The following is a 90,096-nucleotide window of genomic DNA, read 5'->3' on the forward strand; positions in this document are numbered from 1 at the left end:
TGTTCGGTCGTCTCGTCGAACTCCCAAGCCGAGCCGCCAAAGATCGACTCCCAGTTGTTCGGCTTCGAACCGTCGGGCTTCCCGTCGCGCCAAATGTACCAGTCACGCTTCGGATTGTCTTTCGAGCTCTTCGATTCGATGAACCACGGGTGCTCATCTGACGTGTGGTTGACGACGAGGTCCAAGAGCAGCTTCATGCCGCGCGCATGGACTTCTTCCAAGAGACGGTCAAAGTCTGCCATCGTCCCGAACTCGTCCATGATGTCCTCGTAGTCGCTAATGTCATAGCCGTTGTCGTCGTTCGGCGATTTGTACATCGGACAAATCCAGATGACGTCGACGCCGAGGTCTTTCAAATAATCGAGTTTGTCGATGATGCCTTGAATGTCCCCGATCCCGTCACCGTTCGCGTCGTAAAAACTGCGTGGGTAGATTTGATAGGCGACGGCTTCTTTCCACCAATTTCGTTGTAAAGTTTTTGTTTGTTGGTCACGTTGTAAAAGTTGCATATCTCAATAAGACTCCCTTGTCTCTAAACTCACTGCGCATCCTATATACTTATCCTAATATCAGTGCTATTTTTTTCTTCTTACGGTTAGCGCAATCGTTTGCACGATTACAGTAAGTTTATCTTACCAAAAATCGTTCGCCGACACAAAGAAGTTTTAAATAGCTTACTCACCGTGTACCCTACACGATTTGAAAACCAATTGAAAGCGAGGCGACTCATATGATTCGTTTGGCCACCGTGTCCGACATATCTCCCATCGATACGCTTATTTTAACGAAAGCGATGGAGTTTAAAGCTGCCGGCAAAACGCAATGGCAAAAATATTTAGAGCCGAGTCGGACCGATACTGTGACGTATGACGTCACGAACGGGACGGTGTACGTATATGAAGAGAACGACACCATCATCGGGGCGGTCAGTCTGATCCCACCGACGTCGTGGGACGAGAACTTATGGAGTGACGCCGACGCAGCCGTCTACGTGCATCGCCTCGTCGTCGACTCACGTCATAAAGGAAAACAGATTGGTTCCCAATTGATGCGTCAGGCAGTGGCCGGGTCAAAACGGATCCGGCTCGACTGTGTCGCGACGAACGGATTTTTGAACGACTATTATCTTCGCTTCGGCTTCAGCTACGCCGGCGAACGCGACGGTTTTTCCTTATTTGAAAAACAAGCTTGACGTGACGTCACGCTTTACGCTGAATTCAAGAAGGTGAGGCCTATGTAATCGAGTCAACAGCTTGCCAAGCTCGCCGGGACGACGGTTATCCTCTCTATGCGAAACGGGACGTACGATTCTGTTCTAGCGGTCGCTCGATGTGATCCAACATTACTGCATCAAAAATAGCTGAAAGGCCAAAGCGAGCTCGCTTTGGCCTTTACTCTGCCGTCCGTCGATCATATACGTCCTCTTCGAGCATCGATTCAATTTGACGACGCAAAAGCGGCAGAGCCGTCACAAGTTGAAGATAAGGATACGTCGCAAAGTTATCGGTGCCACCGACATAAAGGACGGACCGGTCGAGTACAGTCCAGCCTCTGTCGCCCCATTGTTCGATTTTCACTTCACAGACGTCAGGCTTAGCGCGAAACGCCCAGTACGCTTCAAGTTGTCCTTTGGCCATCGAAGGGCTGACCGTTAAAATCGGACAATCAAGACGGTGCAGTCGGCTCATGTCGACGGATCCGGTCTCGTGCAAGATCACAAGTTGTGGTTGTAAGCGATCAAGCCACATCATCGTTCGTGCGTCATTCAGTGACGTGACACGCAACAGATGATGCGATGGGATCGGATTGTCGTTCAGCGGATAACGTGCTTGTAACTCTCGGACGCGCTGACGGCTGAATCGGCGCATGAGCGGTGACATAAAGCGAACGTATGATTGACGCATCCACTCGTTGATCGAGTCGGGCCGTACTTCAGCCGGACCGTCTTCTTTGATTACATGGGTCACCCCGAGATTCCGAATCGCCTGGTAAACATAAGTCGAAGTCGGATCCTCGCCGATACATAAGACGATCGGACGCGTCATAAGCCCTCCTCCTTCCCTCTCTTTGAAGCGTCATCGTCTGTCTCGTCTGTAAATTCTGGCCCCATCGCCGAAAGTGCTATGTCAAAAGAACCGAACATCTGTTGGATATCTTTAAGCGCCGGTCCTTTCCCGTCTTTTTTTGCCATATTTCATAACCCCATGGCGAGAGGACGGCCAAATCCTCACTCGCTTCTTTCAACGCCGATAGAATTTCTTGTTCCGTGAACGCTTTACGCGTCGACAATCCGATTTCTTCGAGCGCTTGCGTCCAGGACCCGAAGCGCCGAACGACTTTTGTGATACTCGGACGTTGGTTCGCTTTCGCCCATTTCGCATACGTCGTCGAATTGAATGGTTCGATTTCATCGCTCGCATCGAGCAACGCTTGAATGATTTCAATCTTTTGGTCTTTTGCCATCATCCCGAGTAGATCGGCCTCGATCAATGCGACCTTCCAAGACCCAAACTGGATGACAACTTCCGTCAGCGTCGGAGCATCATGGTCGTGCGCCCATTTTCGGTAATCGGCACTACTGATCGAGCCAAGATCCTTCGCTGCCCGGCGAAGCGTTCGCAACATTTCCGACTTCGTGAAACGCGGCATCTGGTTTTCAAACCCGACGAGCCGCAGCACGTTCGTCCACGAACCATACACCTCTAACAGTTCGAGTACGGTCGGTCCGCCGTTCGCTTGTTGCCATTGCTGGTACATATGGATTGTGAGACGACCGTCATCGGCGGCCGTCCTCAACTGGTGAATCACTTGTTTCTCTTCCATGCCGCCTCCCCCTTTTATGTGTGACGACTCATCCCACTTCACGAGCGCTAATTTGCGCAAATAAATTGATTTGCCGTGTCAAAATTTTCGATTCATCGAACCGTTCCTCGACGACTTCGCGACCTCGGCGACCGTATGATTCGATACGATCCGAATGCTCGATGAACAATTCCATCGCCTCCGCGAGTGCTTGCGGTCGGGCCACCGGGACGAGGTATCCTGTCTCTCCGTCGATGACTTCTTCTCGACAGCCGCGGATGTTGGTCGCGATGACCGGAAGACCTGACGCCATCGCCTCTAAAATCGAGCGGGGGAGCCCTTCTCGATAAGACGGTAACAGAAAGATGTCATGACGGTTGAACAAAGACGGGGTGTCTGTGACGTATCCGACGTAATGAACGTTCGGATTGTCGACCAAGTGAGCTTCAACGAGTTTGGCGGTCTCTTGATCCCGCTCATTCGATAGCAACTCTCCGGCAATCGTGAGTGTCGCTCCCGGATGACGCGCAGACACTTCTTGAAACGCCTCGAGTAAATCGAGGATCCCCTTTTCTTTGACGAGGCGACCGACGAACAGAAACTTTAACTGCTTCGGGTCAACTGTTTTTTCAAGCGGTTGGAATCGAGCCAAATCAATCCCGTTCCCGAGATGAAGCAGACGGTCATCGCTTTTAAATTGTCGGGTCTTGGCAAGCGAATAATCTTCCTCACTTTGGAGCAGCAGCCAGTCGGTCGCGAGCGCGGCAAGCGACTTTTCGAGCCAAAACACGAGTTCGTAGGCGACCCGGCTCATCCGTTCATGGAAGTAAAATCCATGGGCCGTGTACAGAATGTGCGGGGTGCGGGCGATTCGGGCCGCAACCCGTCCGAGCGCGGCCGCAACCGGCGTATGGACATGGATCGCGTCATACTTCTCCCGTCTCAGCAAGGCGACGAGCCCTTGAATCGTCTGCACGTTCCGCTTCGGATGGAATTTACGATCGATCGGCAGCGTATGGATGACCCAACCTTCCGCCCGCAACCGGTCCGTCCGGTCACCGTAGGCACAGGCGACATCGACTTGGTGCCCTTCGGCTTTAAGCGACTCGATGAGCGGACGCAACAGGACGTCAGCGGTCACGTCGACCGCGCAGAATTGAAGGATCTTTAAAGGCGCCATAAGTGGACCTCCTCTGGCTTCGTCGCTCGATTTAAGATGCCTTTTAAATCCATGACGATCCCTCGTCCCATCTTCAACTGACGTTCGGCGATTTTCCACCCGGCACTCACGAATTCATCGTGTGAGACGGCGTAGATGACGACTTCCGCCGGTTTGAGCTCATGGTAGGACTTTACTTGGAGCCCGTATTCTTGTTCGACTTCTTCATGGTGGACGAGCGGGTCGTACACTTGCACCTCAAGGCCGAACTCCTCGATTTCCCGCACGAGTGACGCGACTTTCGAATTACGGATATCACTGACGTTCTCTTTGAACGACATGCCGAGCACGGTGACCCGTGAGCCGAGTACCGGCATGTTTTGACGAATCATCGTTTTAATGAGCGACGTGGCGATGAAGCTACCCATCGTCTCGTTGATGCGCCGTCCGGCTAAAATAACCTCAGGGTGATAGCCGAGCATCTCAGACTTCATCGTCAAATAGAACGGGTCGACCCCGATACAGTGGCCACCGACGAGTCCGGGCCGGAAGTTCAGGAAGTTCCATTTCGTACCGGCCGCTTCTAACACTTCAAGCGTATCGATGTTCATCCGCTCGAAGATGATCGCGAGCTCATTCATCAATGCGATATTCAAATCCCGTTGCGTATTCTCGATCACTTTCGCGGCTTCGGCGACTTTGATTGACGAAGCGCGATGTACACCGGCATCGACGACCGTCTCATATACGGCTGCGACGATATCAAGCGTCTCCTCATCCTCGGCGGCGACGACTTTCTTGATCGTCCGGAACGTATTGACACGGTCCCCTGGATTGATACGCTCTGGCGAATAGCCGACTTTAAAATCAATCCCGGCCCGTAGACCCGACTCTCGTTCGAGTAGCGGGATGCACTCTTCTTCCGTCAGTCCAGGATAAACGGTCGACTCGTAGACGACAATCGCCCCGGGCCGTAGATACTTTCCGACGGTTCGCGTCGCGCTGCAGATCGGACCGAGGTCCGGTTGATTTTGTTCGTTGATCGGCGTCGGTACGGCGATGATGATAAAGTCCGCCTCTTCAAGCTGTGACGCGTCGGTCGTGTACGCGACTGAGGCGATTTCAAGCGATTCCCGCTCGACTTCTCGCGTGCTGTCGAGATGACCGTTCAGTTCGTTGATGCGGGCCTCATTAATATCAAATCCGATGACGTCTCCGACTTCTCCGAGCGCGACCGCGACCGGGAGACCGACGTACCCGAGTCCGACGACGGCGATATGGCGATTGGCAATGGTTCTTCGTGCTGTCCGTGATTCTGAGATGAGTTTGTCCATGTCCATCTGCCTCCAGTTATTGTGAAATTTGATTCATCAACTTTTCGACGACGATGACTTTTCCGTTCGGGCCTCGAGGAATTTGGTTGACCGGCGTCAACGTAATCTCGACGCCGTCTCCGACGAGCTCTTTCAACCCCCGTCGAAGCACTTGTTCATGCGACGAGGTGAAGCGATTTGGGTCTTTGATGTAGCGCATCTCGATGTGATGCAAATCGAACTGCCGAAACTGGACTTGAATGACCGAGTTCGGAAGCTCGCTGACGATCGTCGTCAAATCCCCTTCATAGACTTTGAGTCCTTTTGGCGTGACGATGAAATTAGTTTGCCGTCCCTCGATTGACTCGACATACGTCCCGCCTTGACCGCACGGACAAGTCCCTTCCCCAAACTTCATCCGGTCCCCGATCCGGTAGCGGACGAGCGGTGTGCCGTGGGTCGTAAAGCTCGTGACGAGAATTTCGCCGTCCTCCCCATAAGGCTCGATGACCCCCGTCTCGTGATGAAGATGCATCCGTCCATGACTGCACTCGCTCAAAATCGGTGCCCCTTCGGACGAGGCGTATTGGTCGAACACGGGCGCGTTGAACGCTTCTTCAAGCAACGACCGTCCAAACGCCGTGATCGTCTCTGACGTCGGGAACAAGGCGATCAGTTGGAAGTCGAGTTTGATGTTGTGCGCTTTAATGTATGAGGCCAGTTCAATCATGGCGGACGGGGCGCTATCGAGAACGATTGGTTTGAACCGATTCAGCTCCTCGATATAGTGCGGGATATTCGCCTCGGTCAGATGAAACAACGACAGCAACAGTTGATTCATCGGACGATTATACCGCCAAAACACGGGTGCCGCTTGATCCGGTTCACAAATGATGCGTCCCGTGAAACTGGCTCGTTTCATCCCTTTTTTAAAGCCGTGTTGTTCTTTAAAGTAATCCAAATGGGCCATCCGGATCTGATAATCTTCCGCTGTGAATTTCACTTGGAGCGACGCACCGGTCGTCCCGCCTGTCTTGCCGATAATGTCTGTCTTCACGTGCGAGTAGATTGCCGGGGTCGAGCGGACCGTTTCCTTCTCGAGTATCGGAATCTGTTTTAGATCTTCAATCGAGTCGAGCGGGAGCGATACGCCGGCCTCGTCGAATAACTGACGGTAATAGTCGTTGTTCGCTTCGCAAAATGCTAAAAAGTCATTGAGTCGTCGAAGCTGGTCTGCTCGAACGGCCGCGTCATCCGTCGGACGGTTGCGTAGTGCGACAAGTTCCTGCTCGTACGCTTTTCCGTAACGCTCTTGTGACAACTTCAAGCCGTAAAGTGACGTCATCCAGTTTTGAAGGCGGATCGGCGCCTTAAAATATACGTCCCGCAACGCGAAGATCGCCATAATCGAACTCCCCTTTTGTATGGGTCAGACGTGAAGTCGCTTCACGACCCGAATTTTTCCGTTTGGTTCTTTTTTGATGGCCGGCACATTTTTAAGACGGATTCGCATATTCGGTGTGAACAGTCGTTCCACTTCTTGCTTTAATATCGTCTCATGTTCGTTTTCGAACCGGTCCTCATCTTTGACATATAACATTTCAATCTGGTCGATCTCATGTTGGAGCACTTGGACTTGAAGTACCGAGTTCGGCAGTACGGCGACGGTCGCCGTCAAGTCGCCTTCGAACACTTTATAACCTTCCGGTGTCTCAACGTAATTCATTTGACGGCCATCGATCGACGAGATGACCGTACCCGTCTGGCCGCACGGACACGTCTCATCGCTGAGCGTCATCCGGTCTCCGATCCGATAACGGACGAGCGGCGTGCCGTGGGTCGTGAAGCTCGTGACGAGCACTTCTCCGTCCTCCCCGGCCTCAATGATGCCGCTCTCCGGATGGAGGTGCATCCGTCCATGCTGACATTCGGTGACGAGCGGTGCGCCTTCTGAAGAAGCGTATTGGTCGTATACCGGGGCGTCGAAAACCTCCTCGAGCAACGCGCGTCCCCATGGCGACAACGTTTCGGATGTCGGAAAGATGGCGATTGGCTTGAACGTCAAGCGCATATCCGTGTCTTTTAAATACTTGGCGACTTCGATCATCGCGGACGGCGAACCGTCGAGGGCGTCAGGTTGAAAGTCGTTCAATGATTCGACGTAGGCCGGGATTGTTTTCGGATGAAAGTGAACGACCGAGTAGAGCATCTGTTTCATCGGAGCGTTATAACGCCAATAGACCGGCTCTTCCTGGCCGCGCGGACAAATCATCCGATCGGTGAAACTCGCCCGCTTCATCCCTTTTGTAAAGCCGTGCTGCTCTTTAAAGTAATCCAAGTGGGCCATGCGGGCTTGATAATCTTCGACCGTGAATCGGACTTGGAGTGCCGTCCCGGTCGTTCCACCCGTACACCCGATAATTGGTGCTTTAACGTCCGAGAAAATAGTCGGTTCGGTACGAAGTGTCTCTTTCTCAAGCACTGGAATTTGTTTCAAATCGCTCAGTTGCAGAAGCGGTAGCTCCACGTGATGGCGGTCAAACAAGTCTCGGTAGTAGCTGTTATGCGTCTGACAGAACTTGAGGAATCGATTGAGCTGGTTTAATTGGGTTGTTTGCGGATCGACGAGCCGTTGACTTCGGAGCTTGGTCAACTTTTTATCGTAATAGGGACCGTAACGCTCACGATATAACTTCAACCCGTATAGCGAGATGAGCCAATTTTGGACTGGTAACGAGGAGTTGCTATAGATTTTGTCTTGAAGTGACATCATCACTCGATTCCCTCCTTTAACGCATGGTGATACGCGATATACCAATCGATAAATTCATGCACCCCTTGTTCAATCGGGGTCTGTGGTTGAAAATCAATCGCTTCATACAGTTCCGATGAATCGGCAAAACTTTCCGGCACGTCACCCGGCTGCAGCGGGAGTTCGTTCACGATTGCTCGCTTCCCGAGTTTTTTCTCGATGATCCGAATAAAATCCATCAGCTGGACCGGACTATGATTGCCGACATTGTACACACGGAACGGGACATCACTTCGGTCCGGGAGCGGGTCGTGATAGTCAAACTCTTCGTCAGCGAACGGTTGAACGTCCATCAAGCGGACGATCGACTCAATCACATCGTCGACGTAAGTGAAGTCACGGGCCATTTGCCCATAGTTATAGACGTCGATCGGTTCACCTTTTATAATGGCTTCTGTGAATTTGTACAGCGCCATATCCGGTCTGCCCCATGGTCCATAGACGCTGAAAAATCGTAACCCGGTCGTCTTTAGACCGAACAGATGGCTATACGTATGGGCCATCAGTTCATTCGCTTTCTTCGAAGCCGCATATAACGAGAGCGGATGATCGACCGGGTGCTGTTCAGAGAACGGCATCTTTTGGTTCGAGCCGTACACGGAGCTTGATGATGCATAAATCAATTGCTCAACCGGGAAGTTCCGGCACGCCTCAAGGATGTTTAAAAATCCGACGATATTCGACTGGATATAAGCGTCCGGATTCTCAAGACTGTAGCGGACACCTGCTTGCGCAGCCAAGTTGACGACGATGTCAGGACTCCGTTTCTCGAACACCCGTGTGACAGCCATTTTGTTCTCGAGCGAGTCCCGATACAGTTTGAAGTTCGGGTGCGTCAAGACATAGAGACGCGCCTCTTTCAAATGAGGATCGTAGTAATCATTCACTTCATCAATGCCGACGACGTGGTGCCCTTCTCGCAACAGCCGGCGCGCCAAATGAAAGCCGATGAACCCGGCGACACCTGTGACGAGCACAGTCTTTTTCATAACGTCTTCCTCCTTTGAGTTGGGTCGCTCGAGCGAATTCGAACAGGCTCGATCTGAGGCGCGAACATATCTGCCATCACTTCTTCCGGGATTTCGCTATTGGCGACGAACAAGAGGAAGGACGTCAATGCGCTTTGTTGGTCAAGCAGATGTTCAATCGTACGTAAAATTGGTTCGACCGATTTGAACGATCGCGTACAGCCGACAAAAATTTTATCGTACACTTGATTTTCGCTGCGTTCGCTCGTGGCAAGCAGCTCCTCATACAACTTCTCGCCCGGCCGGATTCCGCTGTATTCAATCGGAATTTGCTCAAGCGTGAAGCCGCTGAGCGTGATCATCCGTCGGGCCAAGTCGACGATTTTGACCGGCTGTCCCATATCAAGGACGAACACCTCACCGCCATTCGCGCGAACACTTGCTTGAACGACGAGCCGACTCGCCTCGGGGATGGTCATAAAGTAACGCGTCATCTCGGGATGTGTCACCGTGATCGGACCACCACGTTCAATCTGTTCTTTGAACAACGGGACGACCGAGCCGCGACTGCCGAGGACGTTACCGAACCGAACGACCGAGAACGTCGTCGCACTATGACGCGCTTGTTGCTGCACAATCATCTCGGCGACCCGTTTCGTCGCGCCCATCACGTTCGTCGGATTGACCGCCTTGTCTGTCGAAATCATGACGAAACGTTCGACGTTAAACAAATCAGCGACTTCAACCATATTTTTCGTACCATAGATGTTGTTCTTCACAGCCTCTTTCGGGTTCCCTTCCATGAGCGGGACGTGTTTATGGGCCGCCGCGTGATAGACGATCTCAGGCTCGAACTGTTCGAATACTTCCATCAACCGCGCCCGGTCTTGGACGTCCCCAATGATCGGACAAATCTCCGTTTCCGTTTGTAAGTCTTTAAGTTCGCGGTCAATCGAATAAATGCTGTTCTCGCCATGTCCGAACAAGACGAGACGTCCCGGTTCGAATTTGATTAACTGCCGGCATAGCTCAGATCCAATCGAACCGCCAGCACCTGAAATTAAAATGGTCGTGCCTTTTAGCTTATGTGAGATCTCGGATACGTTGAGTTGGACCGGCTCTCGTCCGAGCAAGTCCTCAATCGCCACTTCCCTGATCTCATTCATCGATACTTTTCCGGACGCAAGCTCTGAGAGCATCGGCAACGCGTGTGATTCGACGCCTGTCTTCTCGATTCGCTTGAGCAGTTGCAGCCGCTTGCTGTAAGGCAGGGACGGGATTGCGAGAACAACGACTTCAATTCCGAGCTCTTCAATTTTTCGCTCGAGCGCATCAATCGGGCCAATGACCGGTGTCCCGTGGATATAGAGCCGTTGCAGGAACGGATTGTCGTCTAAAATACCGACAACGTTTAACACGCTCGTCCGATGTTCTTTCAACTCTTTCGTGATCTTTTGTCCTGAGTCCCCACCGCCGATGATGAGTGCCGCTTTCCCGCTCGGCGGAGCGTTCCGGAAGCGGAAGAAAGAGCGGGTTCTCGCCACGATCCGGATGAACAGCATCCCGTTGAACGCAAGCAGGCTCTGGACGAACAGCGCTTGATACGATACATTCTTTAACACGACGAGGGCACCACCGAGGACAAGTAAATCACTCGTGAGCAACACGAGGGCGAGCAATTGTAGCTCACGCATCGAACCGTACCGCCAGTCAATCCGATAAACGCGTGTCAGCCACCCGAGGACGAGCAGAGCTGTACTCTTCAGCGCTAAAATCGTCATCAACTTCGTCGTGTCGTCGGAGACGGTCGTGTCATGAGCGAACAACAGTTTGAACGTGAGAAAGATGGCCGCCGCCGCGATCGTCACGTCGAGCATCATAAGCATCGTGTTTTTTCGGTCCATCGGATAATGATTGAATCGAATAGTCATCCTGTCACCACCTTTAAAGATTGCCGAATGTAACCGGGTTATTCGCTGATGCTAGATTAGTACCCGTTCGAGATTCACAATCTGAAAGAAAACCATAGCTTTTTCATAGCAACGAAATTTAGCCATCAAACAGTTTTACGAATGTATGATGGCCATTTCTTTTTGTTTGTGAATATTTCCGCACTAAATGGGTAATATTGAAAGTATATGAGTCGTGAATTAGGTGTAAATTGTCAATAAGGAGGGGAATTTAGAAATAAGTAAGCATGCATGCTCGTCACATGATTTCTTCACGACTTGCTTACACCGTCAGTCACGAGCCATTTATGTTCGTTGTCAACCGCAGTCGCGCCCTCGACCGTTTAGGCTTTCCTTGAGGACCATTACTGTTCAACCACACCATGACCTTTGAAGCAATCAAGTGCTTCTAAAAAGGAGAGACATCACGATGAAAAGATGGACAGAGCAGCAAATCATCTCATGCCTACAACAAGCAGCGAATGAACTCAAAGAATTCGATACGAAACAATACACACTCTGGGCCCGCAGCAAAGACGTCCCTTCCCTCTCGACCGTGATTTACAAATTCGGTTCCTGGCGCGAAGCCGTTCAAGCCGCTGAAATCAAAATGATGTACCGCTATTATTCGGACGAAGATATTTTAACCGCATTAAACGAGGCTGCCGAAGAGCTCGACATCTTTACGAGCCAAACGTATCGGGAGTGGGCCAAAGTCGCACAAGCCCCATCGCTCACCCTGATCAGCAGCCGGTTCGGCTCGTGGTCAAACGCACTGCGCGAAGCGAAGTTGCAGACGACGACGGCCCGCAATAACGAGGAGCGCATCATTCAGGCACTCATCGAGGCGTCCGCCGAACTGACACGTCTCACTTCACAGCACTACGCTGTCTGGGCGCAGGAGAAGGGATATCCGACCGTGGCGACGATTGCCCGGAAGTACGGTTCCTGGAGCTACGCCTTGTTCGTCCTCGATATTGCCCCACCGAAACGAAAATGGGACGAAGAAGACGTCATCGAGGCGCTCCGGGTTGCTAAAGATGAATTAAACCATTTCAGCATCCTTCACTACCGCAAATGGGCCGAAGGACGAAACGTGCCGAGCACGTCGACAATCAACGCCTTGTTCGGCAGCTGGACCGCCGCTTTGAAATGTATGGAACAACAGCAAGTCATCACATGACAAAAGCGCCGTCTCTCGATGAGACGGCGCTTTTGTCATGTGACGATCGTGATGAACAGCGGGATACCGACGAGCAAATTGAACGGGAACGTGACGGCGAGGGCGAGCGTCAAATAAAACGACGGCTCGGCTTCCGGGACGGACGCCTGGAGCATCGCCGGCGCCGCGATGTAAGAGCCGCTCGCAGCGAGCGTCATGAGCAAGATCGTACCCCCGTCAGACAAACCGGCCAGTCCGGCTGCAAAGTAGCCGACAATGGCCCCGATGAGCGGGAACATCGTCCCGACAATTAAAAACTTCATGCCGTAGGCCGGGACGTCTTTCAGCTGATGGCCGACCTTGACCCCAAGGCTCAGTAAGAATAAGAGTAAGACGCCCGGGAACAAGTCGACGAAGAATGGTGTCAGCGCCGACGTGTCCGGCGTGACGAATCCGACGACAAGGCCGGCGATGAGCAAGAGGATGCTCTTTGAGAGCATACTGTCCCGGATGACGGTGAACGACTGGCTCGGGGCGGCCGTGATGCCGAGCACACGCGTCTGGTTGTACAGTAAGAGCGCGACGACGAGACCGGGAATCTCGAGGACGACGACGAGCGTCGTCATGAACGGTTCATAGCTGATACCGAGCCGCTCGAGCTGGGCGGTCGCAGCGACATACGTCACAAGCGAGACCGAACCGAACGTCGCCGCCATGGCGATCCGTTCGTGAAAGCTGAACTTGAGCAGACGACCGAGTCCAAAAGCGACGAGCGGTAAAACCATCCCGAGGACGAGCGTCACGGCGAGCGGTGCCGCAAGCTCGTCAAGCGAGACAGCGGCGAGTCCCATGCCGCCTTTTAACCCGATGGCGAGCAGCAGATAAATGTTGAGCGTCACACTGAGCGATTCGGGGATTCTTAAATTCGACTTTCCGAGGGCGGCAATCACGCCCGTCACGAACAGGAGCACCGGGGCGCTCGTCAATAAAAACGTCAATAGTTCCATTGTTTCCTCCTAGACGACAAAAGCGCACACCAAAGAAAGGTGTGCGCTGCATGCCGACGGCTCGAACACGGTCGTTCCGTCTAGCCGACAACTGTCGGGGTAGTTTTTGACAGCTCCGTTTCAGGACGGCGGTGGAAAGTTCCCGTAGGCATTCTCCACCAATCCTGACGCGTCTCTGCTTCTAGTGTAAAAATGTCGTTACGCCTTGTCAATCACATCGTCCCACGGTGCATCCAACCGAAAGACGATGAGGCGTTCGCCTGTCTTCGTGCTGATGTCCGTATGGAGCGACACGAGCCGTCTCCCGAGTACGTCATGAATGATTGTCTCGAGTTGGACCCGGCCGGATTCGACTAGGTTGTTGCGGTATTTCTTTAACTGATCGCGACCACTCGACTTCGCGGCGAGTTCATACTCGGCCGGGGTCAAGACGCCTTGCAGCGTCACGATGGCCAAATCGCGGAGCAGGTCACTCTTACACGTTAATGAACCGCGCCCGAGATACTCTTTCTCCCATTGGGTGATCCGGGCGCTCAGTTCCATCTCGAGCTGACCTTTTTTTTTCATCGTTACTTCACGAATCCGATCATCATCTCGCGAAGGATCTTCGCGGCGGCAATCGCCGTCATGTCTGACTGATCATACGCCGGTGACACTTCGACGAGGTCGGCACCGATGATATCAAGGTCAGCATTGGCGATGGCATGGACCGACTCGAGCAACTCTTTCGTCGTGATGCCGCCGATCTCTTGCGTGCCGGTTCCCGGTGCTGCCGACGGGTCAAGGACGTCGATGTCGATTGTGACGTACACTTTTTTGCCGGCGAGCGTCGGCAAGACGCGCTTGAGCGGTTCGAGTACTTCATATTTGTACAAGTTGTAGCCGACTTCTTTTGCCCAGTCGAACTCTTCTTTCATCCCCGAACGAATCCCGAACGAGTAGCAGTTCGACGGTCCAATCAAGTTGGCCGCTTTTTTGAGCGGTGTCGAGTGCGAGAGCGGCTCGCCTTCGTAATCGTCACGAAGGTCGGTGTGCGCGTCGATGTGCAAGATGACGAAGTCGGCCCCGTACGCGTCATGCATCGCTTTGATGACCGGCCACGTGACGAGGTGTTCGCCGCCCATACCGAGCGGGAACTTTCCTTCCTTGATGACGTCTTTGACGAACGACTCGATCATGTCGAGCGATTTTTGGGCGTTGCCGAACGGAAGCGGGATGTCCCCTGCGTCATAGACGGCCGCTTCGTTCAAGTCCCCGTCAAGGTACGGGCTGTATTCTTCAAGTCCGATCGACACTTCACGGATGCGGTTCGGACCGAAACGTGAGCCCGGACGGAAACTGACCGTCCAGTCCATCGGCATGCCGTAAAGGACCGTCTTCGCATCCGTCACTTCCGGCAGGCTCGCGATAAACACTTTTCCTGAGTAGGCTTCATCGAATCGTTTGATCATTTCGTCAAGTCCTCCACGAATTTAGGAAGTACGAACGCCGCCGAGTGAAGCGCTGGCGTATAGTATTTCGTCTCGATGTCGTGGAACCGCTCAGCCGGTACTTGAAGCGGGTCGTACTTCTTCGAGCCGATCGTGAACGTCCATAAGCCGCTCGGATACGTCGGTACGTTGGCTGTGTACAGCTTCGTGATTGGGAAGATCTCTTTCACGTCACGCTGTACCGTTTGGATGAGTTCTGGTGTGAACCACGGGTTATCCGACTGCGCGACAAAAATTCCATCGTCTTTGAGTGCTTTCGAGATTCCCGCATAGAACCCTTTCGTGAACAAGTTCGCTGCCGGTCCGACCGGTTCAGTCGAATCGACCATGATGACGTCGTACTCGTTTTCAGATTTCGCGATGTGCATGAAGCCGTCGCCGACGATGACTTCGACGCGCGGATTGTCAAGCTCACCCGCAATATTTGGCAAGTATTTCTTCGAATATTCGATCACTTTCCCGTCGATGTCGACAAGAACCGCTTTCTCGACTGTTGGGTGTTTCATAATCTCACGGATAACTCCACCGTCGCCGCCGCCGACCACGAGAACGTGTTTCGGGTTAGGGTGCGTGAACAGTGGCACGTGCGCCACCATCTCGTGATAGACGAATTCGTCTTTATCCGTCGTCATGACCATTCCGTCAAGCAACAACATTGTACCGAACTCGTCCGTTTCGACCATCTCTAGTCGTTGAAACTCCGTTTGTTCGCTCTCATAAACGTGGTTAACCCGGAACGTGATCCCGTAATCTTCTGTCTGGTGCTCCGTAAACCATAACTTTAATTTTTGGTCCATCGATAGAACCCCTTTCTGTTCAAAAAGTTGTTCGTATGCGAGTGGCGTTTTGAGGCGCTTCTTATTCATACGATAGGAAGTATACAAAAACTGTCCGCATTTTGCACGATTTTTTTATTTATTCGTCCAGATGTGTGATTTTTCCATGTGGTTTAGCCGATAAACTGGATATAGATGTATTTTATAACAGTAAAGGAGGGATCCTATGTGGTCTCCTTGCGTGGCCTGCTCCACGACAATCCCGCTCTTTGAACGGGGCTTGTTGGTCGTCAACGACCAACCTCAGCCATACGAATCATTTGATGAACTCAAGACTAAACTATCTTCGGTCGAGGACAATGTATATTGTGTCAACCCTGCCACGAAACAGCAAACGCCGATTCTACCAGCAGTCGATTTGCTCGAACAGATCGCCAACCGTGACACGATCGAGCTGATCCAACACGGGGAGTTCGAGAGTCACCTGCAACCGATCATCCATCTCGACACAGGTGAGCGGTTCGGTTACGAGGCGCTCCTTCGCAGCCCGAACAATATCTCGCCTGGGGAGCTGTTCCGCGCCGCCAACCGGTTCGGACTTCATTCGAAGCTCGACCAACGCGCCCGGTCCGAGGCGATCAAAGCGACGTATCACGCCGTCGCACCTCACGAGAAGACGTTCATCAACTTCTTGCCGTCGACGATCTACAATCCTGACTACTGCCTGCAACACACGTTCGAAGTCATCGACCACTACGGGCTCAGTGCCGACCGCTTCATCTTTGAAGTCGTCGAGACGGAGCAAGTCCAGGACGTCGCTCATTTGCAGCACGTGTTCGCCACATATAAGAAACGCGGCATGAAAGTCGCGCTCGACGATGTCGGCGCCGGCTTCTCGACGCTCGATATGTTACAGCGGCTCGAGCCCGATTACGTCAAAATCGATCGGTCGTATATTTCGTTCTGTGACCAAGATGCCGAGAAACGTACGTTCTTGAAGAATGTGCGTCAATTGACGCGCTCGATGGGTATCACCATCCTCGCCGAAGGGATCGAACGCGCCGAAGAGGTCGACGTCTGTCGCGAACTCGGTTATGATCTCGCCCAAGGTTATTTCTTCGGAAAACCGTCTCCATACGCGCTATGAAAACAAGGCCTAGAGCGCGTGCTCTAGGCCTTTGTTTCAATAGTCATCTTCTTCTGTATCTTCATTCATATCGTCTTCTTGCATTTCCGTGTCATCGTTGTTCATCGGTTCCTCGTCCGCTCCCCCGCAAGCGCCGAGAATGATGCCTGTCGCGAGAAGCGACGCGGCCAATGTACCTTTTCTTTTCATCAAACACACCCCTTTTTGAAAGTTCTGCCGTATAATACGGTTTATTCCCTTGGCTTATCCAATCAAACGTCTTTTTAGAGTGAACTACTCACCACTTATTTGCTTCGCAAGCGATTCATCTCCCACCTACGCTGGGCTTCGCCCCAGACGCTTAGAGGTGGGAGAATTCTCGCTTAATTAGATTAAAACTGTCTGATTGGTGGAATCAATTTAATGATGACAACTGAACAGAAAGAAGGTGTACCTTTTGAAACGACGTGTCTTACAACTAATCGGAATGTTCGTCCTCGGCATCTTCCTTCTGCTATCGCTTTACTCGATCGATGGATTGATCCCGTTTTTGATCGGTGTCGGCATCCTCGCGCCGCTCATCGTCGGTTGGAATATTTTGTTTGACCAAGTTCAGCCGCAAGCGAAGCTCGCCTGGCTGCTCACCGTCTTATTCATCCCGTTTCTCGGCGCCCTCGCCTGGGTGCTATTCGGCCGGACACCGAAACGCCATCGCCGGATCAAACGAACTTCGTCTGAGATTCGGATGTTCCGGCAAGCGATCGAAGCCGACCGCGTCGAGACGACGAATGACGTATCCGACCGATTCCCTCTCACGAGAGCGCTCGAGAAAATGGGTGCGACCGGTGCCGACGGCCATACGGCGACGAAACTGCTCGTCAACGGAGATGAAAAGTACGACGCCGTGCTCAAAGATATCGAGCAAGCGACGCACCATATCCACGTCCAATATTATTTGTTCCGGACCGATGAGATCTCCCTGAAAATTCGCGACGCCTTAATCAAAAGATCCAATGAAAACATCACCGTCCGCTTTCTTTATGACGGTCTAGGCAGCCAAGAGATCAGTGAAGATTTCCTAGAGCCTCTCCGCGAGTCGCGGGTGCACGTCGAAGCGTTCGATCCGGTCGTACATCCGCTGCTCGTCTTTAACGCCAACTTCCGAAACCATCAAAAACTCATCGTGCTCGACGGACGAATCGCCTACACCGGTGGGCTTAATGTCGGCGATGAATATCTCGGCAGACATAAGAAGCTCGGTTTTTGGCGAGATACGCATTTGCGTGTCGAAGGACCGCTCGTCCGGGAGCTTCAGCGTCTGTTCATCGAGAATTGGCTTTATGCCGGACACGAAGAAGATAGCGAGACGTGGGACTTGTTCGCCGACGCTAAACACCTTCCAGAATATTTCATTAACGAACCGCAAGACGCGAACGGGGCGACACAACTACTCGTGACGTCTCCCGGTAAGGACGTCACGATCCGGGACGGGCTGATGCGTCTGTTGATGGAAGCGAAAGAATCGATCTGGATCACGACCCCTTACTTGATTCCGCCGCCCGAACTGCTCGCCGTGCTAGAAGTCGCGGGTAAGAGCGGCATCGACGTTCGCATCGTCGTCCCAGGACAAGGCGACGAATGGTTCAGTTTCCATGCGACCGAATATTATTTCGAGCAGCTGCTGAAACGTAACATCCGCATTTATAAATACAATCGCCATTTCATCCATGCAAAAACCGTCCTCATCGACGGCAAGATTGCGCTCGTTGGGACGGCTAACTTTGATTTCCGCAGCATGTATTTGAATCACGAGATGACGATCGCCCAGTTCGAGACGTCATCAATCGGTCAACTGCATGACGCGTTTTTGAAAGACTTCGACGAGTCGACTCTCGTCGACTGGTCGATGCTCCGAAAAAAATCGAACGGCAAACGGTTCATCGAGGCGCTCTGTCATATCTTCTCGCCGCTTCTTTGAAACGTACGCCAGAGGAGATAGATGAGCAAGAGTAGCGCGATCAGCACGAATTGCCAACCGGTCGCAACACGCATCACGGCCGTGACCGTTAGCGCCTCGATAAGGAGCGCCGGGATTTTCCCAATCGTGCTCGCCGCGGCGAACGACGGGAGCGTCATCCGGCTGAACGCGGCCGATAACGTGACGAGTCCGGACGGGACGAACGGCATGAGTCGCATCCCGAGGACGAGGAACCACGCCTCAACCCCGCTCGCTTCGCGGAGACGCTTGAAGCGCTTTCCGTTCGGTGACGTATACGTTTGTAGCGCACGTCGGTACAGTACGAAACTGATGACCGCTCCGACCGCCTCACCGATGATTGAGACAGTGACGCCGAGACCGAAACCGAGAATGTTTACGTTCAGCGCCGTCAAAAACGCGCTCGGCAACACGCCAGCGACGGCGACGGCACTGTTTAAGACGATGCTGATGACGACAAACAGCGGGATCGGGAGCAGTTCCCATTCCATCATTCAAACCCCATTTCAAAAGGCTGACCCCGCGAGGTCAGCCTTTGTTTTATTTCGCTTCGACTTCATCCCACGCGTCTTCGTCGACAGGTGGAAGGTGTTTCTCTTCAAGCTTCGCTACAACGACCGCACATGTCGCGTCACCCGTGATGTTGACGGACGTACGGAGCATGTCGAGGATACGGTCGACCCCGATGATGAGGGCGATCCCTTCGACCGGCAAGTTGACCGACTGTAAGACGAGTGCGAGCATGATGAGCCCGACACCCGGCACACCAGCCGTCCCGATTGAGGCGAGCACTGCCGTGATGACGACCGTCACGAGCTCGGTGATCGTCAAATCAGCGGCGAACACTTGGGCGATGAAGATTGTCGCGACCCCTTGCATGATGGCCGTTCCGTCCATGTTGACTGTCGCGCCGAGCGGCTGGACGAATGACGAGATCGAACGTGGGACGCCGAGCTTCGTTTGGGCGAGTTCCATCGACACCGGAAGCGTCGCGTTTGAAGACGACGTTGAGAACGCGAGCGTGATCGCTTCATAGAAGTTTTTAAAGAAGAAGACCGGACTCATCTTGCCAAGCAAGATGAGCGCTCCGCCGTAGACGATGGTCGCATGTAAGAACAACGTCAAGACGACGGCAAACATGTACCATGCCATCGCTGCGACAGCATCAAACCCGATACCGCCGATGGCCGAGGCGATCAACGCGAAGGCACCGTATGGGGCGAGCTTCATGACCAAGTGAATGAGATGCATCATGATGCGGTCCCCTTGTTTCACGAAGCGACGCCACGTCTTGGCACGTTCGCCGAGGGCGATCATCGCAAACCCGATCAACGCCGCGAAGACGATAATCTGTAGCATGTTCCCTTCAGCGAGCGCTTGAATCGGGTTCGTCGGAATCATATTGACGAACGTCTGGACGATGTTCGACGATTCTTCTGTCGTTGTCGATTCAAATGCTAGATTGGCTGTTTCGAAGTTGCCGCGTTCACCTGGCTTGATGACCGACGCGACACCCATCGCGAGTACGATAGCGAGCGCTGTCGTCGTCAAGAAGAATAGAAGCGCCTTCGACCCGACGCGCCCGAGCTCTTTCGGGTCACCTAGGCCCATGACACCGAGAATGATCGAGAAGAAGACGATCGGGACGACTAACATTTTAATCAAGTTCAAAAACACTGTCCCAACTGGGGATAGTATGTACGTATTGATCACGTCGTAGACGTTACCGGATAGGCCGGCGAGCCCGAGACCGACGATGACCCCTAAGGCGAGGCCAATCAAAATTTTCTTAGTTTCACTCATCGTGTCACCCTTTCTTTTTTACACAGTGCGTTTAGTATAGCATAATGCTAAATTTTCTTACAATTCCGCTTGAAACACACGCCATAACACGGTCATTTTCCCAAGTTGCTTCAAAAGAAAACAAAAAAGATTGGAGACCGTGACGGTCCAATCTTTTTACTCGGCAGCGAGACGCGCGAGTTCAGTATGAAGTTCGGTCGACTGGTCCCAAATCTCCGGACGGTGCTGTTGCAGAAACTCCGCGAGCACGCTCCGTGACGGCGCATCCATCATATCGATGAGGATCCGTCCTTTGAGCGATTTGTCCATTTGGTTGACGTGATACGGGAGCAATTTATACCCGCGACGCGCCTCCAAGTCAATCGACATGTCACAAGCCGCAATCCCGCCGTAGTAAAACCCTTCCGGCTTGCGTCCGACCGTCACCCAGACAATCCAATACGGTTTACCGTTCGGCACCGCTTCCGGGTCGGTCAAAAACTTGATCCGCTTCTCGATCGCCGACTTGGCGTGCATCGCACCCATGTCGATCACTGCCGTACCTGCCTCGACGTCGATGATGACGGGCGACATATTGTTCAAACTGAGCGATCCGACCCCAAAACCGCCGTGGCCGTCCGTCGCATCGTCAGCGATAATATTAAAGTTGATATCTTTCATGGCATTCCCTCCCCCTCTACTGTACACAAAGACGAGGGAACGTGGCAATCGCGAACGTCAGCCCCACTCGATTCGAAACTTCGTGCCGGGTCCAACCGAACGAAGGAGCGGACGATCCGCTTCGATGACACGTCCGAGCACGTTGACCCGCTTGTCGGCCTGAAGGTCTGTCTTCGTCACTTGCATTTCGCCAGCATAGCGCCCGTAATCCATGTTGTCAATCGTGATCGTGCCGAGCGGTCGCTGTTTCGCCGCAACCGGTTCGAGCAAGCGGTCCCCGGGGCGACTATACGCCCGTGATTCGACGGAACGGATGACGTCGCGCGCCGGGTCCATCCGATTCGTCTGGACGCGGTAGAGCGCCGCCTCGACCGTCGTATACGCCTCGGCCCGGAGGACGAGCATCCCGTCCGCGTATGACGCGAACTGTTCGACCGTCGCATCCGCTAGTCCCGGGTCCCCAATCAAAATGCGGTCGACGCTCCCCGTCAACTCTAAATAAGCGGCGAACGTCGACAGCTGCCGGTGGTCTTCAAGCGTCGGCAGTCGTTCGTATAGCGGTCCGCGGAGCGTCCCATCTCCCGGGATGAACGCCTGCACGCTCAACCCTTGTCGTTTCAGCCAGTCATTTTTTTCGTCAAACCATTGCCGGTCGAGCCCGGTCTCTGGCCGCGGGTAGAAGTTGTGCCATGCTTCGACATTGTCTGTCATGAGCCCTTCCCGTTTCATCTCGTCGAGCTCTTCAGCAGTCAACGTGCTCGCGTTCAAGGCGACGGTCATCCGTTTCGACAAATCGGCGACCTGTTTCGGGGTCACCCCGTAATCGACGCGGAGGCCGGTCACGCCCCAGTCGATGAGCGTATGGGCGTCGTCCCACGTCTTCCCGAGCGCGGCGAGCGAAGTCGGGGCGATATCGGCGAACAGTTCCATGTCATGCTGTCGAGCGAGCGTGCCGAGTCGACGCAACCGCTCCGTGTAGACCGATGGATCGTCTTCCGGGATATGTAGCGATGTGAACAGTGACGTGAAACCGATCTCACGCATGCGTTTCATCCACACCGTGAACGCTTCTGTCAGCGGTTCGCTCAAGTAAACAGATAATCCTCTCATATAAAACAGCCCTCCCTATTCAAAAAGGTGACTCGAAAGAGCCACCTTGGTTGTTAAATACCATCCGCCATCTCTTCTTTGAAACCGAAGAAATACGTGAAGATGAAGCCAGCCGTATACGAGATGACGAGACCCCCAATATACGTCAAGTACATCCCATTGTCGATGAGCGGTGTGAGCGAGAGACCCGAGACCCCGATCCCGAGCGCTGCCGTCTGCATCGACGCTTGGAACGCACCGCCGACCGCGGCTCCCATACAAGCCGTCAAGAACGGACGACCGAGCGGAAGCGTGACCCCATAAAGAAGCGGTTCGCCGATGCCGAGGAATCCGACCGGGATCGCCCCTTTGATGATGTTGCGGAGACGTTGGTTGCGCGTCTTCACGAAAATCGCAAGCGCGGCCCCGACTTGTCCCGCTCCTGCCATCGCAAGGATCGGCAAGAGCGCCGTGTTGCCAACGGTGTTCAGTAACTCAAGGTGAATCGGCGTCAAACCATGATGCAAGCCGACCATGACGAGCGGCAAGAAGAAGCCAGCGAGGACGGCCCCTGCGACCGGTCCGCCGATTTCAAGCACGGCATTCAGTCCTTGCATGATGCCGTCTGACAACACGCCCGCGACCGGCATGATCGCATAGAGCGCCGTGAAGCCGACGACGAGCACCGTAAGCAGCGGCGTAAAGATAATATCAATCGAGACCGGCATGAAGCGGCGGACGTGTTTTTCGATATACGTCATGAGCCAAGCGGCAAAGATGACACCGAACAGTCCACCCCTTCCGACGACGAGTGCTTCCCCATAGATGACGATGTCGGCGAGTAACGGGTTGAACAAAATCCCCCCGGCAATCGCTCCGAGCACCGGCGTCCCCCCGAACTCTTTCGCCGTATTCCACCCGACGAGGATGGCGAGATAGGCGAAGACCGTGCTCCCGAGCACAAGCAGAATTTGCATCCACGTCTCGGTCCGGTCGACACCAGCGTTGACGGCAAAGTTTGCTGCCCCGTTGATGATCCCTGAAGCGACAAGTCCCGGGATGAGCGGGATGAAGATATTCCCTAAGCGACGCAAGAAACGTTTGAACGGTGACTTCTGTTTATCTTTCACTTTTTGACGCTCGATGGCCGCCCGCTCGTCAGGCGTCAAGTTCGCATCGACTGCCTCTTCCCCGATGGCGAGCCCCGTCTCACGGCTCAAGTGATCCGCGACACGGTTGACCGTCCCCGGTCCGACGACGATTTGCAGCGTCTCGTCATCGATGACGCCCATGACGCCGTCGATTTTTTTCAACGCCTCGATGTTCACTTTCGTTGGGTCTTTCAACGCCAACCGGAGGCGTGTCATACAGTGCGCGAGTTGGCGGATGTTCTCTTTTCCACCGACGTGCTCGAGTATGGCTTGCGCCAACACCTCTTCTTTCTTCATCTCGTAATCCCCCTTAAATCGCGTCGCGGACGAATCCGTTCGCGCGCTGTAATCGTTCGACTGCCTCCGCATAAGAGACGTCGGCTAAAATCATGACGATCGCCGTCTTGACGTGGCCGTTCGATGAAGCGAAATAACGCGCGGCCGTCTGTTCGTCGACCCCTGTCGCTTCCGCAATCATCCGTTTGGCCCGAACTTCCAATTTCTCGTTCGTCGGCTGCACGTCGACCATCAAGTTTTGATACACTTTGCCCACTCCAATCATCGACGCCGTCGAAATCATGTTGAGGACGAGTTTCTGGGCCGTCCCCGCCTTCAAGCGCGTCGATCCGGTCAATACTTCCGGTCCCGTCTCGACTTCGATTTTGAACTCGGCGTGGTCGCTGATTTTCGAACCTTTGTTGCAGGATAGCGCCGCCGTCGTCGCACCGACTTCACGCGCGTAATCGAGTCCGCCGATGACATACGGAGTCCTGCCGCTCGCGGCGATGCCGACGACCGTATCGTCCGGACTCAAGTGAAGCGCTTTCAAATCGTTGATTGCCAAATCCATGCTATCTTCTGCTCCCTCGACCGCCTTCACGAGCGCGCGTTCACCCCCGGCAATCAAGCCGACGACCATGTCCGCTGCCACGCCGAACGTCGGGACACATTCTGCCGCATCTAAAATACCGAGTCGTCCACTCGTCCCCGCACCGATATAGATCAAGCGTCCGCCTCGTTTAAACGATGTGATCGTTCGTTCTACGACTTGTGCGATGACCGGAAGCTGTTGCTTGATCACGTGAGGCACCGACTGGTCCTCTTCATTCATCACGCCGAGCAGTTCCTCAACCGTCATGTCGTCTAGGCGCATCGTCCGTTCGTTCCGTCGTTCCGTAGCCAATTTGTCTAACATCGCCACCATCCTTTCTTCTCTCTAGTTTTATTGTACTAATTTGAAATTAAAAGTCAAATTTATTTAAAAAAATAAAGAATTATAATTTCATAAACACTCAACTCGAGTGCCAACAAAAAAACTCGGCCGTTTGAGGACCGAGTTCGCTTCATTCGATGTCTTTTTTCAACACATGGACGTGGACACCATCCCCCGTGACCGAGTCTTGCTCATACACGTAGCCTTGCCGCTCCCAAAAACGACGGGCCCGCACGTTCGTCGGGAGCACACCGAGCCGGAACGTCGTCTGGAACGGACGCATGTGGTCCCGCTCGAGTTGATCGTATACCTTCTGGGCGAGACCGGTGCCGTGAAGTTGTTCGTCGACGAGGAGCAGGCCGAGCCAAAGTGAGCCGTCGATCGGGTGACGCCTCAACAAATCCGCCATCGCCACGATCGCCCCGTCGTCCTCCACGACGAGGCTGACCGTACCTGTCTCCTCGAAGTCAGCCAAATTCTCATCGCGGAACACTTCGAGCGTCTGAGCGTTCAATGCGGCGAACGCTTGTTGTGTCATGAGGAAAGCTGCCACTCGTTCGCGGTCTGACGCTTCATATCGGCGAATCATCGGCGCAGCTTCACCATCTCGTCGCGCGCCTCGGCGTAACGATCGATCAGCCCTTCGCCTTTTCGGTGCAACAGACCCATGTAGAGCGTGTCGATAATCGTCAATTGTGTCATCCGTGAGGCGATGCTCGCGATTCGGTAATCTCGTTCGACAGTCGGTGTGCACAGACGGACGTCCGCCTCGCGGTAAAGCGGCGACTTGTCGAGGTCGGTGATGGCGACAACGGTGACGCCTTTTTTCTTGGCGAACCGGACGAGCTCGAGCACGTCTTTCGTCCGGCCCGACGTGCTGATCGCGACGAAGACGTCGGTCGGCCCGAGATGCGGGATGAGCGACAGCATGTAGTGAAAGTCTTGCGACGTCAGAGCGGCGTAGCCGAGTTTCGTGAACTTGTACTGCGCGTCATAGGCGGCCGTCGATGACCCGCCGACTCCGTAGAAGATGACCCGGTTCGCGCGAGCGAACGTATCGATCGCGTGTTCGAGTTCGCGTTTGTCCATCGCCTCGGCACATGCCTCGATGGCCATCTTGTTCACGTGGATGACTTTTTGGAACGAGTCGTACGGGGTATCCTTCTGTTGGAGGACGTTAAAGTCGGTCAGCATCGTCTCTGTGATCGCCAAGTCTTTGACGAGGGCGAGCTTGAACGATTTGAAGCTGTCGATCCCGACGACACGCGCGAAGCGGACGATGCTCGCTTCTGACACGTCGGTCTTTTGGGCGAGTTCTTTCGTCGTCATATTCGGGACGAGCGTCGAATGGGTCAAGATGTAGTCCGCGATCTTCTTTTCGACGGACGTCATCTCGCCTTGGGCGAGCTCGATTTTTTTCAGTAAGGATTCCATCAGGTCATCCCCTTCCTGCTACTAGTTGCTGTATTTAATGATAGCGGATTCTTTCCCTACATTCCAACTTGGACACGAAAAAGGCTGAGCTCGCGCTCAACCTGCAGGTGAGACTTATAAGTTTTTCGTATTGAACGTGTCGCCACCTTGGATTGTTCCATTTTGAAAACCTTTATCAAACCACCGTTTCCGTTGTTCCGACGTCCCGTGCGTGAACGAGTCCGGCGTGACGTAGCCGCGTGCTTGTTTTTGTAGCGTATCGTCACCGATTTGGTGCGCCGCGTTCATCGCCTCTTCGACATCACCCGCCTCTAAATAGCCCATGCCTTGGGCGTGATGTGCCCAAACACCGGCATAGTAGTCGGCTTGAAGTTCGAACCGTACCAAATACGTGTTGAACTCGGTCTCGCTCATCTCGTTTCGCAGCGGCATGATCTCGTCGGTCGTGCCGAGCAACGTCTGCACGTGGTGTCCGACCTCATGGGCGACGACGTACGCCATCGCGAAGTCGCCCGGCGCGTTGAAGCGCTGACTGAGTTCGTCATAGAAACTCAAATCGATGTACAGTTTCTGATCACCCGGGCAATAAAACGGTCCGACCGCAGAGCCAGCGATCCCACATGCCGACTCGACTTGTCCTGAGTAGAGGACGAGCGTCGGTTCCCGATACGTCAACCCGTTCTCGGCAAAGATGTCGGTCCACACTTCTTCGGTGTCCCGTAGGACGACCGAGACAAAGTCCGCCATCTCTTCTTCCCGTGCCGAGCCTTGATACGTCTCGGAAGACTGCGGCTCACCAATTCCGATATTGTTGACGATGTCTCCCGGGTTACCCCCATTCAAAAGCGTGAAGACGATGACTAAAATGAGGCCCAAACCGCCGCCGATTCCCGCAATCCCTTTCCCCCCAACACTTCGCCCCCGTCGGTCTTCGACATTCCGACTCGTCTGTCTGCCTTTCCATTTCATGCGATTGTTCCTCCCGCTACTAGTCTGTCTTGTTACTTACCCGGATTCATCTCGTTTCGCACCTACTTTTTCATATTTTCCCATCGTATTCGGTGTTTGAGTCCTAACCAAGTAGGAAACAGGTTAAGAGAACGTTTACTTTAGGGAGGAATTAAGATGGGATTAGCAAGCGACTTGAAACAATTGCGTCAGATTGAATGCAAGGACAAGTGTGTGCTATCGGTCTACCTTAATACAGGACCTAACCAACAAGGCGACTGGTCAATCCACTTGAAGAACGGCTTGAAGCGAATCGGTGAATATTTAGAGGCGTCCGGTGACGAGACGCAACTGAAGAACTTCAAAAAAGTACGTAAGCAAGTCGATCAGGAACTCGGCAAACACCGGAACGACTTGGCGCGAAGCCTAATCATTTTTGCTTCGGAAGAAAACGATTTATTTGAAACATACTACCTTCAACACGATGTCGAGACGTCGTTCCACTGGGAAACGAAGCCAGTACTTGAACCACTCGAGGCGTTACAACAAAAATTTCCGTCCACCGGTATTATTTTGACGAACCTCGACCACGTGACGGTACTCGACACCTCACTCGGGCACATCGATGCGACGTTCGAATTCGCGTTCGACCCTGAGACCGAGGAGTGGGTTCGGTTTGAAGGGACGGCTTCGGGTGACCGTATGGCGTCGAGCAGCTCGCAAGTCGATAAATTCGATCGTCGACTTGCCGAAAATCTCGGTCGGTTCTACCGTGACCTCGCCCAAACCGTCGAACAGATGAAAGGTGCACACGACTGGGAAGCGCTTGTCGTCATCGGAGAAGCCGAGCTGTCCAACTCGTTCCGTGACGAGTTACGGACGAAACCAGAGCGCGTCGTGCACAAAAACTTGTCGAAATCGAGTGCGCCTCACATCATCGAGGCTGCATTCCATTGATTTTTCGCTTTCCTCTCGACTAGTGATTCTCTAAAATAGAAGAGAACTAGAAAAGGAGGAAATAATATGCCATACGTTACCGTAAAAATGCTCCCGGGCCGTACTGTTGAACAGAAACGTGCCTTGATTGAGAAAGTGACGGACGCCGTCTCAGAGACGACGAACGCACCGAAAGAAAACATCACCGTCTTCATCGAAGAGATGGACGCGACGAACTACGGTCAAGCCGGTGTCATGCACGCCGACAAAAAATAACGCCAGACACCCGCGCATCCAGTTGGACGCGCGGGTGTTTTTTCAGTCTTCTAAGTTCACTTCGAACCGCTCGCTCGGAACGGTCGGCTTGATCAAGTGTCGCGTCGCCCGCCAGACGTGATAACCAAGCCGGTCGAGCCAAAGGAGCGCTTGAACTTTGCGAATCGTCTGCTCCATTTCAAGCTGGTTCGCCGCCGTCTCCTCTAACATCTCGGCCCGATGCGCTTTCCGGTACTCGGCGAGCTGCTTCGACGCCGTCTTCCATTGTTTCGAATCTTCCGGCGGCGTGTGATGGTTGAGGGCATCGACAAGCTCGAGCTCGTGCAAGACGAGCTGACGTGCGACTAAAAAGTCGGTGTCGCGGAGGGCGTCGACGGGATCGACTTCGCGCAGGACGAACAGCCAGCGCTCCAAATGGTCGATCGTATGGAGCAGTGACAAGTGTTGTCCGTAGTCGTTGCGGCCCTGCCCTTCTTCCAATTGAATCGTGCTCAAAAATACCCGGACGTCACCGAGCGTCTTCTCGACGAGCTGCAACTCGTCCTCCCGCTTGCGCGCTTCCGTCAATAACAGTTTCGTCTCGTTTCCGAGATAGCGCTCGATTTCAATCAACGAACGTCTTGCCGCCTCGAGTGCGACCGTCGGAATCCGCGACATGTTCGGGTCGAGGAAACGGATCAGCTTTTCAGACCGACTCGGCACCCATTTGAGCAACCGCCGGCTGAACGCTTCGTGAAACGGCAGAAACGTCAACACGCCAAGCAAGTGAAACGACGTATGGAACAACGCGAGCCGCAATAGCTCATTCCAATTCAACCAGTCGGCCACGCGATTGACGACACCAAACAAAAGCGGGAACGTCAGCCAGCCAATCAACAAAATCGAACTGTGAACGAGTACGTGTCCGAGCACGATGCGCCGCGCTGATTTCCATCCTCCGAGCGAGCCGAGCGCGACGACGAGACTCGTTCCGGCACTCTGCCCGAGTACGAGGAATGCAGCCTGCGCGAGCGTCACCGTGTCGGTCGCGAGCGCCGTCATCGTCAAGACGAGACCGATACTCGACGATTGCAAGACGACGGTCATGAACAGGCCCGTGCCGAGCAAGGCTAATTGATGAAGCGGTGTGTCGGTGTCCCAGCCCGAAAACGAGAACGTGACGACTTCCCGCATCGCTTCTTGGAGTGTTCCGATGCCGACAAAAACAAGTCCGAGACTGACGAGCAACATCCCAATCCGCTTGACCCGTCGTCCGATCAAGCGGAGCGCCATCCCGACGCCGATGAGCGGCAGTAAGAGCTCCCGAATGTCGACGTTGTAGCCGAGGAGCGCTACGATCCATCCCGTCGTCGCACTACCAGCGTTCGCCCCGATGACGAGCGTGAGCGCCTGCGTGAACGTCAACAGCCCTGCGCTGACGAAACTGATCGTCATGAGCGTCGTCACGGTCGAGGACTGGAACAACGCCGTCATCGTCGCACCGAGAAACGCCCCTGCCACCGGTCCTTCCGCCATGCGGTTCAACCGCTCTCGCAGTCTTTCCCCGGCCAAGCTTTTCAACGTATCGGTCAACAGCATCATCCCTAACAAAAAGATGCCGATTCCGCCGATGAGCGTCCCAATCCCCATGGTGTCACATCCTTTTCAAGCGATTCAATCGCCGCGTAACGTTGACAACATCCATGATTTTTCTGAGGCGTGGTCTTTCAAGTTCAACAGCACGTCCTCAGGGTAATAGATTTTCTCGTCCGACTGTCGCGAATTCAAAATCGATTGGACGAGCATCGACACCTCTGAAATTTCGCGACGGTCGCCGTCGTTCATCTGCAGGTAAATCCCTTCGTACGTACCGTGCCCTTTATATAGATCATATGGCAGCTGGCTGAGCTGGTCCTCGAGCAAATAATAGCGCGTCGGCAACCCGATCGCTTCCATCGTCGACCGTAACCGGTCCATATAGCGGACGCGGTTCGCTTCCGGGAAATTTTTGTACTTTAACAGGCGACGATTGACGAAACGGCTCGCCAGATCGGCCAAAATCGGGTCTGCCTCGTCCATCCATTCTTGAAAATAGAAGTAGACGATCGTCTCGTCGAGCTTCAAATAGTGCTCGAGAGTCATCTCGTCATGGTTGAAGATCGGCAAGAAGTGCTTCGGTGTCATCTCAAACACATAGCCCGACTCATACAGCTCTTGGGCCCGCTCGAGCACGGCTTTTAATAGCAAGTCACTCGAACGCGTCGCCGGATGCAGATAGACTTGCCAATACATTTGATAGCGCCGCATGATATAGTCTTCGATCGTATGCATCCCCGACTGTTTGACGACGATTTGATCTTCGTCCGGCCGCAACACGCGCAGCATCCGCTCGAGGTCGAATTTCCCGTAACTGACGCCGGCGAAATGGGCGTCGCGAAGTAAATAGTCCATCCGGTCGACGTCGAGCTGTGAGCTGAGCATATTGACGATCAGCCGGTTCGGATGCGTCTTGTTGATGATGGCCGCGACTTCTTCCGGGAACCCGACGCCCATCTCGGAGAGGACTTTATTCACTTCCGTGTCCCCTAAGATGATCCGTTCCGTCCAGATTTCATGGCGGACCGAGAAGACGTGCTCGAACGCGTGCGAGAACGGGCCGTGCCCGACGTCGTGCAACAGTGCCGCCGCGAGCAACAGCTCCCGGTTGCGGTCGTCCCATTCCGGATAGTCGCGGAACTGGTCGATCAACTGCCGGGCAATCTCATAGACGCCGAGCGAATGGTGGAATCGGGTGTGTTCAGCCCCATGGAACGTCAAAAACGACGTCCCGAGCTGCTTGATCCGACGTAACCGTTGAAACTCTTTCGTGTTGATCAACTCCCAAATGAGATGATCGTAGACGTATATATAGCGATGGACCGGGTCTTTAAACACTTTTGACCCAGATAGCTGGCCTCGTGATGTGTACATGTTGGTGCCCCCTGCGTTTTATGTATTGTACTGATTCGACTTCTTCCGAGTCGTTCCCTCCATGCTATAATGAGGAAGACATTATTTTTTGAAAAGGAATTATGCATATGATCCATCCACTTTTACGGCAACCGACCTACCGCCTGATCGACCAATCATCGCTCGGTGCGGCGTTTCAAGCCGAGCAATCATTCGCGACGGACGATACGCTGTGCGCGTCGACGAAACACCAAGGCGCCGTCTTTCGGGCCTGGGTCCATCTGAACACAGTCGTGCTCGGGATTCAAGACGCGCGGCTGCCTCATCTGCGCGACGGGATTCGACTGTTGCACGAACATGGCTATCGTCCCGTCATCCGTAACTCAGGAGGACTTGCGGTCGTCCTCGACGAAGATGTATTGAACCTATCTCTTATTCTACCCGAGAATGACGGCATTCAAATCGATAGCGGCTATGAGGCGATGACGTCGCTCATTCAACATATGTTCAAAGACGTGACGGACAAAATCGTGCCTGGCGAAATCGTCGGTTCGTACTGCCCGGGTAGCTTCGATCTATCGATTGACGGTAAAAAGTTCGCCGGCATCTCGCAGCGACGCGTCCGTGGCGGTGTCGCCGTCCAAATTTATTTGAGCGTCCGCAAGAGCGGAAGCACTCGTGCCGCACTCATCCGTGACTTTTACGACCGTGCCATCCAAGGCGAAGCGACACGATTCACGTACCCGGCCATCGTCCCGGAGACGATGGCGTCGCTCGAAGACTTGCTTCACATCCCGCTCACCGTCGAGGATGTGCTCCGCCGCGCCTATGACGTGCTCGGGGAGACGAGCCGACTCGTCCCGGCAACGCTCGACGCGGACGAACAAGCGACGCTCGTCGTTCAGCTCGACCGCATGTGGCAACGAAACGAACCGATCCGCGACATTGAACACCAACTACTAGAGGAGTGATCCAACCATGTTCAAAATCATAACCGATACCGGTGCTGATTTGACGCAAGACCAGATCGTCGAATACGGCCTCGAGATGTTACCGCTCGGGGTCATCATCGACAACGAAGAGTTTTTAGACGGAGAGACGATTCAGCCGAAAGAAGTATATGACGCGATGCGTGTCGGCAAGACGCCGAAGACGTTCCAAATCGAGGCGGCCCGGATTGAGCGCTGTTTCCGTCAACATCTCGAGTCTGAGATCCCGTTCCTTTACCTCGCCTTCTCGGGCGAACTGTCCGGTACATATCAGACGGCAGTCATGGTCGGGAACTTGCTTAAAGAAGAATACCCGAACAGCACGTTCCATATTCTCGACACGCGGACCGCCTCGGTCGGTCAAGGGTTGTTCGTCCGAACGGTCGCCGAATACGGCCAAGACCATACGTACGAGGAGACGATCGCCTACGCCGAGTCGCTCGTCGGGAAGATCCGCCACTTGTTCACCGTCGAATCGCTCGAGTACTTGATGCGCGGTGGCCGCGTCTCGAGAGCAAGCGCGTTCATCGGGGACTTGTTGACGATTTTACCGCTTCTCACTGTCCGAGACGGTAAGCTCGTCCCGATCGAAAAGATTCGCGGTCATAAAAAAATGATGCGGCGCATCGTCGAGTGGATGACCGAGTCAAAACCGCTCATCGAAGGACATCATATCTTTATCGGCCACGGGGACGACCCGGCCAAAGCCGATCAGTTGGAAGCACTACTGCTTGAACAGATGAATCCGGCCAGCGTGACGAAGACGATCGTCGGTTCGGCGATTGGCGCGCACACAGGTCCTGGACTCCTTGTCGTCAGTTACTTCGAGGCGTAAACTAAAACTAAAAACAGCGAGCACCCTCAAGGGCGCTCGCTGTTTTCATTTATTCCAGTTTTTGAAGCCGTCACCGAATTCGAAGTGGAGTTCGTCACCGAACATACCGTTCTCAAACGTTGGGACGTCGACCGGGAGCTTGCCTCCTGGTTTGACTTCACCGAAGATGGCGCGGATGCCAGCCGGGAGGTTTGGTCCAGCCGACTTGGCGTTACCTGCTTCAGAGTCCGGTCCGTTCGGGTCACCTTTAAAGCCATAGATGAGCAGCTGGGCCGGCGCATCCGGTTGGACGGCCACATCGTACGGGTTACGAAGGCTGAGCAACACCGATTTCTTGCCCGTCTCGTTGGCATAGCGGAACACTTCTGCCGGTACGTAATTATCGGCCGAGATCGATTTCAGCTTGGCGCTGTTGTTGACGTTCGAGCCGACGATGATGTAGTCGGCCGCCTCGACTTTTTGTTTTAAATCTGGGTTTTGGTCAAGGTGCGGTGTCGACGCCGTATAGTTCGCCGTGATGACGTTCACTTGCTTCATGTTGCCCGCGTTCTTTTTAAGCGATTTGATCGTCTTGACCATGCTGTCGGTCTGATCTTTTGCTGGCGAGATGACGAGTACCGTCTCCCCTTTTTTCGGTTTGAACGGAAGTGTCTTGTCGTCGTTCTTCACGAGCGTGACGGCCGCTTCGGCAATCTCACGTTCTGTCGCTTTATGCTCGGCACTACCGACGACCGCCTTTGCTTCCTCGAGTTTCGCCTCGAGCGTCGTCGTATCCATTGACTCGCTCCAGATGCCGCGTTCCGCTTTCAGCTTCAAGATCCGTTCGACCGCTTCATCGATCTTCGCTTCTGGCAAACGGCCGCTCTCGACAGCCGCCATGACGTCTTCAAAGATCGTCTCAAGTTTCACGACGTCCGCGTTCGACCGTAAAATCGTTGGCATGAGGGCGATATCGACGCCCGCCTCAAACGTCTTGATGACCGCCTCGGCTTCGGTGAAGTTGTCCGTGATCGCCTTCATGTTGAGGGCGTCCGTGATGACGATGCCGTCATAGCCCATCTCGTCACGCAAGACGCCGGTGATGACGTCGTCAGAGAGCGTCGCCGGGAGCGGGAACGTGCCGCGCGGTGAGTTGACGACCTCATCCTCGATTTGTGGCATCCCGATATGGGCCGTCATGATCATATCGATGCCTTCCGTGATGGCCCGCTTGAACGGCAACAGCTCGAGCCCGCGCAAGTCTTCGAGTGACTTATCGACGATCGGCAAGCCGTAGTGCGAGTCGACGGCCGTGTCGCCGTGTCCCGGGAAATGTTTCGCCGTCGCGGCAACGCCTTGGTCTTGAATCCCTTGCGTCATCGCCGAGCCGAGTTCACCGACGAGTTCCGGATCACTCGAGAACGAGCGGACCCCGATGACCGGGTTGGCCGGGTTGTTGTTGACGTCTAAGACCGGACCGAAGTTGACGTTCACCCCGAGCGCATTCAACTCTGACCCGATGATGTTCCCCGCATCATACGCGTATTGGCTGCTCCGCGTCGCCCCAAGCGCCATGTTCCCCGGTAAGTTCGTGCCGGTCCCGAGCCGGGTCACGATCCCGCCTTCTTGGTCGATCGTGATGAAGAGCGGAATGTCGTTGCTGTCGTCTTGCTTGACGACTTCTTGCAGGTCGTGGACGAGTTTCGTCGTCTGTTCGGTCTCGGTCACGTTTTCCGCGAACAAGATGACGCCTCCAAGGTCGAACCGGTCGATGACCCGTGCTACATCTGGCGCGAGTGCCGTATGGTTCGCCCCGTTCCAAAGTCGGAAGTCTGGCATGATCATCTGTCCGAGTTTCTGTTCAAGCGTCATCGCCTCGAGTTGTGCGTTCACTCGTGCCTCGATTGATGATACCGGTGTTTCTTCTGCCACGACCGCGCTTGCCATCGGGACGGACGAGACGAGTAACGCTGTCGTCAATCCGAGTGTTGCTGTCCAGTTCAGTACTTTGTTCATGTTTTCACTCCTTTTTGAAAGTTCCCCCGACCACAAACGAAAAGGCATGGAGGAATAAGCGTTGCCTCACCAACGCTCGTTCACCCCACGCCTGATCGAATCAGTTACATATGGTCATTATTCAGGTGGTCAACGTCAGTATAGCAATTCAAAAAATGGGAAACAATGACTTTGATGAAAGCGTAACCATTTTGAAACATTTGACCTGTCTTGGAACACGTTCCACCTGTATTGGCAAAGCCAATAATTTGAGTGGTTCGATTTTCATTTGTTTTTTGGTAAACTCATTTCGTTAGGGGTTGACATGATAAAGGGGGAATCCGAAGTGGCAAGAGGAGAACTGAAACGAAAGCCAGAATGGCTGAAAATCAAATTGAATACGAACGAGACGTATACCGGCCTTAAAAAGATGATGCGGGAGAAGAATTTGAACACGGTGTGCGAGGAGGCGAAATGCCCGAACATCCATGAGTGTTGGGCCGTCCGCCGCACGGCGACGTTCATGATTCTCGGGAGCATCTGTACACGGGCGTGCCGTTTCTGCGCGGTCACGACCGGGAAACCGAACGAACTCGACTGGGAAGAACCGAAACGCGTCGCCGAGTCGGTTCGGCTCATGAACTTGAAACACGTCGTCATCACCGCCGTCGCCCGCGACGACTTGAACGATTACGGGGCGACCGTGTTCGCCGAGACGGTCCGCGCCATACGCGCGATGAACCCGGAAACGTCGATCGAAGTATTGCCGTCCGACATGATGGGCAACTTTTCGGCACTCCAGACGTTGATTGACGCGGGGCCGGACATCATGAACCATAACTTGGAGACGGTGCGCCGCTTGACGCCGCGAGTCCGGGCCAAAGCGACGTACGACCGCACCCTTGAATTCCTAAAACGTTCCAAAGAATTGAATCCGGACATCCCGACGAAGTCGTCGATCATGCTCGGTCTTGGCGAGACAAGAGAAGAATTGATTCAAGCGATGGACGACCTCCGGGCCCATGACGTCGATATTTTGACGCTCGGTCAATATTTACAGCCGACAAAGAAACACCTCGACGTCGAGCGCTACTACCACCCGGACGAGTTTGCCGAGTTGAAAGAAATCGCCTTGTCAAAAGGCTTCTCACATTGCGAGGCCGGTCCGCTCGTCCGCTCGTCATATCACGCCGACGAACAAGTCCATAAGGCACGTCGCCATACGATGTTGCCAATCGATTGAGAGAAAGAAGAGACACGATGACTGATACAACATGGCACATTTTAACGACACAATCACTCGCCCCGGCTGAAAACATGGCAATCGATGAAGCGGTCGCCGGCTGGGTCGCCCGCGGTGAGCTGAAGCCGACGCTCCGCTTCTATTCATGGGCCCCGCACGCGATTAGCGTCGGGCGTTTCCAACGGGCGACCCGTGACCTTGACCGTGAGGCACTCGCAGCGAACGGCATCCCCGTCGTCCGCCGCTTGACCGGGGGCCGGGCCGTCTTACACGCCGACGAATTGACGTACAGCGTCATCTTGCCCGAAACGACGCCGACACTCCCGACGAACGTCATCGAGAGCTATCGCCTGTTGACCGAAGGCGTCCGGCGCGGCTACCGAGCGCTCGGTGTCCCGGCCGAATTCTCGGTACCGTTGACCGAAGAAGACCGCGAAGTATTGCGGAAACCGAAGTCGGCCGTCTGTTTCGACGCCGCTTCTTACTACGAACTCGCCGTCGACGGCCGTAAAGTGGCGGGTAGCGCTCAAGTCCGGCACCAAGGGGCGGTCTTGCAGCACGGGTCGATCCCACTGTCAATCGACGACGATGTCCTGTTCGACTGCTTCAATATGGAAGCAGACGAGAAAGTATACGCGAAAGCACGGTTCAGCAGCAAAGCGGTCGCTTTGAACGAGACGCTCGGCCGCTTCGTGACGTTCGACGAAGTCGCCGTGGCGTTCGAGGACGGGTTCCGCGACGCGTTTCAACTGACGTTCGAGCCGCTCGTGTTCACGGCGACGCAACGAGATGAGATTGCGCGTTTAGTTGAAAAGTATGAGAGTGACGACTGGGTCTGGAAACGCTAAAATATGTGAACTAAAAATGTCCCGCTGAAGCGCTTCAGCGGGACATTTTTTATAAAGTCGTCTTCGGGTCGCGCAACAGATGCTTAATGTCGCGGAACGTGACGAACGTCATATTGTTCGCATCGTACAATTTGTAACGAAGCGATTTTAAACTAGAGAACAATCCGATCGTCGTCGCTTTTTGTAGCGGCGGCGTCGCCGTATGCGCTTTTTCGAGGTTATAGTTCGGAACGCGCGGGCTCAAGTGGTGGACGTGGTGGAAGCCGATGTTGCCTGTCACCCACTGCAACACTTTCGGCAATTCGTAATACGAACTGCCTTCGATCGCCGCTTTGACGTAATCCCATTCGCTCTCATCTTCAAAATACGAGTCTTCGAACGTATGTTGGACGTAAAACAGCCAAATCCCGAGGACGCCGGCCGTGAACATCGTCGTCCCTTGAATGATCAAGAACGCCTGCCAGCCGACCAAATAAATCATCAGACTGTACAGCACGACGAGAGAGAGATTGATGACATGCGTGTTCATCCGCTCTTTTTTGCGAGCGTCCTTGCGGTTAAACCGGCTCGTGACGAGAATCAAGAACAACGGTCCGATACCGAACATGACGAGCGGGTTGCGATAGAGGCGGTACTGAAGACGCGTCCATTTCGAGGCCTCGACATATTCCTCGATCGTCATGACCCAAATGTCACCGACACCGCGCTTATCGAGGTTACCGCTCGACGCGTGGTGGATCGAATGCTCCCGCTTCCACTTCTCGTACGGGAACAGCGTCAACACACCCATGATCGTTCCGACGACGGCGTTCGCTTTCTTGTTTTTGAAGAACGAACCGTGCGTACAATCATGGAAGATGATAAACATGCGGACGACGAACCCGGCTGCGATGATCGCGAGCGGGATCGTGAGCCACACCGACACTTCGAGCGCTTGGTACGCGAGGAACCAGGCGACAAGGAACGGCAAGATCGTGTTGATCATCTGCCGGACACTGACTTTGACGTCTGCCTTTTCAAAGGGCGAGACGTGTTTACGTAGCTGGGCAATCTTTTCTTTACTCATATGTGAGCCTCCTTGAATTCGACAGCGTTCACGACGCTTCTAAATTGATGATATGAAATGAAACCGACAACCGACGTGCGTGAAGGTGAATTCATAGTATCCATATGATTATTTTCCCCACCTAAACTAATACCAGGTAATTATACCATGTATTACACCAGAAAAGTATACGCTTGTGAACTACTCACCACTTATTTGAAGCGCAACCTGAAGTCGGCGCTGCTTGGGAACACCGCGCTCTTGTTAGCAACGGTTATGGACCAAGCTCGCCCCATCCGGCGTCCTGAATCAACTTCAGCGTCTCCACGATAATGACTTGGTTCTCGTCAACGATGCGTCTCGTCAGCTTGTGGAAGACGTCGTGGTGTTCGTTGTTCCCCTCCATGGCGGTCAGTATCGTGATCATCATCCTTTATCATCCGATACCCGCACAAGGGGCCGACGAACCTGAAGAAATGGCGAACTTTCGTTTGTTACCCTTGCCCCGTTCGAAACAATCTGCTTGTACATTTAAGCAATCAACAGCGGAAGCTTGAATGCGGACATCCCAATCAAAAATTTAGGCGGTAACGTATTGCTATTTTTGCCGATGGGAATCTATGTGCCGCTGTTTATAAAATCGGTGAATCGAATCGGCAAGTTCGTCGGATTCATGACGGTGCTATTATTCAGCCTCGAACTCATCCAGCTCGTCACGCGACGCGGCAGTTTTGATATCGATGATTTCATGTTGAATCTCGTCGGTGCCTTGATCGGATACGGGATGTGGAATACGAAGCTCGTGCAACGTCTACTGCAAACATGAAAACAGAGGGGCATCATCCATTGCGGATGGCGTCCCTCTGTTCGAAATCGTTATTGTTGGGTGTAAATCGACACTGAACCTCCGTTGACGAAGAACTGGCCCCAGCCGTCGCTATTGATCGTGACGAGACGGGTGTTGTTGTTCGTCATATCTTTCCACACTTCACCGGCGTTCTGCTTGCCGACGTACATCCATTTCGAGCCGCCCGGACCGTCAGACAAAATCGTCGCGAGACCCGACTTGGCACGGTCACTCACGCCTTCGCGTGTCCAACCGACGACGTCTTGATGATCGAGATAGTCGTGCTGTGTCCCGTAGGCGAAGTCTTTACGCGCCTTAAGAATCGGTCGGAGCGACGCCGACATGTTCGGGATCTCCCGGTTCGTCGTCCCTTGCGTGCCGTAGTAGTCTCCGTAGAAGAGTGTCGGATAACCTTGGCTGCGCGTCATGATCGTCGCGTAGGCGAGCGGTTTGAACCAGTTGGCGACCGTCGATTCGAGCGACTGCCCAGGTTGTGAATCGTGGTTGTCAACGATCGTCACGGCGAGCGTCGGATGCTGCTCGGTGACGGTGCCTTTCAAGATGTTGCGCATATCGTAAAATCCGCCGCCGTTTCCGGCCGCCTGGAAGTTATAGTGGAGCGGCACATCGAAGACTGAATGCGTGTACCCGGTCTTCGCGAGATAGTCGTTGATGGCGCCGAGGTCGTTCTTCCAATACTCGGCGACCGTGAACATCTGTTTGCCGGTCGTCTGCCGGACGCTCGTCACCCACTCACGCAAATACGCGTGACTAATATGCTTGACCGCGTCCAAGCGGAACCCGTCGAGTCCGAGCGAGTCGGCGTACCACTTGCCCCAGTTCTTCATCTCTTGGCGGACTTCCGGATGCTCGAAGTCGACGTCGGCATACATGAGATAGTCGTAGTTGCCGTTTTCGTTCGAGACGTCCGTGTCCCACGCCTTGCCCGTACTCTTGAACTTGTAGATCCGGCTCAAGCTGCGTGACTGATCCCAGTCGGTCCCGTCAAAGTGATACCAACGCCATTTGAACGGCGAGTATGTATTGTTGCGGCCCGTGAAGTTGAAGCCGGTCCAGGCCGAGATGCCGTATTCCCCTGACGTCTCTTGGTTACGGTTCGACGGATTCACTTCGATTGCTTGGACGGACTCGGTGTAGTCGGCGCCGCCCTTATGGTTCATGACGACATCGCCGTAGACACCGATACCTTTACCACGCAAGTTCGAGATCGCCGATTGGAGCTGCGCTTTCGTACCGTACTTCGTCCGGACGGTCCCTTTTTGGTTGAACTCACCGAGGTCATACAAGTCGTACGCCCCGTAGCCGACATCGTTTTGCGACGTCCCTTTATACGCTGGCGGGATCCACACCGTCGTCACACCAATATCTTTCAGGTTCTGCGAGTCGTTCGATAACCGATTCCAATGCAAGCCGTCGTTCGGGACGTACCATTCAAAATACTGCATCATCGTTCCGTTTTGTGGTGTTGCTGCTTGCGCGACCGGTTGCCCGGCAAGCAGCGCAACGGCTGTGACGCCAGCGATGACCGCAAACCCTTGTCGTCTCTTCATCATGCGTTTTCCTCCTATCGAATTATATGCAAACGCTTTCATTAATCATCATGAACGATTCCACTTTAGTTGAACAGAGGATTTCCGAAAAACAGTTCTCTGCACCTAACTATTTTTTTATCGAATAGTTCAGTTGACCAAAACAAAAACGGATGGCTTGTGCCATCCGCCTAGTCATCCTTTGCGATCGAGCCGTTTTCGCTTCACGAGATAGCCTAAATACGGGAGACCTGTGAAGACGAGTCCGATCGTGACGAGCAACTGGATCATCACCAGTCCCGTCTCGACGAGTCCCGACCAATCCAGTTCAAGCAATATAAACAGCCCGACCCATAAGATGAGCAGTGCCAGCGCGACTTTCCCCATCTGCCCTTCGACTTGTGCATATTTCTCGTGTGTCGTCTCACGATCCGAGTAAATCGGTCGCGCGTCCGGACTACCTTTGAACACGTGAATCTCGTCCCCGCTCGACGTGACGTGTTCCCAGCCGCTCGCGCGGAACAGCTCGAAATAATCCTCGTCCGGTCGTTTACGATAATCAAGACTATACTGGACGTCCGCCGGTTCCCCTTCGACGAGCGTATAGCCAAGCGGTGCGAACTTCTCTAAATGCCAGCCCTTCGCGGCCATTCGTCCCAACTTCTCCATCTCACGCTCTTCAGCGAACGCGAGGCCCCAACTCGCCATATATTTTCGGTTCATCTGTGGCCCTCCCCTTCCAAAATGAAACGTGCGTCGTCGACCATCGCTTGGCGTCGTTTCACGTCTTCGTGTAACAACTCGCGCCCGATGTCCGTGATGATGTAACTCTTCTTCTTGCCGTCCCCGTCGAGCGGTTCGATCAGCGACGCGTTCACGAGTTTTTTGATGATCGTGTACATCGACGCCGGACCGATCTGCACCCGCCCGTTCGTCAACTCTTCGACGAACTGCATGATCAAATACCCGTGTCTTGGCTCGGTCAGCGCGAGCAAGATGTAAAATGTGCTGTCGGTCAACTCCCCGAGCCCGATCGTATCGTTCCGTGGCATCGTCTCGCCTCCTATATCATTCATCGATATACTTCTTACTCCCAATATATATCGTTGAATGATATATGTCAATGAATGATATAAAAAAAGCCGCAGACAGGTCGTCTGCGACTCGTTTAGCTCGTGACATAATCGAGATCGTGCAAAATGTAGGCGAGGAAGAAAATCATACTCGGATTCTCATAGCGCGACTGGACTTTCCGGAGCTGTTCCCGGTACGTGACTTCGTACTCGGCCCCGTTCATCTTCCGCTCCATGTTCATCTTGATCAACGCATCGAGCTTGTCCATCATATCGACGAGCAGCCCTTCGTACGTCGCATCTTTCGAATCGGCCATATAGCGCCGGAACGCTGGTTGCATGTATTCCGGGAGGAGTGACAATAACGCCTCGCTCTCGGCCCGTTCATACGCCTCGAACGCAGCACCGGTCTCGGCCGTCGAGTGCTTCACCGGACCGAGCACGTCCCCGGTCACGCCTTCGACGAGGTCGTGACAGAGCAAGCGCGCCGTCAGTTCGGCGACGTCGACCTCGACCCCGTACTTCTCACGCTCGAGCAAGCCGCTGAACAGACCGAGCGCCGCCGCCCGGAAACCGTGGATGGCGTCGTTGTCGTCAATCGTGTTAAAACGGCCTTTCCAGCGCCGCACGCTATCCATCCGCATGACGTTCTCGATGAACGTCGCGACGTCCGTCTCCGTTTCGACTTGCTCATAGAGCCAGCGGACTGACTCGAGCGGATGGTCGCGGAGCACCGCCTTCATCTCTTTGAGCTTCTCGACGAAGTGTGGCGATCCGTGTGCGACTTCACGCCGCACGAACAGCATCGCATCGAACGAATCGATCCCGTCGACAATCCGACCTTCGAACGAATCATCCTCCGCCTCGACGAGAAAACGATAAAAGTGCGGCCGGAGCGACTGTGACAACAAGTCGACTAACCCAAGGCTCGCCGTCCGTTCCATCCGTTCGATATGTTCTTTGAGCGTCGGCTCTTTTTTCGTCCGGTGCATGATCGGGCCGGTCTGCACCTCGTTCATATCGTGGAACAGCGCCTTGCCGAGCACATCGAGCAAGTTGACGTCCTGTCCATTGTTCTCTTCATAATAGGCCGCGATCAAACTGAAGACGGCGACACGGAAGCTATGGCTCGCCGCGTTATCGTGATAGTGCGGCGCGTATTCGTCCCATCGTTGCACGTTTTGCATACGTGTCATCTTGCGGATAAACGTTCCGTTATGCATCAAATTCCTCCTTGCTTTAGACGTTCCCACGCATCGTCATGACAGACGATGTAGAGCGTGTCGTTCGGCTCAAGCGTTGTGTCGAGCGCCGTCGCGAAATCGAGACGGTCGTTGACGGCAATCAACGTGACGCCCTGGCGCAACAAGTTTTCGACAGCGTCCCGGACCGTCGCCCACTCGGGTCTCGGCGCGAGCGCTTGAATGTTGCCACCGGACTGCTTGCTGAGCAGTTGCCGGAAAATCGATGTCGTGCCCGGCTGTAACGTCGCTTTCGCCATGAGGAGCGACACCGAATCGTTCGCCAATATAAAGTCGTCGATGCGCACGTGTTTGAACTTTGAAATGTTCCGCTCTTCGCATACTTCGACGACCGTATGTAGGTCAACATTTCGTTCCGACGACAGCGCCTCGACGGCTGACGCGATCAATAGCGACTTCCCGTCGGCGAGCAACGTCTCGCTGATCCGCGCATCCGCGAAGATGGCGACCCGGCGTGCTTTCAAAATGTTCGCCTGCAGGAGCACCGCCTCATCGGACGGGTCACCGTGGACGAAATGGACGTTGTCATGATCGTACGGTTCTTCTTTCAATTGGTCGATCAAGACGATCTCCGCCTTCGGCTCATAGCTGAGCACCTCGTCGATCGCTTTCTTCGTCTTCGGCGACCAACCGATATAGACGTAATGCCCTTCTCCTCGATACACTAGCTTTCCCTCCCGTTTTAAACGTTGAAACGTCGCACCGACCTCAACGAGTTTTCCGATCAAAGCCCCGATAATCCCGATCCCGAACAGGAACAGGAAAATGCCGAGCCAACGCCCGGCAACCGTTGACGGGAAGAAATCACCATAACCGACCGTCGTCAGCGTCGTCATCGTCCACCAGAACGAATCGAACATCGACGGGAACGTCTCCGGCTCGAGCCAGTAGCCGAGGACGGTACCGGTCAAAATAATGACGAGCGATGCCAACACGACGTTCAGAAACGATAATTTCGATAACCCGCGCCACACTCGAAAAAAGATATGCACTGAAATCACTCCCTTTCTCCTATATACTAGAGACAACTCAATTGATTTACGAAACTAGTTTGCGTTCGGTTCCGTATAGAAAGAAAAAAAGAAAGGACTGACCTATGGACTCCATCGTTTTAGAATACCGACTCTATAAAAATGAGATCTCGTTCGAGCCACTTTACCATTATACATCGCTCGGGCTTGATGAAGTACTTGCTAGACGCGAATGCGAATTTTTCGTCAAAGACGGCATGACGTACAAACAACGCTCGTCCGCACTCGAAGGCGACCAATATTTCTTGATTTACGTCGACCGGTACACGGAAGGACCTGTTGATAAGAAAGCAACTGACGACATCAAAGTCGAGATTCGTACGCTCGACGACCGGTTCGACAACCCGCTGCTCGAAGCGTACTTCGTCGACCGTCACCTTGACGCGCTCGCCATGCTCGGTAGCGAGTATTTATATGTCGCCGGAAACGAATATGCGCGCGACTCGGCCGAGACGGACGAGGACCGTGGCGTCTACGTCATCTATGTCACCCCGACTGGCTATACACTGGAGGAAACAACATGAAAACAAGCAAGAAGATTTTAAGCGGTCTCTCGGCCGCCGTCTTGACAGCGTCACTCGCGGCGTGTGGTACGGACGAAACGCAACAAGCGACGTTACCGGAAGAGCCGACCGGCTATGAGTGTGACGACTGGGAATGGGACGATGAAACGGAATCATATTACTGCGACGACAGACGGTCCCCGCACTTCGGGAGCTTCTTCTTACTCGGCAGTCTGTTCAATTCAAAGAGTTCGCTAAAAAACTCGTCCGCTTATAAAAACTACCGCTCGAACGGTGGCGCGAGCAGCATCACACCGAACCGGTCGAACTCAGGGTCAAACTCAGGACTCGGCAGCGGCTCAAAAGGCGGATTCGGGGGATGAATCGGCACGACTTGTTCGGCCAAATCCCTTACTTTTGGCCCGACTTGAACGACGAAGAATATGCACTCTACGATTGCCTCGTCTACACGCAAGACGAGGTCGATCGCATCCGGGAAGCGACGCGCGCCGTCGATGCCATCTTCCGGAAAACGAATCGATTGTTGCGGACGCTCCCAGACGAGACGCTCCGTCTGCTCGGTTATCCGGGGACGAGCTTGCCGTTCTTGCGTGACAAAGCGCTCCCGCAAGAGACGATCATCGGCCGTTATGACTGGATCGTCAAAGACGGTGTGATCAAACTGATGGAGTTCAACGCCGACACGCCGACGTTCATCAAAGAGCTGTTCGACGTGAACCGGTATGTGACGACCGAGTTCGGGCTCAACGACCCGAACGCGAACGCGACAGCCGAGCTGAAGACCGAACTCCGTAAAGCCGTCATCGCGGCGTGGCAACGATTAAATCGCGACGGGACACCAAAAATCGTCTTCACGTCACACGACGACAACATCGAGGACAAATGGACGACCCGCTTCCTCCAAGAGACGCTCGACTTGCCGTCAGAATTCGTCCCGCTCGACCGGTTGCTCGTCGACGTGGACGGCGTCTATACCCCGTCGGGCGAACGGGTCGACGTCTTGTACCGCCAGACGTATCCGATCGAGCACTTGGTCGACGACCGGGCGCCGAACGGCGACTTGATCGGCATCCGGCTGCTCGAGTTGAATCAAGCGAAGCACGTGTCGCTCCTCAACCCGCTGTCCGCGTTTCTCATGCAGTCCAAAGGCGTCCAAGCGCTCATTTGGGAACTGTATGAGACGGATACATATTTTGACGAAGCGGAGCGCGACATCATCCAGACTCACTTGTTACCGACTTATCTCGAGGCGGACCCATTTTTAGGCCAGAGCGCTTACGTGCAAAAACCGGCCTTCGGACGTGAAGGCGACTCGGTCATTTTGTATGCCGAAGACGGCGTCCCGTTCCATAAAGAAGTGCTGCAGACATATGCCGCAGAAACCGCGGTGTATCAACAATTCAACGAGCTACCGACACGAACGACGAACACGGTCAACGGTCCGCTTGCGACGCACTACATGATCGGTTGCTTTTGTCTGAACGGCCACCCGTCGGCGCTCGGCGCCCGGGCCGGAAGCATGATCACGAACAACCAGTCCTACTACCTAGCCATCGGCACACCAACTCACGAAGGAGATTAACACATGACATTTATCACGCTCGATTCAATCTTGAGCTTCCTGGCTCACCTCGGTACCGGGTTCGGACTTATTTTAGCAGGACTCGTCGTGTTCGCCCTGACGACAAAATATTCAGAACGCAAACTCATCAAAGCTGGCAACGTCGCCGTCGCCCTCAAACTTTGGGGCAAAGCGCTCGGCCTCGCCATCGTCATCTACACAGTGTGGGCGAACAGCGTCAACCTGCTCGACGCCTTCATCTGGGGGCTCGTCGGGATCCTCGCCCAAGTGCTCGCCTTTTGGACGTTCGAGTACGTGCTCACGCCTGGCGTAAACTTGGAGAAAGAAGTCGAAAACGGCAACCTCGCCGTCGGTGTCAGCCTGTTCTCGGCCTCGATCGTCGTCGGCATCATCGTCGCCGCGAGTTTGACGTACTAAAAAAACCGCCGACATCTTATCGGCGGTTGTAAGACGGTTGCTGCGGCAATCGTCTTTTCTTATGCTTTGGCGAGCACGGCCGATGGACCGAAGAACTCGTAACGCGCTTGTGGAATCGTTTGGACGACCGTCTCCATCATCGCGGTCGGGCCGCACGTATAGACGTCATGACCGTCGACATCGAGTGCTGTAAGCTGTGTCGCGCTCATGCAGCCAGACACCTCATCGATGTGTGTGATGAGCTGAAGTCCCTCATTCACGAGTTCGTCGAGCTCTTCACCGAGCGGACGGAGGTTCGTGCTGCGGACGGCGTGTAATAGTGTGACCGAGCGACCTTGACGGAGCGCCGTCTTCGCCATATTGAACAGCGGTGTGATACCGATCCCGCCAGCGACGAGCGTGAGCGGACGGTCCGTGTCTTCCATCGTGAACTCGCCTGCTGGCGCACTCATCGGAATCTCTGTACCGACTATTTGCTCGTGAAGCCAGTTCGAGACGAGCCCTTCCGCTTTCGGCGCAATCCAGTAGCCGTCTTCTGTCGTCTCGACGACGCTGTATTGACGGTGATGTAAAATATCTTCACCCTCGATGCGGGCTTGGACTGAGATGTACTGGCCCGGGATGGCCACACCAACGACACCGTCGTTCGCGACAAGACGGAACCGTTTCACTTCCGGCGTGTCTTCGATGACTTCAGCGACCGTGAACGGCTTGAAGCCGACCCATGGTGCATCGGCGTACATTTGTTTCTCGAGCGAGATGAAGACGTCGGCGATGACACCGTACGCTTTTGCCCAAGCTTCGATGATCTCAGGCGTCGCCGCTTCACCGAGAACGTCTTGAATTGCGCCGAGCAAGTTAGCGCCGACGATCGGATAGTGTTCCGGGCGGATGTTCAAGCTTTTATGTTTATGAAGCGCCGGTTGGATCGCCGGTAAGATCGCTTCGAGACGGTCGATATGGACGGCGGCCGCGTAGACGGCGTTGGCGAGCGCTTCAGGCTGGCGGCCGCGTTGTTGGTTCGTATGGTTAAAGAACTGACGAACTTCTGGATTGTTTGCGAACATGCGCTTATAGAAATGACTTGTGATGGCGACACCGTGGTCTTTCAAGACCGGTGCCGTCGCTTTGACAATTTCAATCGTTTGTTGATCTAACATAAATAGTTCCCCCTTTTTGAAAGTACACATTTATTATGTGAGTTTCATCACGCCAAAAGCAATATATAAAATACTTGTTTAAAACGAAGTTCAACTTTTCGCCTCGATTTCGCCACGTTTTTTTCACATCTCCGGACATCGCGCTTTCGAGGAATGTCCTGTACAATGGACGGATAAGAGGTGAACGATCATGCGGCTCACGCAAACGTGCGACTACGCACTACGAACATTAATGTACAGCGCCACCTTCTCCCATCGTCTCGTGACGATCCAAGAAGTGGCTGACCAATATCAAATCTCAAAGAACCACGTCATGAAAGTCGTCTATGAGCTCGGCAAACACGGCTATCTTGAATCGGTCCGTGGCCGCGGCGGCGGTTTCCGGCTCGCCCGCCCAATGGAAGACATCAACGTCGGTGACGTCGTCCGGACGATGGAGCCGCTCGAGCTCGTCGAATGCTTCGGCGAAGGTCGCTGTGTCATCGCACCGGCGTGTGACCTCCGGAGCGTCTTGAACGAGGCGATGCTCTCTTTCCTGCACGTGCTCGACCGCTACACGATCGCCGACCTTATGGCGAACCGGACGAATGAACTCGCACTGCTACTTGGCGTACAAAAGCCGACGGACATTTAGTCCGCCGGCTTTTGTTGTACAGGTGACTCTCAAACGTGACTGCGCTTTGTATAGTGGTTACCACCATCGCTTCAAGATTTTTTGGGCATATAGCTCATGTGACGTCATCTTGATAATCTATCCGCTGTTCGAAGACGCGTTCCCTACCTACCCGATTTACGCGCTCGCCTCGACGCTCGTTTACATGGCGACTTGAATCCGTGTCTACACGACGTAAGGAATTCACCTCGAATCCCTTTTTTTGTGTCGATTTTTCGTCGAGTCGGGCGTCTTGATTGCCAATTTTGTCTCGTCGTGCTTATATATAACTAAATGGTTATATACTAATTTGTTGAAGGAGTCTTGTCTTGTGAAAACCGTCGATTTGACGACCGGACGTGTGCAGAGCGTCATCTTGGCGCTCGCTCTTCCGCTCGTCGGCAGTTCGCTCTTACAGTTCACGTATAGTCTCGTCGATATGTTTTGGGTCGGTGCGCTCGGTAGCGACGCCGTCGCCAGTATCGGTGCGGCCAGTTTTTATATTATGCTTGGCCAGGCGATTCAGTCGTTACTTGTCGTCGGCGCCGGCATCAAAGTGTCGCAAGCCGTCGGCAGGCGGGACCAACAGTTGATCCAACGCTACGTCAAGGCCGGAAAACGAGGTAACCTCGTCCTCGGCCTGTTCTTCTTGACGCTCCTCGTCGCCTTTGGTCAGACGCTGATCGGCTTTTTGAATATGAACGCCCCTGACGTCGAGCGGCTCGCTTACAGCTACTTGCTCGTCAGCGCACCGATGCTATTGTTCTCGTTCTTCAACTTGCTGTACGCCCGCATATTCAGCGGTTTCGGCAATACGACGACGGCGATGCGGATCAACGCGACCGGGGTCACGCTCAACATGATCTTGTCGCCGCTCTTCATCTATCCGCTCGGTCTCGGCGTGCTCGGGGCCGGTCTGGCGACACTCGTCGCCAACGCCGTCATGTTCGGCTTCTTCTGGCATCGGGCTCGCGCGCTCTTTGACTGGGACGAGACGGTCGAACCCGTTCGCGCCGACTATACAGAGATCGTTCGCCTCGGCTTCCCGATGGCGACCCAACGCGTCCTCTTTACCGTCATCAGCATTCTTCTCGCCCGCATGATCGGATCCTACGGGACGGAAGCGATCGCCGCCCAGCGCATCGGCCTACAGATCGAGTCGATTGCCTACATGATGATCGGCGGACTGAACGGGGCGATTGCGAGCTATACCGGCCAAAATATCGGCGCCCGACAGATTGAACGCGTGCACGAAGGGTATCGCGTGACGACGCACCTCGGTATGCTCTATACCGGGCTGATCACGCTCGTATTCCTCTTCTTCCCGGACGTGCTCATCCGCGCCTTCGTCGATGATCCGACTACGATCGAAATCGGGGCCAGCTATTTACGTATCATCAGCGTCTCCCTCATCTTCGCCTCGCTCGAGATGATCGGGAACGGTTATTTCTCAGGACTCGGGCTACCGAAGATCCCGGCGATGATTTCTATCGTCTTCACCGTCGCCAGGATCCCGCTTGCCATCCTCCTCGAGCCGTATCTCGGCATCGACGCCATCTGGTGGAGCATCGCCATCTCGAGCATCGTTAAAGGGCTCGTCTCGGCACTATTTGTTCGACTAAAGAAAAAGGAAGTGACTTCACTTGCAGAAGCGATTTAAGCAATTATCCAAGCAACTTCTCACGAGCGGACGGTTCGCCATCGAACGCGAAATGCTACGTGTGACAACAGACGGGACGCTCGCCGTGACGAAACATCCGTCACGTCTCGGTGACAAAGCGACGCACCCGTATATTACGACCGATTTTTCCGAGAGCCAGATCGAACTGATCACGCCGACGTTCCCGACCGTCGAAGCGGCACATAACTTTTTAGAGACGCTGTATGACATCACGGCGCTAAATATCGGCGACGAGCGGCTTTGGCCACAGTCGATGCCGTGCCCGTTGCCGGACGGCGGCGTCATCCCGCTCGCCGACTTCGGCAGTTCCGGTATTGAGGCCGGCCGTTACCGTGAACATCTGCTTCACAAGTACGGGGCGAAAAAACAGCTCATCTCCGGCATCCATTTCAACTTCTCGTTCTCGGACGAGTTGATCGCCGCGTTATATGAAGGGTCTCCCGAGCAATATGACCGCTTCAAAAACGAGCTCTATTTGAAGCTCGTCCGCAACTATTTGCGCCTGCGCTGGCTCGCCGTCTACTTGCTCGGCGGAACGCCCGCCGTCCATACGAGCTACGAGGAACGTTGCGTCAGCCAAATGCAGGCGTTGAACGAGGACGTCTACTCGAATACGACGGCACTGTCGTACCGGAATAGTGACTGCGGTTATACGAACGTCGAACCGCTCTATCCGAACTATGCGACGCTCCCAGACTATGCGAGTAGCGTCCGCCGTATGATCGCCAAGGGCGACATCGCCAACCCGAACGAGCTGTACTCGCCGATTCGACTGAAGACGTCACGCGGCGGAAATGACCTCGACCGGCTCGAGAAGAACGGCATCGATTATATCGAGATTCGCAACATCGACCTCAATCCGTTCGAGAAGACCGGTATCGCACTCGATGATTTGCGATTCCTGCACGTCTTCTTGCTCTATTTAGCGTTGAAAGACGAGACTGACTTTGCGGACTGGCAAGCCGAGGCGTTCCGTAACCAACAGCTCGTCGCCAAAGAGGGCCTATCGCCGTCACTCGTCCTCGAACGTGATGGCGAGCCGGTCGCTCTGCAAACGTTCGCCCGTGATCTCGTCGCTGACATCGAGTCGTTCAACGCGCAACACGACCTCGGTTTTGCTGACGTCTTCGCGTCCGTCCGGGAACGGATTAACAACGTCGAAGCGACCTACTCGGCCCGGCTGACAAAAGTCATGACCGACGAAGGCTATACGACCTGGTCACTCCGCCAAGCCGAGACGTATTATGAAGATGCGTTCGCCAACCGGTTCCGGATGCACGGCTATACGGACATGGAACTGTCGACGCAAATTTTGATGAAGTCGGCCTTAAAACGAGGTTACGCGGTCGATGTCGTCGACCGGGACGACCAATTCATCCGTCTTCGTCACGGCAATCGGGTCGAGTACGTCAGACAAGCGACGAAAACGTCGAAAGATAACTACGTGTCGGTGCTGATGATGGAAAACAAGACGGTGACAAAACATGTGCTCGCCGAACACGGCATCCACGTCCCTGGGGGTGTCGAGTTGCGCAGTGAAGACGACTTGCGTAACGTCTGGTCCGCGTTTTCCGCTCAGCCGATCGTCCTGAAGCCGAAATCGACGAACTTCGGGATCGGCATCCACATCTTCAAAGACGGGACGACGCTCGACGAGGCGCTCGAGGCGTTCCGTCATGCCAACACGTTCGACGACGTCGTCTTGCTCGAGACGTTTTTACCGGGGAAAGAATATCGTTTCCTCGTCATCGGTGATAAGGTCGCCGGCATCTTGCACCGCGTCCCGGCGAATGTGACCGGGGACGGTGTCTCGACGATCCGTGAGCTCGTTGCGAAGAAAAATGAGGATCCGCTCCGCGGCAAAGGCTATAAGACACCGCTCGAGAAGATCGAGATCGACGACATCGTCGTATCGTTCCTGCGTCCGCAAGGCAAAACTCCTGACAGCGTCCTCGCTGACGGCGAACGTGTCTTCTTGCGCGAGAACTCGAACATTAGCACAGGTGGCGACAGCATCGACTATACAGACCAAATCTCTGACTTTTATAAACAGGTCGCGGTCGATTCGGCGAAAGCGATCGGTGCCACGATTTGCGGCGTCGATATGATGATCCCGTCACTTGACGCAGAAAATGACTACGGCATCATCGAATTGAACTTCAACCCGGCCATCCATATCCATTCCTTCCCGTACGAAGGGAAAGAACGTCCCATCGGCGAGACGGTGCTCGATTTGTTGTTTGACTGACCAGGTTGGAAGGATGCTCAATTCGGGAATAAGGACTACATCGTTTCAAGTCGGTGTACCGTACTTTCTCTAGAGAGGGGTCTGTCAAATGGGAACGGTCAAATCGCACATCGAAGGCTTCACGTCACAACTCGATCGTCTCAACGCCCTCGTCTCGAGATAACCAAAACCGCCCGCACCTCGGTTGAGATGCGGACGGTTTTTTGTTAAAACAGAAAATAACTGACGATCAAGATGAGTGTGAAGATGAACACCATCCCGATGGCGAGCGCGACGAGGCTCATCTTCGCCGACTTGAACTGCTGCGAGTTGATCGTGTGTACTTTCTTCAAGTACGACCGTGTCCCGACGAGGATCGTCGCGATACCGAAGATGATCGACAAGATGCCGATCGCCGTGATCAGTTGATGCTCGGCCCCGCTCAAGTTCTCACTTCGATAGTAATGAAAGTTCGTCACGAGGAAGCCGATCCCGATGACGGTGATGGCCGTACGGATCCAGGCGAGGAACGTCCGCTCGTTGGCGAGGTGTTGTTGAATATACTGTGAATCGACCGTCTTCTCTAAATCTAGTTTCATAACTTTCCCTCTTTCTAGCCGTCGTAGTCGATCAATCGATTTTTCAACGCGTACTGGACGAGCTCGTGTCGATGCTTGATTTGAAGTTTCTGCATGACGCGTCCTTTATGGTTCTCGACCGTCTTCGGACTGATGCCGAGTTTCTCTCCAATCTCGATATTTCCGTAACCGAGCGTTGTCAAACGTACAATTTCCGACTCACGCCGCGTCAGCACCGACTCTGTCTTTTGCGATGCTGCTTTCTCGATAAACGCTTCCGACAGAGACGTTGCATAGTAACGCTTCCCTTCCATCACTTGCTTGATGCCGTCGACGAGCTGGGCCGGATCACTATTTTTGGATAAATAGCCGGGCACACCGAGCTCGAGCGCGCGTTTGATGTAAAGCTCCTCATCGTGCATCGTGAGCAGGATGACTTTGGCGGCCGGTACTTCTTGCGCTAACGCTTTTGCCGTCATAAATCCGTCGAGTCCGTTCGGCATCGTGATGTCGAGCAAGACGACGTCCGGTATCGTCCGCATCGCTTCCTGGATGGCCGTCGTCCCTTCGGCCGCTTCCCCGACAACGTTGATGTCTTTATAGGGACGAAACATCAACTTCAATCCACGCCGGACGAGTTCGTGGTCATCGACAATCAGCACATCAATCGGTGTCATAGCGACCTCGCTCAATCGGAACGGACACTGAAATTTCAGTGCCTTGTCCGATGACTGATTCGAGTGTAAACGTACCGTGAATCGTTTTCGCCCGTTCTTCCATATGACGAAGCCCTAATCCTTTCGCCACTCTTTGTTGATCGAACCCGTTCCCGTCATCTTTAAACAGCACATCGATTTGTCCATCATGCTCGACGATGCGGCAGTCGATCGTACTCGCCTGTGCATACTTCATGCTATTGACGAGCGCCTCTTGGACGATGCGATACACGTTGATTTCGATGACGCGCTCATAGCGGTCAGCTAAACGAATGTCGGTCCGAAACGTGACGAGCGGATATCGGGTGGCAAAACTGTCAACTAACACGTTCAACGCCGAACCGAGCCCGAATTGATCCAGCTCGATCGGGCGCAGTTGTTTCGAATAGCCGCGCACGTTGTCGATCAGTCGGCCCACTTCGGCGAGTACGGATTCGATGTAGTCTTTCTTGTCTGGGTCGGATACATCGGACTGGAGCGCACCGAGGGCGAGGGCGATGCTGAACAACGATTGACCGACCCCGTCGTGGAGTTCTTGGGCGAGCCTTTCGTGCTCTTCCTCCCGGGCTCGAATCAATTCCCGCACCATCTGTTCGCGGAGCGCATGCGCTTCCCGGCGCTTGCGTTCCGTAAAATCGCGAAGCACGAGCAAATAGTACGTCGCACCCGATAGCGGATCGTTCAAGATTCGCGCCGTATTCATCTCCACGTCGACCATCTTTCCCGAATATGTCGGCATCTCTGACGTGAAGTACGGGGAGCGCTCATGTTGGATCAAGTAGCATCGATCTTCGTCCGGACCGATTTCACGTCGTTGACAAAATGAACAGTACGGGACAGGTTCTCCTAGCCGCCACCCGGTCAATTGTTCGGCCGCCTCGTTCATCGTGATGATGTTTCGATCATGGTCCATCACGATGACCGCGTCTTTTAAGACGTTTAAAATCTGGCGTTCAAAATCTTGAAGTGCCAATCCGCCCCCTCCTTTCTGTCTGGTTTCTCATTTCCTCCATCATACCCCCGCGGGTAATTGTTGCCAACTATTTGAGCATACAAAAACCGGACGTGATGCATTCACGTCCGGACCGGTTCATTATTTTTTTGTTTGTTCGGACAATACTTCGACCGTCGCCTGCATATACTTGAGGCCGTGCTGGACCGATGGCTCTTTCAGCCAACGAACGAGCGAGAACAACGTGATGTTGCGGTCGTCGCGTTCGGCCCGTGCCCGGATTTCGGTGAGCATCGTGCGCGTGGCGTCGGCTTTCTCTTTTACCGGTGCGACATATTCATCGACCCGTTGACCGATCAGTTCTCGTGTCTGCTCGTCCCCGTAGACGTCTTGTGCGAAAGCGAGCACTTGTTCAAGCTGGTTCGTCACCTGGAGCAACATCGGCAACTTCTCGGCGAGCTTGACCGCCGCCTCGAGCGTCTCGACCTGTAAATTCGATGAGTCGAGGAGCGTATCGACTTTTTGTCTCACTTGCTGGTCGTTCATCGTCGCCATCCCGAAATCGACGGCATCTTCGAGGCGGCGAAGCGACTTCTCAATCTCGGGCAATCGTTCGACGAGGGAGACGAGCGCTTGCTCGACGTCCGGCCGCGTCAACACAGATTCTAATGTCTGTTCTTTCGTTGTTGTACGTTCCATCGTCTTCTCCCCCTTTCTCACATCGTCCCTTTCAACATCCCGTTCCAATACATGACTGGAAGAAAGTCTTTTTTCAAGATGTACATGCTGTGGCGTTCTTTCGCCTGATTGAACGGCATCGACTCTTGTGGTACTTTCTCGTAATCGAACTCGGCCAAGATGAGCTTATTGTAGCCTGTGACGATCGGGCAAGACGAGTAGCCGTCATACGACGCGACCGGAACTTGGCCATACATGAGGTCACCCACATTTTTAGCGACGACGGGTGCTTGTTTCCGAATCGCGGCCCCGGTCTTCGATGTCGGTACATTCGTGCAGTCACCGAGTCCGAAGACGTTTTTATACTGTTTATGTTGAAGCGTGTACATATCGACATCGACCCATCCGCCCGCATCGGCAAGCTTGCTTTCTCGAATGAATGTCGGTGCTTGCATCGGTGGCGTGACGTGAATCATGTCATAGCCTACCTCGAACGTTTCACCGCTATCTAACTGTTCAAAGACAGCGACTTTGTCGTCTGCTTTAATCTCAATTAAATTGACACGGAAATGTGTGTCAATCCGTTTTCGTTCGAGTACTTTTTCGAGCGCCGTCCGATATTTGGCAACGTCAAAGATAGCCGGATTGGCCGATCCGAAGACGATTTTACTATTATCGCGGACACCTGTTTTCACAAAGTAGTCTTCCGCCATATACATAATTTTTTGCGGGGCCCCGCCACACTTCACAGGTGATGCTGGGTGCGTGAACAACGCGGTACCGCCCTCAAAACCCCTAAGGGTATCCCACGTGTAGTCGACGTGTTGATACGAGTAGTTGCTACATACTTGTTTCGTCCCAAGCGCTGCTTCCAACCCTTTGATCCGACCCCAATCGATCTCAATCCCCGACGCGACGACCAAGTAGTCGTAATAAATCGTCCCGTTGACAGCCGTCTCGACTTGATTGGCTTCCGGATCGAAGCTGACTACCTTGTCCTGAAGCCATTTCGCACCTTTTGGGATGAGTGTCGCCATGTCTCGCTCCGACTCTTCTTTTTTCGCGGCACCGGCTCCGACAAGCGTCCAAAGTGGTTGATAGTAGTGTTTCTCTTCAGGGTCGATCAGCAAAACCTCATCGGCTAAATGATGTTTTTCACGAAGCAGGCGAGCAGCGACGCTAATCCCTCCGGTGCCGGCTCCGACGATGACAACTCGATAATGAGTACGCATAAAGCAATTCCCCTTTCGTTTCCGTAGATGACCGACAAAATTATGTCAATTAAGTGAACTTACCCACGCCTTCAGCATAGTTGAAAGCGCATACAACTTATATAGGGGAAGTCCCTCAATTTCTCCCGGACTATAGGACGCAACTATGATCGTCGTCATCTAGTCATGAAGTCCCCCAGTTGTTTTCCCAGGCCAACCTGTGAGTTAAATCACTTCGCCCGACATGATTTCCTCATCAAAACGGCATAGGGGATTCCCCTCATTTGACGAGGAAAGTATTGACTCCATTATACCATAGGGGGTATAAATTGGTTATCTGATTTTTTTAGGAGGACTTTTTCACAATGACACAACGACCTTATCATCCGCTCTACTTCTTATCAGCACTCGGTAACGGCGGGCTCGCCGTCTCGTTCTTTATGTATTTCATGTTTTTGATTCCGCATCCGGATTCACCACTCCCCCATTTCGATCATTTGCGGGCCACGTTTGAGAAAGGAGGAACTGCGCAAATTCTCGTTGTCGCTGTCTCCTTCATCATCTTGGCGCTCGCGGTGAACCATTTCCGCCTGCTCATTTGGAACGTCCGCTCGTTCCACACGTACAAGCGAACGTCGGCTTATCAGGCTCTCAAAGGCACTCCGGGTGAAGTGGCGGTCATGGCCGAACCGCTTACATACGCGATGAGCGTCAATGTCGTGTTCATTCTCGGCGCCTTGTTCGTCCCTGGACTATGGGCCAACGTCCAATCACTCTTCCCGTTCGCCTTGCTCGCATTCTTGGCAATCGGCGTCTACGCGCTCGTGCTTTATGTTCAGTACATCTCCAACGTTATGGCGAACGGTAAATTTCCGGTCGACAACTTGAATCAATTCGGACAATTTTTAGGAGCGTTCGCGTTTGTCATGGTCGCTGTCGGTTTAGCGAGCCCTGCCGCGATGTCGACGACACCATGGGTCTATGTCACATCGACGGTCGCCTCCCTCTTGTTCTTAGCGCTCGTCAGCGGTATCCTCCTCTTCTTCGGCGGTATGAGTTTACGTGCCGTATTGGCGAAAGGTCTGGCCAAACCTGGCGCACCGACCGTCTGGTTACTGATTCCGATCTTCACGCTCACTGGAATCACGTTCGTTCGAATCTATTCGATGGTGTCGCACCGGCTACTCGAGACACATGTCAACACGGCGCTACTGTTCGTCGTACTCGGCTTCCTGTTCATGGCGAGCACTGCCGTCGGCTTGATCGGATTCCGTGTATTGCGTCGTCTAGACTATTTCAACGAACAGCCTGATGGCGCGGCGAGCTTCGGCCTCATCTGCCCAGGTGTCGCCTACGTCGTCCTCGGCATGTTCTTCGTCCACTGGGGACTCGTTCAAAACGACTTCATCACAGCGCACAGTCTGATGCACTACGTCATCTTGTCACCGCTCGTATTCGTCCAAGCGAAGACGATCCAATGGCTCATCACACTGTCGGTCAAACACCTTTCACTACGAAAAAACGCATCCAAACTTGAGGCTGCATAAGCATCGTTCCTCAACAAAAGCCCTGTCGAAACGATTGTTTCTTCAGGGCTTTTGTTATTGTTGATGGGAGAGTACCTCGAACAACTTGTCGAGCCGAGACGTATCGATATCTAAAAATGCATCCCCGACACTGATCTCGGTCGAACAATAGCCGTCATGTGGCACGACGTACCCAGTGATGCCGATGCCTGTCTCCGTTTGAACACGTTTAATCCAATTCGAGACGGTTTCTGCGTCCCCGTTCATGTGAAGATGGAACATGTTCGTCACCGGCACATCCGGCGTCGTCCAGACACCGTCGAGCGCATTGAACCTGGTTGCGAGCGCTTTGGCATGTTCGTAGTACGTTCCCATTCGGTCTTTCCTGAGCTCATAGTAGTAGTCGGCCGGGATGATGTACGGGTATAAGCCGATCAAGTCGCCGCCATAGCGCCGTTTCCAGATTCTTGCCTCGTCACAGAACGCTTTCGGTCCGGCCAAAATCGCCCCGGCGACACCGCCGATCCCTTTGTAGAACGAGACGTAGACGCTATCGAACAAGGCGCACACTTCTTCGGCCGTCTTCTCATAATATGGCAACGTCTCGAACAGGCGCGCCCCATCGAGATGCAGATGAACCCCCCGCTCCCGGCAGTGCCGGCTGATCGCTTCAAGCTCATCAAACGGCGGCAAATAGCCGCCGAGCTCACGTTGCGGCAACTCGACCAACAGGCAAGCGACGTCCGGTAACGCCTCCACTTCTTCAAGCGTCATCAAGCGGTCCGTGCCCCCGATCAAAAGCGGCTCGAGGTGATGCAGCTGTCTCAGTCCGTCTTGTTCATGAATCTCCAAGTGACAGAGCGGGTGATAGGCGACGCTTCGATTCCCTGTCTCGTCCGACCAGATGCGTAAGGCGATCTGTTGTGCCATCGTACCGCTCGGAAAGAAAACGGCGGCTTCCGTCCCGAGCCGCGTGGCGAGCTTTTGTTCGAATTGTTCGATGACCTCCCCCGTCCCATAATGGTCGCTCGTTTGCTCCGGGTCGGCTTGCTCAAACGCGCGCTGTAAGACGCCGACGTTCCGTTTCCCGTGCCCGCTCAGTTGATGCGTCGTCTGTTGATACGACGTCCGTAAATCCATGTCATCCCCTCCAAAAGAAGCCCCTTGCCACGAGACAAGAGGCCAAGATTTAGTCGCGTACGCGGACAATCAACTTGCCGCGTACTTTCCGCGTCTGGAGCTGTTCGAGTCCGTCTTTCAAGCGGTCGAACGGCAACACGTCGGTGACGAGGTCGTTCAGTTCACCCGTTTCGAGCAGTTTCATCAATTCTTCGGCCATATACGCCAAGTTGCGAATCGCGCGCTCGTCTTCGCTCGCATGGGCCGCACCGAGGGCGACTTCATGGATTGATGGTGACAGCGTGAACCCTTTCATGTTCGACATGTCAGGTGGACCGGCGATATGAGCGAGTTGTCCGCTGAAGGCGAGGCGGTCGAGATCGGCTGTCGCCACGTCGCGGCCGACCGTGTTCAAAATTAGATCGACACCACGGCCGTCCGTCAGTTCCATGATTCGTTCCGTCACGTCCTCGACGTTGTAGTCGATTGCGACGTCGGCACCGAGTGATGTGACCCAATCAAAGTTTTCCGGCGATGCCGTCGTGAATACTTTGAGACCGAGCTTTTTCGCGAGCTGAATCGCGTAGCCGCCGACCCCGCCCGCTCCGGCGTGGACGAGAATCGTCTCTTTGTCGCGCGTGTTCAGCTTCTGCATGACCGCTTCATACGCCGTCATGCCAGCACAGAGGATGGCTGCTGCCGCTTCGTCGCTCACGTCTTGCGGTACGACGGCACAAGCACGGGCGTCGACGACAGCGTACTCGGCGAAGCCTCCGTTGTTCGCGAGACTCGTATGGACGGCGACGCGTGAGCCGGTGATGATGTTGGCGATGCTCGAGCCGACTTCGACGACTTCGCCGACGAGGTCGACGCCGAGGATGTGCGGGTATGCCCAGTTCGGGTTGCCGTTCGTGCCGACTTTATAGTCGACCGGGTTCAAGGCGACCGCTTCGACTTTGATGAGCAGTTCGCCCGCTCCCGGGGTCGGTCGTTCGATGTCCCCGAGGTTCATATTATCTAGGCCAGGTTGTTCAAGTAGCCATGCTTTCATGATTAGTACGCTCCTTCCGAATATGTCAGTTCATACGAATGCGAGTAGATCTCGACGAGGTTGCCGAACGGATCTTCACAGTACACCATCCGGTACGGCTTATCGCCCGGGTAATACTCGCGGATCGGCATCCGTTGTTTGCCACCGTGGGCGACAATCTTCTCGACGAGCCCTTCGATGTCTGGGTCTTGGACGCAATAGTGGAAGATGCCTGTTTTCCAAAACTCGAAATTATTCTCCGGTTTCTCGTTGTTCGGGAACTCGAACAGCTCGATGCCGATCTTGTCACCGGTCGACATGTGGGCGATGCGGAACTTGCCCCAGCCCGGGCCGAACACGTCGGTGCACATGACGCCGATCGGTGAGTCATCCTCAACGACGTCCGACGGTTGCATGATCGTATACCAGCCCATCACGTCTTCATAAAACTTCACTGCTTCCGTCACACTGGGGACTGATAGCCCGATATGTGAGAATGTACGTGGATAAGTCAAATTGATCCGCTCCTTTTTGGTTGCTCATTTGGGTCGATAACGATAAGATACCTTCATCGTAGCAAGAAAAAAAGTACGCACATTGAAGTAACTACCCGAAAGCGAGGCGAACTGAACATGACGACCCCGTTCCCCGTCAACAAGGCGCTCGACATCATCGGCGGTAAATGGCGTCCACAAGTGTACTGCACGCTCGAGACCGGCCCGCGCCGCTTCTCGGAGATTCAGCGCGCCATCCCCGACGTCAGCCGCAAAGTGTTGACCGACCAACTGCGCGAACTCGAACAGCTCGGCATGGTCCGACGCGACGACTATTCGACCGACAAACAGCTCCACGTCGAATACTCCCTCACCGAGGAGGCGTTTAGCCTGCAACCAGCGATGAAGGCGCTCTGCTCTTGGGGCGAAACCCGAGACGAATAAACCCTCGCCAAGTCCAGGCGAGGGTTTTGTCATGACGCGAATAGGCTGATGAGGTTCCCGTCCGGATCGACGACGATGGCGTAACGTTGTCCCCAAAACGCGTCCCACGGCTCACGATGAATCACGTATCCTTGTTTGAAGATAGCTTCAAACAGTGTATCGAGCGCTTCACGGCTGTCGCACAGGAAAGCGAGCTCGACCCGATGCCCCGATGCCGGTTTCCATTCCCCATACACCGACTCCGCCACCTCGACTGTGTCAAAGACGAGCCGGACGCCGCCTTCGTCAACTTCAACGTGCGCTTCCCCGTTCATTGATGCTGGAATCGACAGTCCGAGCAGCCGATAGAAGTCGAGCGCTCGCTTCATATCCTCGACGACGATGCCGACCATATCTAGTTTGATTCCCATGTGGTCACCTCACTTCTTGAATTGATGGTACTATCGAAAGTGTAGCACCTATCCATCCTTTTGAAACGAGGAAATCACTATGACATATAAGTTCGCTTTGATGACACAAGCGCAGGCCGAAATGATCGCCTTCAGTTGGCATTACGAAGGAAAGTATGCTTTTTACGATATGGAGGCTGACGAAGACGACTTGGCCGAGTTTTTAGACACCGAACAACGAGGGCAATCGGTATTCGCCATCACGAACGATGGCGAACTGGTCGGTTTTGTTAGCGTGCATCAAACAGACGCCGATACGATTGACCTCGGTTTAGGCATGAAGCCAGGTCTGACCGGAAATGGGACCGGACGAGCGTTCGTCACCTCGATTCTTGATTTCATCGAATCTACGTTCGACCCAAATCGTATCACCTTGTCGGTTGCCACGTTCAACGCGCGGGCGATTCGCGTGTATGAAGCTTGCGGGTTTCGACAAGTGGCTTCGTTTCAACAAGACACGAACGGGAGTACGTTCGACTTCATCGCATTAGAACGCAAAAAGCGCCCTCAGGATAGATTCTGAGGGCTTTTCTGCTGCCCGGTGCCTTTGTCGACCAAGAAGATATGGCCATTTCCCGTCTCATACCAAGACGGTCACACTTCATCGTTCGGGCAAGCACGGAGCTGCTGTTTCACACGTGAATCGTTCCCCCTACATGGTGTGTGATGTCCGTCTCCGTCGGTTCGAACACGCCCGCTTCGGTGATGAGTCCGGTGATCAGTTCAGGCGGTGTGACGTCAAACGCCGGGTTAAAGACGGTGATCCCGACCGGCGCCGTCGGTTGTCCGCCGATATGGGTCACTTCTAGCGCGCTCCGCTCCTCGATTTGAATCACATCGTCCGCCGTTAAATCAAACGTCGAGTGCGGGGCCGCGACGTAAAACGGGATCCCGTAATGTTTAGCCAGGACGGCGAGCTGGAGCGTGCCGATCTTATTGGCGACGTGACCCGTCCGTGTGATGCGGTCAGCGCCGACGATGATGGCGTCGACTCCTTTCGCCTGAATCGTCCAAGCGGCCATATTGTCGGTGATGAGCGTGACGTCGATGTCGGCCCGGTCGAGCTCCCAGACGGTCAGGCGTGCCCCTTGGAGGAGCGGCCGCGTCTCACAAGCGAAGACGTTAAACGCGATACCTCGCTCTTTCCCGACGTAAAACGGCGCGAGCGCAGTCCCGTAACGCGACGTCGCGATCGCCCCGGCGTTACAGATCGTCAAGACGTTCCCCCCTGCCGGCAGCACCGTGAGCGCATGCTCCCCGATGGCCCGATACGTGTCGACGTCTCGCTCGAACAGCGCGATGGCCCGATGTTTGATGTCAGTCGCGATTCTTTCAAAGTCGTCTCCGACGTTGAATCCGAGAAGCGACTCGATCACGTTTTGCAGATTGACCGCCGTCGGACGGGTCGCGATCAATCGACGGCCGACGAGGTCGAGCCGGCGTGTGAAGTCCGGGTCATCCTGGAGGCGGACCGCTTCTTTCGCGAGCACGAATGCGCCGAAATAGGCGATGGCCGGCGCGCCTCGGACTTGTAACGTCTCGATGGCGTGCTCCGCCTGTTCGAGCGTCGCGATCGTCACGTACCGCTCTTCATGGGGCAGTAACGTTTGGTCTAAAATGACGAGCTCGTCCCGGTTCGGGTCGAAGCGAATGTTTTGGACTGTCATACGCGTACCCCCGCTAACAGCGTCACTAATTCATCGATTGTCCGGACATCGTGGCGCTGTTTAATGAGCGTCGTGCCGAGCGTGAGCGCTTCCCGTTTCCGCTCGAGCCGGACCGTTTCCGGTAACGTCTCGAGGTCAGCGACTCCGGCGAGACCGATGGCGCGGCGAATCAGTTCGCATCCGGCATAGCCGATCGTGTCGCTAAAGATGGTTTGAAGTAGCTCATCGACGAATCCGTCCGTGTTGAACGGTTCGACCGCCGTCTCAAACTTCGTCCGGAACGTCTTCTCAAACGTCTCCCATACCGTCAATACGTCCGTGAACCGTTCGAACCGTTTGAGTGGGTCATGGAACGTCGATAGCGTCAAATGGGCGACGATTTGCCCGATGTCAAAGCCGAACGGTCCGTAAAAAGCGAACTCCGGATCGATGACTTTCGTCTCTTGTTGCGTCGCGAAGATACTGCCTGTATGTAAGTCTCCGTGCAAGAGCGCGTCGTGTTTCGTGACGAAACCGACTTTCAGTTTCGTGACCTCCACTTTCAATTTCTGGTCACGCCAAAGCGCTTCGACGTCCTGACGGAGCGCGGTTTCGATGTTGTTCGATTCGGCATCTTTGTACGGATCGGTGAAGATCAGTTTTTCAGTGATGTCGCACAGTTCCGGGTTGTAGTAATCCCGTTCTTTCCGCTTCTTCTCAATCGGGCCGGCCGTATAGTCTGACGTCTCAAACAACGTCTGTCCTAAAAACTCACCGATGTGACGGGCGAGTTCAGGATACGTTTTCCCTTCCAAATAGCCCGTCCGGACGATATCAAAGTCGGACAAGTCCTCTAAAATCGTGTAGGCGAGCGTCCGGTCACTGCCGAGAACGACCGGGACGAAACGCGGGACGACGCTAGCGAATTCGCGCAACGCGAGCTGCTCGATCCACGCCCGTTCAAGTGTGAGCGGCCAACTCTCTCCGACGACTTTCGCATACGGTAGCGCCTGCTTGACGATGAGGCTCGTTTCGCCTTGACGGATGCGGAAGACGAGGTTCAAGTTGCCGTCCCCGATCTCCTCGCAATGCGCGATGCCCCCATCTTCGAGTAACCCTAACGTTCTGACGTGCTCGACGACTGTCTGTTCTGTAAATGGTTGATAAGCCATGTCTGTTTCCCCTTTCGGTATATTCCCCACAAAAAAAGCCCCTTTCTCCGCGAGAAAGAGGCACAGCCGTAACGGTTGTTCCTCTCATCTGTCAGACGTATGTCTGGTGGATGTAGCACCGTGCCTACTGGTCGGTTGCTGCGGCGTCATCGGGCCAATTCCCTCTGCCAACTCGCGATAAGAGTGTCATATTCGATTGTGTGAACTTGTTGTGATGAATGTTACTTACTCGAGCACCAAGTTGTCAACGTCAATTTTCGGACCCGGTGTTGTCTTTTCCCGGGCATATATAGAAACAATGAATTCAACTATTTTTTCTCAAAAAAAGGAATTGACGAACCGGATATTGTGTGACAAAATTCAATTAAATTTCACAACTTCAAAATACATTCTTATCAAGAGCAGACGGAGGGGACAAGCCCGATGATGTCGCAGCAACCGACCCGATTGGGCACGGTGCTAATTCTTGCAGCGTAAGCTGAGAGATAAGAGTTCATTTTTTTATGATGACCTCTTGCCTCGGCATGGGGTCATTTTTTGTTTGACCGGAAGGAGGAACGAACATGAGTATTACTGCCACATATGAAATCAGCCGGACGAACCGCGTCGCGACTGTCGCCGAGAAAATCGCCCTTGAACTGACCGTCGGCACATGGACGGAACTGCCCCACCTAGAGCAAGAACAATTAAAGGCGTATCGGGGTGAGGTCGTCTCAACGACGCACACGGAAACGACGAGTCGCTTCACAATCCGTTATCCGCTCCATAACGTCACGCCCGACTTCTCATCCATCTTGACGACGACGTTCGGGAAATTATCGCTCGATGACTCGGTACGCTTGATCGACTTGACGTTACCCGAAACGCTTGCGTCTGAATTCCCCGGAGCAAAGTTCGGTGTTCAAGGCGTTCGTGAGTTGCTCGACGTCCATGATCGCCCGCTCGTCATGAGCATCTTTAAAGGGATCATCGGCCGTGATTTACGCTTCTTAGAACAGCAACTTCGAGACCAGCTCGCCGGCGGCATCGACATCGTCAAAGATGATGAAATCCTATACGATAATCCGCTCACTCCGTCGCTTGAACGAGCTAAAATCGGGGCGGCCGTCATCCAAGAACAGTTCGAAACGACCGGGAAACGTTCGCTCTATGCCATCACGCTCAGCGGTCCGGTGTTCGGGCTACGTGACCAAGCGCTCCGCTTGATCGAGGCGGGCGCGACGGCACTGTTGTTCAACGTCTATACATACGGGCTCGACACACTCCGCGAACTCGCGAGCGATCCAACAATTAACGTCCCGATTTTGGCGCATCCGGCGTTCGCCGGCGCCTTGACCGGCTCGATCAGCCACTCGCTCTTGCTCGGGAAATTGTTCCGCCTCGCGGGGGCCGACTTGACGCTGTTCCCGTCCCCATACGGTTCACTCGCGACACCGTCCGATGAGGCGTTCGCGATTCGGGATAGCAGTGCTCGGCCGCACTGGGCGAAGCCGATTCTACCGGTCCCGTCGGCCGGCATCCATCCGGGGCTCGTCCCGGACATCATCCGTGATTTCGGCACAGACGTCGTCATCAACGCCGGCGGCGGCATCCACGGTCACCCAGACGGCGCGGCTGCCGGGGCCCGGGCGTTCCGACAAGCGATTGAGCAAGTAGTGGGCGTGGCGAGCCAGACGAACGAGCTCGAGGCCGCGCTAAAGGCGTGGTCAAAACAATGACGATTCACATCTTGTGTGACTTCGACGGGACGATCACGGCCGAGGACAACATCATCGCTTTGATGCGGGCGTTCGCACCGCCCGAATGGCACGCGCTCAAAGACGACGTGCTCGCTCAAGACATCTCGATCCGCTCCGGGGTCGGACAGATGTTCCAGCTGTTGCCGAGCGCTGACGCTTCGGCGTACCGTGACTACTTGCTGGACCGCATCACCTTGCGCCAAGGTTTCTCGACGTTTTTGGCAGAAGTCCGGCAACAAGTTTGGAAGTTCGACGTCGTCAGCGGCGGCATGGACTTTTTCGTGTACCCGATCTTGCAAGACCACGTCGCGCCGGACCACATCTACTGTAACGTCGCCGACTTCTCGGACGAGACGGTACGCGTCGACTGGCCCTACGCCTGTGACGCGCATTGCACGAATGATTGTGGTTGCTGCAAACCGACAATCGCCCGGACGATCGTCGATCCCGTTGATCGCTTGATCGTCATCGGTGACTCGGTGACCGACTTCGAGATCGCCAAACGGGCCGATTTCGTCTACGCCCGCGGGCAACTCATCACGCTCTGTGAAGCAGAAGGCATCGCCTACGCCCCGTTCGAGACATTCGACGACATCACCCATCACATGAAGGAGGTGCACGTATGAGCGTGACCGCACGTTGGCTTGAACTCGCCGACATTAAAGATGAACTCGCCGCGCGCGACTGGTTCCCCGGAACGAGTGGCAATTTGGCGATTCGTGTCTCCGACGACCCGCTGACCTTCCTCGTCACGGCGAGCGGACGCGATAAACGAAAACGGACCGCGGACGATTTCGTCCTCGTCGACGCGGCCGGTCGCTTGCTTGGCGAACAAACTGGTAAACCGTCCGCTGAGACGCTGTTACACGTCGAGGTGTTCAACAAGACTGCGGCGACGTGTTCACTCCATGTGCACACGGTCGACAACAACGTCATCTCCGAGCTCCATGCCGTGAACGGTGAGGTCGTCTTCACGGGGCAAGAGATCATCAAGGCACTCGGGTATTGGGAAGAGGACGCGGTCGTCCGGGTCCCGATCATCGACAATCATGCCGACATCCCGACGCTCGCGGCCGCCTTCGCGCCTCACGTCCATTCAAGCGCCGGTGCCGTCCTCATCCGTAATCACGGCATCACGGTCTGGGGCGAGACGCCGGCTGCGGCGAAACGTTATTTAGAAGCATACGAATTTTTGTTCAGCTACACGTTAAAACTACGCGCCTTAGGCGTCCATTCATAAGGAGGAACTATCTATGGCAACTGTCTATTTCCAACAAACCGAAGAACGTCTCGTCGACCAATCTGAAGTGAACGTATTTTTAGAATCGCGCGGTATTCTGTATGAGCAGTGGGACATCGCTAAACTTCCGGTCGCGCTTCAAGAAAACTACGAACTGACGGACGACGACAAGCAAGCCATCCTCGCAACGTTCCGTGACGAGATTCAAGACGTGTCGGAGCGCCGCGGCTATCAAACGGCCGACGTCATCTCGCTGTCTGACGCGACACCGAACTTGGACGAACTGCTCGTCAACTTCCAAAAGGAACACCATCATACGGACGACGAGGTCCGCTTCATCGTCAGCGGGCACGGCATCTTCGCCATCGACGACGCCGAACGTGGCTACTTCAACATCGAACTCAATCCCGGCGATTTGATTTCGGTCCCGGTGAACACGCGCCACTACTTCACGCTCCAAGACGACCGCCAAGTCGTCGCCGTCCGCATCTTCGTGACGACAGAAGGCTGGGTGCCGATCTACGAGAAGCAAGACGTGACTGCCTAACAAAAAATCCTGCCTTCCGCATACGCGAAAGACAGGATTTTTTTAATGCTTGACCGCTGTCGGTTTGGAAGAGAACCAACCCCAAACAGCAATCCCGACCATGACCGACCAGAAGAACAGTGTCCAACCTAACGAGTGGACAAAACCGTCTGGAAGACCCATGAACGCGAACGGTGTACCGGCAATCAGTTCCTTGAAGCCAGGGTGTTCGAGGACGAGTACCGTCAACTTCACACCGACCCAGCCGACGATGAGGAAGGCGGCCGTCTCAAGTGTCGGACGTTGATGCAGCAGCTTCACGAAGACGCGGGCCGCGAATCGCATCAAGATGACCCCGATGAGTCCACCCGTCAAGACGACGAAGAATTGACCTGAGTCGATTCCACCGATCTCTCCAAGACCGAGCGACGGCAAGCTGACTGCGAGTGCGACCGCTGCCAAGATCGAGTCGACCGCGAAAGCGATGTCGGCGAACTCGACTTTTACGACCGTCCACCAAAACTCTTTTTTCGTGACCGGCTTCTCGGTAATTGCCGTCTCTTCTTTCGCCTCGGCGGCGAGGTCTTGTCTTGGATCCATCTTGCGCGCCTTGTACGTCATATATAGATGTCGCGCGCTCATCCCGATCAAGTAAAGGGCACCGAGTGCTTGGACTTGCCAGACGTTGATTAAGAACGAGATTAAGAATAATGCGATGAAGCGGAAGACGAACGCTCCTAATAAACCGTAGAATAGCGCTTTCTTCTGTTCTGTCCGCGGCAAGTGCTTGACCATGACGGCCAACACGAGCGCGTTGTCTGCAGATAGTAGCCCTTCAAGACCGACGAGTACGACGATGATCCAGGCGTACTGCAGGATTAACTGCCAATCCATTTAAAAACATCCCCTTTTTTTGTGTGTTCTTTCATATTTAACAGTGATCTATTTTTAAGTTCACAGGAACATTTTATTTCTGTGCGTAAATTAAATCAATCTTCTTTCGTTCAATGTCTGAAGTTTTTTCCGCAGAACAGGTTCAAAGCATGTTCGCGAAGCAAAATGATACCCAGTTTGTATCCATTTCGTGATAAAATCCTAACAAGAACGAGTGGCGGTCATTTGCCCTCTTAAAAAAGGAGAATCCGATTATGTCTACAAGCCATGTCGCTTTACCTACTAAAGCAGAACGACATAAACTATTCGGCTCGGTCCCGCCGGTCAAAGGTACGAAACCGACAGAAAAAGATAAAATGGTCGATCTTCAAAATACACCTAAGAACTTCTTGTTCGCACTCGACAGCGTCGGGATCTCGAACGTCAAACATCCCGTCAACATCGAAACGCCAGACGGCATCCAAGCGACGGTCGCAACGTTTGAATTAACGACATCACTCGTCCAAGATCGTAAAGGCATCAACATGTCACGCTTGACGGAACAGCTCGACGCGTACCATACGCAAGGCTGGACGTTATCAAACCGCTCGCTCATCGAGTTCGCCCAAGAACTCGCCGAGCGTATGGAACAAACGGAAGGTCAATTGACGGTCCGCTACCCATGGTTCTTCAGCCGGAAAGCACCGGCGACGGGCCTCAGCGGTCTTATGAACGCTGACGTCATGCACAACGTGACATACAACCTCGAGACAGGTATGGCGAGCGTGACGGTCGGTCTCGTCATCAACGTGACGACGCTATGCCCATGTTCAAAAGAGATCAGCGAATACAGCGCCCATAACCAGCGCGGCTACATCACAATCGAAGCCGGTCTTGACGAAGCGTCGCTCGACGGCTTCGACTGGAGACTCGCATTGCTCGATGCGGCGGAGTCGAACGCATCGGCACCACTTCACCCGGTCTTAAAACGTCCGGATGAGAAACGGGCTACAGAAATCGCTTACGAAAACCCGCGTTTCGTCGAAGATATGGTCCGCTTGATTGCAGCCGACTTGTACGAGATGAAACAAGTCGTCAACTTCTTCGTCGAATGCCGAAACGAAGAGTCGATCCACCAGCACGACGCCATCGCGTCAATCACGTTCGATAAACGTGACAACTAAAAACGAGTGAAGCCAGATACTTGGCTTCACTCGTTTTTTTATACACTTTGTATGAGGCGGATCGTCAACAAAAGGACAATCAGGACGATCCACACCGCCCAGATGGTGCGCCATCTGTTCCAGTCGAGACGCTTCACGAACGCGTATACCGTCAAATAGAGGACGATCAAGAGCGGAATGACGACCCACGGATTGTCGAGCATCACGCTTCGACGTCACCGTCCCAAGCGAGCATGCCGCCCTCGACGTTGACGACTTTGAACCCTTCCGATTCCAAATAGTCGCACGCCGTCTGGCTGCGTCCGCCCGAGCGGCAGATGACGTGATAGACGTTGTCTTGCGCGAGCTTCTCGGTCACGCCCGGGAATTCAGACAGCGGATAGAGCGGCACGTTCGGGATATGGCCCGCGTCGTACTCGTCTTGTTCGCGTACGTCGATGATGTGTAGCGACTCCCCGTTCTCAAGCTTTTCACGTAATTCGGTTGCATGGATGCTTTGCATGCTGTTTCCCCCTTAAATTGTTATCCCCTACTAGTTTACCTCAGTTTCGTGTCGGACAAACTCCAATTGATGATCGTCTCGTCATCGCAGTAGAAACCTTTCAGACCACAACGTTCGACCATGTCACTTACCCAAGACTGACTGCCGCAAAATAAAGTGAAGTGGCTATCCCATGGCGGTACGATGAGCCAATCATGCTGATAGCCGAAAAACGTGCGATGATTCATGTGCCATGTATCGGCTGCAAGAACTTCTCGAATATTGATAAGATGGCGCTCCGTACAAAATTCGTCGCCGCTCCATATCCATTCTTCTCCCGTCTCCAGAAGCGCCCTTAATACCCGATTCTTTAAGAAATCAGACAGCTCGCCTTCGCCAGGTGGGAGCAAATTCTCGCGCTCGCAAAATTCAATGATTCGATTTGCGCCTTCTTTATCTTCGGCATGCGGTTTCAACGCCCCAATCATCGTTCGGAGTGCGTGATCGATACGTTTGACGTCTTCAAAACCAAGTTGGCGGCGCATATCTTCCCATGCGACGGCATGAAAATGCTGTTCCACTTCGTTTTTGTTCAGCTCGACATATCGGTCAATTGCGGTAGGATCTTCTATCGGTCCGAGAAACGGATGGTACGCGACGAACACTTCTTCAAACACGCCCTCATAGTAAGTTTTAATCGGAAAATCATCTCCACCGCCGAACATGGCGTAGCGATGTCCTTCCGGTAAAGTGATGGCTCCCTCAATCTCCTCCATGTGACCGCCTCCTTTTCCAATAGTTTACAACTATGCATCAAAAAAAGCATCCTCCGCTGTGGGAAGATGCTTCTGACTTACGCTTCGTTGCGCTCGTCAATCGCTTGTGCCGCTGTGATGAGCGTCAATTTATAGACGTCTTCTTCATTACAGCCACGCGACAAGTCGTTGACTGGCTTGTTGAGACCTTGCAAGATCGGTCCGATCGCTTCGTATCCACCGAAACGTTGAACCATCTTGTAGCCAATGTTCCCGGCTTCGAGGCTCGGGAAGACGAACACGTTGGCGTTACCGGCAACTTCAGAGCCCGGTGCTTTCTTCGCTGCCACGCTCGGGACGAACGCTGCGTCGAACTGAAGCTCACCATCGATTGGAAGGTGTGGCGCTTTCTCTTTGGCGAGACGCGTCGCTTCGATGACTTTCTCGGTTTCAGGCGACTTCGCCGAACCTTTCGTCGAGAAGCTGAGGAGCGCGACTTGCGGCTCGATGCCGAACGTCTTCGCCGTCAACGCTGACAAGTAGGCGTTCTCGGCAAGGTCGGCCGCGTCCGGTGCGATGTTGATCGCACAGTCCGAGAAGACGTATTGCTCATCGTCACGTACCATGATGAACACACCTGATGTCTTTTTGATGCCTTCTTGCATCTTGATGATTTGAAGTGCCGGACGGACCGTATCGGCCGTCGCATGCATCGCACCCGAGACAAGACCTTCCGCTTTGCCCGTGTGGACGAGCATCGTACCGAAGTAGTTCACATCTGACGACAACAATTCACGAGCTTGTTCAGCCGTCGCTTTGCCTTTACGGCGCTCGACGAACGATTCGACGAGCGTGTCGATATCTTCGTATGTCGCTGGGTCATACTGCGTCAAGTTCGAGATATCAAAGCCGTGTTTCGCTGCGACTGCATCGATGTCCGCTTTCGGACCGACGACGATCGGGTTGACCATGCCGTCATTTTTTAAACGGACTGCAGCTCCAAGGACGCGCTCATCGACGCCTTCTGCTAAGACGATGGTCGGACGAATCGGGCTGACTTTTTGCTTCAACGTGTCAAATAATTTCATGGTAAGTGAACTCCTTTTCGATTGGAAGATATCTATGTTTTCTCTTTAGGACACATTTGTCCGTATGCGTGTTTTATTATACACAGTCCTTTTTTTAAAATAAACTATTCTGCCCATATCGTCATAAATCGCTTGAAATCAGTCATTATATGAATAGAACAGTTATGTATTTATGACTGATACAGGTTGCTGTGAAGCCGTTTACATTTCTGCGTCCGCTTTTCACCTTTCCTCGTCTCGATTGTGATTAGCCTCACAGACAGCGCCAAATTTGCCAGGCTGTAAAGTGTCTGTGGTAAAATAAACAGCGAAGCCAAGTCTTGAAAGGAGTTTTTTCATGTCAGAACGTCCAGCACCGACAACCGAAACACAGCACGCAGCCGCCACATTAGACGGTTGGTATACGCTCCATGATTTCCGCTCGATCGATTGGACACGTCTAAAAGCAGTCGATAAGGCGGCGCGTCAAGAAATGATTGAGGAGTTCGTCGCCTTCCTCGCCTCGCTTGAAGACGTCGAAACACGCGGAGAAGGCAGTCACGCCTTCTATTCAATCCTCGGTCAAAAAGCGGACGTCGTCCTCATGGTCCTTCGTCCGACGTTCAAAGAGCTCGAGCAAGTCGAACTCGCCCTTCGTAAGACGAAACTGTACGACTTTATGATCCCATCGTACTCTTACGTCTCGGTCATCGAGCTCGGCATGTACCGTGGCTCTGGTGACGGGGATCCGTACGAGAACCCGCACATCCGCTCGCGCTTGTACCCAACGTTGCCAAAAACGGCCCACATCTGCTTCTACCCGATGAGCAAAGCGCGCCGTGACGAGGATAACTGGTATACGCTGTCGATGGACGCGCGGAAAGACCTCATGTATCGCCACAGCATGATCGGCCGCAGCTATGCCGGCAAGATCCAGCAGTTCATCGGCGGATCGACCGGATTTGACGGCTGGGAATGGGGCGTCACGCTCTTCGCGGAAGACTCGCTCCAATTTAAGAAGATTGTTTACGAGATGCGTTTCGATGAAGTCAGCGCCAAATATGGCGAGTTTGGTGACTTCTACGTCGGAAACATCCTTCCAAAAGAAGAACTCGGCACATTCCTCGGTTGATTGAGGTTTACGCATCGACTCCCTCGGGAAACATCGTTGTAGAGGCACTTACAACAATGATCAATGAGGTGAACAACGATGCGCGTGTTCAAGGAATCAGATCGAGACACTGCAAAACGTTTAGATTCGTTCATTGAACGAATGGCCCCGACAGCAGAGCTAGTCCAAATTCGATTTGAACAACAATTACAACATACACAGCGAAAGGGTCAGGCGAAAGCCTGACCCTTATTTTGTCTTCGCGTGAAGCGCGTCGCCAAGGAACGTCGCTAATTCAAGCATGCCGTATTGACCTGCCTGCGCTTCCGCGTCCGAGTTATAGTTCGTGTTCGTGTTGACGTCGTACGCATAGACGTTGCCGTCACGGTCTTCGATGATCTCGATCCCCGCGACCGCGATATTATTTGTTGCTAAGAACGCTTCTAACTGATCGATGATCGGGTCGGCAAACCCGTCGACGATTTCAAATTTGGCCGGCGGCGTCTCGCCGACCGGACAGAATTGGTCTTCAATCGAGCACGCATCCGCCGGGCATAGTTCGAACCCTTCCGACGTGTCGACCCGTACCGCGTAGAGGAACTTTCCGCCGATAAATTCACAGCGCGTGATGAACGGTTTCGGCGCTTCGATATATTGTTGGATGAGCGTGATGCCATCGACCGAGTCCTCGAACGTCGGTCCGTACACATACCCTTTCAACGCCTCAATCGAATGGAACAGCTGCACGCCAAGCCCTTTACCGGCCCGGTTATGCTTCGTGATGAACGGGCTCATACCAAGCTTCTCGGCCGCCTCGATGATTTGTTTTTTCCCGACGGCAGCGATCGTCCTCGGCACACGGATCCCTGCTTGGCGAAGCGCCGTATATTGGTTGACCTTGCTCACTTCGAGGCGAATCGCCCGTGTCCCGTTGAAGACGGTCCGTCCGTTCGCCTCGAGCCAGGCAAGTACCCCTTCCGTCAGCTCTGGCGCGTAGCGATGCCCGCGCGTATGTGACGAGGCACTCATCCGGTTATAGAACACACCATCCGGCGGCGTCGCTTCGATATCGATGATTCCTTCATCTAAATGCCACAGTTCATATGGAAGCGATAACTCCTCGAGCCGTTGGACGAGATGGTCCGTCCACTCATTGTTTTCATGCAAGACGTGAATTTTAGCCATATGAATCCCCCTTTGATACTCCTAATGTACCACACCGATATCCGACTATTCCAATTAGCATAATAGATGATACGTTCATTCTTATTTCATAACGGTTTCATGGTATAATGAACTTAATAATCTATATGAAAAGTGACAATTTCAAAGGGAAGTGATGTGTTTGACCGCACCTATTTTAAGTACAGACGTTTCAATCCTCTTGTTCGGCCTCCTCCTTGTCGCAGGAGTTTTGGCCACGCGCGTGTCGACCCGTTTTGGCCTGCCCGCCCTGCTTTTGTTCATGGGCATCGGCATAATCATGGGCAGCGACATCACCGGCTTAATTTTCTTCGATGACTCGAACCTCGCCCAGATGATCGGGATTTCCGCTCTGATCGTTATTTTGTTCGAAGGTGGTCTGCAGACGAAATGGGCCTCGTTTCGGAGTGTCCTCGTCCCGTCCGCCTCGCTCGCGACGATCGGCGTCTTATTGACGGCCGGGCTCGTCGCCGTGGCCGTTCGTTTCGTATTCGGTTTCGACTGGATTGAATCTTTCCTGTTCGGTGCCATCATCGGCTCGACCGATGCCGCCGCCGTGTTCGCCGCCTTCAAAGGAAAGAATATCTCGCCGAAAGTCGGCGCGACACTCGAAACCGAGTCCGGCACGAATGATCCGATGGCGATGTTTTTAACAATCCTCGCTCTCGACTTCATGTTGAAACCGGAAACGACGATTTGGGACGGCATCTGGATGTTCATCCTACAGATCATTGTCGGGGCGTTCGCCGGGTACATGCTCGGGAACCTGTCACGGCTCATGCTCAATCACTTGCGCCTTGAATCAAGCAGCCTGCACGCCGTCCTCATGATTTCGATGGCGTTCATGACGTATGGTGTGGCCGCCTACTTCGCTGGCAGCGGCTTGCTCGCCGTCTATCTTGCCGCGATGATTGTCGGGAATGCCCACACCGCCCATGAAGTGACCATCGTCCAATTTTCGGAGGCGCTCGCTTGGATCATGCAAATTATCATGTTCGTCATCCTCGGGCTTCTCGTCTATCCGAAACAACTGTTCGACCCAGAACTCATTTGGAAAGGGCTGTTGATTTCATTTTTCCTCATGTTCGTCGCCCGTCCGATCGCCGTTTACTTATCGACGATCGCGATGCCGTTCACGCATAAGGAAAAGCTGTTCATCTCCTGGGCCGGCTTAAAAGGAGCGGTCCCGATCGTACTAGCGACGTTCCCGCTCATCGCCGGGATCGACAACAGCCAACTCATCTTCAACGCCGTCTTCTTCGTCGTCGTGACGAGCGCGTTGATTCAAGGAACGACGCTCACACCACTCGCGGCCAAACTGAACCTGCTCGGCCCGGATAAGATCCGCTCGCCGTATACGATCGCGCTCGTATCGAGTAAACAGTCACAGCATCAGCTCGTTCCGTACGTGGCGACAGAAGCGTCATCAATGATTGGACGCACGCTCGCCGACATCACGTTACCGCCGAACACGGTCGTCAATGCGATCGTCCGCAAAGACTATCTGATCCCGCCGACCGGACAGACGAAAATTGAGCCGGGCGACTTATTGTACGTCCTCGCCTCGACGTATCGTCACGACCAACTCGATCGCAAGTTCGGCGAAGACGGGCTTGAACGCGTCGAGCTATGAACGAACAAGGACCGTGCCTCAGGGCACGGTCCTTGTTTTATGATTTGACTCGACGCGCCGATGCGATCAATTCGGCGACGTCTTGCTCGCGTCCGGCGTGGAGCGCCTCGACGATGAAACTGCCGACGACGACCCCGTCACACGCCTCACCGAGCGCTTGCACTTGGTCTTCCCGATGGACACCGAATCCGGCGAGTACCGGGACCGGAGACCGTTCTGTCAATGACCGTAAATGGGCGAGCAGTTCGTCCGGGAACGCGTCGACTTTTCCGGTCGTCCCTTTGAGCGTCACCGCGTAGACGAACCCTTCGGCCTGACTTAAGATCGTGTCGATTCGTTGTTTGTTACTCGTCAATGTGACGAGCGGGACGACCGCGACCCCGTTCCGTTCAATCCCCGCGAATAGTTCGAGGCTCTCTTCGAACGGCAAATCGGGGATGATGACACCGCTGACGCCGCATGCGGCCGCACGGTCGAAGAACGGCTGGATTCCGAACCGGAACACCGGATTCAAGTATGTCATCAGGACGATCGGGACTGAGAAACGCTCAGTTCCTTCTATTAAACAATCCAACACACTAGAGAGTGTCACCCCGGCCGCGAGGGCCCGCATCCCGGCCGCCTCGATGATCGGCCCGTCCGCTACCGGATCTGAGAACGGGATCCCGAGCTCGATCGCCGTCGCGCCCATCGCTTCGAGCCGCTCGATCGTCGGAATGAGTTGATCGAGTCCGCCGTCTCCAGCCATGATGTAAGGGACGAACGCTGCCCCGTCTCTATTTCGAATCGCTGTCTCTAAGCTCATTTCCGTCCCACCCTTTCTCGAATCGTATGCACATCTTTATCACCTCGGCCGGACAGACAGATGACGAGCAGATCGTCCTCGTCCATCGTCGCGGCGAGCGTCTCGGCATAGGCGAGTGCATGTGACGACTCGAGTGCCGGGATGATGCCTTCATGTCGACTGAGTGACATACATGCCTCTAACGCCGCCTCATCGGTGACCGCCGCGTAACGGACACGCTCGATGTCTTTCAAGAAACTATGCTCTGGTCCGACCCCAGGATAATCGAGTCCAGCCGAGATCGAGTGCGCTTCTTGGATTTGTCCGGCCCCGTCTTGCAGCACGTACATGAGCGAGCCGTGGAGCACGCCGACTTCCCCTTTGGTGAGCGTCGCCGCATGCTTGTCCGTATCGACGCCGCTTCCTGCTGCCTCGACACCGTACAAGGCGACGTCCTCGTCATTCAAGAACGGGTAGAACATCCCCATGGCGTTGCTGCCACCACCGACGCAAGCGATGACGGCATCCGGCAAGCGTCCGGTCTTGTCTAAAATTTGGCGCCGCGTCTCTGTTCCGATCACACTTTGGAAGTCACGCACCATCGTCGGGAATGGGTGTGGTCCAAGGACAGAGCCCATGACGTAGTGCGTATCGTCAACGTGTTTGACCCAGTAGCGTAACGCTTCGTTGACCGCATCTTTCAACGTTCGGCTGCCTGACTTCACCGGAATGACCGTCGCCCCGAGCAGTTCCATCCGAAACACGTTCAACTCTTGCCGTTCGACATCGACCTCACCCATGAAAATCGTACATTCTAAGTTGAGCAGCGCACACACCGTCGCCGTCGCCACACCATGTTGTCCGGCACCGGTCTCGGCGACGATTTTCTGTTTCCCCATCCGCTTGGCGAGCAGCGCCTGCCCGATCGTGTTGTTGATCTTATGGGCACCGGTATGGTTCAAATCCTCCCGTTTCAAGTAGACGTTCGTCCCGAGGCGTCGGCTCATGTTCTCCGCATAATAAAGCGGGGTCTCCCGTCCGACGTATTCGCTGAGCAACGCGTCGAAGCGTTCTTGAAATTCAGGATCTAACTTCGCTTCCTCATAAGCCACCTCGAGTTCTTCAACGGCCTGCATGAGTGTTTCCGGTATATATTTTCCTCCGTACGGGCCAAACTTCCCGTTCACTGGTTGTGTATACATGGTGTTTCCTCCTTGGCACGTCTGATGAACGTGCGAATTTTATCGATATCTTTCTCTCCATCTGTCTCGACGCCGCTTGAGACGTCGACCCCGTCAGGCCGTACGTCGTGCATCGCTTGTTTCACGTTGTCGGCCGTCAAACCGCCGGCGAGCCAGAACGTTCGCTGCGGACGTTCCAACTGCAACCAGTCGAGCGTCTCCCCGCTCCCGGGCGTCGGCGCATCGAGTAAGACGATATCCGCCTCCGTCTCGCTGCTCGCTTCGATGATCGGCAGATTGAACTGTCGGAACGTCTCAAGCGGCAACGTGCGCCGGTGCAGCTGGATATCCGTCAATCCACAAGTGATTGCCGTCTCGACCTCATCAAGCGTCGGGTCGAGAAACACTCCGACGACACGGACGTGATTCGGGATCAACTGCCGTAGTCGTTTCGCCGTCGTCACATCGACTTGGCGTGAGCTGTTCGCGAACACGAAGCCGATCGCATCGGCCCCGGCTTCAACCGCCGCCGTCACACTTTCTTCTGTTTTCAATCCACATATTTTAACGAACACGTCTTCAACTCCTCAATCAACGCCGTCGGGTCATCCTGTCGCATAAGCGCCTCTCCGACGAGAATCGCTTTGGCTCCCGCGTCTCGCAGTCGGCTCGCTGCTTCGCCGGTGCTGACTCCGCTCTCACTGACGAAAGCCACGTTCGGATAACGCTTCATCAATTCAACCGATGTCTCGAGCGATACGTCGAACGTCTTCAAGTTCCGGTTGTTGATGCCGATCAACACGTCCCCGAGTTCGAGCGCCGTCTGGAGTTCGGATTCATCGTGCACTTCGACGAGCACGTCGAGGCCGATCAGGCGCGCGTGTTGCTTCAACGCGTGCAGGCGAGTCGGATGTAACGCCGCGACGATCAACAACGCCACGCTCGCGCCGGCCGCTTTCGCCCGGTTGAGTTGTCGTTCATCGATGATGAAGTCTTTACACAGGACCGGGATATCGACGGCGTCAGCGACTTGGCGTAAGTCATCGAACGACCCGTTAAAGTACGTCGTATCCGTCAGCACCGAGATCATCGTCGCACCGGCCCGTTCGTAAACCTGAGCCCGTTCGGCCACATCGAGTTCGGCTCGAATCACGCCTTTTGATGGGGACGCCCGCTTAATTTCTGCGATGATATGAAACCCGTCCGCGACTAACCGCTGTAACGAGATCGGCTCCGTCGCCGTGACCGTGACGTCTTGCATCTGGTTGACCTCTTCGATTTTCGTCCCAATAATTTTCGTCAAGTAGCTCATGCGCCCACCTCCGTTTTTTGTAGTTGCTTAAGGACGCGGACGGCGTGGCCCTCGTCGATGCTTCGGCTCGCCTCGGCCACACCTTCACGCAACGTCTTGACGGCACCATATGTGCATAACGCGAGTGCCGCATTCAACAAGACGACGTCCCGCGCCGGTCCGGCCGCGCCGTTCAAGACGGCGACGAGCGTCTTCGCATTCTCTTCGGGTGTACCACCTTGTAGCGCCGACAGCGGCGCCCGCATCAACCCGACGTCTCGCGGGTCGACTTGATATCTCGCCGTCTGCTCTCCGTCAAAGAAGAGTACCTCGTTCGCACCAACGAGGCTCGCCTCGTCGAGCCCACCGGCCCCATGGACGACCATGCCCCGTTCGACTCCGAGATGGCGCATCGCCGTAGCCATCTTCTCAATCAAGTCTGGATGGTAGACGCCGATCAATTGCCGTCTCGGCTTGAGCGGGTTCGTCAGCGGACCGATTTGATTGAAGATCGTCGCCGTCCCGAGCCGTTTTCGCACCGGCATGACATGTTTCATGATCGGATGGACGTGTTGGGCGAACAAGAAGCTCAAGTTCGTCCGCTCAAGTTCAGCTAACACGTCGTCAGCACTTTGGACGATCGGGATATTCAACGCCTCGAGCACGTCGGCGCTACCCGACCGGCTTGACACGCTCCGATTCCCATGTTTCGCGACCGGGATACCAAGTCCGGCGAGAACGAACGCGACGGTCGAACTAATGTTGAACGTGTTCGCTCCGTCACCGCCGGTCCCACAAACGTCGAGCACAGGGAGCGTCGTCTCCGGGAACGTCGCCGCTTCACGGATATAATCGGCCAGCCCCGCCATCTCTTCGGCCGTCTCGCCGCGTGCTTTCAATGCGAGAAGCACCTCGGTGATTTGCGTTTCATCCGCTTGAAACAACTCGGAAGCCGCCTGTTTCATCTCGGTCGTCGTCACTTGGTTCGTCAGTAGTCGTGTTAACATGTCCGTTCCTCCTTAAGCGATTTGGGTATAAAAAAACTCCATACGACGTCTGTCGTATGGAGGACGGTATGGACCGCGGTGCCACCTCTCGTTGGATCAATCGATCCCACTTTCCGATGCTATCACATCGTATCCTGATAACGGTGGAAGCCGTCACGGCCTACTAACATTCAGCCGTGCTCTCATGAGCCCATTCACGTGACGGTCTCGGTCAGGATCCCACCACCCCTGACTCTCTGTACGAGACTTCTTCACGCTACTCTTCTCAATCATCGATTTAAGATTTAATTTGAAAAACAAAAAAGGGTCACTCGGTCCAACTCACAGCTCACGCTATGAGAAGGACGAGTAACCCCGTGGTGCCACCTTCGTTGGTTCATGTCGAACCCACTTCACGGACAATCATCCGCTTCCCCGTGATAACGGTGGGTAACCCGCTAAAGCCTACTAAAAATTTCGGTTTAGAGCTCGGAAGTCCATTCGCGACGTCCCACATACTGATTCACACCAACCATCAGCTCTCTGTCATGCGGGGACCGTCGTTACTTCTCTTCGTCGACGCCTTTGTTCGTTTCAGTTAAGTTAACTCGTACTATACCGTTCCCGATTCATCCTGTCAAACAAAAGTGTGCAAAAAAACTTTGCTTCTATAAGTGCGGACGAATCGACCGCATGTTTCAGAACGTCGCAAGTTGACACGTGATTTTTTTGTCTGCTATAGTCGTCCCCAACAACACTTCACTCAACTAAAGGAGATTTGACTTTGGAAACTAGCAAACTAAAACGTGAACTGTCGACCCGACAGCTCACGATGATCTCGCTTGGCAGCGCCATCGGAACGGGCCTCTTCCTCGGAAGCGGCCTCGCCATCCAAACGGCAGGACCGAGCGTGCTCGTCAGTTACGCCATCGGGGCGTTTATCGTCCTCTTGCTCATGGGTTGTCTCGCCGAGATGACCGTCGCTCATCCGACTTCGGGCTCGTTCGGCACGATCGCCGAGCGTTATGTCCATCCGCTCGCTGGCTTCTTGGTCCGTTATTCGTACTGGATCGCCAACGTCCTCGCAATCGGGGTCGAAGTGAGCGCAATCGCGATTTACATGCGCTACTGGTTCCCGGATGTGAACGGATTCGTCTGGGTCGCCGTGTTCGGCGGATTGCTCATCTACGTCAACGCTCGGCACGTCCATACGTTCGGGACAACCGAATACTGGTTATCATTCATCAAAGTCACTGCCATCATTCTTTTCATCGTCCTCGGTGCGGCCGCACTGTTCGGCCAACCGGGCTCACCGATCGAATCGATCACGACCGGAAATGAAGGGTTCTTCGCTTTCGGATTTTACGGCATGTGGGTGACGATCTTCATCTCGCTCTTCAGTTTCCTCGGGACAGAGCTCGTCGCCGTCACGGCTGGCGAAGCGAAAGACCCGGACCGCGCCGTACCAAAGGCGTTGCGGGCGACCGTGTTCCGCTTGACGTTCTTCTATTTGATCACGATCGCCATCATGCTCATGCTCATCCCATGGCAGCAGGCCGGTATCGATCAAAGCCCGTTCGTCCTCGTCATGCAGCAGTTTGATGTGCCTGGCGCGGCTAGCATTTTGAACTTCGTCATCTTGGTCGCCGCCTTGTCGGCGATGAACGCGCAATTGTATGCCTCGACGCGCATGATGTACTCACTCGCCGAAGCCGGCGACGCACCGCGTATCTTCAAAAAAGTAAGCACAAGCGGGATTCCGATGCCTGCCTTGTTCGTTTCGACAGGCGGAATCGTCCTCGCGGCATTGCTTCAAGTGTTCATGGAGACGTCGTATCCGTTCCTCATGGGCATCTCGATGTTCGGGGCGATCTTCACATGGTTCATGGTCTTCGTCTCACACTTATTCTTCCGCAAAAAATGGACGGGGCGTAAACTCCCTGTCCGTATGATTGGCTATCCGTTCTTACCGCTCCTAGGTGCCGGGCTGTTGCTCAGCTTAATGATCACGACATGGTTTACCGATTTCAACATCTTGCTCAAGTTCGGGATCCCATGGTTGGTCGGCTTAACGATCATCTATCTCGTTCGCGAGCGATTCCGTATGACTGACACAAAACAAGACGACATCGAGCAAGCTAAGTGAACTACTCACCACTTATTTGCTTCGCAACTTGAAGTGGGAGCTTCTTGGGAAGACCGTGCTCTTACCAGCCACGGTTGTGGACCAAGCTCGTCGGGCAGTCCCTGCCCTGGAGTGTTTCAGTCGGCGAGACGCAACAGGTTGAGGCTCGCGTTGACGTCGCGGTCATGGTGCGTGCCGCATGCGGCGCATGTCCACTCGCGGACGTGCAGGTCCTTCTTGCCGCCGTTCTCGCCACAGGCCGAACAGACCTGGGTCGAGGCGAACCACGGGTCGGCCTGGATCAGTGTGCGGCCGTGGAACCTGCATTTGTAGGCGAGCTGGCGGACGAACTCGCCCCACCCGGCGTCCCCGATCGACTTTGCCAGGCGGCGGTCCTGCATCATCTCCCTCGGTTTCAGCGTCTCGACGACGACGACTTGGTTCTCGTCGACGATGCGTCGTGACAGCTTGTGGAGGAAGTCATGTCGGCGGTTCCGTACCTTTTCATGCTTTTTGGCCAACAGGAGCCGCGCCTTCTCGCGGTTCCGGCTGCCGAGCTTCTTGCGGGAGAGCGCGCGCTGCGCTCGTCTCAGCCGTTCCTCGGCCTCGCGTAGGTTGCGCGGGTTCGGAATTGTCTCCGTCACCATTGCGTCGTTCGTCATGACGGCGAAGTGCCCGAGGCCGAGGTCGATCCCGATTTTGTGCTCGGCCGGGACCCACGGCTCGTCGGGCTGCTCGACGAGGAGCGACACGAAGAACTTGTCCGTCTTCGTCATCGACACGGTCGCGGAGCGGATCTCGCCGTCGAAGATTCGGTGCTGTGTGAACCGGATGAACCCGACCTTCGGGAGCCGGACCCGGTCCCCCTCGATGCGGATCGTGCCGTGCTGGTTGTTCGTCGTGTAGGACGCGCGCGCCTTTCGTCTCGACTTGAACACCGGGAAGCCGGCCGTCCCGGCGAAGAACTTCGCGAACGCCGTGTCGAGGTGCAGCTTTGCGTTGGCGAGCGCGAGGCTGTCCGCCTCACACAGGAACGGGAACAGGGGCTTGTAGGAGGCCGGTGTCGGCGGCTTCCGCTTCGACCCGCCGCTCGCCTTCGTCTCCTCGTGGATAGCGATGCGGTCCTCGAGCAGCTTGTTGTAGATAAAGCGGGCGCAGCCGATCGTCCTGACGAGGAACTCGGCCTGTGCCGCGGTCGGGTGGAGCCGGTATTTGTAGCCCTTCAGCATGTCTGCGCCTCCTCTCGACCGATGATCGTGATGAACGCCTTCCTCATCCGATACCCGCGGCGGGGGAAGGGAAATCTGACGGAATCACGAACTTCCGTTCGTCATATCTGTCACAGGGATGGCCAAGAGGTTTATGTACGGGCGATTCATCTCCCACCTACGCTGGGCTATGCCCCAGACGCTTAGAGGTGGGAGAATTCTCGCTTAATTATGTTAAAAATAGTGCCTATCCGCAATGGATGGGCACTATTTTTCCGCAAAAACGAGCACCCGTCGCGATTGACGAGTGCTCGTTTGTTTAGGATTAGAAGAACTGACGTGGGTTGACGGTGCTACCGGCGCTCGAAGAAGAGTACGAGTAGCTGCCTTGGTGGATTTCAAAGTGAAGGTGCGGGCCTGAAGAGTTTCCAGTGTTCCCGAGCGTTCCAATGTTTGACCCTTGCGTCACACGCTGACCAGCGCTAACTGATACCGAGTTCATGTGCGCATAGACAGTCGTCCAGACTTGACCGCCAATAACGTGGGCGATCATGACGTGGTTCCCATAAGCGCCACCCCATCCAGCCCGGATGACCGTTCCAGTTGCCGAAGCCCGGATCGGTGTACCGACTGGTCCGGCGATATCGACACCGTTATGGAACGAATAGCCGAACTGTCCGCTTGCCGGTCCGAAACCTTGCGAGAAACGACCAGTCGTCGGTTGAATGAATTTCGCGCTCGATGGTGCCGGTGCCGAAGCTGTCGGCGTAGTCGGTACCGGTTTAGGAGCCGGTGCCGGTTTTGGTGCCGGCTTTGGTGCTGGCTTAGGCTTAGGTGCCGGTGGTGCAGCCGGTTTAGAAGCTGTCACATTATTTTGTGTCGTTTGGTTTGAAGACGACGATGACTGGGAATTAGTATTACTGTTCTGCTTTTTCTGAGCAGCAGCTTGTGCAGCCGCAGCTTTAGCCGCTTCTTCTTGACGTGCAGCTTCAGCTCTCGCTTCTTCGGCTTGTTGCGCGGCCGCTGCTTTGGCAGCCTCAGCTTGGCGTGCCTCTTCAGCTTTACGAGCCGCTTCTTGACGTGCTGCCTCTTCCGCACGACGACGCGCTTCTTCTTCTTCACGGCGCTGTGCTTCGATTTCAGCTGCAATCGCCTCTTCTTGAGCGATCAACGTCGCTTCGATTTCTTGTAGGTCGAAGATTTGCGTTTCAAATTCGATATTTTTCTCTTCAAGTTCTTTAATGCGAGCTTCACGCTGTTTCATCTTCTTCTCGAGTTCGGCTTGACGCGCTTCAAGTGCTTTCTGTTGCTCTAGAAGTGAGGCCCGCTCTGCTTTGAGTGCGGCTTGTGCTTCTTGAAGAGATAGACGTGTCGCTTCGTAGTCGTTGAACAACTCTTGGTCGCTACGTTGGATCGTACCAGCCGTGATCATGCGTGTGATCAAGTCAGAGAAGTTTTTTGATCCAAAGATGAATTCTGCCCAGTTGATTGAACCGCCACCGTTCGTTTGCATCGTGGCCATCCGCTCTTTCATCATTTTTTCTTGAGCGATCATCTTTTTCTCGTAACCTTTAATGTCCACTTCGAGATCTTCAATCTTCATCTCTGTACGTTTGATTTCTTGGCGTTTTGCCGCTACGTCGTAGATGATGTCTTGAAGCTGAGCGTCCATTTTGTTGACTTCTTCTTGTACCTTCGAGATTTCTTTAGTGTTCTGTTGAATTTTCGAAGACGTATTCGATTGATTCTGTTTGACGCTATTTCGTTGCTCTTTAACTTTTTTCTGTTGCTCTTGCTTCTCTTTGATTGTCGTCGAGGCATCGGCTACCGAGTGCGTGCCGAGGAGCAAGGCGCTCAGCGTAAGTGCTGAGACAGTACGTTTCCAATTAATCAATGCAGACATCCTTTCTAATTTGACGGGCTAGTTTTACATACTCTATTTAAGTCGGTCGTTTTTCTATGTAACAAAAACGATTAATTTTTTAGTTTCAACACGACTAATTATATCGAAGTGTCGAATGTTTTCCTGTTAAAGTTATATTTCACTTTGATTACGACAAAGAAGAGGGAAAGCCGTTGGCATTCCCTCTTCTTTGTATTTCAACGTTTTTTCGATTTTTTATGGTTTGAAACGTTTCTGTAATAGTAATTGAAAACCGTAAATCATTTACCTTATTTCAAAAAAGCATATTCCAGCATTTTTTCTAAACTCATCCATTCCCAAAAAAAGTAAAAATGGTCAGTCTGACTTCTCGCTCAAGGCGAAGATGACAGGACTGACCGAACGTTCGTTGCGGGTGTGAAATCGAGGGGTCTCACACGTCTAAGGATACAGACGAAGTGTTAACGCTCGATGGATATTTCGTTACAGTTTGAATGCACCGATAATGACGAACACCCATGCCGCGATGAAAAGAACACCGCCGATTGGTGTGACCGCTCCAAGTTTCGTGATACCTGTAAGCGCCATGACATACAAGCTGCCCGAGAAGAACAGGATACCGGCAAACATGAGCCAACCGGCTGTGTTGAATTGACTGATGCTCACTTTCGTCAAAATACTAGCAAGCGCAATGATGCCGATCGCATGGATCATGTGGTACAAGACCCCCGTCTGCCAGTTCGCGAGCATATTCGGCGCCAGACGCTCTTTCAATGCGTGAGCCCCGAACGCGCCGAGCGCGACACCGAGCGCCATCAAGGCAGCACCGGTAATGAGTAATAATTTCATATGATTTCCCCCTTATCTCACTTTTCGTGCTGGTAAATTCCACTTCCGATAGTAGGATATCACTCGAAGCGTCGCTACGACAATCAATAACGCATACACCGGAAGTCCGCCTTCGAGCCGGAAGTAGTACGTGACGACCGCGATGATGATCGCCCAAATCGCGTACACTTCCGCCTGCAAGACGAGCGGTTTCCGTCCGGCAAGCAAGTCGCGGACGACACCACCGCCGACTCCGGTCAGGACGGCCGCCGCAATCGCTGCCGACAACGGCAAATCCAATTTGATAGCCACTTGCGCCCCTTGGAAAGAGAACGCGACCAAGCCGATCGCGTCGACGATGACGCCCCATCTTTCCCAATGCGGCAAGACGACGCTCGGGAGCAGGAAGATGAGGAGCGCGACGAGAAAACAGAGAATAAATAAATCGTTTTGTTGCCAAATCAAACTGACGGGGTTGCCGAGCAAGACGTTACGGATTGCCCCGCCGCCGAAAGCCGTCGTGAAGGCGAGCAACCAAACTCCAAAAATATCGTACTTTTCGTCCATCGCGATGATGGCTCCACTCGCCGCGAACGCAATTGTTCCAACGACGTTCAATAATTCCCACTCCATAAACATCCCTTGCCCTTTCTCGAAAGCATTATATGGTAAAGTAAAGATACAAAAAAATCAGATCAGTCGAGCGACTGCTTGTAAAGGATGTCGGTATTTTTATGAAACGAATCGCCTTGTTCCGCATATGGATCATCGTCACAATGTTTGCCCGATTCATCATTAAGATTTATGCATTCTCACGCAAACAGCAGCAAGGTCTCGCCTCTCCGGAAGAGTACGAGGCGCTCATGTTGCAGCTCGCCCGCGAGTATAAACGTAACGCGCTCCGCCTAGAGGGACTGTTGATCAAGCTCGGTCAATTCTTGTCGATCCGGGCCGATTTGCTGCCGCCGTCCGTCCTCAATGAGTTGTCCGAGCTCGTCGACCGCGTACCGACGTCAGGTTGGGATAAGTCTCGTGCCATCCTCGAGGCCGAATGGGGCGTACCGTACACCCAAGTCGTGAAAGACGTCGGCATCGACGCCGTCGCCTCCGCCTCGATCGGGGAAGTCTACGGGGCCACGCTCCTTGAAAACGGGAAACGGGTCGCGCTCAAAATCCAGCGTCCGGACATCGAAAAAATCATCCGCACCGACTTCAAAGCGATGCGAATCGTCACGACGATGCTCAAACGGACGCCGCTCGCCAAATCGACCGACTTAGATAGCTTATATCGCCAAATGATTTTTGTCATCGGGGATGAACTAAATTTCCAAACCGAATTAAAAAACGCGCTGTATTTCAAAGCGAAGTATGCTGAAAACCCAAACGTCTACATCCCGGGCTACTACGATCATTTATGTACGAATCGGGTATTGACGATGGATTGGGTCGACTCCCGTCGCATCACAGATATTGCGTTCTTAAAAGAAAACAATATCGACCGCTCCGCTCTCGCCGAACGGCTGTTCACGATGGCCGCGGAACAGCTATTATTCGGCGGACAGTTCCACGCCGACCCCCACCCTGGTAACGTCCAGATCCGGGCCGACGGAACGATCATCCTGCTCGACTTCGGCATGGTCGGATCGTCGACCGCGCAAGACATGGCGACGATCCGAAAGATCTTGCAGGCGTTCATCTCGCTCGATTACGACGGTGTCGTCGATGCCCTCGAAGACTTGCGCTTTTTGTTGCCGACGGCGAATAAACATAACATCCGCCAAGCAATCGAAAAGGCGGTCACATTCTATTTAGAGACCGACATTGATACGGTCGATACAAAATTGATCGAAAAAGTGCTGCAAGATATCCAACTGCTCGTGAAGAACGAGCCGATCCAACTGCCGGCCGAGTTCGCCTTCTTCGGTCGTGCCGCCTCGACGTTGCTCGGGATTTTACAGATTCTCGACCCGAAAATCGATTTGTTCACGCTCGGTAAACCGATCGTGATCCAATGGCTCGAATCAGACGGGACGACGATCCAAAACCGCTACGTCATGACGGCGCTCAACTACGGCAAGAAACTGTTGAACGTGCCGCCGTTGCTCGAGAACTATTTGAAAGAGCCGACCCGGAAACGGTTGTCCGAGCAGGTGATGTTCCAACGCGAGCTCGAATCGAAAGAATTGCTCCATCGCCAGACGTTCAACTCGGGCGTCATCGTTCTCGGATTGTTCGTTGGTCTGTTCGGCTATATCCGGCCTGATGAGTGGCTGTTTTGGTCGGGTGGTGTCGTCTCCGTCGTCGCCTACTTTAACTCAAGGCGCCTCGGTCGAAAGATTCGCCATTTGGCCCGCCAAGATTTTCGTGTCTGATCCCGTCACTCATCTGAGTGACGGTTTTTTGTCGTGCCCCGCTGTAAAATTGTGTATGTTTTTTTAAATCGGGTACTTTTACAGTGTGACACAGACGAAAGGGGAGAACACGATGCGAGCTGAGAACAACTTCATTAACGGTGACTGGATCGAGACGAATGAGACAATCGAGGTCCGGAATCCGGCGACCGGTAACGTAATAGCAACCGTGACAAAGAGTGACGAGACCGAGGCCGGCCTCGCTGTCGACGCGGCCCAGGCCGCTTTAAAAGACTGGCAGCAGCGGACAGCCGAAGACCGGGGCGCCCTACTGCTCGAATGGCATCGCTTGATCGATGAAGAGACGGAAGCGCTCGCGCGAACGATGGTCGAAGAACAAGGCAAACCGCTGAAAGAAGCGATCGGCGAAATCCGCTATGCCAACGGATTCATCGAGTGGTATGCCGCGGAAGGACGGCGCGTCTATGGTGAGACGATTCCTGCTTCTTCAAAAGAGAAACGCATTTTCGCGATCAAACAACCGGTCGGCGTCATCGCTGCCATCACGCCATGGAACTTCCCGGCGGCGATGATCACCCGCAAATTGGCACCGGCTCTAGCAGCCGGTTGCACCGTCGTCTTGAAACCGGCCTCGGCGACACCGCTCACCGCGATCGAACTCGTCAAATTGGCCGAGAAGGCCGGTTTCCCGAAAGGTGTCATCAATCTCGTGACCGGCAGTGCCGCTCGTATCGTCAACGTTTGGCAGCACGACCCACGTGTACGCAAGCTGACGTTCACCGGGTCGACCGAAGTCGGCAAGACGCTCATGCGCGGTGCCGCCGACACGATGAAGAAAATCTCGCTCGAGCTCGGTGGCCACGCCCCGCTCATCGTCACGGCGAAAGCGGACCTCGACAAGGCCGTCCCACAAGCGATTGCGACCAAGTTCCGTAACGGTGGACAGACATGCGTCTGTGCCAATCGGATTTACGTCGAGAGTTCGATCGTCGACGAATTCTCGGAGCGGTTCATCGAGGCCGTGCAAGCGCTCAAGGTCGGGAACGGGCTCGACGACGGCATCGACATCGGTCCGCTCATCGACGAGGCTGCGGTCGAGAAAGTGATGAAGCACCTCGAGGACGCCCAAATCCGTGGGGGTGAGATCACGGGCGGCGAACAGCTTGACGGCTTGTTCGTCCGCCCGGCCGTCGTCCGCTATGCGAACGAGGATATGCTCTGCATGAACGAGGAGACGTTCGGGCCCGTCGCCCCGATCGCTTCGTTCAACACGCTCGACGAAGTCATCGAGCGGGCGAACGCCACGCCGTTCGGCCTCGCGTCTTATATCTTCACACAAGATATTAACGAGGCCCTTTACTTGGCGGAATCGCTCGAATACGGGATTGTCGGCGTCAACGATGGCCTGCCTTCGACCCCGCAAGCGCCGTTCGGCGGATGGAAACAGAGCGGTCTCGGCCGTGAAGGCGGTCATCACGGCATCGAAGAGTTTTTAGAAGTGAAATATATTTCGCTCGGACTATAAAAAAACGCCTGTTGAATTTTTTTGAACTGAACCCTGAATGATAGACACTTGATAAAAAGTGCTCATTCAGGGTTTTTTGTGTGCGGTCGAATCGATATAATGAACCTATTCATTCAGACGGGGGAACGCATCCATGAGTAAAATCATCT

92 protein-coding genes, 2 riboswitches and 2 other annotated features (1 of these 96 only partly in view) are annotated in these 90,096 nt (G+C 54.1%); of the genes, 32 read left to right on the top strand and 60 right to left on the bottom strand.

All coding sequences use genetic code 11. The features are described 5' to 3' along the window. Window positions 1–509: the beginning of a glycoside hydrolase family 13 protein gene (locus tag EVJ28_RS08210; protein WP_131488647.1), read on the bottom strand. The gene continues 1,195 nt to the left of window position 1, outside the view; the window shows 509 of its 1,704 coding nt (coding positions 1–509); the start codon lies at window positions 507–509; the stop codon falls past the left edge of the window. A gap of 221 nt (window positions 510–730) precedes the next feature. On the opposite strand from EVJ28_RS08210, the gene EVJ28_RS08215 reads away from it, so the two are divergent. After that, window positions 731–1,192 carry a GNAT family N-acetyltransferase gene (locus EVJ28_RS08215; protein WP_236634095.1) on the top strand — a complete coding sequence of 154 codons (462 nt, stop codon included), beginning with the start codon at window positions 731–733 and terminating at the stop codon, window positions 1,190–1,192. Between the two features lie 199 nt (window positions 1,193–1,391). Here the strand turns inward: EVJ28_RS08215 and EVJ28_RS08220 are convergent, their stop codons facing one another. The 8 genes from EVJ28_RS08220 to EVJ28_RS08255 form a co-directional block, all read right to left on the bottom strand. Then, window positions 1,392–2,045, bottom strand: coding sequence for a hypothetical protein (locus EVJ28_RS08220; RefSeq protein ID WP_131488649.1), 654 nt, complete (start codon window positions 2,043–2,045; stop codon window positions 1,392–1,394). 76 nt (window positions 2,046–2,121) lie between these two features. Continuing rightward, window positions 2,122–2,823: a hypothetical protein gene (locus tag EVJ28_RS08225; RefSeq protein ID WP_131488651.1), complete on the bottom strand. Its 702-nt coding sequence runs from the start codon at window positions 2,821–2,823 to the stop codon at window positions 2,122–2,124. A gap of 28 nt (window positions 2,824–2,851) precedes the next feature. Next, window positions 2,852–3,982: a glycosyltransferase family 4 protein gene (locus EVJ28_RS08230; RefSeq protein WP_131457747.1), complete on the bottom strand. Its 1,131-nt coding sequence runs from the start codon at window positions 3,980–3,982 to the stop codon at window positions 2,852–2,854. Beyond that, window positions 3,970–5,301 (bottom strand): nucleotide sugar dehydrogenase, encoded by a 1,332-nt coding sequence (locus tag EVJ28_RS08235; protein ID WP_131457748.1) that lies wholly within the window; start codon window positions 5,299–5,301, stop codon window positions 3,970–3,972. The genes EVJ28_RS08230 and EVJ28_RS08235 overlap by 13 nt, the downstream gene beginning before the upstream one ends. Before the next feature lie 10 nt (window positions 5,302–5,311). Then, a complete protein-coding gene (locus tag EVJ28_RS08240; protein ID WP_131488653.1) occupies window positions 5,312–6,679 on the bottom strand; it encodes a phenylacetate--CoA ligase family protein in 1,368 nt (455 codons plus the stop codon). 24 nt (window positions 6,680–6,703) lie between these two features. Further along, window positions 6,704–8,047 carry a phenylacetate--CoA ligase family protein gene (locus EVJ28_RS08245; RefSeq protein ID WP_131457769.1) on the bottom strand — a complete coding sequence of 448 codons (1,344 nt, stop codon included), beginning with the start codon at window positions 8,045–8,047 and terminating at the stop codon, window positions 6,704–6,706. Beyond that, complete coding sequence (locus tag EVJ28_RS08250; RefSeq protein WP_131470004.1) at window positions 8,047–9,075, bottom strand: NAD-dependent epimerase; 1,029 nt, start codon at window positions 9,073–9,075, stop codon at window positions 8,047–8,049. The genes EVJ28_RS08245 and EVJ28_RS08250 overlap by 1 nt, the downstream gene beginning before the upstream one ends. After that, window positions 9,072–10,985, bottom strand: coding sequence for a polysaccharide biosynthesis protein (locus EVJ28_RS08255; protein ID WP_131457751.1), 1,914 nt, complete (start codon window positions 10,983–10,985; stop codon window positions 9,072–9,074). Before EVJ28_RS08255 ends, EVJ28_RS08250 begins: the two co-directional genes overlap by 4 nt. 448 nt (window positions 10,986–11,433) lie before the next feature. Between EVJ28_RS08255 and EVJ28_RS08260 the strand changes: the two genes are divergently transcribed. After that, window positions 11,434–12,186, top strand: coding sequence for a homing endonuclease associated repeat-containing protein (locus tag EVJ28_RS08260; protein ID WP_131457752.1), 753 nt, complete (start codon window positions 11,434–11,436; stop codon window positions 12,184–12,186). Between the two features lie 35 nt (window positions 12,187–12,221). Here EVJ28_RS08260 and EVJ28_RS08265 read toward each other — a convergent pair whose 3' ends face one another. From EVJ28_RS08265 to speE, 4 genes are all read right to left on the bottom strand, one after another. After that, complete coding sequence (locus tag EVJ28_RS08265; RefSeq protein ID WP_131457753.1) at window positions 12,222–13,172, bottom strand: sodium-dependent bicarbonate transport family permease; 951 nt, start codon at window positions 13,170–13,172, stop codon at window positions 12,222–12,224. Between the two features lie 198 nt (window positions 13,173–13,370). Beyond that, a complete protein-coding gene (locus EVJ28_RS08270) occupies window positions 13,371–13,739 on the bottom strand; it encodes a Na-translocating system protein MpsC family protein (protein WP_131457754.1) in 369 nt (122 codons plus the stop codon). Between the two features lie 2 nt (window positions 13,740–13,741). Beyond that, window positions 13,742–14,623: an agmatinase gene (gene speB, locus EVJ28_RS08275; RefSeq protein WP_131457755.1), complete on the bottom strand. Its 882-nt coding sequence runs from the start codon at window positions 14,621–14,623 to the stop codon at window positions 13,742–13,744. Next, the gene (speE, locus tag EVJ28_RS08280; RefSeq protein WP_070328241.1) at window positions 14,620–15,459 is read right to left on the bottom strand and encodes a spermidine synthase; all 840 of its coding nucleotides are present in this window, start codon (window positions 15,457–15,459) and stop codon (window positions 14,620–14,622) included. Before speE ends, speB begins: the two co-directional genes overlap by 4 nt. Window positions 15,460–15,664: 205 nt before the next feature. Between speE and EVJ28_RS08285 the strand changes: the two genes are divergently transcribed. Beyond that, entirely contained in the window at window positions 15,665–16,585 is a 921-nt protein-coding gene (locus tag EVJ28_RS08285) for an EAL domain-containing protein (RefSeq protein ID WP_201738335.1), read from the top strand. Between the two features lie 36 nt (window positions 16,586–16,621). On the opposite strand, the gene EVJ28_RS14110 is transcribed toward EVJ28_RS08285, so the two are convergent. Continuing rightward, window positions 16,622–16,774, bottom strand: coding sequence for a hypothetical protein (locus EVJ28_RS14110; protein WP_161566971.1), 153 nt, complete (start codon window positions 16,772–16,774; stop codon window positions 16,622–16,624). 238 nt (window positions 16,775–17,012) lie between these two features. Between EVJ28_RS14110 and cls the strand changes: the two genes are divergently transcribed. Then, window positions 17,013–18,542 carry a cardiolipin synthase gene (gene cls, locus EVJ28_RS08290; RefSeq protein WP_131457756.1) on the top strand — a complete coding sequence of 510 codons (1,530 nt, stop codon included), beginning with the start codon at window positions 17,013–17,015 and terminating at the stop codon, window positions 18,540–18,542. On the opposite strand, the gene EVJ28_RS08295 is transcribed toward cls, so the two are convergent. From EVJ28_RS08295 to ypfJ, 9 genes are all read right to left on the bottom strand, one after another. After that, window positions 18,518–19,051, bottom strand: coding sequence for a TVP38/TMEM64 family protein (locus tag EVJ28_RS08295; protein ID WP_236634096.1), 534 nt, complete (start codon window positions 19,049–19,051; stop codon window positions 18,518–18,520). The two genes, cls and EVJ28_RS08295, sit on opposite strands and share 25 nt — an antisense overlap. 49 nt (window positions 19,052–19,100) lie before the next feature. Further along, window positions 19,101–20,363 carry a dicarboxylate/amino acid:cation symporter gene (locus EVJ28_RS08300; RefSeq protein ID WP_131457758.1) on the bottom strand — a complete coding sequence of 421 codons (1,263 nt, stop codon included), beginning with the start codon at window positions 20,361–20,363 and terminating at the stop codon, window positions 19,101–19,103. A 156-nt stretch (window positions 20,364–20,519) separates the two neighbouring features. Continuing rightward, the gene (locus tag EVJ28_RS08305) at window positions 20,520–21,023 is read right to left on the bottom strand and encodes a YwhD family protein (RefSeq protein WP_070328246.1); all 504 of its coding nucleotides are present in this window, start codon (window positions 21,021–21,023) and stop codon (window positions 20,520–20,522) included. A 57-nt stretch (window positions 21,024–21,080) separates the two neighbouring features. Continuing rightward, the gene (locus tag EVJ28_RS08310) at window positions 21,081–22,133 is read right to left on the bottom strand and encodes a DUF871 domain-containing protein (RefSeq protein WP_131457759.1); all 1,053 of its coding nucleotides are present in this window, start codon (window positions 22,131–22,133) and stop codon (window positions 21,081–21,083) included. A 53-nt stretch (window positions 22,134–22,186) separates the two neighbouring features. Further along, window positions 22,187–23,560, bottom strand: coding sequence for a PTS transporter subunit EIIC (locus tag EVJ28_RS08315; protein ID WP_131457760.1), 1,374 nt, complete (start codon window positions 23,558–23,560; stop codon window positions 22,187–22,189). Window positions 23,561–23,573: 13 nt separating this feature from the next. Next, window positions 23,574–24,467, bottom strand: coding sequence for an N-acetylmuramic acid 6-phosphate etherase (murQ, locus tag EVJ28_RS08320; protein ID WP_131488655.1), 894 nt, complete (start codon window positions 24,465–24,467; stop codon window positions 23,574–23,576). A gap of 139 nt (window positions 24,468–24,606) precedes the next feature. Beyond that, a complete protein-coding gene (locus EVJ28_RS08325) occupies window positions 24,607–25,065 on the bottom strand; it encodes a GNAT family N-acetyltransferase (protein ID WP_131468483.1) in 459 nt (152 codons plus the stop codon). Next, entirely contained in the window at window positions 25,062–25,910 is an 849-nt protein-coding gene (locus EVJ28_RS08330; RefSeq protein ID WP_070328251.1) for a MurR/RpiR family transcriptional regulator, read from the bottom strand. The genes EVJ28_RS08325 and EVJ28_RS08330 overlap by 4 nt, the downstream gene beginning before the upstream one ends. Window positions 25,911–26,024: 114 nt before the next feature. Continuing rightward, window positions 26,025–26,879, bottom strand: coding sequence for a KPN_02809 family neutral zinc metallopeptidase (gene ypfJ, locus EVJ28_RS08335; RefSeq protein ID WP_131488657.1), 855 nt, complete (start codon window positions 26,877–26,879; stop codon window positions 26,025–26,027). Between the two features lie 156 nt (window positions 26,880–27,035). On the opposite strand from ypfJ, the gene EVJ28_RS08340 reads away from it, so the two are divergent. Together EVJ28_RS08340 and EVJ28_RS08345 are read left to right on the top strand one after the other, a co-directional pair. Next, entirely contained in the window at window positions 27,036–27,815 is a 780-nt protein-coding gene (locus tag EVJ28_RS08340) for a VLRF1 family aeRF1-type release factor (protein WP_070328253.1), read from the top strand. A gap of 66 nt (window positions 27,816–27,881) precedes the next feature. Next, the gene (locus EVJ28_RS08345; protein ID WP_070328254.1) at window positions 27,882–28,070 is read left to right on the top strand and encodes a 2-hydroxymuconate tautomerase; all 189 of its coding nucleotides are present in this window, start codon (window positions 27,882–27,884) and stop codon (window positions 28,068–28,070) included. Between the two features lie 42 nt (window positions 28,071–28,112). Here EVJ28_RS08345 and EVJ28_RS08350 read toward each other — a convergent pair whose 3' ends face one another. Both EVJ28_RS08350 and EVJ28_RS08355 read right to left on the bottom strand, forming a co-directional pair. After that, window positions 28,113–29,699: a Na/Pi cotransporter family protein gene (locus EVJ28_RS08350; RefSeq protein WP_131488659.1), complete on the bottom strand. Its 1,587-nt coding sequence runs from the start codon at window positions 29,697–29,699 to the stop codon at window positions 28,113–28,115. 24 nt (window positions 29,700–29,723) lie between these two features. After that, window positions 29,724–31,019, bottom strand: coding sequence for an HD domain-containing protein (locus EVJ28_RS08355; RefSeq protein WP_131488661.1), 1,296 nt, complete (start codon window positions 31,017–31,019; stop codon window positions 29,724–29,726). A gap of 107 nt (window positions 31,020–31,126) precedes the next feature. On the opposite strand from EVJ28_RS08355, the gene EVJ28_RS08360 reads away from it, so the two are divergent. Together EVJ28_RS08360 and EVJ28_RS08365 are read left to right on the top strand one after the other, a co-directional pair. Next, the gene (locus EVJ28_RS08360) at window positions 31,127–31,969 is read left to right on the top strand and encodes a lipoate--protein ligase family protein (protein ID WP_131488663.1); all 843 of its coding nucleotides are present in this window, start codon (window positions 31,127–31,129) and stop codon (window positions 31,967–31,969) included. 7 nt (window positions 31,970–31,976) lie between these two features. Continuing rightward, window positions 31,977–32,822 (top strand): DegV family protein, encoded by an 846-nt coding sequence (locus EVJ28_RS08365; RefSeq protein ID WP_131468475.1) that lies wholly within the window; start codon window positions 31,977–31,979, stop codon window positions 32,820–32,822. 45 nt (window positions 32,823–32,867) lie between these two features. On the opposite strand, the gene EVJ28_RS08370 is transcribed toward EVJ28_RS08365, so the two are convergent. After that, entirely contained in the window at window positions 32,868–34,817 is a 1,950-nt protein-coding gene (locus EVJ28_RS08370) for a glycoside hydrolase family 3 protein (RefSeq protein WP_131488665.1), read from the bottom strand. Between the two features lie 304 nt (window positions 34,818–35,121). Between EVJ28_RS08370 and lipA the strand changes: the two genes are divergently transcribed. Together lipA and EVJ28_RS08380 are read left to right on the top strand one after the other, a co-directional pair. Further along, window positions 35,122–36,039, top strand: a complete 918-nt coding sequence (gene lipA / locus EVJ28_RS08375) for a lipoyl synthase (protein ID WP_131464673.1) — start codon at window positions 35,122–35,124, stop codon at window positions 36,037–36,039. 17 nt (window positions 36,040–36,056) lie between these two features. Further along, a complete protein-coding gene (locus tag EVJ28_RS08380) occupies window positions 36,057–36,887 on the top strand; it encodes a lipoate--protein ligase family protein (RefSeq protein WP_131458781.1) in 831 nt (276 codons plus the stop codon). A 49-nt stretch (window positions 36,888–36,936) separates the two neighbouring features. Here the strand turns inward: EVJ28_RS08380 and desA are convergent, their stop codons facing one another. Next, window positions 36,937–37,953, bottom strand: a complete 1,017-nt coding sequence (gene desA, locus EVJ28_RS08385; protein WP_070328262.1) for a Delta(5) desaturase DesA — start codon at window positions 37,951–37,953, stop codon at window positions 36,937–36,939. A 253-nt stretch (window positions 37,954–38,206) separates the two neighbouring features. Continuing rightward, window positions 38,207–38,362 carry a transposase gene (locus tag EVJ28_RS08390; RefSeq protein WP_131488667.1) on the bottom strand — a complete coding sequence of 52 codons (156 nt, stop codon included), beginning with the start codon at window positions 38,360–38,362 and terminating at the stop codon, window positions 38,207–38,209. Window positions 38,363–38,527: 165 nt separating this feature from the next. Between EVJ28_RS08390 and EVJ28_RS08395 the strand changes: the two genes are divergently transcribed. Next, window positions 38,528–38,758, top strand: coding sequence for a VanZ family protein (locus tag EVJ28_RS08395; protein WP_236637372.1), 231 nt, complete (start codon window positions 38,528–38,530; stop codon window positions 38,756–38,758). Between the two features lie 50 nt (window positions 38,759–38,808). Here the strand turns inward: EVJ28_RS08395 and amyS are convergent, their stop codons facing one another. From amyS to EVJ28_RS08420, 5 genes are all read right to left on the bottom strand, one after another. Then, a complete protein-coding gene (gene amyS / locus EVJ28_RS08400; protein WP_131488669.1) occupies window positions 38,809–40,353 on the bottom strand; it encodes an alpha-amylase in 1,545 nt (514 codons plus the stop codon). 171 nt (window positions 40,354–40,524) lie between these two features. Beyond that, the gene (locus tag EVJ28_RS08405; protein ID WP_131458777.1) at window positions 40,525–41,052 is read right to left on the bottom strand and encodes a DUF2812 domain-containing protein; all 528 of its coding nucleotides are present in this window, start codon (window positions 41,050–41,052) and stop codon (window positions 40,525–40,527) included. Further along, entirely contained in the window at window positions 41,049–41,381 is a 333-nt protein-coding gene (locus EVJ28_RS08410; protein WP_131488671.1) for a PadR family transcriptional regulator, read from the bottom strand. The genes EVJ28_RS08405 and EVJ28_RS08410 overlap by 4 nt, the downstream gene beginning before the upstream one ends. Window positions 41,382–41,497: 116 nt before the next feature. Then, on the bottom strand, window positions 41,498–42,625 hold the full coding sequence (locus EVJ28_RS08415; RefSeq protein ID WP_131458775.1) for a YfbR-like 5'-deoxynucleotidase: 1,128 nt from the start codon (window positions 42,623–42,625) through the stop codon (window positions 41,498–41,500). Then, window positions 42,625–43,665 carry an ion channel gene (locus EVJ28_RS08420; RefSeq protein ID WP_236634098.1) on the bottom strand — a complete coding sequence of 347 codons (1,041 nt, stop codon included), beginning with the start codon at window positions 43,663–43,665 and terminating at the stop codon, window positions 42,625–42,627. Before EVJ28_RS08420 ends, EVJ28_RS08415 begins: the two co-directional genes overlap by 1 nt. A gap of 95 nt (window positions 43,666–43,760) precedes the next feature. On the opposite strand from EVJ28_RS08420, the gene EVJ28_RS08425 reads away from it, so the two are divergent. From EVJ28_RS08425 to EVJ28_RS08440, 4 genes are read left to right on the top strand one after another with little or no spacing between them, the layout of a single operon-like run. Further along, a complete protein-coding gene (locus EVJ28_RS08425; protein ID WP_016508356.1) occupies window positions 43,761–44,219 on the top strand; it encodes a hypothetical protein in 459 nt (152 codons plus the stop codon). Further along, window positions 44,216–44,581, top strand: a complete 366-nt coding sequence (locus EVJ28_RS08430) for a hypothetical protein (protein WP_070328267.1) — start codon at window positions 44,216–44,218, stop codon at window positions 44,579–44,581. The genes EVJ28_RS08425 and EVJ28_RS08430 overlap by 4 nt, the downstream gene beginning before the upstream one ends. Beyond that, complete coding sequence (locus tag EVJ28_RS08435) at window positions 44,578–45,801, top strand: glutathionylspermidine synthase family protein (protein WP_131488673.1); 1,224 nt, start codon at window positions 44,578–44,580, stop codon at window positions 45,799–45,801. Before EVJ28_RS08430 ends, EVJ28_RS08435 begins: the two co-directional genes overlap by 4 nt. A gap of 3 nt (window positions 45,802–45,804) precedes the next feature. Next, the gene (locus EVJ28_RS08440) at window positions 45,805–46,218 is read left to right on the top strand and encodes a DUF350 domain-containing protein (protein ID WP_131488675.1); all 414 of its coding nucleotides are present in this window, start codon (window positions 45,805–45,807) and stop codon (window positions 46,216–46,218) included. Window positions 46,219–46,277: 59 nt separating this feature from the next. Here EVJ28_RS08440 and EVJ28_RS08445 read toward each other — a convergent pair whose 3' ends face one another. After that, a complete protein-coding gene (locus EVJ28_RS08445; RefSeq protein WP_131458773.1) occupies window positions 46,278–47,378 on the bottom strand; it encodes a globin domain-containing protein in 1,101 nt (366 codons plus the stop codon). 190 nt (window positions 47,379–47,568) lie between these two features. Here EVJ28_RS08445 and EVJ28_RS08450 point away from each other — a divergent pair, with 190 nt between their 5' ends. The 4 genes from EVJ28_RS08450 to gshAB all read left to right on the top strand — a co-directional run bounded on the left by EVJ28_RS08450 (window position 47,569) and on the right by gshAB (window position 51,959). Continuing rightward, entirely contained in the window at window positions 47,569–48,012 is a 444-nt protein-coding gene (locus tag EVJ28_RS08450) for an RrF2 family transcriptional regulator (protein WP_131488677.1), read from the top strand. 22 nt (window positions 48,013–48,034) lie between these two features. Continuing rightward, entirely contained in the window at window positions 48,035–48,208 is a 174-nt protein-coding gene (locus EVJ28_RS14115; RefSeq protein WP_161566972.1) for a hypothetical protein, read from the top strand. A gap of 153 nt (window positions 48,209–48,361) precedes the next feature. Continuing rightward, window positions 48,362–49,690 (top strand): MATE family efflux transporter, encoded by a 1,329-nt coding sequence (locus EVJ28_RS08455; protein WP_131458771.1) that lies wholly within the window; start codon window positions 48,362–48,364, stop codon window positions 49,688–49,690. After that, entirely contained in the window at window positions 49,674–51,959 is a 2,286-nt protein-coding gene (gene gshAB, locus EVJ28_RS08460; RefSeq protein ID WP_131488679.1) for a bifunctional glutamate--cysteine ligase GshA/glutathione synthetase GshB, read from the top strand. Before EVJ28_RS08455 ends, gshAB begins: the two co-directional genes overlap by 17 nt. A gap of 206 nt (window positions 51,960–52,165) precedes the next feature. Here the strand turns inward: gshAB and EVJ28_RS08465 are convergent, their stop codons facing one another. The 5 genes from EVJ28_RS08465 to EVJ28_RS08485 form a co-directional block, all read right to left on the bottom strand. Beyond that, a complete protein-coding gene (locus tag EVJ28_RS08465; protein ID WP_021066029.1) occupies window positions 52,166–52,537 on the bottom strand; it encodes a YidH family protein in 372 nt (123 codons plus the stop codon). Between the two features lie 14 nt (window positions 52,538–52,551). Further along, window positions 52,552–53,193, bottom strand: a complete 642-nt coding sequence (locus EVJ28_RS08470; RefSeq protein ID WP_236634099.1) for a response regulator — start codon at window positions 53,191–53,193, stop codon at window positions 52,552–52,554. Next, window positions 53,180–54,205: a sensor histidine kinase gene (locus tag EVJ28_RS08475; protein WP_131458769.1), complete on the bottom strand. Its 1,026-nt coding sequence runs from the start codon at window positions 54,203–54,205 to the stop codon at window positions 53,180–53,182. Before EVJ28_RS08475 ends, EVJ28_RS08470 begins: the two co-directional genes overlap by 14 nt. 120 nt (window positions 54,206–54,325) lie before the next feature. After that, complete coding sequence (locus tag EVJ28_RS08480; protein WP_131458768.1) at window positions 54,326–54,883, bottom strand: hypothetical protein; 558 nt, start codon at window positions 54,881–54,883, stop codon at window positions 54,326–54,328. A 17-nt stretch (window positions 54,884–54,900) separates the two neighbouring features. Continuing rightward, window positions 54,901–56,094, bottom strand: a complete 1,194-nt coding sequence (locus tag EVJ28_RS08485; protein WP_131469974.1) for an FAD/NAD(P)-binding oxidoreductase — start codon at window positions 56,092–56,094, stop codon at window positions 54,901–54,903. A 344-nt stretch (window positions 56,095–56,438) separates the two neighbouring features. On the opposite strand from EVJ28_RS08485, the gene EVJ28_RS08490 reads away from it, so the two are divergent. Beyond that, window positions 56,439–57,620 (top strand): TsoY family (seleno)protein, encoded by a 1,182-nt coding sequence (locus EVJ28_RS08490; RefSeq protein WP_131458766.1) that lies wholly within the window; start codon window positions 56,439–56,441, stop codon window positions 57,618–57,620. 54 nt (window positions 57,621–57,674) lie between these two features. Here EVJ28_RS08490 and EVJ28_RS08495 read toward each other — a convergent pair whose 3' ends face one another. The 3 genes from EVJ28_RS08495 to EVJ28_RS08505 are packed head-to-tail and all read right to left on the bottom strand — an operon-like array spanning window position 57,675 to window position 60,263. Beyond that, window positions 57,675–58,739, bottom strand: a complete 1,065-nt coding sequence (locus EVJ28_RS08495; protein ID WP_131488681.1) for a threonine aldolase family protein — start codon at window positions 58,737–58,739, stop codon at window positions 57,675–57,677. A gap of 49 nt (window positions 58,740–58,788) precedes the next feature. Beyond that, window positions 58,789–59,769: a zinc-binding dehydrogenase gene (locus EVJ28_RS08500; protein ID WP_070328287.1), complete on the bottom strand. Its 981-nt coding sequence runs from the start codon at window positions 59,767–59,769 to the stop codon at window positions 58,789–58,791. Between the two features lie 2 nt (window positions 59,770–59,771). After that, a complete protein-coding gene (locus EVJ28_RS08505) occupies window positions 59,772–60,263 on the bottom strand; it encodes a lactoylglutathione lyase family protein (RefSeq protein ID WP_070328288.1) in 492 nt (163 codons plus the stop codon). 117 nt (window positions 60,264–60,380) lie between these two features. On the opposite strand from EVJ28_RS08505, the gene EVJ28_RS08510 reads away from it, so the two are divergent. Then, entirely contained in the window at window positions 60,381–60,686 is a 306-nt protein-coding gene (locus tag EVJ28_RS08510; RefSeq protein ID WP_070328289.1) for a winged helix-turn-helix transcriptional regulator, read from the top strand. A 29-nt stretch (window positions 60,687–60,715) separates the two neighbouring features. Here the strand turns inward: EVJ28_RS08510 and EVJ28_RS08515 are convergent, their stop codons facing one another. After that, complete coding sequence (locus tag EVJ28_RS08515; RefSeq protein WP_131458762.1) at window positions 60,716–61,096, bottom strand: VOC family protein; 381 nt, start codon at window positions 61,094–61,096, stop codon at window positions 60,716–60,718. A 79-nt stretch (window positions 61,097–61,175) separates the two neighbouring features. Between EVJ28_RS08515 and EVJ28_RS08520 the strand changes: the two genes are divergently transcribed. After that, on the top strand, window positions 61,176–61,658 hold the full coding sequence (locus tag EVJ28_RS08520) for a GNAT family N-acetyltransferase (protein WP_131469968.1): 483 nt from the start codon (window positions 61,176–61,178) through the stop codon (window positions 61,656–61,658). A 109-nt stretch (window positions 61,659–61,767) separates the two neighbouring features. Here EVJ28_RS08520 and mtnA read toward each other — a convergent pair whose 3' ends face one another. Together mtnA and mtnK are read right to left on the bottom strand one after the other, a co-directional pair. Next, window positions 61,768–62,802, bottom strand: a complete 1,035-nt coding sequence (gene mtnA, locus EVJ28_RS08525) for an S-methyl-5-thioribose-1-phosphate isomerase (protein WP_131458852.1) — start codon at window positions 62,800–62,802, stop codon at window positions 61,768–61,770. Further along, entirely contained in the window at window positions 62,799–63,953 is a 1,155-nt protein-coding gene (gene mtnK, locus EVJ28_RS08530) for an S-methyl-5-thioribose kinase (protein ID WP_131469966.1), read from the bottom strand. Before mtnK ends, mtnA begins: the two co-directional genes overlap by 4 nt. A gap of 81 nt (window positions 63,954–64,034) precedes the next feature. Next, window positions 64,035–64,137, bottom strand: a riboswitch (SAM riboswitch). A 205-nt stretch (window positions 64,138–64,342) separates the two neighbouring features. After that, window positions 64,343–64,445: riboswitch (SAM riboswitch) on the top strand. Between the two features lie 71 nt (window positions 64,446–64,516). On the opposite strand from mtnK, the gene EVJ28_RS08535 reads away from it, so the two are divergent. Genes EVJ28_RS08535 through EVJ28_RS08550 form a run of 4 tightly spaced genes read left to right on the top strand, consistent with a single transcriptional unit; the run spans window position 64,517 to window position 67,479 of the window. After that, window positions 64,517–65,671 (top strand): 2,3-diketo-5-methylthiopentyl-1-phosphate enolase, encoded by a 1,155-nt coding sequence (locus EVJ28_RS08535; protein ID WP_131458850.1) that lies wholly within the window; start codon window positions 64,517–64,519, stop codon window positions 65,669–65,671. After that, window positions 65,668–66,318, top strand: a complete 651-nt coding sequence (locus EVJ28_RS08540; protein ID WP_131488683.1) for a 2-hydroxy-3-keto-5-methylthiopentenyl-1-phosphate phosphatase — start codon at window positions 65,668–65,670, stop codon at window positions 66,316–66,318. Before EVJ28_RS08535 ends, EVJ28_RS08540 begins: the two co-directional genes overlap by 4 nt. After that, window positions 66,315–66,932: a methylthioribulose 1-phosphate dehydratase gene (locus tag EVJ28_RS08545; RefSeq protein WP_131458848.1), complete on the top strand. Its 618-nt coding sequence runs from the start codon at window positions 66,315–66,317 to the stop codon at window positions 66,930–66,932. The genes EVJ28_RS08540 and EVJ28_RS08545 overlap by 4 nt, the downstream gene beginning before the upstream one ends. Before the next feature lie 13 nt (window positions 66,933–66,945). After that, window positions 66,946–67,479 (top strand): cupin domain-containing protein, encoded by a 534-nt coding sequence (locus EVJ28_RS08550; protein ID WP_131458847.1) that lies wholly within the window; start codon window positions 66,946–66,948, stop codon window positions 67,477–67,479. Window positions 67,480–67,521: 42 nt separating this feature from the next. On the opposite strand, the gene EVJ28_RS08555 is transcribed toward EVJ28_RS08550, so the two are convergent. Continuing rightward, window positions 67,522–68,352, bottom strand: a complete 831-nt coding sequence (locus EVJ28_RS08555; RefSeq protein WP_131488685.1) for a TerC family protein — start codon at window positions 68,350–68,352, stop codon at window positions 67,522–67,524. A gap of 254 nt (window positions 68,353–68,606) precedes the next feature. On the opposite strand from EVJ28_RS08555, the gene folE2 reads away from it, so the two are divergent. Further along, window positions 68,607–69,515, top strand: a complete 909-nt coding sequence (folE2, locus tag EVJ28_RS08560; protein ID WP_016508342.1) for a GTP cyclohydrolase FolE2 — start codon at window positions 68,607–68,609, stop codon at window positions 69,513–69,515. Window positions 69,516–69,553: 38 nt separating this feature from the next. Here the strand turns inward: folE2 and EVJ28_RS14210 are convergent, their stop codons facing one another. The 4 genes from EVJ28_RS14210 to pta all read right to left on the bottom strand — a co-directional run bounded on the left by EVJ28_RS14210 (window position 69,554) and on the right by pta (window position 71,839). Then, window positions 69,554–69,718, bottom strand: a complete 165-nt coding sequence (locus tag EVJ28_RS14210; protein WP_016508312.1) for a hypothetical protein — start codon at window positions 69,716–69,718, stop codon at window positions 69,554–69,556. After that, a complete protein-coding gene (locus EVJ28_RS08565; RefSeq protein ID WP_016508292.1) occupies window positions 69,718–70,017 on the bottom strand; it encodes a rhodanese-like domain-containing protein in 300 nt (99 codons plus the stop codon). Before EVJ28_RS08565 ends, EVJ28_RS14210 begins: the two co-directional genes overlap by 1 nt. Window positions 70,018–70,052: 35 nt before the next feature. Beyond that, the gene (locus tag EVJ28_RS08570; protein WP_131488687.1) at window positions 70,053–70,772 is read right to left on the bottom strand and encodes a DUF2711 family protein; all 720 of its coding nucleotides are present in this window, start codon (window positions 70,770–70,772) and stop codon (window positions 70,053–70,055) included. Between the two features lie 77 nt (window positions 70,773–70,849). Then, the gene (gene pta / locus EVJ28_RS08575; protein ID WP_131458844.1) at window positions 70,850–71,839 is read right to left on the bottom strand and encodes a phosphate acetyltransferase; all 990 of its coding nucleotides are present in this window, start codon (window positions 71,837–71,839) and stop codon (window positions 70,850–70,852) included. 337 nt (window positions 71,840–72,176) lie between these two features. Between pta and hemQ the strand changes: the two genes are divergently transcribed. Beyond that, window positions 72,177–72,950: a hydrogen peroxide-dependent heme synthase gene (gene hemQ, locus EVJ28_RS08580; RefSeq protein WP_131488689.1), complete on the top strand. Its 774-nt coding sequence runs from the start codon at window positions 72,177–72,179 to the stop codon at window positions 72,948–72,950. 228 nt (window positions 72,951–73,178) lie between these two features. On the opposite strand, the gene EVJ28_RS08585 is transcribed toward hemQ, so the two are convergent. After that, window positions 73,179–74,114: an ATP-grasp domain-containing protein gene (locus EVJ28_RS08585; protein WP_131469960.1), complete on the bottom strand. Its 936-nt coding sequence runs from the start codon at window positions 74,112–74,114 to the stop codon at window positions 73,179–73,181. A gap of 154 nt (window positions 74,115–74,268) precedes the next feature. Here EVJ28_RS08585 and EVJ28_RS08590 point away from each other — a divergent pair, with 154 nt between their 5' ends. Continuing rightward, window positions 74,269–75,765, top strand: coding sequence for a potassium/proton antiporter (locus EVJ28_RS08590; protein WP_131458841.1), 1,497 nt, complete (start codon window positions 74,269–74,271; stop codon window positions 75,763–75,765). A 37-nt stretch (window positions 75,766–75,802) separates the two neighbouring features. On the opposite strand, the gene trpA is transcribed toward EVJ28_RS08590, so the two are convergent. From trpA to trpD, 5 genes are read right to left on the bottom strand one after another with little or no spacing between them, the layout of a single operon-like run. Then, a complete protein-coding gene (gene trpA / locus EVJ28_RS08595) occupies window positions 75,803–76,570 on the bottom strand; it encodes a tryptophan synthase subunit alpha (RefSeq protein ID WP_131469958.1) in 768 nt (255 codons plus the stop codon). Next, a complete protein-coding gene (gene trpB, locus EVJ28_RS08600; RefSeq protein ID WP_131469190.1) occupies window positions 76,567–77,751 on the bottom strand; it encodes a tryptophan synthase subunit beta in 1,185 nt (394 codons plus the stop codon). Before trpB ends, trpA begins: the two co-directional genes overlap by 4 nt. Continuing rightward, a complete protein-coding gene (locus EVJ28_RS08605) occupies window positions 77,733–78,284 on the bottom strand; it encodes a phosphoribosylanthranilate isomerase (RefSeq protein WP_370253673.1) in 552 nt (183 codons plus the stop codon). The genes trpB and EVJ28_RS08605 overlap by 19 nt, the downstream gene beginning before the upstream one ends. Beyond that, window positions 78,281–79,042 (bottom strand): indole-3-glycerol phosphate synthase TrpC, encoded by a 762-nt coding sequence (trpC, locus tag EVJ28_RS08610; RefSeq protein WP_131469954.1) that lies wholly within the window; start codon window positions 79,040–79,042, stop codon window positions 78,281–78,283. The genes EVJ28_RS08605 and trpC overlap by 4 nt, the downstream gene beginning before the upstream one ends. After that, on the bottom strand, window positions 79,039–80,028 hold the full coding sequence (trpD, locus tag EVJ28_RS08615) for an anthranilate phosphoribosyltransferase (RefSeq protein ID WP_131458837.1): 990 nt from the start codon (window positions 80,026–80,028) through the stop codon (window positions 79,039–79,041). Before trpD ends, trpC begins: the two co-directional genes overlap by 4 nt. A 56-nt stretch (window positions 80,029–80,084) precedes the next feature. After that, window positions 80,085–80,310 (bottom strand) — a binding site (T-box leader). 55 nt (window positions 80,311–80,365) lie between these two features. After that, window positions 80,366–80,596 (bottom strand) — a binding site (T-box leader). Between the two features lie 189 nt (window positions 80,597–80,785). On the opposite strand from trpD, the gene EVJ28_RS08620 reads away from it, so the two are divergent. After that, a complete protein-coding gene (locus EVJ28_RS08620) occupies window positions 80,786–82,153 on the top strand; it encodes an amino acid permease (protein WP_370250913.1) in 1,368 nt (455 codons plus the stop codon). 116 nt (window positions 82,154–82,269) lie between these two features. Here EVJ28_RS08620 and EVJ28_RS08625 read toward each other — a convergent pair whose 3' ends face one another. From EVJ28_RS08625 to EVJ28_RS08640, 4 genes are all read right to left on the bottom strand, one after another. Beyond that, window positions 82,270–83,361, bottom strand: coding sequence for an RNA-guided endonuclease TnpB family protein (locus EVJ28_RS08625; protein WP_131488691.1), 1,092 nt, complete (start codon window positions 83,359–83,361; stop codon window positions 82,270–82,272). Window positions 83,362–83,665: 304 nt separating this feature from the next. Then, a complete protein-coding gene (locus EVJ28_RS08630; RefSeq protein WP_131458833.1) occupies window positions 83,666–85,243 on the bottom strand; it encodes a murein hydrolase activator EnvC family protein in 1,578 nt (525 codons plus the stop codon). A gap of 462 nt (window positions 85,244–85,705) precedes the next feature. Further along, entirely contained in the window at window positions 85,706–86,071 is a 366-nt protein-coding gene (locus EVJ28_RS08635) for a DUF423 domain-containing protein (protein WP_016510107.1), read from the bottom strand. A 12-nt stretch (window positions 86,072–86,083) separates the two neighbouring features. After that, window positions 86,084–86,689: a trimeric intracellular cation channel family protein gene (locus tag EVJ28_RS08640; protein ID WP_070329139.1), complete on the bottom strand. Its 606-nt coding sequence runs from the start codon at window positions 86,687–86,689 to the stop codon at window positions 86,084–86,086. A gap of 95 nt (window positions 86,690–86,784) precedes the next feature. On the opposite strand from EVJ28_RS08640, the gene EVJ28_RS08645 reads away from it, so the two are divergent. Next, a complete protein-coding gene (locus EVJ28_RS08645; protein WP_131458832.1) occupies window positions 86,785–88,422 on the top strand; it encodes an ABC1 kinase family protein in 1,638 nt (545 codons plus the stop codon). A 112-nt stretch (window positions 88,423–88,534) separates the two neighbouring features. Beyond that, a complete protein-coding gene (locus EVJ28_RS08650; protein ID WP_131488693.1) occupies window positions 88,535–89,947 on the top strand; it encodes an NAD-dependent succinate-semialdehyde dehydrogenase in 1,413 nt (470 codons plus the stop codon). The last annotated feature ends 149 nt before the right edge of the window (window positions 89,948–90,096 follow it).

The sequence above is a fragment of the Exiguobacterium sp. SH3S3 genome, assembly GCF_004337115.1.
Lineage (GTDB): Bacteria > Bacillota > Bacilli > Exiguobacteriales > Exiguobacteriaceae > Exiguobacterium > Exiguobacterium aurantiacum_A.

Excerpts from the sequence above, each read along its gene's own strand:
- EVJ28_RS08215 (WP_236634095.1), top strand. The coding sequence starts at position 731 with ATGATTCGTTTGGCCACCGTGTCCGACATATCTCCCATCGATACGCTT.
- EVJ28_RS08220 (WP_131488649.1), bottom strand. The coding sequence starts at position 2,045 with ATGACGCGTCCGATCGTCTTATGTATCGGCGAGGATCCGACTTCGACT.
- EVJ28_RS08225 (WP_131488651.1), bottom strand. The coding sequence starts at position 2,823 with ATGGAAGAGAAACAAGTGATTCACCAGTTGAGGACGGCCGCCGATGAC.
- EVJ28_RS08230 (WP_131457747.1), bottom strand. The coding sequence starts at position 3,982 with ATGGCGCCTTTAAAGATCCTTCAATTCTGCGCGGTCGACGTGACCGCT.
- EVJ28_RS08235 (WP_131457748.1), bottom strand. The coding sequence starts at position 5,301 with ATGGACATGGACAAACTCATCTCAGAATCACGGACAGCACGAAGAACC.
- EVJ28_RS08240 (WP_131488653.1), bottom strand. The coding sequence starts at position 6,679 with ATGGCGATCTTCGCGTTGCGGGACGTATATTTTAAGGCGCCGATCCGC.
- EVJ28_RS08245 (WP_131457769.1), bottom strand. The coding sequence starts at position 8,047 with ATGATGTCACTTCAAGACAAAATCTATAGCAACTCCTCGTTACCAGTC.
- EVJ28_RS08250 (WP_131470004.1), bottom strand. The coding sequence starts at position 9,075 with ATGAAAAAGACTGTGCTCGTCACAGGTGTCGCCGGGTTCATCGGCTTT.
- EVJ28_RS08255 (WP_131457751.1), bottom strand. The coding sequence starts at position 10,985 with ATGACTATTCGATTCAATCATTATCCGATGGACCGAAAAAACACGATG.
- EVJ28_RS08260 (WP_131457752.1), top strand. The coding sequence starts at position 11,434 with ATGAAAAGATGGACAGAGCAGCAAATCATCTCATGCCTACAACAAGCA.
- EVJ28_RS08265 (WP_131457753.1), bottom strand. The coding sequence starts at position 13,172 with ATGGAACTATTGACGTTTTTATTGACGAGCGCCCCGGTGCTCCTGTTC.
- EVJ28_RS08270 (WP_131457754.1), bottom strand. The coding sequence starts at position 13,739 with ATGAAAAAAAAAGGTCAGCTCGAGATGGAACTGAGCGCCCGGATCACC.
- speB (WP_131457755.1), bottom strand. The coding sequence starts at position 14,623 with ATGATCAAACGATTCGATGAAGCCTACTCAGGAAAAGTGTTTATCGCG.
- speE (WP_070328241.1), bottom strand. The coding sequence starts at position 15,459 with ATGGACCAAAAATTAAAGTTATGGTTTACGGAGCACCAGACAGAAGAT.
- EVJ28_RS08285 (WP_201738335.1), top strand. The coding sequence starts at position 15,665 with ATGTGGTCTCCTTGCGTGGCCTGCTCCACGACAATCCCGCTCTTTGAA.
- EVJ28_RS14110 (WP_161566971.1), bottom strand. The coding sequence starts at position 16,774 with ATGAAAAGAAAAGGTACATTGGCCGCGTCGCTTCTCGCGACAGGCATC.
- EVJ28_RS08295 (WP_236634096.1), bottom strand. The coding sequence starts at position 19,051 with ATGGAATGGGAACTGCTCCCGATCCCGCTGTTTGTCGTCATCAGCATC.
- EVJ28_RS08300 (WP_131457758.1), bottom strand. The coding sequence starts at position 20,363 with ATGAGTGAAACTAAGAAAATTTTGATTGGCCTCGCCTTAGGGGTCATC.
- EVJ28_RS08305 (WP_070328246.1), bottom strand. The coding sequence starts at position 21,023 with ATGAAAGATATCAACTTTAATATTATCGCTGACGATGCGACGGACGGC.
- EVJ28_RS08310 (WP_131457759.1), bottom strand. The coding sequence starts at position 22,133 with ATGAGAGGATTATCTGTTTACTTGAGCGAACCGCTGACAGAAGCGTTC.
- EVJ28_RS08315 (WP_131457760.1), bottom strand. The coding sequence starts at position 23,560 with ATGAAGAAAGAAGAGGTGTTGGCGCAAGCCATACTCGAGCACGTCGGT.
- murQ (WP_131488655.1), bottom strand. The coding sequence starts at position 24,467 with ATGGTGGCGATGTTAGACAAATTGGCTACGGAACGACGGAACGAACGG.
- EVJ28_RS08325 (WP_131468483.1), bottom strand. The coding sequence starts at position 25,065 with ATGATTCGCCGATATGAAGCGTCAGACCGCGAACGAGTGGCAGCTTTC.
- EVJ28_RS08330 (WP_070328251.1), bottom strand. The coding sequence starts at position 25,910 with ATGGAATCCTTACTGAAAAAAATCGAGCTCGCCCAAGGCGAGATGACG.
- ypfJ (WP_131488657.1), bottom strand. The coding sequence starts at position 26,879 with ATGAAATGGAAAGGCAGACAGACGAGTCGGAATGTCGAAGACCGACGG.
- EVJ28_RS08340 (WP_070328253.1), top strand. The coding sequence starts at position 27,036 with ATGGGATTAGCAAGCGACTTGAAACAATTGCGTCAGATTGAATGCAAG.
- EVJ28_RS08345 (WP_070328254.1), top strand. The coding sequence starts at position 27,882 with ATGCCATACGTTACCGTAAAAATGCTCCCGGGCCGTACTGTTGAACAG.
- EVJ28_RS08350 (WP_131488659.1), bottom strand. The coding sequence starts at position 29,699 with ATGGGGATTGGGACGCTCATCGGCGGAATCGGCATCTTTTTGTTAGGG.
- EVJ28_RS08355 (WP_131488661.1), bottom strand. The coding sequence starts at position 31,019 with ATGTACACATCACGAGGCCAGCTATCTGGGTCAAAAGTGTTTAAAGAC.
- EVJ28_RS08360 (WP_131488663.1), top strand. The coding sequence starts at position 31,127 with ATGATCCATCCACTTTTACGGCAACCGACCTACCGCCTGATCGACCAA.
- EVJ28_RS08365 (WP_131468475.1), top strand. The coding sequence starts at position 31,977 with ATGTTCAAAATCATAACCGATACCGGTGCTGATTTGACGCAAGACCAG.
- EVJ28_RS08370 (WP_131488665.1), bottom strand. The coding sequence starts at position 34,817 with ATGAACAAAGTACTGAACTGGACAGCAACACTCGGATTGACGACAGCG.
- lipA (WP_131464673.1), top strand. The coding sequence starts at position 35,122 with ATGATAAAGGGGGAATCCGAAGTGGCAAGAGGAGAACTGAAACGAAAG.
- EVJ28_RS08380 (WP_131458781.1), top strand. The coding sequence starts at position 36,057 with ATGACTGATACAACATGGCACATTTTAACGACACAATCACTCGCCCCG.
- desA (WP_070328262.1), bottom strand. The coding sequence starts at position 37,953 with ATGAGTAAAGAAAAGATTGCCCAGCTACGTAAACACGTCTCGCCCTTT.
- EVJ28_RS08390 (WP_131488667.1), bottom strand. The coding sequence starts at position 38,362 with ATGATGATCACGATACTGACCGCCATGGAGGGGAACAACGAACACCAC.
- amyS (WP_131488669.1), bottom strand. The coding sequence starts at position 40,353 with ATGATGAAGAGACGACAAGGGTTTGCGGTCATCGCTGGCGTCACAGCC.
- EVJ28_RS08405 (WP_131458777.1), bottom strand. The coding sequence starts at position 41,052 with ATGAACCGAAAATATATGGCGAGTTGGGGCCTCGCGTTCGCTGAAGAG.
- EVJ28_RS08410 (WP_131488671.1), bottom strand. The coding sequence starts at position 41,381 with ATGCCACGGAACGATACGATCGGGCTCGGGGAGTTGACCGACAGCACA.
- EVJ28_RS08415 (WP_131458775.1), bottom strand. The coding sequence starts at position 42,625 with ATGCATAACGGAACGTTTATCCGCAAGATGACACGTATGCAAAACGTG.
- EVJ28_RS08425 (WP_016508356.1), top strand. The coding sequence starts at position 43,761 with ATGGACTCCATCGTTTTAGAATACCGACTCTATAAAAATGAGATCTCG.
- EVJ28_RS08430 (WP_070328267.1), top strand. The coding sequence starts at position 44,216 with ATGAAAACAAGCAAGAAGATTTTAAGCGGTCTCTCGGCCGCCGTCTTG.
- EVJ28_RS08435 (WP_131488673.1), top strand. The coding sequence starts at position 44,578 with ATGAATCGGCACGACTTGTTCGGCCAAATCCCTTACTTTTGGCCCGAC.
- EVJ28_RS08440 (WP_131488675.1), top strand. The coding sequence starts at position 45,805 with ATGACATTTATCACGCTCGATTCAATCTTGAGCTTCCTGGCTCACCTC.
- EVJ28_RS08445 (WP_131458773.1), bottom strand. The coding sequence starts at position 47,378 with ATGTTAGATCAACAAACGATTGAAATTGTCAAAGCGACGGCACCGGTC.
- EVJ28_RS08450 (WP_131488677.1), top strand. The coding sequence starts at position 47,569 with ATGCGGCTCACGCAAACGTGCGACTACGCACTACGAACATTAATGTAC.
- EVJ28_RS08465 (WP_021066029.1), bottom strand. The coding sequence starts at position 52,537 with ATGAAACTAGATTTAGAGAAGACGGTCGATTCACAGTATATTCAACAA.
- EVJ28_RS08470 (WP_236634099.1), bottom strand. The coding sequence starts at position 53,193 with ATGACACCGATTGATGTGCTGATTGTCGATGACCACGAACTCGTCCGG.
- EVJ28_RS08480 (WP_131458768.1), bottom strand. The coding sequence starts at position 54,883 with ATGGAACGTACAACAACGAAAGAACAGACATTAGAATCTGTGTTGACG.
- EVJ28_RS08485 (WP_131469974.1), bottom strand. The coding sequence starts at position 56,094 with ATGCGTACTCATTATCGAGTTGTCATCGTCGGAGCCGGCACCGGAGGG.
- EVJ28_RS08490 (WP_131458766.1), top strand. The coding sequence starts at position 56,439 with ATGACACAACGACCTTATCATCCGCTCTACTTCTTATCAGCACTCGGT.
- EVJ28_RS08495 (WP_131488681.1), bottom strand. The coding sequence starts at position 58,739 with ATGGATTTACGGACGTCGTATCAACAGACGACGCATCAACTGAGCGGG.
- EVJ28_RS08500 (WP_070328287.1), bottom strand. The coding sequence starts at position 59,769 with ATGAAAGCATGGCTACTTGAACAACCTGGCCTAGATAATATGAACCTC.
- EVJ28_RS08510 (WP_070328289.1), top strand. The coding sequence starts at position 60,381 with ATGACGACCCCGTTCCCCGTCAACAAGGCGCTCGACATCATCGGCGGT.
- EVJ28_RS08515 (WP_131458762.1), bottom strand. The coding sequence starts at position 61,096 with ATGGGAATCAAACTAGATATGGTCGGCATCGTCGTCGAGGATATGAAG.
- EVJ28_RS08520 (WP_131469968.1), top strand. The coding sequence starts at position 61,176 with ATGACATATAAGTTCGCTTTGATGACACAAGCGCAGGCCGAAATGATC.
- mtnA (WP_131458852.1), bottom strand. The coding sequence starts at position 62,802 with ATGACAGTCCAAAACATTCGCTTCGACCCGAACCGGGACGAGCTCGTC.
- mtnK (WP_131469966.1), bottom strand. The coding sequence starts at position 63,953 with ATGGCTTATCAACCATTTACAGAACAGACAGTCGTCGAGCACGTCAGA.
- EVJ28_RS08535 (WP_131458850.1), top strand. The coding sequence starts at position 64,517 with ATGAGTATTACTGCCACATATGAAATCAGCCGGACGAACCGCGTCGCG.
- EVJ28_RS08540 (WP_131488683.1), top strand. The coding sequence starts at position 65,668 with ATGACGATTCACATCTTGTGTGACTTCGACGGGACGATCACGGCCGAG.
- EVJ28_RS08545 (WP_131458848.1), top strand. The coding sequence starts at position 66,315 with ATGAGCGTGACCGCACGTTGGCTTGAACTCGCCGACATTAAAGATGAA.
- EVJ28_RS08550 (WP_131458847.1), top strand. The coding sequence starts at position 66,946 with ATGGCAACTGTCTATTTCCAACAAACCGAAGAACGTCTCGTCGACCAA.
- EVJ28_RS08555 (WP_131488685.1), bottom strand. The coding sequence starts at position 68,352 with ATGGATTGGCAGTTAATCCTGCAGTACGCCTGGATCATCGTCGTACTC.
- folE2 (WP_016508342.1), top strand. The coding sequence starts at position 68,607 with ATGTCTACAAGCCATGTCGCTTTACCTACTAAAGCAGAACGACATAAA.
- EVJ28_RS14210 (WP_016508312.1), bottom strand. The coding sequence starts at position 69,718 with ATGCTCGACAATCCGTGGGTCGTCATTCCGCTCTTGATCGTCCTCTAT.
- EVJ28_RS08565 (WP_016508292.1), bottom strand. The coding sequence starts at position 70,017 with ATGCAAAGCATCCATGCAACCGAATTACGTGAAAAGCTTGAGAACGGG.
- EVJ28_RS08570 (WP_131488687.1), bottom strand. The coding sequence starts at position 70,772 with ATGGAGGAGATTGAGGGAGCCATCACTTTACCGGAAGGACATCGCTAC.
- pta (WP_131458844.1), bottom strand. The coding sequence starts at position 71,839 with ATGAAATTATTTGACACGTTGAAGCAAAAAGTCAGCCCGATTCGTCCG.
- hemQ (WP_131488689.1), top strand. The coding sequence starts at position 72,177 with ATGTCAGAACGTCCAGCACCGACAACCGAAACACAGCACGCAGCCGCC.
- EVJ28_RS08585 (WP_131469960.1), bottom strand. The coding sequence starts at position 74,114 with ATGGCTAAAATTCACGTCTTGCATGAAAACAATGAGTGGACGGACCAT.
- EVJ28_RS08590 (WP_131458841.1), top strand. The coding sequence starts at position 74,269 with ATGTGTTTGACCGCACCTATTTTAAGTACAGACGTTTCAATCCTCTTG.
- trpA (WP_131469958.1), bottom strand. The coding sequence starts at position 76,570 with ATGAGCTTAGAGACAGCGATTCGAAATAGAGACGGGGCAGCGTTCGTC.
- trpB (WP_131469190.1), bottom strand. The coding sequence starts at position 77,751 with ATGTATACACAACCAGTGAACGGGAAGTTTGGCCCGTACGGAGGAAAA.
- trpC (WP_131469954.1), bottom strand. The coding sequence starts at position 79,042 with ATGAGCTACTTGACGAAAATTATTGGGACGAAAATCGAAGAGGTCAAC.
- trpD (WP_131458837.1), bottom strand. The coding sequence starts at position 80,028 with ATGTTAACACGACTACTGACGAACCAAGTGACGACGACCGAGATGAAA.
- EVJ28_RS08625 (WP_131488691.1), bottom strand. The coding sequence starts at position 83,361 with ATGCTGAAGGGCTACAAATACCGGCTCCACCCGACCGCGGCACAGGCC.
- EVJ28_RS08630 (WP_131458833.1), bottom strand. The coding sequence starts at position 85,243 with ATGTCTGCATTGATTAATTGGAAACGTACTGTCTCAGCACTTACGCTG.
- EVJ28_RS08635 (WP_016510107.1), bottom strand. The coding sequence starts at position 86,071 with ATGAAATTATTACTCATTACCGGTGCTGCCTTGATGGCGCTCGGTGTC.
- EVJ28_RS08640 (WP_070329139.1), bottom strand. The coding sequence starts at position 86,689 with ATGTTTATGGAGTGGGAATTATTGAACGTCGTTGGAACAATTGCGTTC.
- EVJ28_RS08645 (WP_131458832.1), top strand. The coding sequence starts at position 86,785 with ATGAAACGAATCGCCTTGTTCCGCATATGGATCATCGTCACAATGTTT.
- EVJ28_RS08650 (WP_131488693.1), top strand. The coding sequence starts at position 88,535 with ATGCGAGCTGAGAACAACTTCATTAACGGTGACTGGATCGAGACGAAT.